86 protein-coding genes, 8 tRNA genes, 5 rRNA genes, 4 pseudogenes and 1 other annotated feature are annotated in these 115,343 nt (G+C 33.5%); of the genes and pseudogenes, 22 read left to right on the forward strand and 81 right to left on the reverse strand.

From position 1 onward, the window contains the following. Nucleotides 1-34: 34 nt before the first annotated feature. The 23 genes from RCG18_RS00005 to RCG18_RS00115 form a co-directional block, all read right to left on the reverse strand. Nucleotides 35-2,929: ribosomal RNA gene (locus RCG18_RS00005) — 23S ribosomal RNA — on the reverse strand. A 334-nt stretch (nucleotides 2,930-3,263) separates the two neighbouring features. After that, nucleotides 3,264-3,339, reverse strand: a tRNA-Ala gene (locus RCG18_RS00010). A gap of 91 nt (nucleotides 3,340-3,430) precedes the next feature. Next, nucleotides 3,431-4,939: ribosomal RNA gene (locus tag RCG18_RS00015) — 16S ribosomal RNA — on the reverse strand. Together the 16S and 23S rRNA genes with 1 tRNA gene alongside form the textbook arrangement of a ribosomal RNA operon. Before the next feature lie 523 nt (nucleotides 4,940-5,462). Further along, nucleotides 5,463-6,842, reverse strand: coding sequence for an NADPH-dependent glutamate synthase (gene gltA / locus RCG18_RS00020; protein ID WP_308039411.1), 1,380 nt, complete (start codon nucleotides 6,840-6,842; stop codon nucleotides 5,463-5,465). Next, entirely contained in the window at nucleotides 6,842-7,732 is an 891-nt protein-coding gene (locus RCG18_RS00025) for a sulfide/dihydroorotate dehydrogenase-like FAD/NAD-binding protein (protein WP_308039412.1), read from the reverse strand. The genes gltA and RCG18_RS00025 overlap by 1 nt, the downstream gene beginning before the upstream one ends. 105 nt (nucleotides 7,733-7,837) lie before the next feature. After that, nucleotides 7,838-8,899: an NAD(P)-dependent alcohol dehydrogenase gene (locus RCG18_RS00030; RefSeq protein ID WP_308039413.1), complete on the reverse strand. Its 1,062-nt coding sequence runs from the start codon at nucleotides 8,897-8,899 to the stop codon at nucleotides 7,838-7,840. Between the two features lie 320 nt (nucleotides 8,900-9,219). Beyond that, complete coding sequence (locus tag RCG18_RS00035; protein WP_308039414.1) at nucleotides 9,220-11,148, reverse strand: sigma 54-interacting transcriptional regulator; 1,929 nt, start codon at nucleotides 11,146-11,148, stop codon at nucleotides 9,220-9,222. Nucleotides 11,149-11,606: 458 nt separating this feature from the next. Beyond that, a complete protein-coding gene (locus tag RCG18_RS00040) occupies nucleotides 11,607-13,028 on the reverse strand; it encodes an amino acid permease (RefSeq protein WP_308039415.1) in 1,422 nt (473 codons plus the stop codon). A 107-nt stretch (nucleotides 13,029-13,135) separates the two neighbouring features. Beyond that, on the reverse strand, nucleotides 13,136-14,779 hold the full coding sequence (locus RCG18_RS00045) for a M20/M25/M40 family metallo-hydrolase (RefSeq protein ID WP_308039416.1): 1,644 nt from the start codon (nucleotides 14,777-14,779) through the stop codon (nucleotides 13,136-13,138). A 159-nt stretch (nucleotides 14,780-14,938) separates the two neighbouring features. Continuing rightward, on the reverse strand, nucleotides 14,939-16,366 hold the full coding sequence (locus tag RCG18_RS00050) for an amino acid permease (RefSeq protein WP_308039417.1): 1,428 nt from the start codon (nucleotides 16,364-16,366) through the stop codon (nucleotides 14,939-14,941). Between the two features lie 79 nt (nucleotides 16,367-16,445). Continuing rightward, a complete protein-coding gene (ord, locus tag RCG18_RS00055; RefSeq protein WP_308039418.1) occupies nucleotides 16,446-17,498 on the reverse strand; it encodes a 2,4-diaminopentanoate dehydrogenase in 1,053 nt (350 codons plus the stop codon). Nucleotides 17,499-17,538: 40 nt separating this feature from the next. Next, on the reverse strand, nucleotides 17,539-18,633 hold the full coding sequence (gene orr / locus RCG18_RS00060; protein WP_308039419.1) for an ornithine racemase Orr: 1,095 nt from the start codon (nucleotides 18,631-18,633) through the stop codon (nucleotides 17,539-17,541). Between the two features lie 32 nt (nucleotides 18,634-18,665). Further along, nucleotides 18,666-20,036, reverse strand: coding sequence for a GlmL-related ornithine degradation protein (locus RCG18_RS00065; RefSeq protein ID WP_308039420.1), 1,371 nt, complete (start codon nucleotides 20,034-20,036; stop codon nucleotides 18,666-18,668). 76 nt (nucleotides 20,037-20,112) lie between these two features. Further along, entirely contained in the window at nucleotides 20,113-22,317 is a 2,205-nt protein-coding gene (gene oraE / locus RCG18_RS00070) for a D-ornithine 4,5-aminomutase subunit OraE (protein ID WP_308039421.1), read from the reverse strand. Continuing rightward, complete coding sequence (locus RCG18_RS00075; protein ID WP_308039422.1) at nucleotides 22,317-22,682, reverse strand: ornithine aminomutase subunit alpha; 366 nt, start codon at nucleotides 22,680-22,682, stop codon at nucleotides 22,317-22,319. Before RCG18_RS00075 ends, oraE begins: the two co-directional genes overlap by 1 nt. 10 nt (nucleotides 22,683-22,692) lie before the next feature. Then, the gene (gene ortB, locus RCG18_RS00080) at nucleotides 22,693-24,105 is read right to left on the reverse strand and encodes a 2-amino-4-oxopentanoate thiolase subunit OrtB (protein WP_308039423.1); all 1,413 of its coding nucleotides are present in this window, start codon (nucleotides 24,103-24,105) and stop codon (nucleotides 22,693-22,695) included. Nucleotides 24,106-24,146: 41 nt separating this feature from the next. Next, on the reverse strand, nucleotides 24,147-24,437 hold the full coding sequence (ortA, locus tag RCG18_RS00085; protein WP_308039424.1) for a 2-amino-4-oxopentanoate thiolase subunit OrtA: 291 nt from the start codon (nucleotides 24,435-24,437) through the stop codon (nucleotides 24,147-24,149). Nucleotides 24,438-24,812: 375 nt separating this feature from the next. After that, nucleotides 24,813-26,219, reverse strand: a complete 1,407-nt coding sequence (locus RCG18_RS00090) for a sigma 54-interacting transcriptional regulator (protein WP_308039426.1) — start codon at nucleotides 26,217-26,219, stop codon at nucleotides 24,813-24,815. Between the two features lie 219 nt (nucleotides 26,220-26,438). Then, nucleotides 26,439-26,555, reverse strand: a 5S ribosomal RNA gene (rrf, locus tag RCG18_RS00095). A gap of 46 nt (nucleotides 26,556-26,601) precedes the next feature. Further along, nucleotides 26,602-26,676: transfer RNA gene (locus RCG18_RS00100), tRNA-Gly, on the reverse strand. A gap of 36 nt (nucleotides 26,677-26,712) precedes the next feature. Continuing rightward, nucleotides 26,713-26,787, reverse strand: a tRNA-Gln gene (locus RCG18_RS00105). 6 nt (nucleotides 26,788-26,793) lie between these two features. After that, nucleotides 26,794-26,870, reverse strand: a tRNA-Arg gene (locus RCG18_RS00110). A gap of 5 nt (nucleotides 26,871-26,875) precedes the next feature. Further along, nucleotides 26,876-26,949: transfer RNA gene (locus RCG18_RS00115), tRNA-Gly, on the reverse strand. A gap of 718 nt (nucleotides 26,950-27,667) precedes the next feature. On the opposite strand from RCG18_RS00115, the gene RCG18_RS00120 reads away from it, so the two are divergent. Beyond that, nucleotides 27,668-28,525: a TerC/Alx family metal homeostasis membrane protein gene (locus RCG18_RS00120; protein ID WP_308039427.1), complete on the forward strand. Its 858-nt coding sequence runs from the start codon at nucleotides 27,668-27,670 to the stop codon at nucleotides 28,523-28,525. A 263-nt stretch (nucleotides 28,526-28,788) separates the two neighbouring features. Continuing rightward, complete coding sequence (locus tag RCG18_RS00125; protein WP_308039428.1) at nucleotides 28,789-31,110, forward strand: YhgE/Pip domain-containing protein; 2,322 nt, start codon at nucleotides 28,789-28,791, stop codon at nucleotides 31,108-31,110. 61 nt (nucleotides 31,111-31,171) lie between these two features. On the opposite strand, the gene RCG18_RS00130 is transcribed toward RCG18_RS00125, so the two are convergent. From RCG18_RS00130 to RCG18_RS00140, 3 genes are all read right to left on the reverse strand, one after another. Next, entirely contained in the window at nucleotides 31,172-33,052 is a 1,881-nt protein-coding gene (locus RCG18_RS00130) for a fructose-specific PTS transporter subunit EIIC (RefSeq protein ID WP_308039429.1), read from the reverse strand. 97 nt (nucleotides 33,053-33,149) lie between these two features. Then, the gene (gene pfkB, locus RCG18_RS00135) at nucleotides 33,150-34,067 is read right to left on the reverse strand and encodes a 1-phosphofructokinase (protein ID WP_308039430.1); all 918 of its coding nucleotides are present in this window, start codon (nucleotides 34,065-34,067) and stop codon (nucleotides 33,150-33,152) included. Next, on the reverse strand, nucleotides 34,067-34,816 hold the full coding sequence (locus tag RCG18_RS00140) for a DeoR/GlpR family DNA-binding transcription regulator (RefSeq protein ID WP_308039431.1): 750 nt from the start codon (nucleotides 34,814-34,816) through the stop codon (nucleotides 34,067-34,069). The genes pfkB and RCG18_RS00140 overlap by 1 nt, the downstream gene beginning before the upstream one ends. Before the next feature lie 216 nt (nucleotides 34,817-35,032). Between RCG18_RS00140 and RCG18_RS00145 the strand changes: the two genes are divergently transcribed. Beyond that, nucleotides 35,033-35,746 carry an HAD family hydrolase gene (locus RCG18_RS00145; RefSeq protein ID WP_308039433.1) on the forward strand — a complete coding sequence of 238 codons (714 nt, stop codon included), beginning with the start codon at nucleotides 35,033-35,035 and terminating at the stop codon, nucleotides 35,744-35,746. A gap of 72 nt (nucleotides 35,747-35,818) precedes the next feature. On the opposite strand, the gene RCG18_RS00150 is transcribed toward RCG18_RS00145, so the two are convergent. The 13 genes from RCG18_RS00150 to RCG18_RS00210 all read right to left on the reverse strand — a co-directional run bounded on the left by RCG18_RS00150 (nucleotide 35,819) and on the right by RCG18_RS00210 (nucleotide 48,876). Beyond that, complete coding sequence (locus RCG18_RS00150; protein ID WP_308039434.1) at nucleotides 35,819-37,450, reverse strand: M20/M25/M40 family metallo-hydrolase; 1,632 nt, start codon at nucleotides 37,448-37,450, stop codon at nucleotides 35,819-35,821. 124 nt (nucleotides 37,451-37,574) lie between these two features. After that, nucleotides 37,575-37,650 (reverse strand) — tRNA-Pro (locus RCG18_RS00155). Nucleotides 37,651-37,656: 6 nt separating this feature from the next. Beyond that, nucleotides 37,657-37,730, reverse strand: a tRNA-Gly gene (locus tag RCG18_RS00160). A 193-nt stretch (nucleotides 37,731-37,923) separates the two neighbouring features. Next, nucleotides 37,924-40,818: ribosomal RNA gene (locus RCG18_RS00165) — 23S ribosomal RNA — on the reverse strand. Between the two features lie 231 nt (nucleotides 40,819-41,049). Then, a tRNA-Ala gene (locus RCG18_RS00170) sits at nucleotides 41,050-41,125 on the reverse strand. 202 nt (nucleotides 41,126-41,327) lie between these two features. Next, a 16S ribosomal RNA gene (locus RCG18_RS00175) occupies nucleotides 41,328-42,836 on the reverse strand. A 385-nt stretch (nucleotides 42,837-43,221) separates the two neighbouring features. Further along, nucleotides 43,222-43,848, reverse strand: coding sequence for a DUF2238 domain-containing protein (locus RCG18_RS00180; protein WP_308039435.1), 627 nt, complete (start codon nucleotides 43,846-43,848; stop codon nucleotides 43,222-43,224). A gap of 27 nt (nucleotides 43,849-43,875) precedes the next feature. Further along, entirely contained in the window at nucleotides 43,876-44,157 is a 282-nt protein-coding gene (locus tag RCG18_RS00185; RefSeq protein ID WP_178909573.1) for a hypothetical protein, read from the reverse strand. A gap of 16 nt (nucleotides 44,158-44,173) precedes the next feature. Further along, a complete protein-coding gene (locus RCG18_RS00190; RefSeq protein WP_308039436.1) occupies nucleotides 44,174-44,839 on the reverse strand; it encodes a phenylalanine--tRNA ligase beta subunit-related protein in 666 nt (221 codons plus the stop codon). Nucleotides 44,840-44,885: 46 nt separating this feature from the next. Further along, entirely contained in the window at nucleotides 44,886-45,434 is a 549-nt protein-coding gene (locus RCG18_RS00195) for a pyruvate kinase alpha/beta domain-containing protein (protein ID WP_308039437.1), read from the reverse strand. Nucleotides 45,435-45,546: 112 nt separating this feature from the next. Next, nucleotides 45,547-46,377 (reverse strand): YitT family protein, encoded by an 831-nt coding sequence (locus RCG18_RS00200; RefSeq protein ID WP_308039438.1) that lies wholly within the window; start codon nucleotides 46,375-46,377, stop codon nucleotides 45,547-45,549. 52 nt (nucleotides 46,378-46,429) lie between these two features. Beyond that, nucleotides 46,430-46,669 (reverse strand) — a binding site (T-box leader). 119 nt (nucleotides 46,670-46,788) lie between these two features. Beyond that, nucleotides 46,789-48,546, reverse strand: a complete 1,758-nt coding sequence (locus tag RCG18_RS00205) for a helicase-related protein (protein ID WP_308039439.1) — start codon at nucleotides 48,544-48,546, stop codon at nucleotides 46,789-46,791. A 153-nt stretch (nucleotides 48,547-48,699) separates the two neighbouring features. Continuing rightward, entirely contained in the window at nucleotides 48,700-48,876 is a 177-nt protein-coding gene (locus RCG18_RS00210) for a hypothetical protein (protein ID WP_308039440.1), read from the reverse strand. Between the two features lie 204 nt (nucleotides 48,877-49,080). Here RCG18_RS00210 and RCG18_RS00215 point away from each other — a divergent pair, with 204 nt between their 5' ends. After that, on the forward strand, nucleotides 49,081-50,313 hold the full coding sequence (locus tag RCG18_RS00215) for an aminopeptidase (RefSeq protein WP_308039441.1): 1,233 nt from the start codon (nucleotides 49,081-49,083) through the stop codon (nucleotides 50,311-50,313). 323 nt (nucleotides 50,314-50,636) lie between these two features. On the opposite strand, the pseudogene RCG18_RS00220 reads toward RCG18_RS00215, so the two are convergent. The 3 genes and pseudogenes from RCG18_RS00220 to RCG18_RS00230 all read right to left on the reverse strand — a co-directional run bounded on the left by RCG18_RS00220 (nucleotide 50,637) and on the right by RCG18_RS00230 (nucleotide 55,276). Next, nucleotides 50,637-52,038, reverse strand: a pseudogene (locus RCG18_RS00220) (APC family permease). A 220-nt stretch (nucleotides 52,039-52,258) separates the two neighbouring features. Beyond that, entirely contained in the window at nucleotides 52,259-53,533 is a 1,275-nt protein-coding gene (locus RCG18_RS00225) for a 4Fe-4S dicluster domain-containing protein (protein WP_308039442.1), read from the reverse strand. A gap of 225 nt (nucleotides 53,534-53,758) precedes the next feature. Continuing rightward, on the reverse strand, nucleotides 53,759-55,276 hold the full coding sequence (locus RCG18_RS00230) for a cell wall-binding repeat-containing protein (RefSeq protein ID WP_308039443.1): 1,518 nt from the start codon (nucleotides 55,274-55,276) through the stop codon (nucleotides 53,759-53,761). A 242-nt stretch (nucleotides 55,277-55,518) separates the two neighbouring features. Here RCG18_RS00230 and RCG18_RS00235 point away from each other — a divergent pair, with 242 nt between their 5' ends. The 3 genes from RCG18_RS00235 to RCG18_RS00245 are packed head-to-tail and all read left to right on the forward strand — an operon-like array spanning nucleotide 55,519 to nucleotide 59,175. Next, nucleotides 55,519-56,976 (forward strand): spore germination protein, encoded by a 1,458-nt coding sequence (locus RCG18_RS00235; protein WP_308039444.1) that lies wholly within the window; start codon nucleotides 55,519-55,521, stop codon nucleotides 56,974-56,976. Next, the gene (locus RCG18_RS00240) at nucleotides 56,966-58,054 is read left to right on the forward strand and encodes a GerAB/ArcD/ProY family transporter (protein WP_308039445.1); all 1,089 of its coding nucleotides are present in this window, start codon (nucleotides 56,966-56,968) and stop codon (nucleotides 58,052-58,054) included. The genes RCG18_RS00235 and RCG18_RS00240 overlap by 11 nt, the downstream gene beginning before the upstream one ends. Beyond that, a complete protein-coding gene (locus tag RCG18_RS00245) occupies nucleotides 58,051-59,175 on the forward strand; it encodes a Ger(x)C family spore germination protein (protein ID WP_308039446.1) in 1,125 nt (374 codons plus the stop codon). The genes RCG18_RS00240 and RCG18_RS00245 overlap by 4 nt, the downstream gene beginning before the upstream one ends. A 62-nt stretch (nucleotides 59,176-59,237) precedes the next feature. Here the strand turns inward: RCG18_RS00245 and RCG18_RS00250 are convergent, their stop codons facing one another. The 5 genes from RCG18_RS00250 to RCG18_RS00270 all read right to left on the reverse strand — a co-directional run bounded on the left by RCG18_RS00250 (nucleotide 59,238) and on the right by RCG18_RS00270 (nucleotide 62,264). Further along, the gene (locus RCG18_RS00250) at nucleotides 59,238-59,528 is read right to left on the reverse strand and encodes a hypothetical protein (protein ID WP_308039447.1); all 291 of its coding nucleotides are present in this window, start codon (nucleotides 59,526-59,528) and stop codon (nucleotides 59,238-59,240) included. A 179-nt stretch (nucleotides 59,529-59,707) separates the two neighbouring features. After that, nucleotides 59,708-59,974, reverse strand: a complete 267-nt coding sequence (locus tag RCG18_RS00255; protein WP_308039448.1) for a hypothetical protein — start codon at nucleotides 59,972-59,974, stop codon at nucleotides 59,708-59,710. 12 nt (nucleotides 59,975-59,986) lie between these two features. Then, nucleotides 59,987-60,424 (reverse strand): cytochrome b5 domain-containing protein, encoded by a 438-nt coding sequence (locus RCG18_RS00260; protein WP_308039449.1) that lies wholly within the window; start codon nucleotides 60,422-60,424, stop codon nucleotides 59,987-59,989. A gap of 186 nt (nucleotides 60,425-60,610) precedes the next feature. After that, nucleotides 60,611-61,561, reverse strand: a complete 951-nt coding sequence (gene menA / locus RCG18_RS00265) for a 1,4-dihydroxy-2-naphthoate polyprenyltransferase (RefSeq protein WP_308039450.1) — start codon at nucleotides 61,559-61,561, stop codon at nucleotides 60,611-60,613. Between the two features lie 211 nt (nucleotides 61,562-61,772). Further along, entirely contained in the window at nucleotides 61,773-62,264 is a 492-nt protein-coding gene (locus RCG18_RS00270; protein ID WP_308039451.1) for an FMN-binding protein, read from the reverse strand. Nucleotides 62,265-62,602: 338 nt separating this feature from the next. Here RCG18_RS00270 and RCG18_RS00275 point away from each other — a divergent pair, with 338 nt between their 5' ends. From RCG18_RS00275 to RCG18_RS00285, 3 genes are all read left to right on the forward strand, one after another. Continuing rightward, entirely contained in the window at nucleotides 62,603-64,531 is a 1,929-nt protein-coding gene (locus tag RCG18_RS00275) for an FAD-dependent oxidoreductase (RefSeq protein ID WP_308039452.1), read from the forward strand. 34 nt (nucleotides 64,532-64,565) lie between these two features. After that, the gene (locus RCG18_RS00280) at nucleotides 64,566-65,531 is read left to right on the forward strand and encodes a polyprenyl synthetase family protein (RefSeq protein WP_308039453.1); all 966 of its coding nucleotides are present in this window, start codon (nucleotides 64,566-64,568) and stop codon (nucleotides 65,529-65,531) included. 172 nt (nucleotides 65,532-65,703) lie between these two features. Continuing rightward, on the forward strand, nucleotides 65,704-66,162 hold the full coding sequence (locus tag RCG18_RS00285) for a hydrogenase maturation protease (protein ID WP_308039454.1): 459 nt from the start codon (nucleotides 65,704-65,706) through the stop codon (nucleotides 66,160-66,162). Nucleotides 66,163-66,678: 516 nt separating this feature from the next. On the opposite strand, the gene hisE is transcribed toward RCG18_RS00285, so the two are convergent. The 10 genes from hisE to RCG18_RS00335 all read right to left on the reverse strand — a co-directional run bounded on the left by hisE (nucleotide 66,679) and on the right by RCG18_RS00335 (nucleotide 74,669). After that, nucleotides 66,679-67,014: a phosphoribosyl-ATP diphosphatase gene (gene hisE / locus RCG18_RS00290; protein WP_308039455.1), complete on the reverse strand. Its 336-nt coding sequence runs from the start codon at nucleotides 67,012-67,014 to the stop codon at nucleotides 66,679-66,681. Nucleotides 67,015-67,030: 16 nt separating this feature from the next. Next, nucleotides 67,031-67,378 carry a phosphoribosyl-AMP cyclohydrolase gene (gene hisI / locus RCG18_RS00295; protein ID WP_308039456.1) on the reverse strand — a complete coding sequence of 116 codons (348 nt, stop codon included), beginning with the start codon at nucleotides 67,376-67,378 and terminating at the stop codon, nucleotides 67,031-67,033. Nucleotides 67,379-67,474: 96 nt separating this feature from the next. After that, nucleotides 67,475-68,236: an imidazole glycerol phosphate synthase subunit HisF gene (gene hisF, locus RCG18_RS00300; protein ID WP_308039457.1), complete on the reverse strand. Its 762-nt coding sequence runs from the start codon at nucleotides 68,234-68,236 to the stop codon at nucleotides 67,475-67,477. A 107-nt stretch (nucleotides 68,237-68,343) separates the two neighbouring features. Then, nucleotides 68,344-69,414: a histidinol-phosphate transaminase gene (gene hisC / locus RCG18_RS00305; protein WP_308039458.1), complete on the reverse strand. Its 1,071-nt coding sequence runs from the start codon at nucleotides 69,412-69,414 to the stop codon at nucleotides 68,344-68,346. Between the two features lie 52 nt (nucleotides 69,415-69,466). Further along, the gene (gene hisA / locus RCG18_RS00310) at nucleotides 69,467-70,180 is read right to left on the reverse strand and encodes a 1-(5-phosphoribosyl)-5-[(5-phosphoribosylamino)methylideneamino]imidazole-4-carboxamide isomerase (RefSeq protein ID WP_308039459.1); all 714 of its coding nucleotides are present in this window, start codon (nucleotides 70,178-70,180) and stop codon (nucleotides 69,467-69,469) included. Further along, nucleotides 70,177-70,794 (reverse strand): imidazole glycerol phosphate synthase subunit HisH, encoded by a 618-nt coding sequence (hisH, locus tag RCG18_RS00315; protein ID WP_308039460.1) that lies wholly within the window; start codon nucleotides 70,792-70,794, stop codon nucleotides 70,177-70,179. Before hisH ends, hisA begins: the two co-directional genes overlap by 4 nt. 24 nt (nucleotides 70,795-70,818) lie before the next feature. After that, on the reverse strand, nucleotides 70,819-71,412 hold the full coding sequence (gene hisB, locus RCG18_RS00320; RefSeq protein ID WP_308039461.1) for an imidazoleglycerol-phosphate dehydratase HisB: 594 nt from the start codon (nucleotides 71,410-71,412) through the stop codon (nucleotides 70,819-70,821). 32 nt (nucleotides 71,413-71,444) lie between these two features. Then, entirely contained in the window at nucleotides 71,445-72,737 is a 1,293-nt protein-coding gene (gene hisD, locus RCG18_RS00325; protein WP_308041930.1) for a histidinol dehydrogenase, read from the reverse strand. A gap of 59 nt (nucleotides 72,738-72,796) precedes the next feature. After that, a complete protein-coding gene (hisG, locus tag RCG18_RS00330) occupies nucleotides 72,797-73,465 on the reverse strand; it encodes an ATP phosphoribosyltransferase (protein WP_308039462.1) in 669 nt (222 codons plus the stop codon). Nucleotides 73,466-73,496: 31 nt separating this feature from the next. After that, nucleotides 73,497-74,669, reverse strand: a complete 1,173-nt coding sequence (locus tag RCG18_RS00335; RefSeq protein ID WP_308041931.1) for an ATP phosphoribosyltransferase regulatory subunit — start codon at nucleotides 74,667-74,669, stop codon at nucleotides 73,497-73,499. Nucleotides 74,670-75,126: 457 nt separating this feature from the next. Between RCG18_RS00335 and RCG18_RS00340 the strand changes: the two genes are divergently transcribed. Both RCG18_RS00340 and megL read left to right on the forward strand, forming a co-directional pair. After that, complete coding sequence (locus RCG18_RS00340) at nucleotides 75,127-76,698, forward strand: sigma 54-interacting transcriptional regulator (protein WP_308039463.1); 1,572 nt, start codon at nucleotides 75,127-75,129, stop codon at nucleotides 76,696-76,698. Between the two features lie 152 nt (nucleotides 76,699-76,850). Continuing rightward, nucleotides 76,851-78,053 carry a methionine gamma-lyase gene (gene megL, locus RCG18_RS00345; protein ID WP_308039464.1) on the forward strand — a complete coding sequence of 401 codons (1,203 nt, stop codon included), beginning with the start codon at nucleotides 76,851-76,853 and terminating at the stop codon, nucleotides 78,051-78,053. Nucleotides 78,054-78,139: 86 nt separating this feature from the next. Here the strand turns inward: megL and RCG18_RS00350 are convergent, their stop codons facing one another. The 4 genes and pseudogenes from RCG18_RS00350 to argB all read right to left on the reverse strand — a co-directional run bounded on the left by RCG18_RS00350 (nucleotide 78,140) and on the right by argB (nucleotide 83,609). Then, nucleotides 78,140-79,306 (reverse strand): iron-containing alcohol dehydrogenase, encoded by a 1,167-nt coding sequence (locus RCG18_RS00350; RefSeq protein ID WP_308039465.1) that lies wholly within the window; start codon nucleotides 79,304-79,306, stop codon nucleotides 78,140-78,142. A gap of 159 nt (nucleotides 79,307-79,465) precedes the next feature. Continuing rightward, nucleotides 79,466-81,423: pseudogene (locus RCG18_RS00355) on the reverse strand (sigma-54-dependent Fis family transcriptional regulator). 144 nt (nucleotides 81,424-81,567) lie between these two features. Beyond that, the gene (locus tag RCG18_RS00360) at nucleotides 81,568-82,734 is read right to left on the reverse strand and encodes an aspartate aminotransferase family protein (protein WP_308039466.1); all 1,167 of its coding nucleotides are present in this window, start codon (nucleotides 82,732-82,734) and stop codon (nucleotides 81,568-81,570) included. Then, nucleotides 82,716-83,609 (reverse strand): acetylglutamate kinase, encoded by an 894-nt coding sequence (gene argB, locus RCG18_RS00365; RefSeq protein ID WP_308039467.1) that lies wholly within the window; start codon nucleotides 83,607-83,609, stop codon nucleotides 82,716-82,718. Before argB ends, RCG18_RS00360 begins: the two co-directional genes overlap by 19 nt. A gap of 159 nt (nucleotides 83,610-83,768) precedes the next feature. Between argB and argC the strand changes: the two are divergent. Further along, a pseudogene (gene argC, locus RCG18_RS00370) lies at nucleotides 83,769-84,805 on the forward strand (N-acetyl-gamma-glutamyl-phosphate reductase). 80 nt (nucleotides 84,806-84,885) lie between these two features. On the opposite strand, the gene RCG18_RS00375 reads toward argC, so the two are convergent. The 6 genes from RCG18_RS00375 to RCG18_RS00400 form a co-directional block, all read right to left on the reverse strand. Then, a complete protein-coding gene (locus RCG18_RS00375) occupies nucleotides 84,886-86,253 on the reverse strand; it encodes a SpoVR family protein (protein ID WP_308039469.1) in 1,368 nt (455 codons plus the stop codon). 21 nt (nucleotides 86,254-86,274) lie between these two features. After that, nucleotides 86,275-87,492, reverse strand: coding sequence for a sporulation protein YhbH (gene yhbH, locus RCG18_RS00380; RefSeq protein WP_308041932.1), 1,218 nt, complete (start codon nucleotides 87,490-87,492; stop codon nucleotides 86,275-86,277). Nucleotides 87,493-87,496: 4 nt separating this feature from the next. Continuing rightward, nucleotides 87,497-89,419, reverse strand: a complete 1,923-nt coding sequence (locus tag RCG18_RS00385) for a PrkA family serine protein kinase (RefSeq protein WP_308039470.1) — start codon at nucleotides 89,417-89,419, stop codon at nucleotides 87,497-87,499. A 463-nt stretch (nucleotides 89,420-89,882) separates the two neighbouring features. Further along, entirely contained in the window at nucleotides 89,883-90,869 is a 987-nt protein-coding gene (locus tag RCG18_RS00390; protein WP_308039471.1) for an ornithine cyclodeaminase family protein, read from the reverse strand. Nucleotides 90,870-91,105: 236 nt separating this feature from the next. Then, nucleotides 91,106-94,870: a phosphoribosylformylglycinamidine synthase gene (locus tag RCG18_RS00395; protein WP_308039472.1), complete on the reverse strand. Its 3,765-nt coding sequence runs from the start codon at nucleotides 94,868-94,870 to the stop codon at nucleotides 91,106-91,108. Nucleotides 94,871-95,123: 253 nt separating this feature from the next. Continuing rightward, nucleotides 95,124-95,372 (reverse strand): hypothetical protein, encoded by a 249-nt coding sequence (locus tag RCG18_RS00400; RefSeq protein ID WP_308039473.1) that lies wholly within the window; start codon nucleotides 95,370-95,372, stop codon nucleotides 95,124-95,126. A 142-nt stretch (nucleotides 95,373-95,514) separates the two neighbouring features. Here RCG18_RS00400 and RCG18_RS00405 point away from each other — a divergent pair, with 142 nt between their 5' ends. After that, entirely contained in the window at nucleotides 95,515-95,649 is a 135-nt protein-coding gene (locus tag RCG18_RS00405; RefSeq protein ID WP_308039474.1) for a hypothetical protein, read from the forward strand. A gap of 98 nt (nucleotides 95,650-95,747) precedes the next feature. Here the strand turns inward: RCG18_RS00405 and glyA are convergent, their stop codons facing one another. Continuing rightward, the gene (gene glyA / locus RCG18_RS00410) at nucleotides 95,748-96,983 is read right to left on the reverse strand and encodes a serine hydroxymethyltransferase (RefSeq protein WP_308039475.1); all 1,236 of its coding nucleotides are present in this window, start codon (nucleotides 96,981-96,983) and stop codon (nucleotides 95,748-95,750) included. Nucleotides 96,984-97,244: 261 nt separating this feature from the next. On the opposite strand from glyA, the gene RCG18_RS00415 reads away from it, so the two are divergent. Further along, on the forward strand, nucleotides 97,245-98,018 hold the full coding sequence (locus RCG18_RS00415) for a threonine/serine exporter family protein (RefSeq protein WP_308039476.1): 774 nt from the start codon (nucleotides 97,245-97,247) through the stop codon (nucleotides 98,016-98,018). After that, nucleotides 98,015-98,473, forward strand: coding sequence for a threonine/serine exporter family protein (locus tag RCG18_RS00420; RefSeq protein ID WP_308039477.1), 459 nt, complete (start codon nucleotides 98,015-98,017; stop codon nucleotides 98,471-98,473). Before RCG18_RS00415 ends, RCG18_RS00420 begins: the two co-directional genes overlap by 4 nt. A 105-nt stretch (nucleotides 98,474-98,578) precedes the next feature. Here RCG18_RS00420 and RCG18_RS00425 read toward each other — a convergent pair whose 3' ends face one another. Continuing rightward, the gene (locus RCG18_RS00425) at nucleotides 98,579-98,854 is read right to left on the reverse strand and encodes a metal-sensitive transcriptional regulator (protein WP_308039478.1); all 276 of its coding nucleotides are present in this window, start codon (nucleotides 98,852-98,854) and stop codon (nucleotides 98,579-98,581) included. 218 nt (nucleotides 98,855-99,072) lie between these two features. After that, complete coding sequence (locus tag RCG18_RS00430; RefSeq protein ID WP_308039479.1) at nucleotides 99,073-99,903, reverse strand: Cof-type HAD-IIB family hydrolase; 831 nt, start codon at nucleotides 99,901-99,903, stop codon at nucleotides 99,073-99,075. Nucleotides 99,904-100,042: 139 nt separating this feature from the next. Between RCG18_RS00430 and RCG18_RS00435 the strand changes: the two genes are divergently transcribed. Together RCG18_RS00435 and RCG18_RS00440 are read left to right on the forward strand one after the other, a co-directional pair. Further along, entirely contained in the window at nucleotides 100,043-100,516 is a 474-nt protein-coding gene (locus tag RCG18_RS00435; RefSeq protein WP_308039480.1) for a DUF4883 family protein, read from the forward strand. Between the two features lie 202 nt (nucleotides 100,517-100,718). Further along, nucleotides 100,719-101,396 carry a DUF4397 domain-containing protein gene (locus RCG18_RS00440; RefSeq protein ID WP_308039481.1) on the forward strand — a complete coding sequence of 226 codons (678 nt, stop codon included), beginning with the start codon at nucleotides 100,719-100,721 and terminating at the stop codon, nucleotides 101,394-101,396. A 54-nt stretch (nucleotides 101,397-101,450) separates the two neighbouring features. Here RCG18_RS00440 and RCG18_RS00445 read toward each other — a convergent pair whose 3' ends face one another. The 3 genes from RCG18_RS00445 to cax form a co-directional block, all read right to left on the reverse strand. After that, complete coding sequence (locus RCG18_RS00445; RefSeq protein WP_308039482.1) at nucleotides 101,451-102,092, reverse strand: lactate utilization protein; 642 nt, start codon at nucleotides 102,090-102,092, stop codon at nucleotides 101,451-101,453. A gap of 432 nt (nucleotides 102,093-102,524) precedes the next feature. Next, nucleotides 102,525-102,731, reverse strand: a complete 207-nt coding sequence (locus RCG18_RS00450; protein WP_308039483.1) for a cold-shock protein — start codon at nucleotides 102,729-102,731, stop codon at nucleotides 102,525-102,527. Between the two features lie 178 nt (nucleotides 102,732-102,909). Next, nucleotides 102,910-103,950, reverse strand: coding sequence for a calcium/proton exchanger (gene cax, locus RCG18_RS00455; RefSeq protein ID WP_308041933.1), 1,041 nt, complete (start codon nucleotides 103,948-103,950; stop codon nucleotides 102,910-102,912). 371 nt (nucleotides 103,951-104,321) lie between these two features. Here cax and RCG18_RS00460 point away from each other — a divergent pair, with 371 nt between their 5' ends. The 4 genes from RCG18_RS00460 to RCG18_RS28920 all read left to right on the forward strand — a co-directional run bounded on the left by RCG18_RS00460 (nucleotide 104,322) and on the right by RCG18_RS28920 (nucleotide 106,537). Further along, entirely contained in the window at nucleotides 104,322-104,705 is a 384-nt protein-coding gene (locus RCG18_RS00460) for a NusG domain II-containing protein (RefSeq protein WP_308039484.1), read from the forward strand. 89 nt (nucleotides 104,706-104,794) lie between these two features. Beyond that, entirely contained in the window at nucleotides 104,795-105,307 is a 513-nt protein-coding gene (locus tag RCG18_RS00465) for a Gx transporter family protein (RefSeq protein WP_308039485.1), read from the forward strand. 415 nt (nucleotides 105,308-105,722) lie between these two features. Then, entirely contained in the window at nucleotides 105,723-106,346 is a 624-nt protein-coding gene (locus RCG18_RS00470) for an ATP-binding cassette domain-containing protein (RefSeq protein ID WP_308039486.1), read from the forward strand. Nucleotides 106,347-106,360: 14 nt separating this feature from the next. Continuing rightward, nucleotides 106,361-106,537 (forward strand): hypothetical protein, encoded by a 177-nt coding sequence (locus tag RCG18_RS28920; protein ID WP_374119109.1) that lies wholly within the window; start codon nucleotides 106,361-106,363, stop codon nucleotides 106,535-106,537. Between the two features lie 347 nt (nucleotides 106,538-106,884). Here RCG18_RS28920 and RCG18_RS00475 read toward each other — a convergent pair whose 3' ends face one another. The 8 genes and pseudogenes from RCG18_RS00475 to RCG18_RS00510 form a co-directional block, all read right to left on the reverse strand. Then, the gene (locus RCG18_RS00475; RefSeq protein WP_308039487.1) at nucleotides 106,885-108,135 is read right to left on the reverse strand and encodes a sodium:proton antiporter; all 1,251 of its coding nucleotides are present in this window, start codon (nucleotides 108,133-108,135) and stop codon (nucleotides 106,885-106,887) included. Between the two features lie 338 nt (nucleotides 108,136-108,473). Continuing rightward, on the reverse strand, nucleotides 108,474-109,370 hold the full coding sequence (gene rnfB / locus RCG18_RS00480) for an RnfABCDGE type electron transport complex subunit B (RefSeq protein WP_308039489.1): 897 nt from the start codon (nucleotides 109,368-109,370) through the stop codon (nucleotides 108,474-108,476). A gap of 18 nt (nucleotides 109,371-109,388) precedes the next feature. Next, nucleotides 109,389-109,970, reverse strand: a complete 582-nt coding sequence (locus RCG18_RS00485; RefSeq protein ID WP_308039490.1) for an RnfABCDGE type electron transport complex subunit A — start codon at nucleotides 109,968-109,970, stop codon at nucleotides 109,389-109,391. Then, on the reverse strand, nucleotides 109,970-110,593 hold the full coding sequence (locus tag RCG18_RS00490) for an electron transport complex subunit E (protein WP_308039491.1): 624 nt from the start codon (nucleotides 110,591-110,593) through the stop codon (nucleotides 109,970-109,972). Before RCG18_RS00490 ends, RCG18_RS00485 begins: the two co-directional genes overlap by 1 nt. Nucleotides 110,594-110,595: 2 nt before the next feature. Further along, on the reverse strand, nucleotides 110,596-111,159 hold the full coding sequence (locus RCG18_RS00495) for an RnfABCDGE type electron transport complex subunit G (protein WP_308039493.1): 564 nt from the start codon (nucleotides 111,157-111,159) through the stop codon (nucleotides 110,596-110,598). A 6-nt stretch (nucleotides 111,160-111,165) separates the two neighbouring features. Continuing rightward, entirely contained in the window at nucleotides 111,166-112,203 is a 1,038-nt protein-coding gene (locus tag RCG18_RS00500; protein WP_308039494.1) for an RnfABCDGE type electron transport complex subunit D, read from the reverse strand. Nucleotides 112,204-112,216: 13 nt separating this feature from the next. Further along, a pseudogene (rsxC, locus tag RCG18_RS00505) lies at nucleotides 112,217-113,535 on the reverse strand (electron transport complex subunit RsxC). Nucleotides 113,536-113,607: 72 nt separating this feature from the next. Further along, nucleotides 113,608-114,024, reverse strand: a complete 417-nt coding sequence (locus tag RCG18_RS00510; RefSeq protein ID WP_308039495.1) for a SoxR reducing system RseC family protein — start codon at nucleotides 114,022-114,024, stop codon at nucleotides 113,608-113,610. Between the last annotated feature and the right edge of the window lie 1,319 nt (nucleotides 114,025-115,343).

The raw sequence follows: 115,343 nt of genomic DNA on the forward strand, positions 1-115,343 counted from the left end.
CTTGTTCTCTGAAAATTGCACAGTGAATGTGTATTTGGTCAAGCCCTCGACCTATTAGTATCAGTCAGCTGAACATGTTACCATGCTTACACCTCTGACCTATCAACCTTGTGTTCTTCAAGGGGTCTTACTAGCTTACGCTATGGGAAATCTAATCTTGAGGTGGGCTTCACGCTTAGATGCTTTCAGCGTTTATCCCGTCCCGACATAGCTACCCAGCTGTGCTCCTGGCGGAACAACTGGTGCACCAGAGGTCAGTCCATCCCGGTCCTCTCGTACTAAGGACAGCTCCTCTCAAATTTCCTACGCCCGCGACGGATAGGGACCGAACTGTCTCACGACGTTCTGAACCCAGCTCGCGTGCCGCTTTAATGGGCGAACAGCCCAACCCTTGGGACCTACTTCAGCCCCAGGATGCGACGAGCCGACATCGAGGTGCCAAACCTCCCCGTCGATGTGGACTCTTGGGGGAGATCAGCCTGTTATCCCCGAGGTAGCTTTTATCCGTTGAGCGATGGCCCTCCCACGAGGAACCACCGGATCACTAAGCCCGACTTTCGTCCCTGCTCCACTTGTATGTGTCGCAGTCAGGCTCCCTTCTGCCTTTGCACTCTACGAACGATTTCCAACCGTTCTGAGGGAACCTTTGGGCGCCTCCGTTACTTTTTAGGAGGCGACCGCCCCAGTCAAACTGCCCACCTAACAATGTCCCGTGACCAGATTCATGGCCGCCGGTTAGAATCCCAGTACTGTCAGGGTGGTATCCCAAGGATGACTCCATAAGAGCTGACGCCCTTACTTCTCAGTCTCCCACCTATCCTGTACAGACAATACCGAAACTCAATGCTAAGCTACAGTAAAGCTCTACGGGGTCTTTCCGTCCAATCGCGGGTAGCAAGCATCTTCACTTGCACTACAATTTCGCCGGATTTGTTGTCGAGACAGTGCCCAAGTCATTACGCCATTCGTGCGGGTCGGAACTTACCCGACAAGGAATTTCGCTACCTTAGGACCGTTATAGTTACGGCCGCCGTTTACTGGGGCTTAAGTTCACACCTTCGCTTACGCTAAGTGTTCCCCTTAACCTTCCAGCACCGGGCAGGCGTCAGCCCCTATACATCAGCTTTCGCTTTAGCAGAGACCTGTGTTTTTGCTAAACAGTTGCTTGGGCCTATTCTCTGCGACCTACTTGCGTAGGCACCCCTTATCGCTAACTTACGGGGTCAATTTGCCGAGTTCCTTGACAACAATTCTTCCGCTGGTCTTAGGATTCTCTCCTCACCTACCTGTGTCGGTTTGCGGTACGGGCACCAACTTCCTCCATAGAGACTTTTCTTGGCAGCGTGAAATCAGATACTTCGCCCGAAAGGGCTCCCCATCACACCTCAACATTGACTAAACGGATTTGCCTGTCTAGTCTGTCTAAGTGCTTAGACACACATCCAATAGTGTGCACATCTTATCCTCCTGCGTCATCCCATTTGTAATAACGTCAGTTGGCGGTATCGGAATATCAACCGATTGTCCATCACCTACGCCTTTCGGCCTCGGCTTAGGTCCCGACTAACCCTGAGCGGACGAGCCTTCCTCAGGAAACCTTAGGTTTTCGACCAATAAGATTCTCACTTATTTCTCGCTACTTATGCCAGCATACTCACTCCTGTACAGTCCACCGCTCCTTTCGGTACGACTTCAATCCATACAGGAAGCTCCTCTACCGCTCTTTCGAGCCCATAGCTTCGGTGGTAAGTTTTAGCCCCGGACATCTTCGGCGCAGGATCTCTCGACTAGTGAGCTATTACGCACTCTTTGAATGAGTGGCTGCTTCTAAGCCAACATCCTAGTTGTCTTAGAAATCCCACATCCTTTTCCACTTAACTTACACTTTGGGACCTTAGCTGATGATCTGGGCTGTTTCCCTTTTGACCACGGATCTTATCATTCGTAGTCTGACTGCTGAGATTCAAGTATATGGCATTCGGAGTTTGATAGGGTTCAGTAACTGTTGTCAGCCCCTAGCCCATTCAGTGCTCTACCTCCATTACTCATTCTCAACGCTAGCCCTAAAGCTATTTCGAGGAGAACCAGCTATCTCCGAGTTCGATTGGAATTTCTCCGCTATCCACAGCTCATCCCATGGTTTTTCAACACCAACGTGGTTCGGTCCTCCACGGAATTTTACTTCCGCTTCAACCTGTCCATGGATAGGTCACCCGGTTTCGGGTCTACGATATGCAACTTATTGCCCTATTCAGACTCGGTTTCCCTTCGGCTGCGCACCTTAAGTGCTTAACCTTGCTACATATCGTAACTCGCTGGCTCGTTCTACAAAAAGCACGTCATCGCACGTAAAAGTGCTTTGACCGGTTGTGGACACACGGTTTCAGGTTCTATTTCACTCCCCTCCCGGGGTTCTTTTCACCTTTCCCTCACGGTACTGCTTCACTATCGGTCACCAGTTAGTATTTAGCCTTGGGAGGTGGTCCTCCCTGCTTCCCACAAGGTTTCACGTGTCTCGTGGTACTCTGGAGCAGATCTAAAAGTCTTCATTTTCACCTACAGGGCTGTTACCTTCTACGGCGGAGCCTTCCAGCTCTCTTCAATTAACTCCTACTTTCGTTTATGATCTGTCCTCAACCCCAGGAACAAGTTCCTGGTTTGGGCTCTTTCCCTTTCGCTCGCCGCTACTTAGGAAATCGATTTTTCTTTCTCTTCCTCCGGGTACTTAGATGTTTCAGTTCCCCGGGTATATCCCTATAAACCTATGAATTCAGTTTATAGTACACTACGTTAGTAGTGTGGGTTGCCCCATTCGGAAATCTTCGGATCACAGGCTATTTGCGCCTACCCGAAGCTTATCGCAGCTTATCACGTCCTTCTTCGACTACTGGTGCCAAGGCATTCACCATGCGCCCTTTGTAGCTTGACCATTTAAGCGAAAATTGCTATAAGCTTCGCAGCTCTTCGTCAAGCCCCTCCCTGTGGTGCTCATTTACCAGTCAGTAAACTCCGCTCCTCGCTCGGGTCTTTCCTCGATCTACTTGCTTCTATCAATTTTCTTGGTTTCATTCATAAAATCTAGTTCTACTCATGAAACTTAAAAATCTACAAAGGTTACTTACTTATATAATAAGTAGTTTTACCTTCAGCTTTACTTTGCTGATTCTTCTAAATCTTCGATTTAGCTAAAGAATCAGTACTCCTCAGCTTTGCTGAGTGAGTTTCATTTTATATATCACTGTGCAATTTTCAAAGAACAATTATGGTGGAGATAAAGGGATTCGAACCCTTGACCCCCTGCGTGCAAGGCAGGTGCTCTCCCAGCTGAGCTATACCCCCATAAAAGTATTAAGGGAATCTAATCCCTCAAGATTAAACAGAGTGTAAACGAACCTTCAAGATAGAATTACCTATCTTGTCGACTCCTTAGAAAGGAGGTGATCCAGCCGCAGGTTCTCCTACGGCTACCTTGTTACGACTTCACCCCAATCACTAACCCCACCTTCGGCCGCGTCTTCCTTACGGTTAGACTACGGACTTCGGGTGTTGCCAGCTCTCATGGTGTGACGGGCGGTGTGTACAAGGCCCGGGAACGTATTCACCGCGACATGCTGATTCGCGATTACTAGCAACTCCAGCTTCATGTAGGCGAGTTTCAGCCTACAATCCGAACTGAGGGTAATTTTATAGTTTTGCTCCACATCACTGTATTGCTTCTCTTTGTATTACCCATTGTAGCACGTGTGTAGCCCTAGACATAAGGGGCATGATGATTTGACGTCATCCCCACCTTCCTCCCGGTTAACCCGGGCAGTCTCACTAGAGTGCTCAACTTAATGGTAGCAACTAATGATAAGGGTTGCGCTCGTTGCAGGACTTAACCTAACATCTCACGACACGAGCTGACGACAACCATGCACCACCTGTCTTCCTGCCCCGAAGGGCTTCCTCCATTACGAGTAATTCAGGAGATGTCAAGTCTAGGTAAGGTTCTTCGCGTTGCTTCGAATTAAACCACATGCTCCGCTGCTTGTGCGGGCCCCCGTCAATTCCTTTGAGTTTTAATCTTGCGATCGTACTTCCCAGGCGGAGTACTTATTGTGTTAACTGCGGCACAGAAGGGGTCGATACCTCCTACACCTAGTACTCATCGTTTACGGCGTGGACTACCAGGGTATCTAATCCTGTTTGCTACCCACGCTTTCATGCCTCAGCGTCAGTTACGGTCCAGAGAGTCGCCTTCGCCACTGGTGTTCTTCCTAATCTCTACGCATTTCACCGCTACACTAGGAATTCCACTCTCCTCTCCCGCACTCTAGACTTCCAGTTTGAAATGCAGCACCCAAGTTAAGCCCGGGTATTTCACATCTCACTTAAAAATCCGCCTACGCATCCTTTACGCCCAGTAAATCCGGACAACGCTCGCCACCTACGTATTACCGCGGCTGCTGGCACGTAGTTAGCCGTGGCTTCCTCCTTTGGTACCGTCATTATCGTCCCAAAAGACAGAGCTTTACAACCCGAAGGCCTTCATCACTCACGCGGCGTTGCTGCATCAGGCTTTCGCCCATTGTGCAATATTCCCCACTGCTGCCTCCCGTAGGAGTCTGGACCGTGTCTCAGTTCCAATGTGGCCGATCACCCTCTCAGGTCGGCTACGCATCGTCGCCTTGGTGAGCCTTTACCTCACCAACTAGCTAATGCGCCGCGGGTCCATCTCAAAGCGGATTGCTCCTTTAATTAGTTCTCCATGCGAAAAACTAATGTTATGCGGTATTAATCTCCCTTTCGGAAGGCTATCCCCCTCTTTGAGGCAGGTTACCCACGTGTTACTCACCCGTCCGCCGCTAATCCACCCCGAAGGGCTTCATCGCTCGACTTGCATGTGTTAGGCACGCCGCCAGCGTTCGTCCTGAGCCAGGATCAAACTCTCAATTTAAAAGTTTGAATGCTCATTACTGTTGTTTTTGACTACTAACAAGTAGTTCAAAAGAATTGCTGGTTTAGTTTACTTAATAAAAGTCATCTTGACTTTTAACCTCTGTTTAATTTTCAAGGATCATGTCGATCTCTATCGACTGCTTACGTAGCTTATCATGTTTATTTCACCTTGTCAAGAACATTTGAAAGATTTTTATTTTCTGTCGTTCTTAACAGCTTTCACATGATATCATGAACAATTCCTTAATGTCAACAACATTTTTCTTGTTAACTTTTGTTCATTTATTTGCCGCTTATCCAAGCGACGAATGTTATTTTATCATCTTTAACGCTATTAAATATTTAATGTATATATCACTATTTTAAATTAAATGGGTTATGCTTTATTTTTCTTTAAATATCTCGTTTTTTATTATATGGATACGCTAGACATAGTTTTCTTTGTGTATCTCAATTCTATTTACTAAATTAATAAACCTCTAATAAAAACAAATTGTTTTTATTAGAGGTTTATTTAAGTTTTACTTTAAATATTCATCAATAGCCTTAGCAGCTTTTTTACCTGCTCCCATAGCAAGTATAACTGTAGCAGCTCCAGTTACGGCATCTCCTCCAGCATATACTCCTGCTCTTGATGTAAGACCAGTTTCTTCTTCTGCTACTATACACTTATGCTTATTTATTTCTAGTCCTTCAGTTGTTGAAGATATTAATGGATTTGGCGATGTTCCAAGTGACATAATTACTGTATCTACGTCCAATACAAACTCTGAACCTTCTACAACAACAGGCTTTCTTCTTCCTGATGCATCTGGCTCACCTAACTCCATTTTTACACACTTCATGCCTTTAACCCATCCATTTTCATCTCCTATGATTTCTGTAGGGTTTGTAAGGATGTCTAGTATTACACCTTCTTCTTTTGCATGATGTACTTCCTCAACTCTTGCTGGAAGTTCTGCTTCTGATCTTCTATAAACTATATGAACTTCTGCTCCAAGTCTTAATGCAGTTCTAGCAGCATCCATAGCAACGTTTCCGCCGCCAACTACAGCTACCTTTTGACCTACTCTTATAGGTGTATCATAACCTTCTTTAAATGCTTTCATTAGATTGTTTCTTGTTAGGAATTCATTAGCTGAGAATACTCCATTTAAGTTTTCTCCTGGTATTCCCATAAACTTAGGAAGTCCTGCACCTGATCCAATGAATACTGCATCAAAGCCTTCTTCCTCTACAAGTTGATCTATTGTAACAGTTCTACCAACTATAACGTTAGTTTCTATCTTAACACCTAACTTTTTAACATTCTCAACTTCGTGTTTAACAACTGTTTCTTTAGGAAGTCTGAACTCTGGAATTCCATAAACTAAAACTCCACCTGCTTCATGTAATGCTTCGAATATAGTTACTTCATATCCTAGCTTAGCAAGGTCTCCTGCACAAGTAAGTCCTGCAGGACCACTTCCTATTACAGCAACTTTTTTACCATTATTAGGTTTTCTATCTGAAAGATCTATATTGTTTTCTCTTGACCAATCGGCAACAAATCTTTCAAGCTTACCTATAGCTACAGCATCTCCCTTTATACCAAGTACACATTTTCCTTCACATTGAGATTCCTGTGGACATACTCTTCCGCATACTGCTGGAAGTGCACTTGACTTAGCTATACTCTTAGCTGCCTCTTCGAAGTTTCCTTCCTTAACCTTTAATATAAACTCTGGTATGCTTATTGATACAGGACAGTCACCTACACACTTAGGGTTTTTACAATTTAAGCATCTTGATGCTTCTTCCATTGCTTCTTCGTTAGTGTATCCTAAACAAACTTCAGCAAAATTAGTGCTTCTTTCTTTTGCATCTTGTTCTCTTATTGGTATTCTTTTCATTCTGTCCATTATTTGTCACCTCCGCATCCACAGCCTTTTCCATGATGAGTATCGCCTTCAACTTCTCTTAGAATTTTTCTTCCTTCTTCAGTTTTATACATAGCTTGCCTTCTCATTGCTTCGTCAAAATTTACTAGATGTCCATCAAACTCTGGGCCATCAACACAAGCAAATTTTACTTCGTCGCCAATTGTTACTCTACAAGCACCACACATTCCTGTTCCATCAACCATTATTGGATTTAAGCTTACTACAGTCTTAATTCCATACTCTTTTGTAAGCTTAGCAACAAATTTCATCATGATCATCGGTCCTATAGCTACTACGTGGTCATATTTCTTACCTTCATTATCTATAAGTTCCTTCAATAAGTTTGTAACAAGTCCTTTATATCCGTAACTTCCATCATCTGTAGCAACATATAAATGTTTACATACAGCCATCATTTCTTTTTCAAGTAATAAATATTCCTTTGATTTAGATCCTACGATAACGTCTACATCGACTCCATTTTCGTGAAGCCATTTAACTTGTGGATACACTGGTGCTGTACCTACACCGCCAGCTATAAAAATTATATTCTTTTTCTTTAACTCTTCTATATCTTCATGAACAAGGTCTGATGCTTGTCCTAATGGTCCTACAAAATCTGTAAAATTTTGACCTTTTTCATATTCTGCCATTCTCTTAGTAGAATCACCAAGTGTTTGGAACACTATAGTTACAGTTCCTTTTTCTGCATCATAGTCGCAAATTGTTAGAGGTACTCTCTCTCCTCTTTCATCCATCTTTACTATAACAAATTGTCCTGGATAACATGACTTAGCAACTCTTGAAGCTTCTACATCCATTAGATAGATATTAGGAGCTAATTCTCTTTTGTTTAATATTTTGAACATACCTATTCCTCCATATTTATATCTAAATATAAAAATTAATATACAGTATAAATTAAATTTACACTCACCCTTGATTACAAAAATTAACAAAGGAGAGTGTAATAATTATTTATCTATTATAACTACTGGTTTAATTAAATCTCTTGGTTTATCCTTCATTAATAAAAGTGCCTCTTCAACATGTTCGAACCCATTAAACACATGTGTAACTAATTTACTTAAGTCAACGCGATTGTATTTTACAAGGTCTATAAGCATCTCCATTCTAAGACGTCCGCCTGGGCAAAGTCCTCCAATTATCTTCTTGTGCGCCATTCCACATCCCCATTCTAAACGAGGTATTGGAAGACTGTCTCCACTTCCATGATAGTTAACATTTGATACTACTCCACCAGGCTTAACCACAGCTACTGCCTGTGCTAGTGTTTCAACACCACCACCTGCCATGATTACACGATCAACACCCTTTCCTTTAGTTAAGTCCATAATTTGCTTAACTATATCTCCGTTTCTATAATTTACAATATCTGTTGCTCCATAGAATTCTGCAGCTTCTATACATGTTGGTCTGCTTCCAACACCTATAATTCTACCTGCACCACGCAATTTTGAACCTGCTATTGCCATTAACCCAACTGCTCCAATACCTATAACTACAACACTTGATCCCAATTGTATATCTGCCATTTCTGCTCCATGGAATCCAGTAGTCATCATATCTGTTATCATAACTGCATTTTCTACTGATATTTCATCTGGCAAAAGCGCAAGATTCATATCAGCATCGTTTACATGGAAGTATTCAGCAAATACACCATCTTTAAAGTTTGAAAACTTCCATCCTGCAAGCATACCATTTGAATGTTGATGGAATCCTTCTTGAACTTCTAATGATCTCCAATCAGGAGTTATTGCTGGAACAACAACTCTATCACCATGTTTAAAGTCTTTGACTTCACTACCAACTTCTACAACTTCACCTACAGCTTCATGTCCTAAGATCATATTGTGTCTGTCCCCAATTGCCCCTTCAAAAACAGTATGAATATCAGATGTACACGGTGATACAGCTAATGGACGTACAATAGCATCATATGGACCTACTGCTGGGTTCTCCTTTTCAATCCATCCAACATTGTTAATACTTAGCATTGCAAAACCTTTCATGACGACAACCTCCTAATAATTAACTATAATTAATTATCATTGATAAACTATTAACTTTGTTAAACATTTTCAATAATAATCTTAATTAATAAAAATATTTTTTCACTATACAAAAACTATATATTTAATAATCACTTCTTAGCTTTGTATACTTATTTTTAATAAGCAATTGTCATGCCAAAGTTTTCACAAACCGAAATGCCTTGAATTTACACAATATCTTATTATATTTAAAATTGTTGTAAAAAAATGTTGTAAAAAGCAACATTTTTAGAAAAATTATTGTTGTTTTTTACAACACTGTTGTGTTTTTATACATTTTAAAAATCGATTTTACATTGTTTTAACAATTTAAATTTATTTATTTTTGAATATAATGTACTCCTATTTATACCTAAGACTTTAGAAGCTTTAGTTATATTTCCCTTGCATTTATCTATACAATTAATTATTGCTTTTCTCTCCCATTCTTCTAGGGAACACATATTGTATTCTAATGCTTCTATACTATAATTTAATTGTTCTTTTTCTAAAGTTTTTGTTTCAAAAGTAAAAGAAGTATTCCCATCCATATTCACAATATTTTCAATACAATTTTCCATTTCCCTAACATTCCCAGGCCAAGTATAATTTATAAGCTTTTCATATATATCGTATCTTATCTTCGGTATAGGCTTACCTAATTTAATAGCTTTAGCTTTTAAAAAATGATTTATAAGTATCTCTATGTCCCCTTCTCTTTCTCTTAGCGGAGGTACATATATGGGAATTACACTTAATCTATAGTATAAATCTTCACGGAAGGTCCCCTTCTCTACTTCCTTTTTTAAATCTTTGTTTGTAGCTGCGATAATTCTTACATCCACATTTATATGTTTGCTTCCACCTACCCTTGTAACACACCCCTCTTGTAATACTCTTAAAAGACTTACCTGCATATCCAAAGGCATTTCTCCTATTTCATCTAAAAATAAACTACCTCCACTAGCAAGCTCAAATTTTCCAGGATGTCCGCCTCGCTTTGCACCTGTGAAAGCACCTTCTTCATATCCAAAGAGTTCACTTTCTATAAGACTTTTCGGTATAGCTCCACAATTTATTGCCACAAATCCATTATTTCTTCTATTACTGTTATTATGAATTGACTGAGCAATAAGTTCTTTCCCTGTCCCGCTTTCTCCTTGAATAAGTACTGTAGAAGGACTATTGGATATATTTTTTGATTGTTCTTTTACCTTTAAAATTTTTTCACTTTTGCCAACTATATCATCAAAAGTATAAGTAGCAGTCTTACCCGTATACTTGTTAACTAAATTATATACATTTTGCATATCCTTAAACATACCTACCATCCCTGTTATGCTACCAGCTTTATTTCTTATAGGATATACAGTTAAATTAAATCTTTTCTTTCCATTACCATCGGCACTACCAGAATACATGATTTCTTTATTTTCATAAGCCTCTCCTGTTCTAAGCCGATCAAGTATATATTCCCAGTTATCTAAAATATTGCCCACATTTTTGTTTATAATCTCTTCCTCTTTAAGCTCTAACATGTTAAATGCACTATTATTCATAGCTCTTATTGCTCCATTAGTATCTACGGCAAAAATCCCTGAATCTATGGAATTCATGACTTTATTTAAATATTGATAAGCCTTAAATAGCTCATTTTGAGTTTTTTCAACCTTTAGCTGATTTTCAATAGATTTTACCGCTGCAACTACAAGACCTAAGGTATGAGGATGAGCTAATTGGCGCCTTCCTGTCAAATTAAGACATCCAATTATATCTCCATATTCATTATGGATAACCGCAGCTGAGCACGTCCAAGCATAATATGCAGTTATAAAATGATCTTCTCCTGAAGTTTGAACTGAGCAATTCTCATAAAGCGCTGTACCTATAGCATTAGTGCCAGTGCTTTTTTCACTCATATCTGAGCCAACAACAATTCCTGTTTTTGCTTGACCTTCTATTATATCCTCATCCCCTATTATAGTAAGAACTACACCATCCTTATCTGTTATATATAGTGAAAATCCTGAACCTCTTAGGAAGTCATAAAGTATTTCCATAAATGGTTTTGCAACTTTAATCAGCTCATTATTTTTTTCTAAGATTATATTAAATTCTTTACCTTTAAGTATATTTACAGGAAAAACTCTATCCTTTTCTATACCATATTCGATACATCTGCGGTGTGATCTATTTAATATTTCACAATAACTATCTATTTCAAACATTTAGTACCACCTCTTTTATATTTATTTGTTATTTGCAATGCCAATACGATTTGCCTATAGATGAAATGACTACTACTGCTGAAAAAACAGATATTTCTAACTAGAACAATTGAGTGGTTTAACCATGTACAACTAGGGTAGAATTCTACTAAAATTTTTTATTCTATATAAATCACAATATTCAATTTATTACTTTTTAGATTTTATATTTCATACAAACAGAATTACTTTCTCTACAAAAAGCTGTTTGATAAAATTATATCATCGAAAATTAGATTTTAAAATAATAATATGTAGAATAGTAATTCTTATTGGTATGTTACAAACTTCTTTGCATAATAAAGAAGATGACTCCTATTCAGCACAGAAATCATCTTCCTTATTTACTATAATCTTTTTAAATATTGGTGACAAAGGTTATATATTATATCATTTAATACCTTCTATTAAGGATTCTATTACATTTTCTCTTCAGTTTCCTTTTTATTCACTTCTAGACTACTACTTACATTATTTAATGTACTATGTTTTTCTCCATATAAGAAATAAATTGCTATACCTACTATCGTCCATACTCCGAATCTAATCCATGTAACTCCAGGTAAACTATACATGAGATAAAAGCAGAATAATACAGTTAAAACCGGTGTAAAAGGAACACCTGGACATTTAAACTTTCTTTCTACACTCGGCATAGTTTTTCTTAAAATAATAACACCTATAGATACAATTATAAATGCAGACAAAGTTCCTATATTACATAAATCCATAAGTACTGTCAGTGGTAAAAATCCTCCTATAACAGCTGTTAAAGCACCTGTTGCTATAGTACATATTCCAGGTGTTCCATATTTTTTAGATATTCTGGCTAATGATTTTGGTATTAACCCATCTCTTGACATAACCATAAATATTCTAACTTGTCCATATATAGTTACAAGAAGAGTAGAAATCATTCCTATAACAGCTCCTACACCAACAAGTGCTGAACCCCAACTTATTCCTATTCTTCTCAAAGCAGCAGGAAGAGCATTTTCTACATCAATTTCTTTAAAAGGAACCATTCCTGTAAGCGTTAATGAAACAGCTACATATAATATGATAATTACAGTTAAACAAATAGTTAACCCAAGGGGGATGTCTCTTTTAGGGTTGATTGTTTCTTCTGCTGCAGTAGAAACAGCATCAAAACCGATATACGCAAAGAATATAATTGCAGCAGCTGACATTATTCCTTTAGTTCCATAAGGTGAAAATGGATGATAGTTAGCAACATTTATATGCGTTGCTCCAAGAACTATAAAAACAATAATTACAGATACCTTTATAAAAACTATTATATTATTTACTTTTGCACTTTCTGATACACCAATGTAAAGTAACCATGTTATAAAAGCAATAACTAAGATAGCAGGTAAATCTACAATTCCACCAACCAGTGGAGACTTTATTAGCATTGCAGGTAAATGAATGTTATAAGCTTCAAAAACTCCAACTAAAGTTGATGACCATCCTGATGCAACAGCCGCCGCAACAACAGTATATTCAAGTATTAGGTTCCATCCGATAATCCATGCTATAATCTCACCAAAAGCAACATAGGTATAAGAATAGGTACTTCCCGCAACTGGAAACATAGTAGCGAGTTCTGCATAAGTAAGAGCACATAAGGCACTGGTTATTGCTGCTACTATATAGGATATTGTAACCGCAGGACCAGCCAGCTGTGCCCCCTGACCTGTAGCAACAAATATACCAGTTCCTATTACTGACCCAATTCCAAGAGCTGCTATATCAAATGCAGTCAGTTGTTTTCGCAGACCACTATCTTCTATTGCCTCTTTAAAGTCCGCTACGCTCCTTTTTCTAAATATGTTCATAAAATAGCCCCCTTATATTTATTAAAAAATTTTTATCTATCAATACCCTATAACTTAAACCAATTAAACATACAATTTATTCCCATACACCTTTAATATTAACATCGCTAATGTACAGGTACACTAAGAAGAGAGTTAATTATGTGCTTATATAGCTCCGGTATTACATTTAAAGAGTATGGAACATTTAGCCTTTCAGTAGACTTATGAAAATCTTTGCCTTCTCCTCCAAATACTACTCCTGGAATATCAAGCTTACTTAAATCTTCTAATGGTAAGTCATAATTCACTCCATATCCAACAATATTAGAAGACAGATTATCTAAATCTTTATTTTTCTCACATCCTGCATAGCTTAGATCAGATATAGCCATGAAAAAGTCATCCTTAATAATTTTTTCATTGAATTTTTCATCAGCATATTCTATTGTTGCATTTATAGCATCTATAAATTTTCTACTCTTTTCATCTTTATCTTCTAAATGTCTATGAGGATAGTATGGAGGAATAAAAGAAACTATTATCATAGGCTTTTTATTTTCATACTTTTCATAGGTTTCTTTTACTATATTTATGGCTATGGTTTGATTGTCCTTCTTTTCCTTTTTCCAAACCTTAACTTTTTCTTTAATATAACTTTCAAAATCTTTATTCTTAGTCTTAACTTCTGAAAGTAATTTTTTATAAAGCATAACACAAGGTTCCACTTCAATATATTGAATTTCTTCACAGTACATTTTTATATAATTTTCTCTTTTTTCTTTAGCACTATTTAAAACATTGCTAAATGCCTTAAATGCTAACTTTTCTAAATCACTTATAATCTTCTCCTCCGACATATTAAGGGTTAATATATTATAGTATGCTGCTGCTAATAGAGGACTTTGCACAGAATATAGTTCCTTTAAATCTGTTTGTTTTAGCGCCATAGGCGGTGGAGTAGTTGTCTGGTTAACCTTATCGCAAAAATCAGGACTACCTTCTAAGAGTCTATTTATTTCTGACACCAATGCATTAGGATTTAAGCCCTTAAAGGACTCTCCTACATGTGTTTCTTTGCCTACACAGAAAAATAAAGGCATTACTTTACCTACACTTCCCATATATATTCTTTTGAATTTCTCATCTTTATTTTTAGGTATACTACATTCAGATACAATTGCACCAACATAGTTATATCCCATTTTCTCCTGAAGATTTACAAGAAAAGGAACTGAGGCTATCATCCCCTCTGAGTTACTTTCTTCTCCTGGTACTCCTAAAAACAATATGTTTCCTCTGAAATTTCTATTTTCACTAAATTCTCTTATAATCTCAATATCTATAGCAATACCAGATTTCATATCTGCAGTTCCTCTTCCGAAGATCCACTTGCCAGATTTAAGATCTCTTAGTGCTTCATTGTCTAAAGTTAACTCATTAATTCTTTTTGTGCATTCTTCTACATTAAAAGCAATATCTTTTAATTGTCCATACTCTTCTACTTCAACTACATCTATATGTCCTGTTAATATTACTGTGTCTTTTGATTCATATTTCCCATTTACAAGAGCCCATACAAATTTTCTTCCTAAAGGATCTCCTTCTATTTCGCCCAGTCCGAAATTATTCTTATTTTCTTTAAAGTAAGAAATTTCTGATAATATGTTGTGTATTTTTTGAGATATAAGCTTTTCGCCTTCTGTACCTGATACACTTGGAACTGACACTAGTTCCCTTAATGTGCTATAAATCTTTTCTTGTAATTTCAATTTTAGGCCCCCCATTTTTATTAAATTACTTGATTATTAGTAGAAAATATTGATGTATAATATACATCAATATTTTCTTTACAATTTCTAAATTAAATTTATGCAAAACTATCAATATTTAATTACCATTGTCGTTTGTAAATTTCATCATACTTTATGTTATATATCATAGGAGGATGGTTTTTCTATATTATTCATGACACTGTGTGTTTTACCATATCCAAAGTACACAAATGCTCCTATTGTTAACCATACTAAAAATACTATTTTAGTGATTGTAGGCAATGACCAAATTAAATATAGACTAAATAACATAGCTATTATAGGGATAAGGGGGACTCCTGGACATTTAAATGCTCTCTGAATATCTGGTCGTTTCTTCCTAAGAACTATGACGGATGCAGAAACCATACAGAAGGCTGTAAGTGTTCCCATATTTGCTAGCTCAGCTAATCTCGTTATTGGCAAAAATCCAGCAAGAACTACTGCTATAGCACCAACTAAAATTGTGCTATTTACCGGTGTCCCAAACTTAGGGTGAACATCTGCAACTATCTGTGGTATTAATCCATCCCTTGATAGTGAGAATAGTATACGAGTTGCTCCATACATCGTAACTAGCAGTACTGAAGTTATGCCACAGATTGCTCCAACAGATACTAATGCTGAACCCCATTTAATACCTATCTTTAATAATACAAAGGCCACTGGAGCTGCTATACTCTTATATTGAATGTAAGGCACTACCCCTGTTAGTATAGCTGTAACTATAATATATAAAGTTGTACAAATTAAAAGTGCTCCAATTAAACCTATTGGTAAATCTCTCTGAGGATTTTTAACCTCTTCTGCCGCTGTTGCTACAGCATCAAATCCTAAATATGCAAAGAATACGATTGCAGCTCCTTTAAAAACGCCATTAATTCCATATGGAAAGAATGGGTGCCAGTTAGCTGGATTAACATGTCCGACTGCTAAAACTATAAATAAAACTACAACAGCTAACTTTATTATAACTAACAAGTTATTCAATTTAGTACTTTCACTGACTCCCCTTATTAGTAGCAGCATTATAACAAATATAATTAAAATTGCTGGAAGATTGATTATACCGCCATTTTGTCCTGGAGGATTGCATAATGCTGAAGGAAGATGTATCTCTGCTGATTCAAGTAGTGTCACTACGTATGCTGACCATCCAACTGCAACGGTTGAAAGAGCAACTATATACTCAGATATAATATCCCAGCCTATAATCCATGCCCAAATTTCACCCAATCCAACATATCCAAAGGTATACGCGCTACCCGCTATTGGAATCATAGCAGAAAGCTCTGCATAACATAATGCTGCAAATGTACAAGTTATACCTGAGAATACAAAAGAAAGAATAAGTGCTGGTCCTGCATAATTGGCTGCTGCAACCCCTGTAAGTACAAATATTCCTGTTCCTATAATACAGCCAATTCCTAAAGCTATTAATTCAAAGGGACCAAGCACTTTTTTTAGTGCTCTTTTACCTGATGCCTGTGCCAGTAGTTCTTCAATAGATTTAGTTCTAAAGATAGAATTTCTATTTGCTGACATTATTCGCGCTCCCTTATTTCTTGATTACAATTTCTAGAGTAGCTTATAAGCTTAAACTATATAGTATTCTTTAAGACAATTACTCTCTATCTTTTATAAAATCTCTAAAGTCTCCCATAATAGCTCTTGGAACCGGAAGGTCTATCATTGTCTTAAGCCCTGCATCAGCATTAATTACGTGAGGAATCATATTTACACACATAGCAATTGTTCCTATTCCTCCATCAACTTCTGGTTTGTTTGCCATATGAATAGCTGGGTTTCCCTTAATTGTTATATAATCTCCTGTTTCTGTTCCTTCCATTTCTGGTTCAATCTGCTGTGGATGAATTAAGTCTATTTTAACCTCTCCATCTGCCCATCCCTGAGCTGTCATACTAACACCAGCAACATCTCCAGCCTTTGCAAATCCAAATGGTGATTTTCTGTCAATTGATGTGACTATTGGTTTCACTTGCTGCTCAAACTTTTCAATCTTCCAGCCAAGCCCGTCAGCAATCATTGCTGCTGATTCAGCAAAGCCAACATGTCCAGAAAGTGTACCATTTTTAACTCCATTCTCAAATTCTTCAACAGTAGTACCAACACCCTGTTCCTTCATAACAAATGGTCCAAATGGTGACAAACTATTTACTCTTTTTGCTTCAATATGTTCAACATCTTCCATACATCCAGTTAAGCAAAGCACAAGTAAATCCATCATAAGACCTGGGTTTATACCAGTTCCGAGTATACTAACTCCATTTTCTTTAGCAATTTTATCAATCTCTGAAGCAATCTCTGGATCTTGAGCATATGGATATGCCATTTCTTCTGCTGTTGAAATTACATTTACTTTATTTTCAAGTACAACCTTTAATTTTGGAAACGCTTCTTTTGTAAATGAATCTGTTGCACAAAGACATACATCTGGATTTGTCTCAGTTAATATTTTTTCAATATCAGAATTTATTATAACTTCTGGTCTATCTCCTCTTTCCATTTCCAATAATTCATATATGCTCTTTCCTATTTTTTCACCTCTAGCGCATACTCCAACAATGTCTACACCTTTTTTCTTTAAAAGCATTTTTGCCATACCACTACCCATTGCTCCAAATCCCCAAATAACAACTTTTACATTTCTTTTCATAATAATTCCTCCTAAATATATTTAATTTAATTTTTACCTTCTAAGACATACTAGCTACAGCCAGTTCTTCTTCATAATATTTTTTTACGTAGAATGAAGTCATAGCAGCAAGAAGACATCCATAATCCATTTTAAAATCTATGATATCTCCTACTCTAAGAGGTCTTGTACTATCTGTAACGTCTAAAATCAAATGATCACTGCTAGCACCAAAAATACTTATATTATTATCTAAAGGAATAATCCCATCTACTTTTATGTCTTGTCTACCTATAGCTACAATAGCTCTTTTTCGTATTCCTTTATCTTCAAAATTAGGTTTTTGGCCAAAAGCGTCCATACCTATCTTACCTTTAGGAACAGTTGGCTTATCTTTTATCTCTACTATTTCTCCACTTAATATAAAAGCATCATCATAACAACCAGGTATTAATTTCCCAAAGGATGTTTCCCTTCCTAGTACAATACCTTCACCCACTCTTAATTGGTTAACTTCTTCTGGCATAGTGTTATCCATAACCATATAGAGGCTGCTTGAATTACCACCTGAGATTATTGGCAACTCTATATTACATAAAGCTTTGATCTCACTTTTTAACCTTATAAGTTTGCCTAGGTTATCTTTATCTGGAAGAACTCCACCATAGCATGTAACATTAGTACCTATACCTATAAGACTTATGCTGTCTAGTTTTAATATTTCCTTAACTACGGCAACAGCATCCTCCTCAAGTACACCTTCTCTCAGGTCTCCAACATCTACCATCAATATAATATTGTGTTTTTTACCTAAGCTTTTAGCTGCTTTTGCTAAGGTTTTTATAGTATCCAATTCAGAATTTAAACTTATATCACTATACCTGACAACATCCTCCGCTTCGCTTTCCATAGAAATCCTTAATAAAGTTTTTCTACAACCCAAATTGCTCATCTTTTTTAAGTTTTGTATTCTTGAATCTCCAATGTGTGTAACTCCCCCATCTAATATAGCCTGTACTATAGGGGATTCCGCACAAAAAACCTTAGTAACTCCAATAACATCTATTCCTTTTTTATTACACAGGAATAGTATCTGCTTTGCATTGTGTGTTATTTTTGAAAGATTTACATCTATACAAGGGTACTCCTTCCTCATAATAACTTCTCCTTTTACTAAATATTAATTGATCATTTAAGCTCTTTAATAATGCTATCTAAATTTAAGCTCTGCCTTAAAAGCGCTTCTGATGCCTCCTTATCTTCTTTGCTCAATACTCCTGCGCAAGCCATTATATAATCCTTATCTATTAAAGCTTTAGCACCTTTTCTTGGAAGCATAGTGATGTCATCCTTTAAATACCTTATTTCCAAGAGTGTTCTTTCACCACTAGGAAGTCTTGTTAGTGCACCACCGGTGCCTATTATATATTTAACCTGTGATAAATCCTTGCCATAAGCTATAAAGCCACTTTCTCCGCTGTATTTTCTTTTTATAGTTCCTATATGTCTATTTACAGCTACATCTACAGCTTTTTTAGTAAGCAAACAACTGGCTTTTATATCTTCTTTTTCAATAGGGATAGCTTTTATATGCTCAGCAATATATTCCTTATTTAATTCTCCAAGATCTCTTATATCAAGCAATTCTATGACGTTTTTACTATTTACAAAAATCCCTAAATCTCCCTCCACTGTTCTTTTAGCTTTGGGCTCCGGATTTACTAGCATATCTAAAATCACTTTACTGCCTTCAGTAACAGAATGTACATCTGTTGTAGCTCCTCCCACATCTAATACCACTAAGTCTCCTATTTTGTCATAGAGGATTTTTGAACTTTCCATTACAGCGCCAGGAGTTGGCATTATGCTTCCATCCACCAGTTGCTTAATTTTATTCATGCCTGGAGCTTTTATAATGTTTTTTTCAAAGGCATCCTGTATTATCTTTCTTGCAGGCTCTACATTTAACTCATCTACTCGTGGATATACATTATCTATAATATATAGCTCCTGACCTTCAAATATTTCCTTTATTTCTTCTCTATTTTCAATATTGCCGCAGTATACTATTGGTTTATTGAACTTTTCTGCACTTATAAGTTCTGCATTAAAAATTGCAGTCTCTCTTTCTCCATAATCTGTGCCGCCAGCAATCATTATCATATTGGGATCAATGTCATGTATTCTTTTTATATCGCTCTTTCTCATTTTGCCAGCAGTAACCATTTTAATAATGCCACCGGCCCCTAAGGCAGCTTCCTTTGCTGCCTTAACAGTCATCTGTTCCATGAGACCGTGTACAGTAATTTTTAGCCCACCAGCTGCACTGCTGGTGGCTAACATTTTTCGCCACAAAAGTGATTCATTTATTTTATTTTCAATATCTTTTATTGCGTTTTTTAGTCCTATAGTCACGTCACCATCCAGCACTGTTGTACATGCCTTACCCTGAAAAGGAGTATCTACAAAAATTTTGTCATTCTTATCACGCTGTACATTAAAAGCCGTCACTAAAGTAGTAGTACTACCTATTTCTGCAACTAAATAATCAACTTCCATAAGATTCCCTCCTGTATCAATTGCTGCTTCTACCTTGTGATGTCATGTATCAATATACTCTATCTAAAACTACTTCTTATTCCTCTTCATCTGGATTAATGCCCATTAGCTTCTTGATAATAAATGATGCTACATCTGTACCATTTGAACCTCTTCCAAATCCAACATCCATACCACGAGCTTTTGCAATCTCATCAGTTACCTGAGTTCCGCCAGATACAAGTATCAACTTATCTCTTACACCTTTTTCTACGCACAAATCATGAAGCTTTTGCATATTCTTTGTATGAACATCATTATGGGTTATTATTGTACTGCATAATATAGCCTGAGCTCTTGATTCTATTGCCGCATCAACAAGCTTTTCTACAGGGCAGGATGTACCAAGATAAATTGCCTCTATACCAAACTTTTCAACCCCTCCGTGCTTAATATCTATAACTTCTCTTAATCCTACAGAGTGTTCATCCTCTCCCACAGTAGCTGCAACAACTTTTATTGGATTTTCTTTTACATAATCTCTCATTACATCTGGAGGCAGGGTTTTTCTTCTCTTCGGTAAGGAAAGCTCATCTCGTTTTACAGGTATAAAATCACATACGCCCTTAATTTCTACTAGAGTTCCTTCTGACATTTGTAAAACTTGTTTATGAATAATTTCTACATCCTTTAAATTCATTCTCTTTCCCATTTCAAGTGCAGCAGCTTCGCTTATTTGTTCATTTTCAGGTATGCATAATGTAACTTTTACATATCCATCTTTTGCCCACTGAACTTCTGGAATCACTGTACCATCTTCTTTGATTCCCTCTAATCTTTTGAATACGTTGTCATTTTCATCAAGTTCATCAATGTATTTAATCTTTGAATGATCACATAATGTGCATCCATTTATAGCATCACATGCATTCTTATATTCCTTAGGGATGTTATTATATCCAAAATGAGCACAAACAGGTGCAAGGTAGTCTTTGTCTCTTTTTATTATGGTTCCAACAGCATCTCCACCATCCATCTTTCTTGCTATACCGTCTCCATTTCTCTCAGGATATTCTCCTGAATCTACAAAGAATCCGGAATCGACTGCTTTAAAGTACCCACCAGCTTCAATCATTTCCTCTAAGAATAGAATAGCTCTTTCTTTTAATTCTCTTACTTTTTCTGGTAGATAACCCTCTTTTCTTAGCTCTATCATATCCATCAGTCCATCCATACCAATAAAGGCCTGCTTAGCAGTATTTACAGCATGTATATTATTATAATGCCATGGAACATTTCTTCCCTCATCAGGGGTTATTGTGCTTTGAATATCTGCAGAAGTTAACTCTGATATCAACAGATTTAAAGTATGTCCTACAGTAGCCTCTCTTTCACAGGACTCTATATATTTTGTGTTCATTTGAGCTCTCATTTTATATTTGCTAAATAACTCTCTTAATGCTACTGCATATGGTAAGTCATATTTCATGCATGGTGCTGGCGCAGATGTTGGTGGAACTGTTGAAAGAGCTATATTCTCTGGCTTCATTCCAACCAACTCTGAAAACTTGGCATTTATGGCATGCTGTACCATTAGTTCTGGCATTACATTATAGCCTTTCATTGCTGTAGCATTAGCATTATGAGCTCCATCTATCTGCAGCATATCTGCCCAAACCATTATTCTTTTCGCTACCGCCGCATCTACAAAGGATCTAAACATATTCACATTTCTATAAAGTACGTTATACTGAGGGTCCTGGTGCGCTCCATTTACTCCCTCTTCAGCAAACATAACAGCTATGTCAGGACCAGCCACTCCAGATACATAAGAATGAAAATTTATCTTTCTTCCTACTTCTTCTTCTATTGAATCTATAGCTTTTCTTGTTGCCCTAACTTGCTTCCTTGTAATAGGAACGCCACCTATTCCTTCTGGAGTGCCTTCTATTAACCCATCAAAATGGCTTTGGCCTGCTGTTCTTATAACCATCAAGTGATCTGCACCATGCCATGCTGCCATTCTCATTCTTCTTATATCATCTTCAAACCTACCGGAAGCTATTTCCGTGGTAATAATCGGTTGTGGCTGCGGATCAATATTATTAAAGCTTCTTGCAGCCGGAAGCGGTTGACTGTTTTTTAAGGATTTAGATATCTCACTATAAGTAAATTCTCCAGCTCTTCCTTCTTGGCTTTCCTCTCTCCAGTGCCAACCTCTCCATTTTGGCTCATATTTGTCTAAATCTCTTAATATTTCCTCTATATCTATTTTTTTATTTGCCTCTAATCTCTCAATCATTACTTGTCACCGCCCTTCATTTTGTCAATAACTAAATCCCAACCTACACCTTTTGATAACTCTTCTCCTGCTTTTAGATAATTAATATTTTTTATTTTTGCATAGGTTAAAACTACATTGCCGATTCCTTTATCTAATAAATTCCACTTTGCTCCATAATCAACTATTGGCTGTGCATCTAAACTGGAAAATCCCATTCTTAAAAGTACCGAACGTTCAATAGCTGGTGATGTATGTGTATATGCTAAGTCTACTAAAGGCTTTACAATTTGTTCTGTTAAATTCCAAAATCTTTCATATAACTCTTCATCACTTAAATCTTTTAAATGCTGTCTTCTTATTTCAAAATCACTTTCCCTTTTCATACATTTCCCCCTATTCTACACTTATATTATTTTCTTTTAATAACTCTGTAGCTTCTTTTAAAGATAACTTAGTTTCCTCTAATAGGAATTTAAGATCTCTTTGTTCAATTTCATTTCCCTTTATTCTCTTTAAAGAATTTCTTAGATATGACTTTCTTAACTCTTTCATATTTGCATCTGTTACTGATACTAATGAAGGATGAGAAGGTAATATTATGTTCTTACCCGGAACTTCTTCCTTTGGGTTACCAATGATAATTTCAATACCATTTTCTCTTGCAAAATTAAGTTGAGCTATAGGATGTTTGCCTGCTCCTGTGTATTCAGTTTCTTGAACAACTATTATTTCATCATTATCATATTCTTGCGCAATTGCAAAAGCAGCCGCCAGTGATGTATTTCCTGCTGGACCTCTTTCTAATCCCTCTAGTTGAGCCAGCACTTCAGTCATCCAGAATACTTCACCCTGGCTTATGGTTATATATCTATCCATATACCTTAATGGTCTTGCTGCACTTCTTGGAACATCTGATCTATCAGGATTTGTCATGAATGGAATTCCAAATCCTGTATGACCTGTAGTAAAGGATTTCTTATTGAAAGCTATATCTGAAGCCATATGAAGTCCGCTTAAATCTACAGATGCACCTATTATTTTTGTATCTAACGCTCCTGCTTTTATTAGACCTCTAGCTGTACCAGTAACATTGCCACCGCCTGCATGTGTTACCACTACAGCAATAGGATCTCTTTCAAATCTTTCTCTGCATTGTTCTGCTATCTCATAACCTAATGTTTCTACCCCTGCTATTCCATAGGAGGAATATAAGGATGCATTATAATAACCTGTATCTTCAAGTATTTTTAGATATGTGTAAAACAACTCTGGCCCGACAGTAAGCCTTACAACTTCAGCTCCGTAACCTTCGCACTTTCTTCCTTTTTCTATGATTTCAGGCTGTCCAACTTTTCTTGAATCATAGCATTCATTTGCAATTATACATTTAAGTCCTCTTATATTGGCTTGAGAGGCTACTGCTGCACCGTAATTACCAGAAGTAGCTGCAGCTACACCTTTATAACCTCTTTTCATAGCATCATATACAGATACCGATGCTCTTCTATCCTTAAAGCTTCCCGACGGATTACAACTTTCATCTTTTATAAATATTCTAGCAGCCTTGCCTGTTTTAGAAGCTTTTCTTGCTAATTTTGTTATGTTTTTAAGCTCTATTAATGGAGTATTTCCAACTCCAGCCTCTTTTCGAATTTCTCGAACTTCTTCTAAACAATATCCTACATCCCTCATAAGGCCTTCATAATCAAATGAAAGTTTTCCAGTTTCGTATTTATCAAAATCAATTCCAACAGATTTAAGCATAATTTGGCTCTTTCTTGCCATAAGCTCTTCATACTTATTCATTATTTATTACCCCCTTCTTTTCTTAAATGCAGGCTTAGTAATTACTCTTTTATAATATCTCTAACTTGTTTCCCAACGTAGCTTAGTTCTTGAACATATTTCCCAAAGGAATGGTTATATCCTGGCTCAACCTCAACAACTTTTCCTCTTGCAATTCTTCCTATATTTGTTTCAACTTCTACCTCACCACCAATTTCGCAATCCTGTAGACAATTGCCTCTTATCCAGCACTTAAGTGGTGTTTGTTTTGTTTCTTCAGGTATACTTTGAGATCTCTCCTTAGATGTTAAAACAGTCTCTTCAATTTCTACCCATGTACCCTTTTTTATCATATAATCTTCACCTACCACATAAAAAATTTTAACTTAAATAAATTAGCCTATTACCGTATACACATTTCAAAGTAATTTCTTAGGCAAAATTTTATTTACTTTTATGCATTATTTATATAGCAATTGCCATGCCAAATAAAAAAGCATGTATTTTGGCCTAATTCCAAAATACATGCATAAATTATGTAAAAATTTTTTGCACTATTTCTTTATATATTTTTAATAGAATTAAATAAACCTACTATTACGTACACACAAAACCCAATTATTGTAAAAGCAATTTTTTTTGCATATCTAGCAAGGATTTTTGCACTTATGCAGATTAATCAAATTTAATTAATATTTATACAACTCCTGCAAATAGTTCACTACATACTAATCTATTTTGTTAATATTATATTTTTTAATCTTATATTGTAAGTTTTGTCTGGAAATATTCAACTGTTTAGAAGTTCTACTAACATTATAATGATTATTTTTTAATGTCCTTTTTATTATCTCTTTTTCAATATCCCCAATATATTGTTCTAAATCAAAATTTTGCTTTTCATCTATAATAAAATTTTCAATATCTATTTGAGTTTCATTTGAAGACTTATTGAATATCTTGGGATCAAAATGCCAGTAGCTTAAAATAGAATTGTTATCTGCCATATTCATAGATGATTCTATTACATTTTTTAATTCTCTTATATTCCCTGGCCAATTATATTCTATTAACTTCTCCATAACATCTTTATCAATTCCTATTATATTTTTATCTAGAATTTTATTATAATTTTTAATGAATTTATCTAGTAATATGGGTATATCCTCTTTTCTTTCCCTCAATGGTGGTATATTTAACCTTATAACACTTAATCTATAATAAAAGTCTTTTCTAAGCTTTCCACTTTCAATTAGTTTTTCTGGTTCTTCATTTAATGTTGCTATTATTCGAACATCACAGTCTATAACCTTGTTACTTCCAATAGGTCTTATATATCCGTCTTGTAGTACTCTTAGAAGCTTAGATTGAAGATAGGGCTCCATAGAATTAACTTCATCTAACAAAATCGTTCCCCTATTTGCTTCTTCAAATAATCCTTTTTTATTTTCTGCTCCTGTAAAACTTCCTTTTTCTGTCCCAAATAACATTCCTTCAAGTAAAGCGGCAGGAATAGCAGCACAATTTATAGGTATAAATGGTTTATCTTTCCTTAGCCCGTCATAATGAATACTTTGTGCGAAAACTTCTTTACCACATCCAGTTTCTCCATAAATTAAGACAGAAGAATTTGATATACTTGCTTTTTTAGCTTTTTCTATAGCACTTTTCATTGCAATGCTATTTCCACATATATCGCTAAAGGTATAATTCTTCTTTACTTTTGCATTTATTTCCTGTAATTTACATATACATTCTGTTAGTTCTTTTAGTTTCGTCATATCTTTAGCTATTTCAATAGCTGCTATATTTTCCCCATTATGAATTATTGGTACAGTAGTATTTATGGTTGTAACTTTCTTCTTATACTCATTACTATATTGCTGAATTAAGTCTACAATTTTCTTACCGGTTTTTAGAGCATTCATTAGAGTAGATGTATCTTCTTTTACGTCTTTTAGGTATTCGTTAACCCTTTTTCCCAGAACTTTTCCAGGCTCAATTCCTTCTATCTTACCCATCGCCTTATTGTAATACATTGTCTTACCAGTAGAATCAACTATTTGAATTCCTTCATCTAGATTTTCTAGTAAACACTCTAATACCTTTTCTGCATTAAATAAATTTGAAACCATTTTATCCCCCTCAGTTCCATAGTATGTATAATTTTAACTACAGAGTTAAAGTCCATCTCCGTATAAATAAAAGCAATCCATTTACCACATTATTACATATATATAAATTATAAGTTTAATTACCTTTAAAATCAATATACTGATTATTCTAAGTAATATCTATATTTACTAGGTAAAATAAAAAAAACACTAAGCATACACTTAGTGTTTTTTTATTGAATCCGGCAGCGACCTACTCTTCCACAGGGTCTCCCCTGCAGTACCATCGGCACTCTGAAGCTTAACCATCGTGTTCGGAATGGAAACGGGTGTTACCTTCACGTCATTACCACCGGGTAAATATGAACTTTTATAATTGCTTTATATAATATAAAGCATATGTTGGAGCGGAAGACGGGATTCGAACCCGCGACGTTCACCTTGGCAAGGTGACGCTCTACCACTGAGCCACTCCCGCAAACTCATGACATCTCAATAATTATTAAAGTTTAAATGGCTGGGATAGCAGGATTCGAACCTACGAATACCAGAGTCAAAGTCTGGTGCCTTACCGCTTGGCGATATCCCAAAATAATGGTGCGTCTTAAGGGATTCGAACCCCTGGCACACGGCTTAGAAGGCCGTTGCTCTATCCAACTGAGCTAAAAACGCATATTTGGAGCGGGTGAAGGGAATCGAACCCTCGTAACTAGCTTGGAAGGCTAGCACTCTACCATTGAGTTACACCCGCATATAATTACATGTCCTTGGTACATTTATGAATTATATACTATCTTATACTGCTTGTCAACTATATTTTAAAATAAGTTTATATTTTTATCCGATGACTACCCGCTCTAATACTCCCGCTTCTCCAAGCGGGAGTAAAGAGCGGCTACGTCCCTGGATAACGATTTCTAAGCATCAGGTGGAGTTAAAACTCCATCTGACGCCAAGAACTCTGTTTATCCGATTGCTGTCATTGCTAACCTCTCATCGCAAGTTATGAAAGCGATTAGCGTCAAATTGGCACTCTATGTAGGCATCACATTAAGTTAAATCCAAGAACTCTACTTATTTTGGTTTCCTATAATGCTATATATAAATAGTAGTTTAAATTTTCAAAACAAGCGTTAATTATTAACTCTTAACATAATTAATTTTTATATTTAAAAACATATTTATAACTTGACTAACAGGAATTCATGTGATATTATAACACTATAGAATTTAATAAAGTTAGTTAAAAGGGAGTAATTTAAACTGCAAAATCAACATTCCGATTTGAATATTTTTCAAATCTGGTTTTGTAGGCCTTTGTGAGGTAATAAGACTTTTAACATAATCCTAAGGATTATGTTAAAAGTCTTTTGTTTTTTTACTACATAGTCTCACAATATTAAATTTCTTAATAATCTTATTTAATTAATACATTATTAAATTTACCTAAATAATAAAGGAGGAATTTTATGTCTACTAAAAAATCAATGTTAACATTAGGTATGTGGGTGGGACTAGCTTTACTATTTAATATAGGTATTTATATATTTATGGGTTCCGAAAAAGCTTTATCTTTCTTAGGTGGATATGTAATTGAGCAAAGCTTAAGTCTCGACAATCTATTTTTATTTTTACTTGTTTTTGAAGGGTTTTCAATTAAACCAGAATATCAAAAGAAAGTTCTTTCCTATGGTATATGGGGTGCAATAATTTTAAGATTTATATTTGTTGTATTAGGAATAACTGTAGTTAATAAGTTCCACTGGATGCTATATATATTTGGATTAATACTAATAATAAGTGGAATTAAAATGTTTAAAGAAAATGATAAAGTTAACGACATAAAAGATAGTAAATTGCTTAAATTTATTAATAAAATTATTCCTGTTTCAGATAAACTAGAAGGAGAAAAGTTTTTTATAAGAAAAAATAAAAAACTTTATATAACTCCCCTATTTGCAGTATTATTGCTTATAGAATTTTCCGATATTATATTTGCTATAGACTCAATCCCTGCTATATTTTCTATAACAACAGATCCTTTTATAGTTTATACTTCAAATATATTTGCAATTTTGGGACTTAGAAGTATGTACTTCCTTTTATATAAGCTTCATGAAAAATTTGCTTATATGAAATATGGTGTTGCATGTATATTAATATTTACAGGTATAAAATTATTGGCATTATTATTTAATATACACATATCAGTAGTAGTGTCCTTAGTGTCCATATTTACTATACTTTCAGTAAGCCTTTTAGCTTCTATATTTATAAATAACAAAAACAAAGAAGACGAAGCTGCTAGCTATTCAAATATACAATAATTTAAACTTAACAATTATTATTTAACTAATTATAGTATATGTATTAGTTAAAAATAGAGGTCACCAGAATCAAGTAAATTATGATTCCAGTGATCTCTATTTATATGTAATTTATTAATTTATTTCCTTAAATCTACATATTTGAGTACAGTTTTCATGGAAATTAGTTTTAAATAAGCTTGAAATTTGTCTTATTTTGTTGTATAACATTATTGTACTGACTGGTCAGTACTTATTTTATTATAGGAGGATGTGTTTGATTTATGAAATTATTTAAAATTTTTAAAAGTGAATTAAAATCAATATACCAAAATAAAATCAAGCTAGCAGCAACTGCAGCGGTCATAGTCATTCCTCTTTCATACAGCTTATTTTATTTAAAAGCTTATTGGGATCCCTATGGCAATTTAAAAAATTACAATATAGCTGTAGTAAACAAAGACAAAGGTACCTCTGCAGAGGGCAAAAGTTATAACTATGGTAATGACATAGTTAATAATCTAAATGATAAGAAGGATGTAGGCTTTAAATTTGTTTCTGAAGAAGAAGCTACTAAAGGCATAGCTAATGACAAGTACTTTGCAGAAATTCAAATTCCTGAGGATTTTTCTCAAAAAATAGTAAGTGCAAAAGATGGTAAAGCTATAGCACCTAAAATCATTTATCTTTCAAACAACAAGAAAAATTATATTGGCACAAAAATCTCTGATGCTATAAAAAATGAATTCGTTAATGAGATTAAGAAAAGTATTTCTGGGGAATACGGTGCAATTGCATTTGATAGTATATATGAAATGAAAGACGGTATGAAAGATGCTTCAAATGGAACAGAAAAGTTATATGATGGAACTAGTAAATTAAAAGATGGAAGTCAAAGTCTCAATACTGGATTAAAGGAAATGGACAGACAAGTTCCTGAGCTTCAAAATGGTGTCAGTTCTCTAGCTAATGGTTCAGATCAATTGAATAATGGTCTTGGACAACTTAACTCAAAGATTCCAGAATTATCAGCTGGCGCAAATAAGTTGACTTCAGGAGCAACAACATTAAATAAAGGTATGAACAGTCTGCAGGAAGGTGCAAAAGAGTTAACGAATAAATCTTCGGATTTAAAAAATGCTGGAGACTCCTTAAATGAGAATTTTGATAGCAAGCTTATATCAGGTTATACTCAGGTTTCTAGTGGCTTGAAGAGTGGCGCAGATCAGCTAAGCTCTGGAGCTAATCAGGTGCAGAATGGAGTAAATTCTTTAATTACTACATTAAATCAAAATCAGTATGCTATGAGTAATGGACAGAAACAACTTCAAGTATATCTGGCAGCGCATCCAGAAGCAATGCAAGATCCTAATATGCAAGCATTTCTATCAACAATGCAATCTATATCAGATCGGTCTACTAATCCTGATAATTCAAAAAATATAGAAATGCTAAAAGATGGTGTAAACCAATTAGCTACTGGTGCCTCAAATTTATCAAGTCAACTTGATATAAATAATCAAAACTCCGCATCAGGAATGTTTTATTCTGGACTTAATAGTTTTAAGTCTCAAGGAATTGAACCATACACAACAGGTGTTAACCAATATGTTAACGGGGTGTACCAACTATCTTTAGGAATTAATTCAACATCACAGGGATCATCTCAGCTAGCAAGTGGTTTAGAAAATCTCGACAGTAATATGCCGTTGCTTCAAAATAGCTCTAAACAGCTATATGACGGTTCTTATCAGCTAACTAAGGGTCTAGGTCAACTTAATAGTCAAGTACCTAATCTAGCTCAAGGTGTAAATCAGCTAACCGAAGGGTCTGGTCAGCTAAGTAATGGGTTAACTGATTTGAAGAATGGAACAAAGGAACTCGATACTGGATTAAATAATGGTATAAAGAAAGTTGAAGACAATGTTAAAACTCCAAGCAAAGACCTAGGAAACTTTATAGGTAACCCAGTAAAAGTGGATGAACAAAACTTAAATCCTATAAATAACTACGGTTCAGGATTGGCACCATATTTCTTACCGATATCCATATGGCTTGGTGCAGTTTTCATGTTTCTTGTAATTAAAACTAAAAAAGATGATTATAAAGAACTTAGCAATGTTCAGCTTGTTCTTGGAAAATTTATTCCATATGCTGTTATAGGTATAATTCAAGCTGTATCATTAGGTGGAATAGTACTAGCACTTGGAATTGAGCCATCGAATACTTTACTTCTATTTTTACTATTAACCTTAATGGCTCTTTCCTTTGACTCTATAATTCATTGCTTTATGAATCTATTTGGACTTGTCGGTGAAGGACTAGCTGTTGTATTATTAGTACTTCAATTATGCTCAGATTCTGGTACCTTCCCTATTGAAGTGTTACCTAAGTTCTTCCAGGCTATAAGTCCATACTTGCCTTTCACTTACGCTGTAGAAGCTATAAGGGAAATATTATTTGCATCAAGAATAAACTATTCAATTATTCAAAAGGACGTATTAATATTAGTTCTCTTTGGATTAATAGCAATGATTGTTAACATTATATTCGTTAGAAAAGGTGAAAAACTCTCAGAAAGTCTTGAAGAAAAATTAGCAGCTTAGTATATAAAAAAGCCTTGTTAAAATAGAAGTTTTCAAACTTATTTTAACAAGGCTTTTTTAATTAATCTTCTATTTGTTTTTTAAGAAATCCTAACATTATTGCTGTAACAAAAGATCCAATTAATATAGCCGCTACATATAATAATGGGTTACCTTTTACTATAGGAATTACGAAGATTCCTCCATGTGGAGCTGGAAGCCCTATATTAAACATCATAGTAAGCGCTCCTGCTATCGCTGAACCTACAACTATCGAAGGTATAACTCTTCCAGGGTCAGCTGCTGCAAAAGGTATAGCACCTTCAGTTATAAAACTTGCACCCATTATATAGCAAGTTTTACCTGCATCTCTTTCCTCTTTTGTAAATCTATTTTTAAATAATGTAGTTGCAATAGCAATACCTAATGGTGGAACCATACCTCCAGCCATAATTGCAGCATGAGGATAATAATTTCCTGAACCAATCATTGCTATTCCAAAGGTAAATGCAGCTTTATTTATTGGACCACCCATATCAACAGCCATCATTCCACCTAATACTACACCAAGAATTATCTTATTGGCAGTGCCCATAGAACTTAACCAACTCGTAACACCTGCATTAAGAGCTTTAACTGGATTAATAACAACGAGGAACATAATAGCTCCAGTAATGAATATTCCAAATAGCGGATATAACAATACTGGTTTTATCCCCTCTAATGACTGTGGTAACTTAGAGAACATATTTTTAAGAGCTACTACAACGTAACCGCCTAAGAAACCTGCAATTAACCCTCCTAAGAATCCAGCACCATTATTTGCTGCTATAAATCCTCCAACCATAGCTGGCGCATAACCTGGTCTGTCAGCTATACTACTGCCTATGAATCCAGCTAGAACTGGTATCATTAGTGAAAATGCATTTCCACCACCTATATCCATTAAAAGCTTAGCTGTTGGATTAAAGGATGGGTCCTTTGGATCAAAAGCTTTTATACCAAACATAAAGCATATTGCTATTAATATACCTCCTCCTACAACAAAAGGAAGCATATTAGAAACACCATTCATAAGATGTTTATAGAATCCAGTTCTTTCATTTTTATTTGCTGATACATTTTTATCATTTCCGCTATGATGATATACTGCCGCATCACCACTTAACCCTTTATTTAAAAGTTCTTCTGACTTCTTAATGGCTTGGGCAACAGGAACTTGAATTAGTTTTTTACCCTCAAATCTAGACATTTCAACTTGCTTATCTGCAGCAACTATAATAGCAGTTGCCTTTTCGATTTCTTCTTCTGTTAATCTATTTTTAACCCCTGTAGAACCATTAGTTTCTACCTTTATATCTACTCCCATATCTTTTGCTTTATTTTTTAATGCGTCTGCTGCCATATAAGTATGTGCTATGCCAGTTGGACATGCAGTTACAGCTAATATTAAACCTTTAGATTCTTTATTTTCAGTATCTACACCTTGTTTTTGTTCCTTTAAATAGCTCTTTTCTTCGCTATCAATTAATGCTAAAATCTCATTTTCTGAATTTGCACTCATAAGCTTTTCTCTAAAGCTTTCACTCATAAGCATGCTAGACAATCTAGACAATGTATCTAAGTGCTCATTATGAGCTCCTTCACTAGCCGCTATCATAAAGAATATATGAGAACTATTTCCATCTAAAGAATCATAATCTATTCCACTTTTAGATCGACCAAAAGCTAATGCTGGAGTTCTAACTGCAGATGTCTTGGCATGTGGAATCGCTATTCCTTCTCCTATTCCTGTTGAAAATTCATTTTCCCTTTTCCATATGGCATTCTTGAATTCTTCTTTATCTCTTAGTCTTCCTGCTCTATCTAATTTATTTGTTAATTCATCTATTACGTCAGCTTTTGTGTTTGATTTTAAATCTACAATAATCGTTTCTTTTGTCAGAAGCTCTGTAATTTTCATAACTTCCCTCCTATTTTTAAAAGGTTTTCATCTTAGACATTAACTTTTTTTATTTAAATTGTACTTCAGAGAAATTAATTTCTCTGAAGTATAACTTTTAAGAAAGTAATTTAGTAATCTTAACCTGTACAAGTAGCTTTTCTACCTCTTCCCTCTTGCATAAGTCCATAGAAAATGCCGTAGCGCTTCCCGATGCTACTCCGTATTTAAAAGCTTCAGTAATATTGTAAGTTTTAGAATAGCTAGCTAGGAACCCTGCTATAAGTGAATCTCCTGCTCCTACTGAATTTTTTACAATTCCTTTTGGAGCAGATGCATGATATACTCCTTCACTACATATTAATAGCGCACCTTCACCTGCCATAGATATGATTACATTCTGTGCACCCATTTCCCTAAGCCTTTGCGAGTATTTTATTATATCCTCTTTCTTATGAATCTCAATATTAAATATTTCACCTAGTTCGTGATTGTTAGGCTTAATTAAAAATGGCTTATGCTTTAATGTAGATATCAAAGCCTCACCAGTAGTATCTACAATTACTTTTACCTCTTTATTTTTTACCTTCTCTTGAATTTGCGAATATATATTTCTTTGAAGAGATTTTTGCACATTTCCAGCCAACACTAAAATGTCTTCTGAATTTAAAGTATCTATCTTTTCAAATAACTTATCTAAATCTTCATCGCTAATATTTGGACCACTACCATTTATCTCTGTTTCTTCATTAGAACTAAGCTTAACATTTATTCTCGTATCTCCGTTTACCTGGATAAAATCAGTATATACTTCTTCCTTTTTAAGAAAACTCTCTATAAACTGTCCTGTAAATCCCCCAATAAAACCTAGTGCCCTACTTTTTATTCCTAAGTTATTTAAAACTCTTGATACATTTATACCTTTTCCACCTGCATATTTATTTTCGTTAACCACTCTGTTAACAGTTCCTGCTGCGAAGTTTTCAACCTTAATAACATAGTCTATTGAAGGATTAAAAGTTACAGTATATATCATTAAATTGTCACAACCTTTACTTTAGTTTTTTCATTATATTCTTTGTAATTTTCAAACTCCGAATTTGTAATTATAATAGCATCCTTCAAATCTGCCACTTTTACAAAGCTAACTTCTCCAAATTTACTTTCATCAGCCAATACAAAGGATTGTCTTGACTGTTTGATAGCGTTTTCTTTGAGCATAGCTTCTTCAGAATCTGGAGTGGTAAATCCATATTCTATGTGTATTCCATTTATTCCTAGAAAACATTTATCAAATCTGAACTTTTCAAGACTTTTTAGGGCATCTGAACCTATAACTGCCTTTGTTATATTCTTAATTTTCCCTCCAAGTATATAGGCATTTATACCTTTATCAACTAGAGCATTTATATGCTTAAGACCATTGGTAACAACAATAATGTTGCTTTTATCTATATACTGAATCATTTCATAGGTTGATGTACCAGCATCTAGATATACACTGTCGCCATCTTCTATTAAAGATGCGGCATATTTAGCAATAATCTTCTTCTCATCTACGTTTTGAACCTCTTTTTCACTATAACTAGGTTCAATTAATCTTCCTTTTGGCAATGTTGCACCACCATGTATTCTTTTCAAGGCATTAATACTTTCTAAATAAGTCAAATCCCTTCTTATAGTGGATTCTGAAGTATTAGTAGCCTCCATTATATCTATTATTTTTACTACGCCTTTTTCTCTTAATAAATCTAATATAATATTGTGTCTTTCTTCAGTCAGCATTTTATCACCTACTTATTGATATATGATATCTTTACTCTATGTAAACATTATAATATAGGAATTTTCAAAAATCAATCATTTTCATTCAAAAACATTTAAAACTTTTCGTAAAAACCGCCAATATAATTCACAAATCAAGAAAAACCTTTCATCAGTAATAGTAAATTTCTTCTTCCTGTGATAAAATATTTTACATAACAATTAAGGAGGATAACTATGAATACTATTTTATTTGATCTAGATGGAACATTACTTCCACTGAATATGGCTTTATTTGAAAAAATATACTTTGAAGAACTTACAAAATCATTTTCTGATATACTTACTCCAGAGGAGATTGCAAAAAATATATGGGGTTCTACTAAGGTTATGGTGGCAAATTTAGAACATAGAACCAATGAAGATGTATTTATGAATGACTTTGGCAAAAGAGTAAACTATGATTTATCCAAAATTAAGCAGCGTTTTGATGATTTCTATGATACTACTTTCTTTAAAGTTAGAGAGGCGGTTAAAGATGTTGAATCTATTAGAGAAAGTGTCAAAATCTTAAAAGAAAAGGGATACAAAATTGTAATTGCAACAAATCCACTCTTTCCAATTAAAGCAATCCATCATAGAGTTCATTGGGCTGGATTTGACCCTGAAGAGTTCTCTTACATATCAAGCTTTGAAAAAAATCATTATTGTAAACCTCAGTTAAAGTACTACGAAGAAATATTAAATGATATTTCAAAAAAGCCAGAAGAATGTCTTATGGTTGGAAATGATGTACAAGAAGATCTTGTGTCAAAACAATTAGGTATGAATACATATTTAATAACTGATAACCTGCTCCATAGAACAAAAGATGAAATAGTGTCAGATCACATAGGAGAATATAAAGATTTCTATGAATTTGTCAAAACCTTGCCTTATGTTCAAGATTAAAATTTGATAACGAATAATTTAAGTCACAAAAAACCAATTAGCTTTTTGTGACTTAAATTATATTCTTGATTTCTACTTAAGTAGAGAAAAAATCATATTTTTGTACAATTCAGGAACTACATTAAATGAATATGGGACATTCAACCTTTCAGTATACTTATGAAAGTCCTTTCCTTCACCACCAAAAACTATACCTGGAATATTAAGCTTATCTAAACAGTCGAATGGTAATTTATAATTTATATCATAACCAACAATATTAGATGATAAATGATCTAAATTTTTGTTTCCTTCTATTCCAGTATAACTTAAATCAGATATAGCCATAAAAAAGTCTTCTTTTATAAGTTTTTCATTAAATTTCTTTTCAGCAAGTTCTATTGTTTCGTCTATAACTTCTATTAATCTTTTACTTTTGTCATCTATACCTTGTAAATATTTATGTGGATAGTATGGAGGAATAAAAGAAACTATTATCATTGGTTTTTTGCTATTATATTTTTCATAAGTTTCTTTGACAATGTTTATTGCAATGGTCTGGTTGTCCATTTTTTCTTTTTTCCAAAGCTCAACTTTGTCCTTTATATATTTATCAAAATCTTCTACTTTAGCTTTAACTTCCATTAAAAGCTCTTCATAAGTCATAACACAAGGTTCTACTTCCATGTATTGAACTTTATCTGGAGATTTTTTTATAAATTTATCTCTCTTTTCTTTTAATAAATCTAAAACGTTGTTAAAAGCTTTTAAACTTAACTCCTTTAAATCCCTCATAAGTTTATCTTCTGAAATACTTAAAGTTAATATGTTATAGTATGCTGCTGCATATAATGGAGTCTGTACAGAGTATAGCTCCTTTAAATCTAACTGCTTTAGGCATGTAGGTGGTGGTGTAATAGTATCGTTAACTTGATCCGAAAAATCCGGATTATACTCTAATAGCCTATTTATTTCTGAAACTAAAGCATTGGGATTTAATCCTTTAAGAGATTCTCCTACATGAGTTTCCTTACCTACGCAGAAAAATAATGGCATTATCTTTCCTACAGTTCCCATATAGAGCTTTTTTAACTTATCATTTTCATTATCAGGTATACAACATTCAGAAACAATTACTCCACAATAGTCGTATCCCCTCTCCTCTTGTAATTTTAAAAGAAAAGGTACAGATGCAATCATTCCTTCTGAGTTGCTTTCCTCTCCTGGCACTGCTAAGAATAATAAATTCCCTTTAAAATTTCTCTCTTCGCTAAATTCTCTAAGCATTTCTATGTCTAAGGCTATGCCATATTTCATATCGGCTGTACCTCTTCCAAAAATCCATTTACCAGATTCAAGATCTCTTAATGCTTCTTTATCTAGATTTAACTCACCGATTCTCTTAGTGCATTCTTCAATATTGAAAGCAATAGGTTTTAAGTGCCCAAACTCCTCTACTTCTACTACATCTAAATGTCCTGTTAATATTAGTGTATTATTTGATTGTTCTTTTCCATGTACAACACCCCATACAAAACTTCTTCCATATGGGTCTTCTTCTATTAGTTCCATACCAAAATTCTTTTTATTATTTTGGAAATATGGTATTTCCGATAGTATACTGTATATCTTTTCAGATGTTATATTTTCACTTTTCGTACCTGATACTCCAGGTGCTGCAACTAATTCTTTTAACGTACTGTAAACCTTATCACTTAAAGTCATTTCCATTCCTCCTTTTTTGTGTCCCTGTATATTATATATTAAAAAACTACAAATTCAAAATAATTTTTATAGCAAATTATTTTAACCAAAAATAAAAAACACTAGATATCTATCTAGTGTTTTTTGGTCGGGGTGACAGGGATTGAACCTGCGACCTCATGGTCCCAAACCACGCGCGCTCCCATCTGCGCCACACCCCGTTATATTGGAGCGGGTGAAGGGAATCGAACCCTCGTAACTAGCTTGGAAGGCTAGCACTCTACCATTGAGTTACACCCGCATGTTTTGCAAAAATTGCTATAAGCTTCGTATTACTTCGTCAGCTCCCTCCCTGCGGTACTCATTTACAGATAAGTAAACTCTGTTCCTCGCTCAGTCGCTTCCTTGTACTACTCGCTTCTATCAATTTTTAGTTGTTACTTTTTGTTTTTCAGAAACTATTGTTCTCTGAAAATTGCACAGTGAATGTGTATTTGGTCAAGCCCTCGACCTATTAGTATCAGTCAGCTGAACATGTTACCATGCTTACACCTCTGACCTATCAACCTTGTGTTCTTCAAGGGGTCTTACTAGCTTACGCTATGGGAAATCTAATCTTGAGGTGGGCTTCACGCTTAGATGCTTTCAGCGTTTATCCCGTCCCGACATAGCTACCCAGCTGTGCTCCTGGCGGAACAACTGGTGCACCAGAGGTCAGTCCATCCCGGTCCTCTCGTACTAAGGACAGCTCCTCTCAAATTTCCTACGCCCGCGACGGATAGGGACCGAACTGTCTCACGACGTTCTGAACCCAGCTCGCGTGCCGCTTTAATGGGCGAACAGCCCAACCCTTGGGACCTACTTCAGCCCCAGGATGCGACGAGCCGACATCGAGGTGCCAAACCTCCCCGTCGATGTGGACTCTTGGGGGAGATCAGCCTGTTATCCCCGAGGTAGCTTTTATCCGTTGAGCGATGGCCCTCCCACGAGGAACCACCGGATCACTAAGCCCGACTTTCGTCCCTGCTCCACTTGTATGTGTCGCAGTCAGGCTTCCTTCTGCCTTTGCACTCTACGAACGATTTCCAACCGTTCTGAGGGAACCTTTGGGCGCCTCCGTTACTTTTTAGGAGGCGACCGCCCCAGTCAAACTGCCCACCTAACAATGTCCCGTGACCAGATTCATGGCCGCCGGTTAGAATCCCAGTACTGTCAGGGTGGTATCCCAAGGATGACTCCATAAGAGCTGACGCCCTTACTTCTCAGTCTCCCACCTATCCTGTACAGACAATACCGAAACTCAATGCTAAGCTACAGTAAAGCTCTACGGGGTCTTTCCGTCCAATCGCGGGTAGCAAGCATCTTCACTTGCACTACAATTTCGCCGGATTTGTTGTCGAGACAGTGCCCAAGTCATTACGCCATTCGTGCGGGTCGGAACTTACCCGACAAGGAATTTCGCTACCTTAGGACCGTTATAGTTACGGCCGCCGTTTACTGGGGCTTAAGTTCACACCTTCGCTTGCGCTAAGTGTTCCCCTTAACCTTCCAGCACCGGGCAGGCGTCAGCCCCTATACATCAGCTTTCGCTTTAGCAGAGACCTGTGTTTTTGCTAAACAGTTGCTTGGGCCTATTCTCTGCGACCTACTTGCGTAGGCACCCCTTATCGCTAACTTACGGGGTCAATTTGCCGAGTTCCTTGACAACAATTCTTCCGCTGGTCTTAGGATTCTCTCCTCACCTACCTGTGTCGGTTTGCGGTACGGGCACCAACTTCCTCCATAGAGACTTTTCTTGGCAGCGTGGAATCAGATACTTCGCCCGAAAGGGCTCCCCATCACACCTCAACATTGACTAAACGGATTTGCCTGTCTAGTCTGTCTAAGTGCTTAGACGCACATCCAATAGTGCGCACATCTTATCCTCCTGCGTCATCCCATTTGTAATAACGTCAGTTGGCGGTATCGGAATATCAACCGATTGTCCATCACCTACGCCTTTCGGCCTCGGCTTAGGTCCCGACTAACCCTGAGCGGACGAGCCTTCCTCAGGAAACCTTAGGTTTTCGACCAATAAGATTCTCACTTATTTCTCGCTACTTATGCCAGCATACTCACTCCTGTACAGTCCACCGCTCCTTTCGGTACGACTTCAATCCATACAGGAAGCTCCTCTACCGCTCTTTCGAGCCCATAGCTTCGGTGGTAAGTTTTAGCCCCGGACATCTTCGGCGCAGGATCTCTCGACTAGTGAGCTATTACGCACTCTTTGAATGAGTGGCTGCTTCTAAGCCAACATCCTAGTTGTCTTAGAAATCCCACATCCTTTTCCACTTAACTTACACTTTGGGACCTTAGCTGATGATCTGGGCTGTTTCCCTTTTGACCACGGATCTTATCATTCGTAGTCTGACTGCTGAGATTCAAGTATATGGCATTCGGAGTTTGATAGGGTTCAGTAACTGTTGTCAGCCCCTAGCCCATTCAGTGCTCTACCTCCATTACTCATTCTCAACGCTAGCCCTAAAGCTATTTCGAGGAGAACCAGCTATCTCCGAGTTCGATTGGAATTTCTCCGCTATCCACAGCTCATCCCATGGTTTTTCAACACCAACGTGGTTCGGTCCTCCACGGAATTTTACTTCCGCTTCAACCTGTCCATGGATAGGTCACCCGGTTTCGGGTCTACGACATGCAACTTATTGCCCTATTCAGACTCGGTTTCCCTTCGGCTGCGCACCTTAAGTGCTTAACCTTGCTACATATCGTAACTCGCTGGCTCGTTCTACAAAAAGCACGTCATCGCACGTAAAAGTGCTTTGACCGGTTGTGGACACACGGTTTCAGGTTCTATTTCACTCCCCTCCCGGGGTTCTTTTCACCTTTCCCTCACGGTACTGCTTCACTATCGGTCACCAGTTAGTATTTAGCCTTGGGAGGTGGTCCTCCCTGCTTCCCACAAGGTTTCACGTGTCTCGTGGTACTCTGGAGCAGATCTAAAAGTCTTCATTTTCACCTACAGGGCTGTTACCTTCTACGGCGGAGCCTTCCAGCTCTCTTCAATTAACTCCTACTTTCGTTTATGATCTGTCCTCAACCCCAGGAACAAGTTCCTGGTTTGGGCTCTTTCCCTTTCGCTCGCCGCTACTTAGGAAATCGATTTTTCTTTCTCTTCCTCCGGGTACTTAGATGTTTCAGTTCCCCGGGTATATCCCTATAAACCTATGAATTCAGTTTACAGTACACTACGTTAGTAGTGTGGGTTGCCCCATTCGGAAATCTTCGGATCACAGGCTATTTGCGCCTACCCGAAGCTTATCGCAGCTTATCACGTCCTTCTTCGACTACTGGTGCCAAGGCATTCACCATGCGCCCTTTGTAGCTTGACCATCTAAATTAATATTACCTTCGCATTACTGCGTCAGCTTCCCTCACTGCGGTGCTCATTTACCTTAAAGTAAATTCCGCTCCTCGTTCGGTTGCTTCCTTGTTCTGCTCGCTACTATTAATTTATATTAATTCTTAAATCTACAAAGGTTCATTACTTATATAATAAGTAGTTTTACCTTCAGCTTTACTTTCATTTTATATATCACTGTGCAATTTTCAAAGAACAATTATGGTGGAGATAAAGGGATTCGAACCCTTGACCCCCTGCGTGCAAGGCAGGTGCTCTCCCAGCTGAGCTATACCCCCATAAAAGTATTAAAGGATTAATAACGAGCAATTTACAACCCCAGATTGATGTTATTGAAACACCTGACCGGGGTAATTCTTAACGCCGAAGGTATTCGGCTAAATTACCCATTAAAAGCCATTTAGGCTTTTAATCCCTCAAGATTAAACAGAGTGTAAACAAACCTTCAAGATAGAATTACCTATCTTGTCGACTCCTTAGAAAGGAGGTGATCCAGCCGCAGGTTCTCCTACGGCTACCTTGTTACGACTTCACCCCAATCACTAACCCCACCTTCGGCCGCGTCTTCCTTACGGTTAGACTACGGACTTCGGGTGTTGCCAGCTCTCATGGTGTGACGGGCGGTGTGTACAAGGCCCGGGAACGTATTCACCGCGACATGCTGATTCGCGATTACTAGCAACTCCAGCTTCATGTAGGCGAGTTTCAGCCTACAATCCGAACTGAGGGTAATTTTATAGTTTTGCTCCACATCACTGTATTGCTTCTCTTTGTATTACCCATTGTAGCACGTGTGTAGCCCTAGACATAAGGGGCATGATGATTTGACGTCATCCCCACCTTCCTCCCGGTTAACCCGGGCAGTCTCACTAGAGTGCTCAACTTAATGGTAGCAACTAATGATAAGGGTTGCGCTCGTTGCAGGACTTAACCTAACATCTCACGACACGAGCTGACGACAACCATGCACCACCTGTCTTCCTGCCCCGAAGGGCTTCCTCCATTACGAGTAATTCAGGAGATGTCAAGTCTAGGTAAGGTTCTTCGCGTTGCTTCGAATTAAACCACATGCTCCGCTGCTTGTGCGGGCCCCCGTCAATTCCTTTGAGTTTTAATCTTGCGATCGTACTTCCCAGGCGGAGTACTTATTGTGTTAACTGCGGCACAGAAGGGGTCGATACCTCCTACACCTAGTACTCATCGTTTACGGCGTGGACTACCAGGGTATCTAATCCTGTTTGCTACCCACGCTTTCATGCCTCAGCGTCAGTTACGGTCCAGAGAGTCGCCTTCGCCACTGGTGTTCTTCCTAATCTCTACGCATTTCACCGCTACACTAGGAATTCCACTCTCCTCTCCCGCACTCTAGACTTCCAGTTTGAAATGCAGCACCCAAGTTAAGCCCGGGTATTTCACATCTCACTTAAAAATCCGCCTACGCATCCTTTACGCCCAGTAAATCCGGACAACGCTCGCCACCTACGTATTACCGCGGCTGCTGGCACGTAGTTAGCCGTGGCTTCCTCCTTTGGTACCGTCATTATCGTCCCAAAAGACAGAGCTTTACAACCCGAAGGCCTTCATCACTCACGCGGCGTTGCTGCATCAGGCTTTCGCCCATTGTGCAATATTCCCCACTGCTGCCTCCCGTAGGAGTCTGGACCGTGTCTCAGTTCCAATGTGGCCGATCACCCTCTCAGGTCGGCTACGCATCGTCGCCTTGGTGAGCCTTTACCCCACCAACTAGCTAATGCGCCGCGGGTCCATCTCAAAGCGGATTACTCCTTTAATTAGTTCTCCATGCGAAAAACTAATGTTATGCGGTATTAATCTCCCTTTCGGGAGGCTATCCCCCTCTTTGAGGCAGGTTACCCACGTGTTACTCACCCGTCCGCCGCTAATCCACCCCGAAGGGTTTCATCGCTCGACTTGCATGTGTTAGGCACGCCGCCAGCGTTCGTCCTGAGCCAGGATCAAACTCTCAATTTAAAAGTTTGAATGCTCATTAGTTAAGCAGACATCCAAAATCTCTGATTTTGTGATGGTCGCTTAGTTAAACACGTCAGTGTTTAACTTCCTCTACTAATTATATTAGTAGTTCAAAAGAATTGCTGGTTTAGTTTACTTAATAAAAATCATCTTGATTTTTAACCTCTGTTTAATTTTCAAGGATCATGTCGCTTTCCCTGGCGACGAATATTATTGTACCAGCTATAAAAATATTTTTTAATCATAACAAGTATCATTAAACTAAAATATATTTGAGTTTCTCAATTATTCTTCAATATACTTTAAATTTTCCTTATGGATACACCAGACTTCGTTTATCTTAAATATAATCGAAACTAAATATATGGAGAAGTTGCAATAATACTTATTGCAACTTCTCCATATATTTATTATGAACTTTTCCAAACACTAATACAGATATTATAGACCCTATTAGCGCAAAAAACATATCCCACTGAGTATCCCAAACGTCTCCCTGAGTTCCTAAAAATGCGTCTGCAGCAGTGCCTGTCGCTTGGGCAACTCCCCATTCTAGTAGTTCATAAGAAGCACTTATTGATAAACAAATACAAATAATTAAAAAGTTCAACATTTTACCCCTTTTCAAATATGACCCTTTAATTAATACTTCTTTAGCAATAAAAGCAGGTATAAATCCCTGAGCAAAATGTCCTAACCGATCATAATAATTTCTGCTCAAATTAAAAGCATCTCTTACCCAGTTGAATAATGGCATCTCTGCATATGTATAATGTCCTCCTACCATTAATATAATTGTATGGATGAGAATTAATACATATACAAAGGTTGTAAATCTAAACTTACTATAAGTTATTGTGATTACTATAACTCCTATAACTGCTGGTAAAACTTCTAAAAACCAAGTAAATAAATCCTTAGGATTAACTGCCGACCAGATAAGAACTACAATAAATATTATTAGCAAAACTATGTGCAATCTATCTCCTACACCAGCATTTTTATTAGACATTTCATCCACCTACTTAGTTGTATATTGCTAATTATCATAGTAATCCTCAGAATCTTCATCTAAATCCTCATCAAACTCTTCTTCAAAGGACACAAATTCAACTCCATCTTCATAATTATCATTGTCATAAGAATCTTTGCATGCTTCACATAATCCTCTGGTTAATTCATCAGAATCAAATATATTTCCACATCCTCTGCATCTTGTAATTCCTCTTTCAAATTCATATTCAGCACATTCTTCACACAATCCTGCACTGCTTTTAGAATATGCTTTAAAATATTCTCCACAGCGTATACACTTTTTCATTTTACTCCTCCTATTTTTATATTATTATGCGCTTAGTGATCTCTTTCCCATCTGCGTATTTTTTAATAAGTTCTTCGCAATACTCCATATATTCTTCCAAACCCTCTTTTCCATTAAAAGAAACTACATTTAATAGAAGCCTTTCAGTATCTTCTGTTACCATTGCCCTTACTGAATCAGAAGTTGTACTTCCAAAGTTACCCTTACTGTCTCGAAATACTGGTAAATTGGATAAGTTAACTTGCCCTCTTCCAATTCCTTCATAATAATCTCCTTCTTCTCCAATTGTAAGAACTATATCTGAATCTATTTTATCTAAATCATAGGCACAAACAGGATTAAAAGAACGTATAGATATTAAATTATTTATATCTACTATATTATTTACTTTATAAAGTTCATTTCCTTTAACAATTCTTCTTACTAATGATTCAGATGAAACTCTATATCTACTAGGATCTTTCCCCAATTTTTTATATGCTTCTCTAGCCGCCTTTATATTATTAATTTTTAAAACATCTTCCAAAGAATTCTTGCTAGATATTTCATTGCTTGCTGAAGATATTTCCTCCCAAAGTAGTTCACTAGATTCTCCTACCTTAATCTTAGCTTCTATAGATCCTAGTGCTATTTTACCATTAAGTGTACTCTTTATCTTTTCGCATATGTTTATATTTGTCATAATTCTCTCCTCTTTCAAGTATATTCTTTTATGATACTAAAATTAATTAAAACTTCTCTGGCTTACAAATTATTTCATGTATCTTTGTTGAAAATATGTTATTTGCATGAGCAGGGGTAATAACTACTGCAGTATCCGCTCCTACTCCAGTCCCACCAATAGCTATTACTTTTTCTCCATATGGGATAACTCCTGAGTCAAGAGCCATAACTGCAACTTCTACACAGACCTTTGTTCCTTGTCCAAGCATTCTCAATGCATGAGCTATAATCTCTACTGGATTTGCTCCACCAAATTTTGTACTTATTCCTCTTTCTGCACCACTTAAGACATGTGTTGTAGTTAAAACTTTTATACCCATGCTTTTTAACTCTTCTCTTACATTGTCTGGCATCTCATTTTGCCCCGGTCCTTGAAATCCATAAGCATGGGTAACACAAATTATATTTAAATCTTTGTTGTCCTTAATGAGCTTTACTGTATCTCCACTGCATGATGCCACAACTATATTTTTTATATTCTTTTCTTTTGCTGATTTTATTGCTAACTCTACTGTTTCTCTTGTATTTGCTTTACCTTTTTCACTAAAATACATTGATCATCACTCCTTAATTCTTTTATTATATTTATTTCTAATTCTACATAATACTTCATTAATTTAAAAGAAAAATTCGAAAAATAATTTACATAATTACTATTTATTAAATTTATGCAATTCCGAATTGTTTGCCATATATCTCATATGAATCCTGCACTAAAACTAATGCATTTGAATCTGCATTTTTAACAACTTGTTTTAATTTAATTAACTCACTATTTGTAACAAGGCACATTAAAATAAAACGTTCACTGTCTGTATAGCCGCCTCTTGCTTCAATTTTTGTTGTTCTGCCATTTAACTCTATTAGAATCGCCTTATTGATCTCTTCTATTCTATCCGAAATTATGAAAACTGATTTTGAATCTTTAAAGCCTTTAATATAGATATCAACAACTCTTCCAACTAAGTATACCGCAACAATACCATATAGTGTTTTTTCCACTCCAAAAACACAAAGTGTAAGTAATGCAATTGAAAAATCAATAAACATCATAATCTTACCAACAGGCTTAGCAATAAATTTTGATATCATTTTTGCAATAGTATCGGTACCACCTAAAGATGCTTGATTACTCAAAAGCATACCTATTCCCACTCCAGAAATAACACCGCCTAATACTGTAGCCAAAAACACATCTTTTGTAAGTGGACCAATACTACTAGTCAATTCTACGAATACTGGAACTAAGAAAACCCCTAATACTGTATTTATGACAAATTTTCTACCAAGTATTAATAAACCTAGTAAAAAAATAGGCACATTAAATAGTCCTATTATAATCGACTTCTTTATATGTGTTAAATATTCAAGAACTATTGCTAACCCTGAAATCCCTCCTGGTACTATGTGGTAAGGAGCGAAAAATACATTTAACGCAAAAGAAAATAAAAAAATCCCAAAAGTAATGATAAATAAATCTAATATCCTGTTCTTCATATTCCAACCCCCTTGAAATTTAATATAAAAATATAAAAACCCTTCATCCTAAAATTAGGACGAAAGGTTTTGCTTCCGTGGTACCACCTAGTTTGACAAAATGCCCACTCATAAACAGCATAAAACATTTTATACTGATTTAATATGTAACGGTAATTAACCGGTAGATTTACTCCATCTTTCAACCTACTACTCCAAGGCTTCTTTCAGCAACTTCAAATATCTACTTTTCACCACCGTAGATTCTCTTTGTTTTGAGTATTTGCCTACTCTTCCTTTTCTTAGTATTTATCTATATATGATGATTATAATAATAAATTATTCAAAAATTGTCAAGTTCCTATTAATTTCAAACAATCCTTAATATTATAGTTATATGCATTATGTAATTTTAATATTATATTTTAGTTGTTATATACTTACTAGTATCTCATTTATATCTTCACTTATCTTTATTCTCTCTTCATATACCCACTGCTCATCAAACTCTAATCCAAAGGTTTTTGAAAATGAATAATAAAGGTTTATTTTTTGATAATAATTTTCTAATTCATATAAATCTTTTAATAAACATTGAGGCTTTGATATTATTTCTCTTTTAGCTATGAAAACTTCATCTACATAGCTTAAAAATGAATCCATCATAACAGGATTAGATACATCAAAAGGAATCCTTAACAACTTCCACTGTATTCCTTCATCTAGTTTATATGCTTTTACATTGTCTAATACTATTAAATATTCTGTTATATCCATTTTTCTATAAAAATGTACTTTTTCATTTCTCGTGCTCCATAATGCCAATTTTTCTCTAAGATTAAGGTTCTTTATTTTGAGTATAGCTTCACTTGGGCCTACCACACCTTCCTCAATAATTTTATCTGACATGTCTATCATTTCTTTTATGAACTCTTGTGTATCACCATAAGAAGCTACATATCCAACTTCATATATACCTTTTCTTCCTGCCCTACCTGCAATTTGCTTAACCTCTTGAGAGTTCAAATATCTTATATCATTACCATCAAATTTTTTAACATCCATAAATATTATTCTTCTTATAGGCAGATTAACTCCCATTCCTATTGCATCTGTAGTTATTAATATTTTTGTTTCTTTATTTATAAATTGATCATACTGTTTTCTCCTCACTTCTAGAGGTAAATCTCCATAAATAAGGCTAGCTTTTATGCCTAAATCAGCATAGTGATATGCTAGCTGCAGTACTTTCTTTTTAGAAAATACTACGAGTGCATCACCATCTTCAATTTCTTTATACTTAAATGCTTCATACTGTATTTCAAGTGGGATACTTCTCTTATATTCTCTAAACTCGTATTCATCTTGACAATCTTCTATTATTTTAACAAGAAGTTCTTTGGCATTTAAGGCACCACAAATATGTATCTCTTCACACTTTAATCCCAAGAGCGCTCTTGTCCATGCTGTTCCTCTCTGATCATCATTAATCATTTGAATCTCATCTATAATAGCAATATCATAATTTCTTTCAATATCAAGCTTCTCTATAGTACAAGATATATGCTTTGCACCTTCGACTATTATTTCCTCTTCCCCTGTTAAGAGACTGCATTTTACTTCTTCTGCATTTAATTTTTCGTAGTTTTCTAGTGCTAATATTCTAAGAGGAGATAAGTATATCCCATTTCTTGCCTCTTTAAGTCTTTGCATAGCATTATAGGTTTTCCCTGTATTGGTTTCTCCTAAATGAAGATAAATTTTTCTCTTAATTTTTCTTGCACTTTCATACTCATCTTTAGGATTTGAAGGAAACACAATATCAAATTCCTTAGATATAATTCTAGGAATATGTTGAGTTATAAGTACACTTATAATCCCAGATCTTAAGTAGTTTTCATTATTATTTCTTATTATTTCATTAAGTCTGAAACTAGTATTATTTTTTCTATTGTAATCCTCCACAAGTCTTTCTGATATATAGTCAAAAATCTCTATATATTTTTCATAAACTGCTTTATAATCTCTTAACCCCTGATTCTCAAACTCCTCTAATAGCTTTATTTTTTTTCTTATTGAAGCTTCATGTTCCCAAAGTGCATTGGTTTTAGTATGTCTAACTATTTCATCTATCTGATTTATTTGGTTCTTTATTTTTCTAAAATTTCTTTCTACAGCTCCTCTTTTCACTGGCCTTCACTCCTTTATTACTTTCTGATTAACACTTAGTTTATTAAATTTCAAACCATTTTATTTAAATTATAACAAAATAATAAAAATTCCTATATCTATAATTCTGATATAGGAATCTATTATATGAATGCTACTAGCAAATTGCCAAAATTATTTATTACTTGCTTCATTAATTTTTTCTTTAAGTACATCGATAAAACTTACATTATTCTTTATATTAGTGGCTTTTCGAGTTTCATTATTATTTTTTTTCATATAATCACAATAATTATGTGAATTGCTTATTGCCTCAATTCTAGACATTCTCCTATAATAATCTATCCCCATTTAATTACCTCCCAGTAAAACATTTAATTATTAGTTTTCTATATATTTACAGCCCTTATATAAATATTAAAGCGTTATACCATATTTTGTAAATGTTTTTAAATATTGATATTTTTCCAATATCTGATAAAATAGTTGTGTAAAGCTCAAATATTTCATATGTGATATAATTTTAATGATAATAATAGCTAAAGGAGAGGTATTATGGATAATTTTGAAAATCTTCTAAGTAAATATGCTGAACTGTCTGTACGAGTTGGGGTAAATCTTCAAAAAGGTCAGACTCTCGTTATAAACTCACCTATAGAATGTGTAGAATTTACAAGAATTGTAGCTAAAGAAGCATATAAGGCAGGTGCTAAGGAAGTTCATGTAGAGTGGAGTGATGAAGAGCTTACTCTTATTAAATTTATGAATGCACCAGAGGAGGCATTTAAAGAATTTCCTAAATGGAAAGCTGAAGGTTATGAGGATTTAGCTAAAAATGGAGCTGCATTTCTATCTATTTCAGCATCAAATCCAGAGCTTTTGAAAGATGTAGATTCTAAAAGAATTGCAGAGTCAAATAAAACTAGATCTATTGCACTAAAAAAATATAGAGAATATATAATGAATAGCACAGTAGCATGGTCTATTGTTTCAATACCTACTAAAGCATGGTCGAAAAAAGTTTTTCCTAACCTATCTGAGGAGAACGCAATTGAGAGGCTTTGGGAAAGCATATTTAAAATAGTAAGAGTTGATAAAGATAACCCTATAGATGCTTGGAATGATCATTTAGATAATCTTCAAAAGAAAGTTGAATTTTTAAATGAAAAGAAATTTAAAAAGCTTCACTATATTTCAAAGTGCACAGATTTAACTATTGAATTGCCTGAAAAACATATATGGGCTGGTGGAGGAGAGTATAACTCAAAACAAACATATTTTGTTGCAAATATGCCTACAGAAGAAGTATTTACTCTTCCTTTAAAAACAGGAATAAATGGTAAGGTAAAAAGTACAAAGCCACTTAATTATAGTGGAAATCTAATTGATAATTTTACTTTAGTTTTTAAAGATGGAAAAATTATAGGTTTTTCAGCTGAGAAAGGTTATGAAACATTAAAGAAACTAATAGAAACGGATGAAGGTTCCCATTATCTTGGAGAAGTTGCCTTAGTGCCTTATGATTCACCTATATCAAATTCAAATATAATATTCTACAATACATTATTTGATGAAAATGCCTCATGTCATTTTGCTCTAGGTGAAGCCTATCCTATATGCCTTGAAGGTGGCAGTAATATGAATGAAGAAGAGCTTAAAAAATCTGGAGCAAATATTTCTTTAACACATGTAGATTTTATGGTAGGTTCCTCAGATCTTGATATAACTGGAGAAACTAGAAATGGTGAAATAATTCATATATTCGAAAATGGTAACTGGGCTTTTTAACAACATAATATAAAAATTATGCAACACAGTTTTTATAGGAAAAGTAACTTGAAAGTTAGCTTATACAGAGGGATATGTTTCCAAAGCTGAAGTAGATTTAAAAATTTTGTGTCAGTCTTAGTGAAGGGTTTTAAGAGAACCTTAGAACTTTAGAGTTGTTTGAGCGCAGCGAGTTCTCGAAAGTTCTTAGGTTGTCTTGAAGCACAAGCTTTAGACTGGCTAAAAGTTTTTAACGTGCTGAAGCTTGGAAACATATACCGGCGTATAAGCTGACTTTCAGCCTAGTTCTCTATACAGGGTCTTGTGTCGCATAATTTTTATAATTAAGCTTTCTTTTTAATTTCTAAGTCTTCCCTATCATTTAATGTACTATGTTTAATACCATACATAAAATAAATAGCAGTTCCTATTGCCGTCCATACTGCAAATCTAATCCAAGTAACTGATGGTAAACTTGCCATTAGATATAAGCAAAAAACTATTGTTAAAATTGGCGTAAAAGGAACACCAGGACATTTAAATTTTCTTTCAATATTTGGCATAGTTTTTCTTAATATAATAACTCCTAAAGATACAAATATAAAAGCAGAAAGAGTTCCTATATTGCATAAATCCATAATCATACCTAAAGGTAAGAGTCCAGCCATAATAGATGTTACAATACCTGTAATTATAGTGCATCGTCCAGGAGTACTATATTTTTTGTTATAGTAGCAAAAGATTTAGGTAATAGTCCATCTCTTGACATAACCATAAATATTCTAATTTGCCCATATAAAGTTACAAGTAATGTAGAAATCATTCCTAAAACCGCTCCAGCACCAACTAATGCAGATCCCCAAGTAATTCCTATTCTTGACAGAGCTCCTGGAAGGGCATTATTTACATCAATTAATTTAAAAGGCACCATTCCAGTAAGTATTAAAGAAACAGATATATAAAGAATAATAACTAAAACCATACATATTGCCAATCCAAGCGGCACATCTCTTTTTGGATTTTCAGTTTCTTCTGCAGCTGTTGAAACTGCATCAAATCCAATAAACGCAAAAATATTATTGCAGCTCCAGACATTACTCCTTTGAATCCAAAAGGAGCAAATGGGTGGTAGTTTACAGGATTCACATGAGTTATTCCAAGAACAATAAATACAAGTATAACGAATATCTTTACACCAACTATAATGTTATTTATTTTTGCACTTTCCGATACACCAATATAGAGCAGCCAAGTTACAACTGCTGTAATTATAATAGCTGGTAAATCTACAATTCCTCCTGAAAGTGGTGAATTTGTAATTGCTGTTGGTAAATTTATACCATAATCTCTTAACATTCCAACAAATGTTCCAGACCATCCTGCAGCAACAGCAGCTCCAGAAACAAGATATTCAAGTATTAAATTCCACCCTATAAGCCATGCCCAAATTTCACCGAAAGCTACATATGAATAAGAATAAGTACTTCCTGCAACAGGAAACATCGTGGCAAGTTCTGAGTATGTTAATGCACAAAGTGCACTTGTAATAGCGGCTATTATAAAGGATAATGTAACAGCAGGGCCTGCTAATTGTGACCCCTGACCAGTAGCAACAAATATACCAGTTCCCACTACTGATCCAATTCCAAGGGCAGCTAAATCAAAGGCACTTAACTTTTTCTTAAGTCCGCTTTTCTTAGCTGCATCTCTAAAATCTTCTACAGATTTTTTTCTAAATATATTCATATTTTATCCTCCAATATTAATTCACAAAAATCTTTATTTATGCAAGCCCAAAGAAACTTCTATAAGTATAAAAAAAACTAAATAATTATACAACAACTCTACAAGGTAGTTTTTTGCACTTTTTCTACAAATTTTTTTATATTTCTTTATATTTCTCCTAATATTATTTAATTGATATTTTTATCAAAAAAAGAAAGGTATTCTCCTTTCTTTAAAATATTTAAATATTTATCTTTTTAATTAGCTTTTCTAGATACACAGATTTCATCTGTTTGCTTGCCATTGCCTGTTTCATAGGGGGCAACTTTAATATAGCTGATAAAATTGCTGCCATTGCTCTATGGCTCCCTAGCGCACGATTATCGAATATTAAATTTTGCAGCTGATTTTTTTCTACTGCCATTAATACTGCTCTATGAACAGAATTGGCGGGAGTTATTATATGTTCTTTTCGCCTTTCTAAACTAATGCTCTTTTTTGAGCAGGACCGTACACATACTCCACATCCGAGACATATATCCTCGTCAACTTTAGCATAGTGTTTCTTGCTATCGTCACCGTTAGAAAACATTTTTATAGCCTCTATTGGGCATGCTTTTACACATTTCCCACATCCTATACAATTATCTTCATCAACCTTAGGTATAAAATTTGTAGTATGTACAGGATGAAGCATTCCAAATTTTTTTGCTGCTATCATAGCTTCGCAGCAACAACCACAGCAGTTACAAATAAATGTGACCTTTTCTCTTACATTTTCTCCACATTGAACCAAGTTATGTTCATATGCTTGGTGAAGAAGTTCCAATCCTTCTGACACTTCTACTTCACGAGCAAACTTATGCTTTATTAAAGAGGCCGCAACGTTGTCAAAAGTCATACATATATCTAATGGAGCATCGCACCCACGATTGACATGGTGCATTTTATGTCTGCAGTAGCACATACTTATTCCTATATGAGAAGCATTTTTTATAACATTACTAGCTCTCTCATAATCTAATATATGAACAGAATTCTTATTTGACAGCACTTCCTCCTGTACAAACACTCTTCCAAGCCGTGTTTCAGAACTAAAAAATAATTCTTTAATAAAATCCTCTTCTACATTCATATATTGGTAATAAAGTTCACTTAATAACTTTTGGTCTATATCATTTCTGGTCCTCATAAGTGCAAATTCAAAAAATCCTGCCATAGGTGGTGGAAGCATGTATTGCTGTGTTCCATTATTATCAACATCTAATAATATAGCCCTACTCGCTAATCTATCTAATATCTTTCTAGCCTCTACCTCTTCCATATTCCATATCTTACTTGCAGTTTGGGCTGTAAAGGGTTTTATTGGAAGAGTAGCTACCAACTCAGCCTCCTTCTCGCTAAATAAAATACTCAAAATTTTATATAAAGTTTTAGAAGTAGGGGCCCCCTGTGGAAACCTATTAATTCTATCTATAAGATGTTTATAGCTTTCTTTAGCAGATAAATGAGACATTCTTTCACCTTCTTTTTTTACCTATTTTACAAATATAATTATACCAAATTTTTCATATTATTAGTATTGCCATAAATTTTTATAGTATAATCCTTCATTTATATAACCATGTTTAAATTCTTATACTTTTAATATTTCTACACTGTTCTTAAAAGTATATTTATTATAAATCTTTATATTAAATTAAAACCCTTAGATGTTTTTTTCCATCTAAGGGTTTTAATACTATCTTATAGTTTTTATTATTCCATTTGCTATTGCCTGGGCAAGTTTGTTTTGGAAGCTGTCGTCTGCTAAAAGTGCTTCTTCAGTTGGGTTGCTTATGAATCCAAGTTCCACTAATACAGAAGGTGCTGCCGTGTTCTTTATAACATAAAAGTTTGCAGTTTTTATTCCTCTATCTACAAATCCTGTAGAATTAATAAGTTCCGTCTGTATTGCCTGTGCTAATTTTTGACCTGCTGAACTTCCATCATAATAATATGTTTCTGTTCCACGAGCCCCTGATGCGTCTGCACTATTAGTATGTATTGCAACAAAGTAATTAGCCCCAGCATTGTCAGATATATCACACCTTGCCTGAAGGTCTTGAGAAACATCTGCTGGCCAAGGTACATTATCACTTGTTCTAGTGTATACTACACCTATTCCATTCTGTTGAAGTATTTTCCCTAACTTTAACGATACAGCTAAAGTTACGTTTTTCTCATAAGTTCCATTCGGTCCTACAGCTCCAGAATCATATCCTCCGTGACCTGGGTCTATAGTTATTATAATAGGACCAGTTATAAGATTTTGTATCACATAATCTGCCACTACCCCTGTTCCTCCGAGTACATTAATTGCAGATATAGATTTTATATTACTCTTAACTGTAGGCTGCTGACTTCCATTTGAATTATATACTAATACTACCGGTGATGAAGTTTTTGCTGCCGCTGCTGAGCCAGATAGTGCATCTGCAAAGCCTTCACCATTCGCTACATATACAGTATCAAAACTTATGCTTGAAACAAATTCATTTATGATAGCTGAATTTGTTTCATACCTATCTTGTCCACTTAATCTTTTATAATTTACAAGACTGCTTGCTGCCGAATCACTTACGGCCCCTGTACCACCTACAATATAGCCATTTTTAACATTATTACTGCTTATAAATTTTGCTGTAACATCAGGAAGCTTATCTTTTGGAGTAAGTAAGATAGGCATCTGCTTTACAGCGGCTATAGAAGCAACAGACACTGCATCTGGGAAATTCTCTCCTGATGCTACTATTATGCCATTATCTACACCTATATTTTTAGCAACTTCCACGCTTGTCTCATATCTGTCTTGGCCCTGTAAACGACTTGATTTTATACCCATAGAACTTAGTTGGCTCTCTATGCTAGCAGGTATTACTCCAGTTCCCCCTACTATCATAACATTTTTTACACCAAGTCTTACGATCTCGTCTTTGACAGAATCTTTCAGTATATTTCCTGCATTTAATAAGATAGGCGCATTATACTTTTTAGCTAAAGGCGCTGCACTTAAGGCATCTGGGAAATCTTCTCCAGATACCAATATTATGTAGTCTGAGTTCTGCCAGTTGTTTTGAGAAATCTTAATAGAAGTTTCGTATCTGTCGCTGCCTCCAAATCTTTGAATTGTAGGAGCTGCAGATACTTTAATAGTTGATAAAAAAGTAATAAACAGGAATGCTAAAAATGTTAGTAAAAAATTCTTTCTGCTAAACATAGCTTCATCTCCTTGCACATGTATTATTTAGCCTGTCCTTTTTATTCTAACATAACTTTAGTACTATATATCAATGTTATTAATTCCACATTTGGAATTATATTCATATAAAACTGTGAATTTACGGAAATTTTACATCTTTTAAAAATCTGTGATTCGAATCAAACTTTAATAATTTAGTACATTTTGGGTAAATCTATTAATATATTAGCTTTGCAACTAAATATAGAGGTGTTAAATTCATGGACAATAATACAATACCTTCATATAGTGATATCCTCAAAGCTCTGAGTGAAAGCTTTAGTGATTGCCCTGATATTATTATGAGAAAAGTATATTTAAAAAATGGAGTAGAAGGCTACTTTATATTTATAGAGGAATTAGTAAACTTTGATTTAGTACAAAGAGATTTTATATCTCATATACTCTCCATGCCATCTGAAGATCTTTGTAATGAAATTAAAGCTAGATCTCTTCCAGTATCTAACATTAAATTTTATTATGACATTCCCTCTATAGTAGATAATGTGTTATCTGGTGAGTTTATATTTATCTTTGATGGAATGAAATTTGCTATATCCTGTATTTTAAGAAGATTTGAAGGAAGAGCTATTGAAGAACCAATTGTAGAAAAAAACGTAAAGGGCTCTCATGAGGGTTTTGTTGAGACCCTTAATACCAATATTGCAATATTAAGAAGGAAAATAAAAAATAACAATCTTAAATTCAAAAGGCTACGTGTTGGAACTTCAACTAATCAAATTGTAGTTATTGCTTACATGCAAGGTATTGCTAACCCAGAGATTCTAAATGATTTATATAACAAAATCAAAAATATTAATATTGATGGAATAATTGGAATTGGATATATAGAACAACTTATATCAAGTTCCCCTAACTCCCCGTTCCCACAGTTCTTGTCTACCGAAAGACCTGACAAAGTTATGGCTATGCTACTTGAAGGAAGATTAGCTGTTATGCTAGATGGTACTCCTGTTACCACAATTGCACCTGTTTCAATCTTTTCCTTTCTTCAAGCACCAGATGACTATAATTCCAGCTGGATATTTGGCTCCTTTGTAGGTTTGTTAAGAGAGTTAGCAATGTTAATAGCTCTGTTTCTCCCAGGGATATATATAGCTATAACATCTTTTCACTACTATATGGTCCCTCTTAGATTATTAATTCCGCTGGCAGAATCTAGAGAAAGAGTACCTTTCCCTCCATATATCGAAGCTTTAATTATGGAGCTTACAATAGAGCTGATAAGAGAAGCCTCAATAAGACTTCCTTCATATATAGGCTCAACTATAGGTATTATTGGAGGTATTATTGTAGGTCAGGCAGCAGTTCAGGCAGGATTAGTCAGCGTATTAATGATTATAGTTGTTGCAATAACTGCAATAGCTTCATATACAACTCCTATATCGGATATGGGCTTTGCTATAAGATTTTTTAGATTTATAGTTATGATTGCATCTGCCACCTATGGACTAACAGGAATATTAATATGCTGGATATTACTACTTACCCACTTACTATCTTTAGAATCTTTAGGTCAGCCTTATTTTTCTCCTATTGTTCCATTTAAAGCTAAAGACCTAAAGGATGTATTCATACGTCTTCCACTTAAATACATGAAAAAGAGACCTGATTTACCAAGACCTATTGACAAGGAGAGAGGTAAAAATGATCAATAGTAAAAAACATAATATTACTTCCAAGCAACTTATGATATTTATTATATCCTCTGAAATAGGTTTCGGAATCGTTTCTCTACCTTCTACCTTAGCGGAAAAAGTTGGTCATGATGGTTGGATATCAGTATTGTTAACAGGAATTCTGTGCACTGTAGCCGTATATTTTATAATGATTCTCTTAAGGAGGTATTCAGATAAATCTATTTTTCAAATTAATATACTTTTGTATGGCAAAATTTTAGGTACCTTTATAAATTTTGCTTTATTTGCATATTTATCTTTTACTACTAGCGTTGCATCTAGAACTCTTACAGAACTTATTAGGGTAACATTGTTAAAACTTACTCCAAATATTGCTCTTTCCGCTGCGTTATTATTACCAACTATATATGTGTGCTCTAAGGGTCTTAAAGTTTTAGCTCGATTATCTAGTTTAATATCTTTTTCTTATATTGTTGCTATAATATTCTATTTGTCAGTACTAAAACATGCAAGTTTATCTTTTATACAACCTGTGGGAATTTCTGGAATACAAAAAATTTTACAAGGAATGCTTATTACTGGGTTTTCCTATTTGGGTTTTGAGCTGTCTGCAGTCGTATATCCTCATGTTACTGATAAGGATAAAGCTATTAAGTATGCCGTATATGCCAATATATTTACTACTTTCTTCTTTACCCTAATAGTTTTTTTGTTAACTATATTAACTGGAGAAGAGAAGCTTGGACTAACTACTTTCCCTCTATTTAACATAGCAACTTCTATTAGAATTCCTATATTTGAAAGAGCAGATATTTTCTTTGTAATGCTTTGGTTTCCTGTAATGGGAAGTGCTGTAAGGAGTTATTATTGCTCTACCTACCACTTTATAAGATTAATTTTTAAATTAGACGATGAATTGTTCCCCATGATATTGTTCTCTATATTTATTGTAATATTAGGGAGGATACCAAAAGGTTTAACTCAATTAAGTCAGTTTACTAAAATAGTAGGATACTTGGGAATTGGGGTTGTTGTTTATCTTATAGTATCTTTTCTATTTTCTTTTGTTAATAAGAGAGGTGTACTTATGAAATGAAAAAATATTTTAAATTCCTTTTTATTATTATATTTATTCCTTTACTGCTTACTGGATGCTGGGATCAAAAAATATATGAAGAAATCGGTTTTATCCTGCAGGTTGGAGTAGAAAGCGCTGAAGATCATAGACTACTCGCATCCTATACCTCTCCAGTAACAGACCCTAAAAAAAGAGAACAAGTAGAATTAATTTCTAGCAATGTAGGGAGTATTAGGGAATTTAGGGAAAATTCCAAAAGGGTTTCTGCAAAGCTACTTCAAGGAGGAAAGATACAACAAGTTGTAATATCGAGCTCTCTTGCGCAAAAAGGCATCATAAATCTTCTAGAAATATTTGAACGAGACCCTGCCAATCCTGCTATTGCACGTGTAGTTATTAGTGAAGATAGTCCTAAAGAATTATTTGATTATGCTCAGAAGCTCGGAGATAAGCCGAGACCTTCATTTTATTTGGAACAATTAATTAGAAACAACTCCGAAAGCGGATTCTGCCCTGATGTATCTGTATTTGATTTTAGCCGTACTTATTTTGCTCCTGGTATAGATCCTATAACTCCTATGGTTAAGATAGAAAACGAAATGGGCAAAGGATTACGTATTGATGGTTGTGCACTATTTTCTGGTGATAAAATGGTAGGGAAAATTAAACCTAAGGAAACCTCATTGCTTTTGGCAATGAAAGGTAAAATGTCTCAAACAGAATATATTTTTACTACTGTAGGCCCTCCTAAAAATGATTCGTCTGGAAAAACTGGAGCTGCCGTTATGCTTGCTAAGCCAAAGAGGAAAATAAAAATTAATATTGAAAATAATATTCCTACAGTTAAAATGTCCCTATCCTTTAAAGGTGATTACGATGAGCGTGAATGGAACCATATAGATAAAAAAGAAATACAAAAAGAATATGAAGAAATAATGGCTAAAGAGCTAAAATCAGAATGCATGAAAATACTAAAATATACACAAGAAGTAGGTAGTGATCCTTTAGGTATTGGTAACTTAGTTAGAGCTAAACATAACTCCTTTTGGCAAAACCACAAATGGGGAGAAGTATATAAGAGCATTGTATTTGACGTGGATGTTACCTTAGATATCGTCAGACATGGATTAATTAAATAAATCTGTATTCATGTTACTAGGAGAATACAATTACAATATTCCTATAGTAACATGAATACCTATTAATATGTAATTGTTATATTTGGAGCTATTCCAGCTAAATGAGCTTCATATTCGCACTCATCGTATATATTTTCTGCATCACCATATCCATTAAGAATATTTTCAAAATACAACATGATCACCTTTTTTATGTATTCTGCATAGTGAAATTCCCTAGTTTCCTCTCCCTCTTGCAAACATTCAAAATATAAATTTTTAAATCTTTTTGCCATCCTACCCATATCCTCGGGTTTATCATTATTAAAAGCTTTTTCAACTTCTTCTTTGGCTTTATTTAATCTATTTATCATTATTTAAAATCCTCCTAACTACCACAAGACAAAATTATTACTTTTGTTTTTGCATCATGTTTAACCACCTATATTATGCCACATATTTCATAAAAATTGTAGTATGTTTGAATGAAAAAAGGAGCAAAAATCGCTCCCTTGGTTCATTTCATAAATTATTAAAAAGTCTTTATTGTTATCTACTCTTCAACATTCTCCTTATCACCTTCAATACTGTGTAGAATTGCTACCTGGCTATCCAGCTGTTCTTTTTCAACTACAATTTCTGTCCATTCTCCCGCTAGGTTGCTGTTAAAGCTGCGAAGATGATCATAAAGATTCTCTGAATCTACGTGGCTATTTTTATCAACAATAATGGACAATCTTTTAATCCTCTTTATGTTATGAGCCTTGCAAAGAGCTTCTAGAGAATCCGATATTTTATTTAGCAATACAGTATCATGCATATATATTCCCCCTTATTTTTTTATAGTTCCTATCTTAGGAATGCTATTTAAAACCTCCGCATTCCCCATATGACATCCAGAAAATTCACCAGTTAAATCTTTTCCTGAATATAGTCCATAATGAGTTCCGCCTCCCCATGCAGGATTTACACTTACGTCATATACTATCCCATTTACTACAACATAAGCTGGCTTCCCTCCTTCTCCATTATAATTAGACAATTCCTCTAATGTGAGCTCTTTCTGCCTTTTTAGACTTATGTTTTTAAAAGTATCTTCATCACATCTTTTGATTATTAACTTTTTTAATTTTTTTATTTCTAGTTGTTTTAGCTTCATAAAATGATGTCTTATATATGGACATAAACTAAAAGTTAACAAGTAATTATAATAAAATATATTATCCTTAGCATCTTGGATTTGCTCTTTTAGCTTATACTTTTTATACATATGCTTATTTCTCCATACTTATTCATTCAATAAAATATATGATTTTTAATTCTAACTATTCCTTAAATATGTTTATTTTGATAAGCGATATAGTTATCTTATACTAATTTTATAGCTATAAATACAAGCCTTTCAATAAATTATATACATCAAAAAATAAAATAGCACCACGAATATTTCTTAGTGCTAATAATTGATAAAAACTGTTATACCTATAAAAAAGACTATAATTATATTCATAAATAGAAAATTTTTAACGGCCAATGCAAAGGTTTCACTCTTAATAGGTTTTTTAACAAAAATGTTTATATTCTTATTTATCGGAATTATTGTAATTAACGCTAGTATAGCTATACTAGGAATTATCTTTAATACAAATAATATTATTATATCTATGTATCCAATAAAATAAAGAATCTTAAAAAGTTGTAATGCCCTTTTTTTACTTATATAGTAAGGTAATGTATATCTATTATTTATTATGTCTTTTTCTATATCGCATATGTTATTAGCTAACATTATGTTTGATATACCAACTATAGATGGTATAGAATATAAAAATATATAAAATATCTCTATTACATTTATGCTTAATGTTAAGATGTTATTTCTATACACTAAAGACACAATATTTTGATCATATATATGAATATAAATTGATAAAAATAAAATTACAAACCCCATAAAAAAACCTGAAAATAGTTCACCTAATGGCATACGAGAAATCGGAATTGGACCAAAAGTATAAAATATACCTATAAAGAATGAAACAACACCTATAAAAAGAACAATTATATTTGTATTTAAGGTTAATATAATTCCAAAAGTAACTGCAATAGTTAACAAGCTAAATATTGCAACTAAGGCTGTAGATTCTTTAATACTACCCTCTATAACTATGTTTTCAACTTTACAACTGTCCAAATGAGATTTATTTGCTTTTTTATAGTCACAATAGTTATTTATGGCTGTTGTAGCCATATCAAAAGCAATTAGTGATATAAACATTATTATAAAATTGTAAAATTTAAAACTTTTATAATGATATAAAGAATACACTGCTCCTAGCGCAAAAGGAATTACACTAGCTATTTTAGTTCTAATTTCAACAAATTTTAAAAAACTGCCTAATGACAACTTCTAACCCTCCAGTTTTATTAAATGAAACTCCTTCTCCTTCCGTCGAATGAGTAAGCGATTCACTACAAATCAGCACATCTGTGTAAGCGACCATCTCAAAATCATAGATTTTGGATGCCTGCTTAAGATTTGAGTTCTATGCTTAATAAAAGGCCTTAGGTTTATCTAATACCTAAGGCCTTTTTAAGACTACTTATCTATTATTTCATTACTTGCCTATAGTAACCTTTGATACTGAAGTATCACCTTTTTTCGCATTTTCAACTAGCTGAGTAGAAAGCTTTTTAAAATTGTTTGTAGAAGTAGTTGCCCCAGTTACAGTATCTACTTTTGCTGGATCCTGTTTTGCTACTAGTGAGTCAGTCAACTGCTTAGTATATTTAACTGGACTTGTTTTATTCTTTTCTTCCATTGCCTTGTTATAACCTGCATCTTGAGTTTTGAATTTTCCATCTTTATTAACATAGTCAAATTTAGCTGAAGCGATTTTTCCATCCTTTACTTCCATCTCTGCAAATGGCTTCCATCCTCTTTCATCGAAGTCTGAAGCCTCAGCCTTGTAATTTCCATCTTTAAAAGCTGCTTGAGTAGTTGAATTTGAATTAGCAGGTGCTGCTTCTTTCTTTTCACCGCATCCAGCTAGTAAACCTGTACTTATAATTACCGATGCTAATAAACCTAATAAAAACTTTTTTTTCATAATGCATTCCCCCATATTAATATATTAAATATTAAAACATTATTAGAATTTTTGGACAATCTAATTATACTACATTTGAACAATATTGTATATGTTTTACAAGGTTATAATAACCTAATTTTCGTAATTAAATTAATTTTAGTTATAATTATCAAAAAATTTATCCATTCAATTGATTAAATTTGCTATTAAATTACATGTTTAGTTAATTTATAACAAATAATTCCTCTTATATCATCAATAACACATATGGACATATTATGGATTTAGATATAAAATCTTATTATAGATTAATTTACATTTCGACCAAATTATGTGGTATTACAAGGGGGTATCTTATGTTTAATGATTCGAAAATACTTATTTTAGGTGCTGGATACGGTGGTGTAAGAGTAGCAAAAAAACTAGCTAAAAAATACAAAAAAAATCCTAATGTAGAAATTACACTAATTGATAAAAATCCATTCCACACTTTGATGACAGAACTTCACGAGGTTGCTGGAGGGAGAGTTGAACCAGAATCTGTACAAATTGAGTTAAGTAAAATATTCCACAAAACAAAGGTAAAGGTAGTTACCGATTATATTACTAAAGTAGATACTGATAAAAAAATTGTAACTACTACTTTTGGAGAATATAATTATGATTACCTGGTAATAGGCACTGGCTCTGAACCAGCATTCTTTAACGTTCCAGGTGTAAAAGAAAATGGTTTTACACTTTGGTCCTTTGAAGATGCAATTCGTATAAGAGAGCATGTACATTCAATGTTCTCAAATGCAGCAAAAGAAAGAGATGAAAACAAAAGAAAGGAACTTCTTACTTTTACAATAGCAGGTTCTGGCTTTACTGGAATCGAAATGGTTGGAGAGCTTCTTGAATGGAAAAGTAAGCTATCAAAAGATTACAATGTAGATGAAAAAGAGGTTAGAATTTTAGTTGTGGAAGCCATGTCTACAATTTTGAATATGCTAGATCGTAAACAGGCTAATAAAGCTGAGAAATATATGTTTAAGCATAAAATAGACCTAATAAAGGATTCACCTATTGTTGAAGTAACATCAAATTCTATAAAACTTAAAAATGGAGATGAAATTTCAACTAAAACTCTTATTTGGACCTGTGGTATACAAGCTAATCAACAGTCCTCTGAATATGGTCTAGAAAGTGGAAAAGCGGGCAGACTAGTTACAAATGAATATATGCAAGCAATGGGAAAAGAAGATGTATTTGTAGTTGGAGATATTTCTTACTATGAGGAAGAACCGGGTAAAGGAAATCCTCAAATAGTTGAAGCAGCAATGCACACTGGAGACACAATAGCGAATAATATATCTGCATTACTAGAATCTAAAAAATTAACTAAATTTAAACCAAAATATCACGGTTTTATGGTCTCTATTGGTGGAAGATACTGTGTAGCAAACCTTTCAGGATTTAAATTATCTGGATTCTTTGCTATGGTTATGAAACACTTAGTTAACCTTCATTACCTATGGGGAGTAAATGGGATAAATGCTTGTTATCATTACTTAGTACATGAATTTTTCTCAATTAAAGATAAACGAAGTATAATGAGAGGGCATCTATCATCAAAAGGAAACCGACTATGGCTTATACCTCTTAGATTATTTATAGGGTCCCTTTGGGTATTAGAAGGCTTAAAGAAATTTGTTGGCGAAAGTACCTGGGCTAAAAAAGGACTTCAATCTATATTATCTGGACCTGGTCCTGATAGCTGGATTAAATCCGGAAATATAAAACTTCCTTTTGAATGGTTAGCTTCTGCTGCTAACTCAGGAGCTTCAGAATATGTTAAAAGTGCTGATGCAGCTGCACAAACTGCTTCTGCTCAACCAATACCTATATTAAGTCATATGCCAGGCTTTTATAAATTCTTGATGAATATAATGATACCTAATCCTGATATTGCAATTTGGTTTCAAAGAATGGTTGTATTTACGGAAATATGTATTGGATTAGCTTTACTTGCAGGATTATTTACATTTTTAGCAAGTGCCGCTTCTGCCTTTTTAGTTGTTAACTTTGTACTTTCTGCTATGGCAGGATGGGATATACTATGGTACTTCTTCGGCGCTATTGCATTAATGTCTGGAGCTGGAAGAACCTTTGGTTTAGATTATTGGGTAATGCCATGGATAAGTGAACAATCGAGTAAATGGTGGCTCGGAAAAAGAATACCTGTTTATAATCAAGAGCTACAAGTTAAAGAATTTATATCCCATAAAGAAAGTATAAACTCGTAGTTAAAAATAATCACTAGATTTGAGGAATAATCTTATGGATAAAATATGGAATAAATATGACGATGTAAGTAATGAGCTAAAAGCTGTAGTTTCTTTAATGGAAAGTAATATTAAATGTAAAGATAAAAAAATAGAAAATTCTATAAAGGAATTAATTCACTCTGGCGGAAAGCTACTAAGACCTGCTTTTGTTATAATATCTTCCCATTTTGGCAGCTATAATCCTAAGAAAGCAATACCTTTAGCAGCTGCCGTTGAAATGCTTCATATGGCAACTTTAGTTCATGATGATATTATCGACGATGCTAAGCTTAGAAGGGGGCAAGAGACTATTCAATCAAAATACGGAAAAGATTACGCAGTATATATAGGTGATTTTCTTTTCTGTGTATGTTTCAAAATTTTAGCTTCTTCTACGACCTTAGAAAACATTAAAATAGATAGTAATTCTATGTCGAGAATTTGTTTGGGTGAAATAGATCAGTTTAACTCGAGATTTGATAGTACTCTTTCGGTCAGGAATTACTTAAATAGAATTTCCGGAAAAACCGCTGAGTTATTTTCACTGTCATTATATATCGGTGCCGCAGAAAGTGGTTGTGCTGATGCCCTTTGCAAAAGATTTTGGCATATAGGTCATAATATAGGCATGGCATTTCAAATAATCGATGACATATTAGACTATACAGGCTCTAATGATTCAATAAAAAAATCTGCCGCAGTTGACATAAAGCAAGGAATATTTACTTTACCCTTTATCTATGCCGCCCGAAAAAACAAAAGTTCCTTTATTCCATATCTAGAAAAACAAATTTTTTCAGATAAAGATGTTATGGATCTTATGCTTTTAGTAAACAAATATAATGGCATAAATAGTGCAAAACAACTTGCACATAAATATACTGAAAAAGCTTTTAAACTAATCAATAAACTGCCAGAAAACCCATATAAAATAGTTTTAAATGAAGTTACTGAATATCTTCTTAAAAGAACTTATTAAAAAATGGAGCAGCCAATATATTACTATATTGGTCGCTCTTTCTTATATTTAAAATGAATAACATCAGGCTCATTAGCATATGCTTAAATTCCTATTAACAACTTTAAAAAATTAGCATTTAATAGCTGTTCATATGCATATATTTTATTGAAACAAATGATTGGAGGTTGCTATGAACAAGAAGATTATTGCTGTAGGTAATATAGTCATGTGTGACGATGGAATAGGTGTAAAAATCGCCGAACTTTTGCACCATGATTTTAAGCTATTGGGATTTGAAACGGTAATTGGTGAAACAAATATAGAATATTGTATGGATAAAATAAGAAACGACGATTTTTTAGTAGTTCTAGATTCAAGCTATTACGATATTGAACCTGGAACTGTTACTGTAACTCCATTAGAACAAATCGATCCTGATACTTTACATTTTTCACAAAACACATTGACTTTATTAGAGCTAATAAAGTTGTATAATAAAAAAATTTCGGGCTTTCTTATATCTGTTGAAGCTTCCGAAATATATTTTAATCCTGACCTTAGTGAAGATTTGAAGGTAAGATTTCGTGATATATGTAATCACTGTCTAAATTATGTTACTATAATTAATAAACTAAGGACTACATCCTAAAGCTATAATTTTTTTAACATTGCTTCGAAATTTTTATAGATATTCAACTTAAGTATTTGACTTATTAGCGGTATTCATAGGGGTACCTCTTCTGTACTGTTAATAATTTTAGTTATCTCTAAGGCTTGCTGCTAACATAAAATCATTAAATGTACTGTCAGATGTACCCCTATGAATACCTTAGTTAAGTCAATTATCAAAGTTAGATATCTATCAGAAAAGTAACTAGAAAGTTAGATTATACAGAGGGATATGTTTCCAAAGCTGAAGTAGATTTAAAAACTTTGTGCCAGTCTTAGTGAAGGGTTTTAAGAGAACCTTAGAACTTTAGAGTTGTTTGAGCGCAGCGAGTTCTCGAAAGTTCTTAGGTTGTCTTGAAACACAAGCTTTAGACTGGCTAAAAGTTTTTAACGTGCTGAAGCTTGGAAACATAGCACGGCGTATAATCTAACTTTCAGCCTAATGCTATATATAGGGTCTTATGTCACATAATTTTTATTTCACGAAATGTAGGTTTTAATGAATTCCTTCTACTGATTTTCTCTCTGGTTTTTTGTTGCATATTTTTTGCCTTCTTTTTTCAAGCTCTGTTACTATATCATCAATAGTTATATCTTGATATGCCATTAATACTAATAGATGATAAATTAAGTCACAGGTTTCATATACGACTTCGTCTTTATCATTATTTTTGCTCCCTATTATAACCTCAGCACTTTCTTCGCCAATTTTCTTTAGTATTTTATCTATGCCCTCACTAAAAAGATAACTTGTGTAAGAGCCTTCTATAGGATCCTTTTTTCTTTCTTGTATTACCTCGTAAAGTTGTTCTACAATATTTTTTAATTCCATTAATACAACCCCCTATTTATATAATATTTCTATAAAAACAGCTTTTACTTCCAGTATGGCAAGCTGCTCCTATTTGATTAACTTTTATAAGTAAAGTATCTCCATCGCAGTCTAAACTAATATTTTTTACATATTGAAAATGTCCCGATGTTGCTCCTTTATTCCAAAACTCCTGTCTCGATCTACTCCAGAACCAAGTTGTTCCTGTCTCTATAGTTTTCTTTAAAGATTCTTCGTTCATATATGCAAGCATTAACACTTCTCCACTTTTAAAATCTTGAATAATTGTCGGAATTAAACCTTTAGCAAAATCTACTTCTTTTAATATTTCTATATTTACATTATTTAATTCTACATTTTCCATATTTATTACCTTTCTGCATTCATCACCTGTATAATGCCCTACCTGCTACAATGAGAGTTAGTCATTACTATTAGCTGAATTTATTAATAAAATCCTTTATAATCTTACTTCAACTGATTTTTCTTTAAGATAATTTTTAACCTGAGATATACTCAATTCTCTATAATGAAAAAGTGAAGCTGCTAACGCTGCATCTGCTCCAGTTTCTTCAAACACATCATAGAAGTGCTCTAATTTCCCACAACCACCTGAAGCTATGACTGGAATATTGCAAGACTCTACTACTGCCTTTGTAAATTCTATATCGTAACCATTTTTTGTTCCGTCTGCATCCATACTTGTTAAAAGTATTTCTCCAGCACCTAAAGCTTCAACCTTTTTTACCCATTCTAAAGCATCAAATCCTGTATCTATTCTCCCACCATTTATAACTACATTCCAACCAGAACCATCTTCTCTTTTCCTTCCATCTATGGCAACCACTACGCATTGACTCCCAAATCTTTCAGCTGCTCTTTTAACAAGTTCTGGATCTCTTATGGCTGCTGAATTTACGGATATTTTATCTGCACCAGCTCTTAATATATCCTTAAAATCCTCCAAAGTTCTTATGCCGCCTCCAACAGTAAGAGGAATAAAAACTTTTTCAGCGGTTCTTTTAACTACATCAATCATTGTGTTTCTTCCTTCATGAGTAGCAGTTATATCTAGAAAAACTATTTCATCTGCTCCCTCTCGGTTATAAAAATCTGCTATCTCAACAGGATTACCAACATCCTTTAAGTTAACAAAATTTACTCCTTTAACAACTCTTCCCATATTAACATCAAGGCAAGGTATTATTCTTTTTGTAAGCAAACTCTACACCTCTCTCCATACTTTATACTTAAGTAACCTTCCTAACAACAGAACCCTATGATTAGATCCTTCGTTGAAACTATCTTTAACTACAAGAATTGAGTCACCTAGCCCTTAAGTTCATCTATAATTTCTTTGACTTTTTCTACAAAAAAATCCATGTCTTCATCTGATCCTATACTAATTCTTAAATAATTATTTATTCTATCTTTATTAAAAAATCTTACTAATACACCTTTTTCTCTTAGTTTAGTAAAAAGTTCTTTTGCAGAACATGTAGAATGAGATACAAAAATAAAATTAGCTTTTGAAGGCACAACATTAAAACCAAGTATCATTAATTTTTCAATAACTTTTTCTCTTGTATTTATTATTTTTGATACACATTCTTTAAAATATTCTTCATCCTTTATTGCTTCTACTGCAGCTATGGCAGCAACCCTGTCTATTGTATAAGAATTAAAGGAATTTTTTATTCTATTTAGCCCATCTATAAGCTCCTCTTGACCAAGGGCAAATCCTAAGCGAATTCCTGCTAAGGAACGAGATTTGGATAAAGTTTGTATTACTAAAAGATTTGTGTAGTCCTTTATAAGACTCACTACTGAAGTTCCTCCAAAATCTATGTATGCTTCATCAATTATAACTACTTTATTAGAGTTATAATCTAAAATCTTTTTTATTGATGCTATATCCAAGCATTTCGCTGTTGGTGCATTAGGATTAGGAATTACAATCCCACCATTTTTAGCCATAAACTCATCAATAGGTATAGAAAAATCCTCTTTTAATTTTGCAAGCTTATAATTTATATTATATAAATCTGCGTAAACCGGGTAAAAACTATAGCTTATATCCGGGAAAATTATAGTTTCATTGGTATTAAAAAATGCTAAGAATGACAATGCTAAAATCTCATCTGAACCATTACCTATAAAAACTTGATTTCTATCTAAGTTATAGTACTTTGCAATAGTTTCACTTAATTCATCACAATTAGGATCTGGATAGAGTCTTAAATCTGCATTTGCTGCATTTCTTATTGCTTCTAAAACCTTTGGCGATGGTGGATATGGATTCTCATTGGTATTTAATTTTACATACTTTTTATCCTTTGGCTGTTCACCGCAAACATAAGGTTCTATGCTTTTGGTGATTTCACTCCAATACTTACTCATTATTAACACACACCTTCTACTTTGATCTTTTTCACCAACTTAATTTAAATAATTATCTACATTCCTCTATAGCTTCTTTTAAATCTATGTTTCCACAGTATATTGCTTTACCAGTAATAGCTCCATAAATACCCATTTTGTTTATAGTTATTAAATCTTCAATATCTTTAATTCCACCTGAAGCTATTATATTACAACTTACACTATTCTGAATTTTACCAAGCTGCTCTAAATTAGGTCCCTGAAGAGTACCATCCTTGCTTATATCCGTAAAGATAATAGTCTCAACCCCTATTTTTTCCATTTCCTTAGCAAAGTCTATATAATCTACATTACTTACATTAAGCCATCCGTTTACTGCAACCTTTTCATTCTTTGCATCTATTCCTACTGCTAATTTTTCTCCATATTTTTTTACTGCTTCCATTACAAACTGTGGATCTTTTAAAGCAGCTGTTCCAAGTATTACTCTTGATACTCCTGCTTCAATAAGCATATCTACAGTTTCCATATCTCTAATACCGCCACCAAGCTCTACTGGAATCCCTACTGTTTTAACTACTTCAGATATAACCTTTAGATTTTTAATCTCTCCATTAAGTGCACCATCTAAATCAACCATGTGGATATATTTTGCCCCACTTTCTTTAAAGCTTATAGCAATCTTTAAAGGATCCTCTCCCACTACTTCTGATTCTTCAAACTTTCCTTGATACAATCTAACACATTTGCCATCTCTTAAATCTATAGCCGGAAATATTATCATTTTATCAACTCCCAAAAATTTTTTAACATTTGCATTCCAGGTTCTCCACTTTTTTCGGGATGAAATTGAAGTCCAAATACATTACCCTTGCTAACTACTGCTGGAGTATCAATGTCATAAAAGCTGTGTGCATTAAGTACTCCTTCTTCCTCAATTTGTGCATAAAAAGAATGTACAAAATATACGTAGCTGCCTTCTTCAACATCTTCTAATATTTCACAAGGTTTATCTATAATAAGGTCATTCCAACCCATATGAGGTATTTTTAAATCAACCTCAAACTTTTTAATCTTTCCTTTTAAAAATCCAAGACCTTCTGTTATCCTAACCTCTTCACTTTCTTCAAATAAAAGCTGCATTCCGAGGCATATCCCCATAAGAGGAGTTTCGTTTTTAACAGCTTCCTTTAATACTTTATCAAGACCTAACTTTTTTATATTTTCTATAGCATCTGGAAATGCTCCCACACCAGGTAATAATATCCCGCTGCTACTCATTATTTCTTCCCCATTATCTGTTATTTTAGCTTTAGCTCCTATGAACTCAAAAGCTTTTTCAACACTTCTCAAATTTCCCATTCCATAATCTACTATAGATATCTTTTTTTCTTTCAACTTTATCCCTCACTTTTTATAGGATTATAGATTTCCCTTTGTAGACATAGCCCCTTTAATTTTTTCATCCTTAATAGTTGCTTCTCTTAAAGCTCTTCCAAGTGCCTTAAAAAGACCTTCTATCATATGATGAGCATTTTTCCCATAAAGCACTTTTGCATGAAGAGTTATTCCTGCATTAAAAGCTAAGGCTCTAAAAAACTCTTCTACCATCTCCGTATCCATCTCTCCAACCTTTTCTGAATTAAATTCACCTTCAAAAACTAAATAAGGTCTTCCACTTATATCCATAGATATCATACATAAGGCTTCGTCCATTGGAACAAAAGCAGTGCCATATCTCTTTATACCCGCCTTATCCCCAAGAGCTTTTTCTATACATTTGCCAAGAGTAATTCCTACATCCTCTATTGTGTGATGGCAATCTATATAAAGATCACCCTTTGCCTTTACATCTAAATCTAAGATGCCATGTTTGGCAAAAAGTGAAAGCATATGATCGAAAAAACCAACTCCCGTTTCTATGCTGTAATTTCCTTCTCCATCTAAATTGACTTCTATACTAATATCCGTTTCCTTAGTGGTTCTAGTAATTTCTGCTTTTCTTATACTTTCCATGTATACCTCTCCATTTCTATTGCTCTATACTCCTACTTCATTCGCACTGCTATTGAATTAGCGTGAGCTGTAAGCCCTTCTGTATCTGCAAGCTTAATTATCTTACCTCCAACATCAAATAATGCTTCTTTTGAGTAATACATAAAACTTGATTTTTTCACAAAATCATCTACTGAAAGTGGTGAGAAAAATCTTGCTGTTCCACTTGTTGGCAGAACGTGATTTGGTCCTGCTATATAGTCTCCTAATGGTTCTGGCGAATAAGATCCTAAAAATATAGATCCCGCATTTTTTATTTCTCCCAAAACTAAAAATGGATTTTCAACACAGACTTCTAAGTGCTCTGGTGCAATTTTGTTTGACATATCAATTGCTTCTTTTAGATTATCTACTACTATAGTTACTCCGTAGTTTTTAAGAGAATCTAAAATAATATCTTTTCTGCTTAGATTTTCTACCTGTAGCGCTAATTCTTCTTTTACTTTTTCCGCCAATTCTAAAGATGTAGTAACTAGTATTGATGACGCTAATCTATCATGTTCTGCCTGTGACATTAAGTCTGCTGCTATATATTTTGCATTTCCACTTTCATCTGCTATAATTAGAATTTCGCTAGGACCTGCTATCATATCTATATCCACATAACCATAGACACTCTTTTTTGCCATAGCCACGTAAATATTTCCTGGTCCAACTATTTTATCTACCTTATCAATACTCTCTGTTCCAAAAGCAAGCGCCCCTACTGCTTGTGCTCCTCCTACCTTGTAAATCTCATTGACTCCAGCTACGTCTGCTGCTACAAGTATATTAGGATCAATGCTTCCATCCTTTGAAGGAGGGGTTACCATAACTATATTTTTAACACCTGCTACCTTAGCTGGAATAGCATTCATAAGCACCGATGATGGATAAGATGCAGTTCCACCTGGAACATAAATTCCTACATTCTCTAAAGGACTTATATTCTGCCCAAGCATAACTCCCTTTTCTTTAGTAATCATCCAAGAATTTCTTTTTTGCTTCTCGTGGAAGAATTCTATATTCTGAGAAGCTAACTTAATAGCATCCAGGAATTCCTTATCAACTACTTTATACGCCTTCTTAATTTCTTCTTTGCTTACTAAAATGTTATTTTTATTTACATTCTCGCTATCAAATTTATTTGTGTATTTTATTAAAGCTTCATCTCCATTTTCTTTTATGTCATCTAATATATTTTTAACTGTATTTGTTACATCTTGTTGTACACTTTCTTCCCTATCCTTAAGCTTATCTAGATATCTTTTACCTTCTTCAGTATTTCCATATACCACATTTATAATGTCCATAACTTAACCTCCAATTACAGCGATAGTTTGTCATTCTTCTCCCTTAGAAATTTCTATGCATTACTTGCTAATAAAACGTCTCTTGAACTTACCTCTCTATGAACTTTTTCAATTATTTCCTCTATCTCATCCTTTTTCATCTTCATGCTAGCCATATTTACTACCATTCTTGCACTTATGCTGCATATATCTTCGTAAACTTCAAGACCGTTTTCCTTTAGAGTATTCCCTGTTTCAACAATGTCCACTATGGCATCCGATAAACCTAATATAGGAGTAAGTTCTACTGATCCTTCTATTTTTATAATTTCAACATCCTGTCCTATTTTTCTAAAATATTCTCTTGCCACATTTGGATACTTAGTTGCAATCTTTTTTCTGTTATATCCTTCATAAAAGTTTGAGTTTTTTGGTCCAGCCACTGTAAATTTGCAGCAACCAAATTTTAGATCTAAGACTTCATAAAAATTTTTATTCTGCTCTAATAGAGTATCTTTTCCGACAATACCTATATCAACTACTCCATGTTCAACGTAAGTTAGCACATCTGGTGCTTTTACAAGTACAAAGTCTATATTATAACGTTCATCATGAAATATAAGCTTTCTTCCTTTATTTTTAAGTTGGCTACAGTCAATTCCTGCTGATTCAAATATATCTATAGCACCTTCTTCAATTCTTCCTTTAGTAAGGGCTATTCTAACTGTGTTTTTATTTTCCATATTAAAACTCCTTATCCTGATTAAAATAAATTTACACTATTATGACCTTATTTATTCCTTTTTCTTTTGCATACTTCATAGCCTCTTCCTTAGACCCTAAAAGACTGAGTTCGGCAATTATATTTTTTTCTCTTAACTCCTCAGCTTTTTTATAAGCTTCCTTAAAAGATTCATCTTTATAATAAATTAATACTCTCTCTCTAGTTTCTACTTGATTTGCATTTTCAAGAGCTCTAATTACACTGTCCACATCTAATGCAAAACCTGTAGCTGGCTGATCCTCACCAAATTGGCGGATTAAGTTATCATATCTTCCTCCGCTCAGTATGTTTCCACCTACTCCGTGAGTATATCCTCTAAAAATTATTCCAGTGTAATAATCCAAATGCTGCACCATTCCCAAATCTACTGATAAGTAATCTTTAAATCCTGCACTTTTAATTATGCTGTAAACTTTTCTTATGCTCTCAATAGATTTAAGTACTTTAGGATTATCTGTTAGCTCTTCTGCTTTGTCCAAAATTTTAATATCTCCAAATAATCTTGGTAGTTCCTTCAGCATACGTAGTGTACTCTTATTTATTACATCTTTTTTATCTTCTAAAAGCTCCGACAGAGCTGTGAAATTTTTATTTTCTATATATTTTCTTAATCTTTCTTTATCTTCATCACTTATATTTATTTCTTCAATTACTGCTTTAAAAAATTCCGCTTGCCCGAGCTCTATTTTAAAGTCCTTAAGCCCGCATTTAATCAATGCCGTAATTCCCATTATTATAGCCTCGGCATCTGCTATAAGACTTTTAACCCCTATTATCTCAATACCGGATTGAGTAATTTCACTATTTTTACCATTTAAACTTTCATTAACTCTGTATATATTTGATGTATAACATAATTTTAATGGATGAGGTGCCTCTCTTAATTTAGTAGCTGCAATTCTTGCTATTGGTGTAGTCATATCTGGCCTTAACACTAATATCCTCCCTTGATTATCAAATAGCTTATACATTTTTTCTTGAGGCAATGTAGCATTTTCACCATTGAATACATCATAGAACTCAAGGGTTGGTGACACTACTTCTAAGAATCCACTATTCATATAGGTTTTTCTTAATATATTTTCAAGTTCTATTTTTTTTGTACACTCTTCAAATAAAGTATCCTTTGTCCCCTCCGGTATATATCTTCTCCACTTAACCATCACATTCATTTCCCCATTTCATCACGTTACCAATTTATCATGGTAAAGCACTAATTCGTCATAGTAATATACTAACAGTTTATTTCTATAATTTCAATAGGATATCCAAAATATTAATAATTTTTCTATGATTAAAATGAAACTACTTTTCCTTTCGTCGAATGAGTACTCGTTGAGTAAGCGATCATCATAAAATCAGCACATCTGTGTAAGCGACCATCTCAAAATCATAGATTTTGGATGCCTGCTTAAGATTTGGGATATCTACTTAAGATTTTGGATGCCTGCTTAATTGACTTTTTATTTTATAGACTTTTAATCTTATATTTGGTATGTTTAAATTATTAAAAATTACTATATGCTCTATAATTTATAAGAATGTAGAATCCTAACCCAGAAAGTTAGTTTTCAGCTTTATATCCTGTATTTTATATTAGAATAAAAGGAGTAGTTATTAATGAAAAATTATCTAAGGCTTAAAATAACAGCAAAAGACCGAGTTGGCATAGTGCTGGATATTTTAAAAAAGCATTATGAGAATAATATAAATATACACTCTCTAGAAGTTTTTCCCGGCAAAGCATACATAAAAATTGAAATTTTAAAAACTGAAAACAAACTGAATTTAATTAACAGCATACTTTCTTTAGGTGAAGTATTTGAAGTTCAGGATGTAGAGTTGCTTCCTTATGAGAGAAATGAGCGAAGATTACTTGCTATGATAGACGCTGTACAGGATGGTATTATGGCCATAAACCAGAACGAAGAAATTGAACTTTTCAACAAGTACTGTGAGAACATATTTCACATAGATAAAGAAAGTGTTCTTGGAAAAAATGTCGGTGAATTTTTAGGCTTTGAAGCACCTATGATTAAGCTTTTAAAAACTGGAGAAAATTATGACAACACTGAGGTACATATAAAAAATAAGAATGGTCATATTCATTATATTACCACAGGACGTCCTATAAAAGATGATAAAGGAAAAACTATAGGTGCAGTTGCTTCTCTTAAGGATATAAATGAAGCAATAGAATTATCTAATGCTATTACATCAAAAGAAGAAATAGCTTTTAAAGATATTATTGGAAATAGTTTTTCAATTTTAAAAGTAAAAAAAATATGCTCTGCTGTGGCTAAAAGTAATTCTACTATACTACTTCGAGGCGAAAGTGGTACAGGCAAAGAACTTTTTGCAAAAGCTATCCATAATTTGAGTTCAAGAACTGATAGAAACTTTGTTGCTATAAATTGTGCTGCCCTTCCTGATAATCTTATAGAAAGCGAACTTTTCGGATACACAAAAGGAAGCTTTACCGGTGCAAAGGAAGAGGGAAAAGATGGTCTTTTTAAAATAGCAGATAAGGGAACTATATTCCTAGATGAGATAGGTGAACTTTCTCTTTCCCTTCAAGCAAAACTTTTAAGAGTACTTCAAGAAGGAACCATAAGAAAGATAGGAAGTGTGTTAGAGGAAAAGATAAATGTAAGAGTAATAGCTGCTACAAACAGAAATCTGGAATCTATGATTAAAGATGGAACTTTTAGAGAAGATTTGTACTACAGACTTAATGTAATACCTATATTTATACCTCCTCTTAGAGATAGAATTGAAGATATCCCTATGTTAGTTACTTTTTTTATAAATAAATTAAATAAACAGCTGGATAAAAACATAAAAGGTGCTGAAACTGAATTTATCGAGAAACTAGTAAAATATCAATGGCCTGGAAACGTAAGAGAATTGAGAAATGTTGTAGAGAGAGCAATGAACTTATGTTATAGTAATCTACTTAATGAAGATAACTTAATTTTAGATTTAGAAAAAAATACAAATTATATAAATGAAGAAAAAAGAGATGATTTTAGTTTTACTCTCAAAGAAGTGGTAGAAATCGCTGAAAAGAAAGCACTGTTATCAGCAATAAAAAAACATTCTAGCTTCAGAAAAGCTGCAAAAACTTTAGGTATATCTCATACAACTATAATGAATAAAATAAAAAAATATAATATAGAGTGTAAAGAATAATTTACATACGTAAAGAAAAGTTGCCACAATTTAATATTGAATGGCAACTTTTCTTTACACATTGACACAAATAGCCCCTTAAACGATTGGCATGGGTTTTGCTTTATATATAATCAAAATTATATTTTATAGAAATAAGGGGGATAAATCTCATGGAAAATATAAAGGAAATGGGTTTTGACACAAGAGCAATACATGGAGGACATATTGGGGATAAGCAATTTGGTTCTTTAGCTACTCCTATATATCAAACATCAACCTTCATATTTGATTCAGCAGAACAAGGCGGAAACAGATTTGCTGGACAAGAAAACGGATACATATACACAAGATTAGGAAATCCAACTTGCACAGAAGTTGAAGAAAAATTAGCTCTACTTGAAGGCGGAGAAGCTGCAGTAGCTACAGGATCAGGCATGGGTGCTATTTCATCTGCTCTTTGGACTGCATTAAAAGCTGGAGATCATGTAGTTGCATCCGACACTTTATATGGTTGCACTTTTGCTCTTTTAAATCATGGTCTTACAAGATTTGGCATTGATGTAACTTTTGTAAATGCATCAAATCTTGAAGAAGTAAGAGAAGCATTAAGACCAAACACAAAAGTAGTTTATCTTGAAAGTCCTGCAAACCCAACATTAAAAATTAATGATATTAGACAAATATCTGACATTGCTCACAAAAATGACAGTGATTGTCTTGTATTTGTTGATAACACATTCTGTACTCCATGTCTTCAAAGACCATTAGAGTTAGGTGCGGACGTTGTAGTTCACTCTGCTACTAAATACTTAAACGGTCATGGAGATGTTATAGCAGGATTTGTTGTTGGTAAACAAGACTTTATAAACCAAGTTAGATTCTTTGGATTAAAGGACATGACAGGTGCTGTACTTAGTCCATTTGATGCTTACCTTATCATAAGAGGTATGAAAACTTTACCTATAAGAATGGAAAGACATTGTAAAAATGCTATGGAAGTTGCTAAATTCTTAGAAGCACATCCTGCAGTAGATAAAGTTTATTATCCTGGACTAGAAAGCTTTGAAGATTATGAGCTTGCAAAGAAACAAATGAGCCATCCAGGAGCTATGATTTCCTTTGAATTAAAAGGAGGAGTTGAAGAAGGAAAAACTGTTATGAATAATGTTAAACTTTCAATTCTTGCAGTAAGTTTAGGCGATGCTGAAACACTTATTCAACACCCAGCTTCTATGACTCACTCACCATATACAGCAGAAGAGAGACATGCTGCTGGTATTAGCGATGGTTTAGTTAGACTATCCGTTGGTCTTGAAAATGTTGAAGACATAATAGCAGATTTAAAACAAGCTCTTGACTTAATAGTAAAATAGTTTGTAAATAAAAAAGAATCACCAAGGTGATTCTTTTTTATTAATGAGATTTATTATATTATATATGCAAGCTTTTACTCTTTTTATTAGAAATCTACTTTTTTACCGCTGTATGTGCATTCGAACACTTTCTTCATTTCTTCTACAGTTATTGGTCTTGGGTTTGACCCTGTACATGCATCTAAAATAGCATTCTTTGATATAAAGTCTAAGTTCGAATTAAAATCTTCTTCAGTTATTCCGTATTCTTTTAATGTTAGAGGTATATCTAACTTTCTGTTCATATCTTGTATCAAAGCTACTAATGAATCTGTTAATTCAGCATCAGTATTTCCAGCTAGTCCTAAAGTTTTAGCTATAGTAGCAAATCTTGATTCACAAGCTTTTCTATTGAATTGAATTACATATGGGAGGTATATAGCATTAGCACATCCATGTGGAATGTGGAATACAGCACCAGTTTTATGTGCCATACTATGAACTATTCCAAGTAAAGCATTTGAGAATGCCATTCCAGCTAGACATTGAGCTATATGCATTTCATCTCTTGCTTCCTTGTCTCCTTTATAGGAGTTTATTAAATGCTCATTTACCATAACTATAGCCTGCATAGCTAGAGGGTCAGAAACATGTGATCTTGCAGTTGCTACATAAGCTTCTATTGCATGAGTTATAGCATCCATTCCTGTGTGAGCTGTTAATTTAGGTGGCATTGTTTGAGCTAAAGCTGGATCTACTATAGCTATGTCAGGTGTTAAATTGAAATCAGCTAAAGGATATTTTATTTTAGCTTTGTAATCAGTTATTACTGAAAATGCTGTAACTTCTGTAGCAGTTCCACTAGTTGATGCTATAGCAACAAATTTAGCCTTTTGTCTTAATTCTGGTATTCCAAATGGAATAACTGCCTTTTCAAAAGTAAAATCTGGGTATTCGTAGAATATCCACATTGCCTTAGCAGCATCTATTGGTGATCCACCGCCTACAGCTATAATCCAATCTGGGCCAAATTCTCTCATCACTTTAGCCCCATTCATAACTGTTTCAACTGATGGGTCTGGCTCAACACCTTCTATTAACTTTATTTCCATACCAGTTTCTTTTAAATAATTTTCAATCTTTCCTAAGAAGCCAAATTTTTTCATTGAGCCTCCACCAACAACTATAATAGCCTTCTTACCTTTTAATGATTTTAATACCTCTAAAGAATTTTCTCCGAAATAAATATCTCTTGGAAGTGTAAATCTTTGCATCCCTATACCCCCTAATAATTTAAATTTTTCCTGTACCCATTTATATAGCAAAATCTATGCCAAGTGCTTAAGCTTTATTTTGCGTATATAAATTATGAGAAATCTCAAATTGAGATTTCTCATAATCTCAATTTGAGATTTCAATGTTTTTTATAATACTTAATAACTATTTATAGAGTATTTTTTAATTTTTCTATATATAGTGGCTCTACTTATATTGAGCATTTCGGCAGCCTTTATTAAATCTCCCTTTGCTTCTTTAATAGCCTTTCTTATGCTCGACTTTTCCATTTCTTCTATAGTCATAACCTCAGAATTTTTATCATCTATGGTTGCAACCTCTTCATCATTTACTAAAGAAAGTCGCTTCTTAATATTGATGTAATCATATAAATACTCCTCTGTAATATTATTACTTTCACATAAATAATAAGAGCGTTCTACAACATTTCTCAACTGTCTTACATTACCAGGCCAACTATAGTTACTTATTAATTCTAAATAGCGACTACTTAAAGCTTTGAAGCAGCTAGGGTTCTCACTGTTTAATCTATGAATAAAATAGTTAGCCAGTATTTCAATATCCTCTACTCTTTGCTTTAACGAAAGAGTCTTAATATTCATAACATTCACCCTGTAATATAAGTCTTCTCTAAAATTCTTATTTTTTATTTCCTCTATTAAGTCACGGTTTGTAGCAGCAATAATCCTAACATTTAGTCTTTTTTCATAAGTTCCACCAAGTCTTGTAATTTTATTGTTATCCAGGACTCTCAAAAGCTTGGACTGCATATCTAAAGGCAACTCTCCTATTTCATCTAAGAAAATAGTTCCTCCATCAGCTAATTCGAACTTACCAGGATGTCCATCTTTAGCCGCTCCAGTAAAAGCTCCCTTTTCATATCCAAAGAGTTCACTTTCCATAAGTTCCTTAGGTAAAGATGCACAATTTACTGCTACAAAGGGACCATTTTTTCTAGTGCTATAGTTATGTATTGATTGGGCAAATAATTCTTTTCCCGTACCACTAGGCCCTTCTATAAGTATGCTGCAGTTAGTTATAGCAGCTTTTTTGCAAATTCTATAGTCCTTTGCATATCTTTATTCTTAGTTACTATATCTTCAAAATTGTACTTAGCATTATATCCTGCCATAACATTTACTATCTTATGTAAATATCCCTCATCTTTAAAGGTTATGACTATGCCATTAGCTTTTTTATTAACTATAATAGGAAAGGCGTTCATGCTGCATTTAATTCTTCTGTTTTTTATATAAAGATTACAATCTAAGTTATAGTATACATTCTCAATATTTAATATTTTCTTTATAAAATCCATATCTTTAGTTAACGAATTAATATCAGTACTTAAAATTTCCTGTTCAGATATTCCCAGTATTTTTGATGCCATTTTATTGGTTCTTTTAATTTTCAAATCTTCATCTAGTACAAGCATTCCTTCAGAAATAGAATTAAATATTACATTTAGAAGCTTATTAGATTCTTGTAGAGCAAAATGCTTTTCAATTAAGCGGGCTCCCGAAGCTACAATTCCTGTAGTATGTGAATGTGCTTCAGAATAGTTTCCAGACATATTTATGCACCCTATAATTTTATTTTCTTCATCATGTATAGTTGCAGCAGAACAAGTAAGGCAGTGATTTTTTGAACAGTAATGTTCCGCTCCTATTATCTGAACGGGCTTATCTAAACAAAGAGCAGTTCCAATAGCATTAGTTCCTGCAGATTTTTCAGACCAATTAGCCCCTACCACAAGATTTAATTCCTTTGACCTTTTAAACTCATGATTACCTATAGCATCTATAATATAACCATTCTTATCTGAAAGTACTATTACAAAACCTGACCCAGCGACTATATCATATAAACCTTCCATTATAGGATGTGCTACCTGTATTAACTGAGCATTTTCCTTTATTATGAAGTTCATTTCCCATTCTGATAACTTTTCTACATGTTTTTTAAAAGGATTAACTTTAAGCTTCCTACATCTCATCCAGGATTCTCTTATTATAGAATCTAAATTTTCATCTAATCTATCACTTTTAATACAATCTTCCCAATATCCTCTTATATACGGTAAATTTATTCTCACAAAATCACCTCTAATCTAAATAGTTACCTTAATACAATTTTAACCTATATTAGTAATAATAGCATATAATTTACAAAAATATCAATGCGACAAAAAGCATATATTGTAAACAATATATGCCCTGTAACATATTAATCATGTGCTTTAATTATAACTTTGTAATACCTTTTCCAATAATTCCATAGCTTTATCTATATCACAATTCTCTACATTAAGTGGTGGTAAAAGCCTTATAACATCGTTCCCTGCAGTAACCGCTAGCAGCTTATTTTCAAAGCACTTCTTGCTAAACTCCTTTACATCTACCTTAAGCTTTATACCGAGTAATAATCCTACTCCTTTTATCTCTTCTATTATTGGATATTTCTCTTTTAAATCTTTTAATTTAGAAATAATATATTCACTTTTCTCATTTACCTTATCTACTACTCCGCCATCTGTTAACTCCTTTAAAACAGCAAGACTTACTGCACAAGCGAGCGGATTCCCACCAAAGGTACTTCCGTGGTCTCCTGGTACAAGTACAGAAGCTTTTTCGTTAGTCATTACAGCTCCTATTGGAAATCCTCCACCAAGTCCTTTTGCCATGCATATAACATCTGGAATCACTCCAAATTTTTGATAAGCAAATAAAGTTCCTAGCCTTCCCATTCCACATTGAATTTCATCAAATATAAAAAGAGCATCATACTTTTCACATAATTCTTTAACTTGCTTTAAATATTCAATGGCAGCTGAGTTTATTCCACCTTCTCCTTGTATGGGTTCAATTATAACTGCACAAACTTCACTACCCATTTTATCTTTCAAATCTTCTATATCATTAAATTTAGCACTTCTAGTTCCACCAATCAATGGCATAAAGTCTTCTTGATACTTCTTCTGTCCTGTTACAGACAAAGCACCCATAGTTCTACCATGAAAAGAATTTTCCATGTATATTACTACATTTTTATCTGCTCCACCTTTTATCTTTCCATATTTTCTTCCTATCTTTACTCCACATTCCATAGCTTCTGTACCACTGTTACAGAAAAAAACAGATTTATGGTCACTATAAGAACATAGCTTTTCAGATAACTCAATAGCTTGCTTACTCCAATAGTAATTAGATATATGCATTAATTCACTGCACTGATCAGCCATAGCTTTCGTTATTGCTGGATGGCTGTGCCCTAGACAGTTAACAGCTACCCCTGATACAAAATCCATATATTCTATGCCATTGCTATCATATAGCTTACTTCCTAAACCTTTTTCAAAAACTATATCAAATCTTCCATAAGTGTTCATTATATTACCTTTTGACATTTTCTCTCTCTCCCCCTTGAAGTAATCTTAGTTCCAGAATCATATACTATATTTGAAATCAAACTGTGTTTCTTTCTGCCATCTATAAGGTGTATATCTTTTGTTCCATTTTCTATAGCCTCTATGCAACACTCCATTTTTGGTATCATTCCACCATTTATTATTCCTTCATCTATATAATTCTTCACATCTTCAGTAGTTATATTTCTAATAATACTTGATTTATCATTTATATCTTTATATACACCTTCTACATCCGTAAGAATCATAAGTTTTTCGCACTTAAGTTCGGAACTTATAAAGGATGCTGCATAATCTGCATTTATATTATATTTATTTCCATGAGAATCACAAGCTATAGGAGAAATCACTGGCACTCTTCCTCTTTCTAGAATACTTAATAAAAAGGCTTTATTTATACTTACTACTTCTCCAACAAAACCTATATCTATTTTCTTACCATTTTCGTATATATATTTTTTCTTTGCTTTAATTAGATTGCTATCTCTTCCACTTAGCCCTATGGCGCTTATTCCTTGATTACTTAAGCTTGCGGATATATCTTTGTTTATATGACCTGAAAGAACCATCTCAGCTATATCCATTACATTTTTATCAGTAACTCTAAGTCCATTTTTAAATTCACTTTTTACACCAGTCATTTTTAACCACTTAGATATTTCCGGGCCACCACCATGGACAATAATTATATTTATACCAAAGCGCTTTAGTAGAACTATATCCTCAATAAAGGCTTTAGATGCGTTTTCATCATTCATTATGCTTCCACCATATTTTACTACAAAGGTTTTACCTTTAAACTTATCTATATCATGTAGTGCTTCTAAAGGTATAGAATTTTCTTCCTCCAACATGTGCTCCACCAACCTTATTAAATTTTATGAGAATAATTATACTCTTATTGTTATTAATATGCAATACATTTTAAATAATTTCATATTTTTATTGCATAATTATATTAGCTTATGTATAATTATTTTTATGAATAATTTAAAATATTTAGAGGTGATAAGATGATTAATGTAGGAATATTGGGTTCCACAGGCTACGCAGGCCAACAACTGGTATGGCTTTTAACTAATCATTCAAATGCAAATATTGTTTTTCTTTCTTCTCATAGTTATGAAGGAGACTTATACAGTGATATATATAAAAATTATTATGGTTTCAATAAAAATATTTGCATAAATATGCAAAGAGCTGAATGTAAATTAAATAGCATCGATGTGCTTTTCATAGCTCTACCCCATGGAAAATCTTTTGATATAACAAAAAAGCTCTTGAAAAAGGAGTAAAAGTCATAGATTTAGGGGCTGACTTTAGAATTAAATCAAAGGCTACTTATGAGCAGTGGTATGGATTGGAACACCAATGTAGTGAGCTTCTGGAAGATTCAGTTTATGGACTTCCTGAACTTAAACGTGAAAGCATAAAAAATGCTTCTCTAATTGCTAACCCTGGCTGTTACCCTACTGCGAGCATTTTAGCACTTGCTCCACTTTTAAAAGCTAAAATAATTGATCCTAAGTCTATAATTATAGATGCTAAATCTGGAGTTTCTGGTGCAGGAAGAAATGCTGCTATACCAAATATATATACAGAATGTAACGAATCCATAAAAGCATATTCTGTTGCATCTCATAGACATACTCCAGAAATTGAACAAGAACTTTCATATTTATTAGGAAGTGATTTAACTCTTGTTTTTACACCTCATTTAGTTCCTATGAATAGAGGAATTCTATCTGTATGTTATGCAAACTTGACTATTGATATGTCACAAGAGGAATTATATAAGCTATATAATGATTTTTATAAAGATGAGTTTTTCGTAGGAGTTACAGAAGATATGCCTGAAACCAAATATGTTAAGGGTTCTAATATGTGCCACATAGGTCTAAGATTAGATAAAAGAACAGGAAAAGTAATAGTATGTTCGGCTATAGATAATTTAATGAAAGGTGCCGCAGGGCAGGCCATTCAAAATATGAATATTATGTTTGGACTAGACGAAAAAACGGGACTTAACTTTCCAGCAATGCTTCCTTAAGGCATCTAAAATAACAAGTTAAAGCTCTTTATGCAACTGCATAAAGAGCTTTGTTTACTACTAAACAATCAAACTCGCTATTATTCATAAGTTATCTTCTTATTTTCATCACATACAATCTTTGTATCTTTTCCATTTAGATTGGTTTTTAAAACTACTTTATGCTTCCACAAATCAACTACATGTTTGAGAGTCTCCACTGCATATTGAAGTTGAAGCTCTCTTCCTTCAAAGACGTGCTCAATAGTTAAAGTTTTATCCATTTTTGACATATCTTCAACTCTAATGTTCGGAATACCACCCATGCCACAACTATTACTTAGAGTATTTCTTATTTCCTTCCATCCTTCATCATCAGATATTTCATCAATGACATAATTCTTATCTTTCTTAATATACTGGAATAAATTAAGCTTAGTACAAAGTTCCTTTGTCAGGTACCTTCTTAAGAAAGACTCATCTCTTTCTATGAGCCTTACCTCAAATATTTTTTCTTCTCCGTATTTCTCAACTAGGTCTTTATAAATTTCAAAGCCTAAGAAATATGGATTTATATTTCCTTGAAGAGGTACAATAACGTCATTATGTCTTTTTATAAACTCAAGATAAAGCTTTTGAGGTAATTCTAATTTCTTTAGAATATTATAATGCCAGTAGCTGGCCCATCCTTCATTCATAATTTTGGTTTCTATTTGAGGAACAAAATACTTTGTTTCATCCCTAACTATTTCTATAACATTCTTCTGCCACTCAAACAAATCGCCATGCATAGATATAAAACCTAATATATCTTCTACCGGCTCTTGTGGTATTTTTTCAACATCAGGAGGCTCTGGCTTTTCCCTCGGTACAATTGGACTATAATTTATATCTATGCTTTTATAATCTTCCATTTTTCTTTTTCTAATCTCTTCATCGCTTAAATGCTTAACTCCAACAGCTCTATTTGTCTGATATTTTAGAGCATGAGCTGCATTTAACATCTTTTCAACCTCTACATACCCTATACTCGGATCGTTAATATATGACCTTATAATATCTGCATGATTTTTAAACATTTCCAAAGTATAGATTGCACTTGTGGCTTCTTTAAACATTCTATTATTTTTGAAAAAATCGTTATGTCCATAAACATGGGCCATTGTTAATATTTGAAGCAGCATTGTATTATCCTTCATTAAATATGCGATGCACGGATTTGAGTTTATTACCATTTCATAAGGAAGCCCTGTAAGATTATAATTATACAGAGTTCTGAGCTTTTCATATGCTTTCCCAAAGCTCCAGTGCGGATACATAGAAGGCATACCTACATAAACTTCGTATGCCAGCATATCATTATAGTTTATGATTTCAAATTCCTGTGGATAATAATCAAGTCCAACTTCCCTTGCCTTTTCTTCTATTAAGTCATTCCACATCTCCAGATCAGCTATAGTGTATTCCAATTCCTCACCCCCTTTAACAAATTAATAGTCATTATTTATTTCTACAGTAAGCATTTCTCTAAGAGCATCCCACATATCCTCTTTCTTTTTCATTGCTACAGATACAAAATTCTTTCTTTTAACTTCATTAGAATATCTCTTTTTTATTGCACTGGTATATCCATAAGCCATAATTTCTGCATATCCAAATAGGTTGCTAACATCACACAATGTATTAGCCGCTTTAACAGCCCTATCATTATCTTCACTCCAATTATCTCCATCACTTACATGAAAAGCATATATATTCCATATAGCCGGATTGTATTTTTCGTTAATAATTTCTAAAGCCTTATTGTATCCGCTAGATATATAAGTGCCTCCAGATTCAACCTTGTGAAAGAATTCATTTTCTGTAACAACTTTAGCAGTGGTGGAGTGTGCAATAAACACAACCTCCACGTTTGAATACTTAGCTTTCACAAACTGATACAACATAAAGAAAAATGATCTAGCTAAATACTTTTTATTTTGATCCATAGATGCCGAAGTATCCATTATGCACATTACCACTGCACTGTATTCTCTCTTCTTGGTTGGTTTTACTCTATAATATCTTAAATCATCTTCTTTAAAAGGAAATCTCCCTACAAGATCTTCTCCATCAAGAGAATATTGGTTTAGCACTTCTTCATTCATTCCATTTTTTTGAACATCTTCTTTAAGCGCTCTTTTCATACCCTGTTTTCTTTTTAACTTTTCAACAACAGTTTTCTTCTTTGCAAGCCTTGGGGGGATTCCACTTTTCTGATAACCACACTTCTTCTTTGAACCCTCTGACAATATTTCAGAAAATCTCTTTTTAGTCAAATTAGGTAAATTTAAATCCTGAAATACATATTCCATAATTTCTTCTATGGTTATCTCAGTTTCGTATATGTCTTCTCCTTCCTCATTACCTGCCCCTTTATTTCCACTTCCTTTGGCTTCTTTTTCGGTGCCTATTACGTCTCCTCTTTTCTCTGTGCCATCACCACTTCCTACACCAGGCACATTTTTCCCATATACAAATTGATATTCTTTGAGCCCTTTAATAGGAATTTTTATCTTTTTATTTTTTGTCTGTCCTATAATACTTTCCTCTGACAGAATATCTACAAGATTCTTCTTTATCGAATCTTCAACAAGTTCTTTATGTCTTCTCCTATCCTCGCCAGCCCTATCATGCCCTATAGGGTTGAATTCTCTAAATACTGCCATAATATCAATCCTTCCATAGATTATTAGCAGCATATTTTAATATTACATCACAGCAATGATCGCAATACCCGTTTTTCTTCATTTCTTCTACCATTGAATTATATTTCTTATGCTGTTCCTTATCTCTAACTTTTGATTTAGTAACTATACGTGACATCTCTCTTACTGATGATGTTATTTTCTTTTCTATAGCTTCTTTTAAAGGCTCGTATGATGTATAATCCACTTTTCCACCTTTTCTCATTAGATAGAACATATAAGATGTTACATCTGATCTAAAGCCTTTAGCAGAACCTTCTGATATTCCAATTTGCTCTTCTATAGAACGCATAAATTTTTCGTCTGGATCTAACTGTTCTCCAGTTGATTTATCTTTAATTTTAGTCCTATTAACATAAGCTTCTGCATGATCTAAATAATTATTGAATAAGCTCTCAGCTTGTTCCTTAAAGCTTTGAATAAATGCCTTAGTTATTTCTTTTTCAAGAACCTTATTATATTCTTTTCTTATGCTATCTTGAATTAATCCAAGATATTTCTTTCTCAAGTCATCAGCTACGTCTAAATCTTTTATCGATTTAATGATACTTTCCATTACACTTAATGGATTAATGCAATCATGTTCTGAATCTGAAAGAGCATTATCTATAGCTTTAATAATGAATCTTGTTGATATACCTTCCATACCCTCTCTTATTCCGGATTCTTCTTTAAGTTCCATAATATCCATCTTCTTAGTAGTTCCTTTTTCAACTATTTCTTCTCCGTTATAAATCTTTAACTTAGTCAAAAGATCTACTTTATTGGATAGAGATAGTCTGCTTAATATAGCAAACATAGCAGCTACTTCAATAGTATGTGGTGCTATATGAGCTTTAAAGTGACTCTTCTTTAATATCTTTTCATATATCTTTGTTTCCTCACTTAACTCCATGCAATATGGAACTTCAACCTTAACTATTCTGTCTAATATAGCTTCATTCGTATGGTCTGATTTAAACTTATTCCATTCAGCTTCATTAGAGTGCGCAATTATAACTCCATCGAAATAAATCATAGAACCTTTTCCTGGAGATGGTATAGATTTTTCTTGAGTAGCAGTTATAATAGTATGAAGATACTCTACATCATTTTTAAATACTTCTATAAATTCAACCAATCCTCTGTTTCCAACATCGAAAGCACCATTTAAGGAGAATATACGAGGATCATCTTCCGGATATAAATCCATCTTCGAAATGTCTACTGATCCGACCAAAACTGATGTGTCTTGATTATTTGGATCAACAGGTGGTACTACCCCTATTCCTTTTCTGGATCTAATAGAAAATCCTGTTTTAACCACTGGGAAGTTTTCATACTGTCCTTTAAACTCTTCTTTTAATCTATGTCTGCATATCGGGCATAAATCTCCTTCTATTTTTATTCCTAAGTTTTCTTCAAACTGTTTTCTTAAATGTTTAGGAATAAGATGGAGAGGCTCTTCTCTCATAGGACAGCCCTTCAAAGCATATATAGGTTCGCTTTCCTCTAGAGCCCTTTTTAATACTTCTACTATAGAAGACTTTCCTGAACCTACAGGCCCAACTAAATAAAGTACCTGTCTTGACTCTTCACCATTCATAGCTGCTGAATAAAAATAACTAGCTATTTTCATAAGAGTTTTTTCAATGCCGAAAAAATCATTTTTAAAAAAATTATAACTTTTTATTGTTTCATTACCATATATTTTTCTTATCCTTAGGTTTTCTTCTGATTTTAAAATTTCCACACCTGGATCTGTTATTAAATTATACATTCTTCTATGTGCAAGTTGAGCAACTTCCGGATTTTCTTTTATAATCTGGAGATACTCTAATAAGGTTCCTTCAAATTCGTCTTTTCTTCCTTTTTCTCTATCCTGCTCTATTAATTCTTTAAAATTCATCCCTCAACCTCCATATAAAGTGATAAAAGAAAGACTGTTTATATAATGATTTTAGATACATCATTATTTGATATATCTTTGTAGTATTTATATTAAATTTTTGTATGTTTTAGAACAGAGTTAGATATCTGAAATAAAATAACACTTTAAAGATGCGACGGATATTTTGCGCAAAACAAGGAGACAAGCTCCGCGGATAGTTGTTCTATCAACGGCTTCTGCCAGCGCAGCATGATGCAAAATATATTAGCATACTTACTAGTTATTTTTTGAAGATGCCTTAATTGGGATAAAAATTAAGAATTCGTTAAATACAAGCAAAGATAGATATAAAAAATTGTTATGTATGCTTGTACATCTTGCAAAAAGAAAAAAGAACTAGCTCTAATTTACTAGTTCCAAAGTAGTATTAATAAATATGAGTAAAAAAGTACATTTATATTATTGCCATATAATTATAATTTTATACTTCTACCACTTTACCTATTCCATTTTCTAATGCTTTTTTATATATTTTATTTGCAGTTACCACATCCTGCACAGCAATCCCCACCGTCTTAAATAGAGTTATTTCACTATCATTTTCTCTTCCTTTAACTTTGCCTAGTATTACTTCACCTAACTCCCCATTTATTCTATTAGGATTTATAAGTCCTTTTTCCATAGGCTGAATAAAGTCACCAGCCTCAGCAGTTACTGCATCTCTTGAATCAACAAATACCTTATCCGCTTTTGCAACGATGTACTCATCTAACTCCTGCATTTCTCTCGTATATGAACCAACTCCATTTACATGAGCGCCCTTTTTTACTAAATTTCCTGGGAAAACAGGCTTTTTAGAGGTTGTAACGGCAGTTATTATATCAGCATCTTCTATTGCCTCCTCAGCACTTTCTGCTGCAATAATTTCTACTCCATATTCTTTTAATTCTATCTTGGCATCGTCAACAAATTTCTTAGCTCTATCACTTAGGGAAAAAACCTTTACAAGTTTAAGCTTTCTAACTGCAAGCAATGCTTCAAGCTGGCACATAGCCTGGCCTCCAGCTCCAAAAATAGCTGCTACCTTTGCATCAGTAGACGCAAGCACATCAGTAGCTGCTCCTGAAGCTGCTCCTGTCCTAAGCTGAGTTAAATAAGTTCCATCCATTATGCAGCAAACCTCACCTGTGGTTCCATCTAATAAAATCATTTGAGCTGGTACTGATGGTATTCCTTTTTCTACATTCTTAGGAAATACTGAAACTATTTTTATTCCTACACTATCTAAATCTGGAACATATCCTGGCATAAATAAGCTTTGACCACTCTGTTTAGCAACATCTATATTCACTCTTAGAGGAACTATGCTTTTCCCTTCTGAATAAATCGAAAAGGCCTGTTTAACAGAATCTACGGCATCTTTCATAGAAAATACCTTTTTTATGTCTTCTTTAGATAAAATTAGCATCTCTTTACCTCCATTTACTTTTATGTACATATAAACTTTGAAAGTCTTTAAGTATATTTTAACAATTTTTCAGATTTTCATCAAACACCTTTCAATCTTATATATTAATAATAAAATCTTAGAGGATATAAAAAGATACAGCTTATATTAAACATAAACTGTACCTTCTCTAAAATTATATAATTTCATCTAAAAGTGTTTTTCTACTCAGTAGAAATTTCTTCATTCCCTAAACTTTACTTAAAGTATTGTACTCCAGCTTCAAATATTCTTTGATCCTTATTACCTAGAATGTTTTTTAATACATTTTCTCCAAGTCTCTCAGAGTGACCCATCTTTCCAAGTACTCTTCCATCAGGGCTTGTTATACCTTCAATAGCATAAATAGAACCATTAGGATTAAATCTTATATCGTAAGTTGGATTACCATCAAAATCTACATATTGTGTAGCTATCTGTCCTTTCTCTATTAGCTTCTTTACAACACTATCACTTGCTACAAATCTTCCTTCTCCGTGGGATACAGGTATTGAATGTATATCTCCAACTTTTACATTTTTAAACCAAGGAGAAAGATTGGATGTAATCTTTGTATTTACTACATTCGAAACGTGACGTCCTATTTTGTTATAAGTAAGCGTTGGATAACTTTCATCTATATCTACTATTTCTCCAAATGGCACTAATCCTAGCTTAATAAGCGCTTGGAATCCATTGCATATACCAAGCATAAGACCATCTCTGTTCTTTAATAAATCCATTACAGCTTCTTTTATTTTGGGATTTCTAAATACAGTAGCAATAAACTTACCTGAACCATCTGGCTCATCCCCTGCACTAAATCCACCTGGAAGCATAATTATCTGAGATGATTTTATAGCTTTTTCCATGTAATCTATGGATTTTTCTATATCTCTACCTGTTAGATTCTTTAATACCATAACCTCAGTATCGGCACCAGCTTTCTTAAAGGCTCTTTCTGAGTCGTATTCGCAGTTAGTTCCTGGGAAAACCGGTATAAATACCTTAGGCTTAGCAACTTTAATAGCTGGACTCTTAATATTCTCTGTAGTAAACTGTACTAATTCTATTTTATCATCTATAACTTCTGTATTTATAGGGAATATATTTTCTAGTGTTTTTTCTGAAGCTTCTATCATACTATCAATGCTTATTTCTACTCCATTTACGGATATAGTAGAAGTAGTCTGTGTTTCTCCTAATACCTTATATTCTAATCCTTTTAACGCTTTTTCTAAATCCAAGCCACTAGAAACTTCTATTATTATTGATCCATATTGTGGTGCGAATAATTCCTGTTCATCCATATTATTAATAAAGTTCATTCCTATTTTGTTTCCAAAGCTCATCTTACTTATCGCTTCACAAATTCCGCCTCTTTTAACTGTTATAGCAGATACGACTTGCCCCTTGCTAACCATGTTATTAATAGTATTATAATTTTTCTTAAGAATATCGAAATTCGGAAGGTCAAATTGGTCTCTTAATAACGGAATTATTACAACTTTATTCCCTGATGCTTTGAATTCAGGAGATATAACTTTATCTACATTAGTTACATTAACTGCAAAAGATACTAAGGTTGGTGGTACATCCATATCTTTAAAGCTTCCTGACATACTGTCTTTTCCACCTATTGCAGCAATACCAAGTTCTTTTTGAGCATGCATTGCCCCAAGTAGTGCTGAAAATGGTTTTCCCCATCTTTCCGGCTCATCATTTAATCTTTCAAAGTACTCTTGGAAAGTAAGCCTTACCTTGCTAGCATCTCCACCGCAAGCTACAATCTTAGCTACAGATTCTACCACTGCATATACAGCGCCATGGAATGGACTCCATCTAGCAATTTCAGGATTATATCCATAAGTCATTATAGTTCCTGTTTTAGTTTCTCTATTTAAAACTGGAAGTTTTGCAACCATTCCTTCTGGTGGTGTTAACTGATATTTACCTCCAAAAGGCATAAGTACAGTTGCCGCTCCAATACTGCTATCAAATCTTTCAACAAGTCCTTTTTGACTGCATATATTTATATCACTTAAAGTATCAATCCATTTATCCTTCACGCTATCTACTTCTATATTAAAACTAAAGTAATTTTTATCTTCTTGTGGTGCTTTTACTTTTATATCTGTCTTATTGCTTACTCCATTTGTATCTAGGAAATCTCTACTTAAATCTACTATTGCATTTTCTCTCCAATACATTTTTAACCTTCTACTATCTGTCACCTCAGCAACAGTTGTAGCTTCAAGATTTTCAGCTTCTGCATACTTTATAAATTTCTCTTCATTTTCCTTCGATACAACTACTGCCATACGTTCTTGTGATTCTGATATAGCAAGTTCAGTTCCATCTAAACCTTCATATTTTTTAGGAACTAGATCTAAATTTATATTTAACCCTTCTGTAAGTTCTCCTATTGCTACGGATACACCACCTGCACCAAAATCATTACATCTTTTAATCATAGCGCTTACTTCTTCTTTTCTAAATAGCCTTTGAATTTTTCTTTCTTCAACAGCATTTCCCTTTTGAACTTCTGAACCACAATTAAGGATTGAATTTTCAGTATGCTTCTTAGAAGAACCTGTTGCACCACCACAGCCATCTCTTCCTGTTCTTCCTCCCACTAATATTACAACATCTGTCGGAACAGGTGTTTCTCTAACTACATTTTTCATTGGAGCGGCACCAATTACTGCACCAATCTCCATTCTTTTAGCTACATAACCTTCATCATATATTTCAACTACTTGACCAGTAGTTAATCCAATCTGATTTCCATAAGAACTATATCCATGAGCCGCTTCTGTAGTTATCTTCTTTTGAGGAAGCTTTCCTGGAAGAGTATTTTCTATTTTTACCCTTGGATCTCCGCTACCTGTAACTCTCATTGCCTGATATACATAAGATCTTCCTGAAAGCGGATCACGAATAGCACCACCAAGACAAGTTGCTGCACCACCAAAAGGTTCAATTTCTGTTGGATGGTTATGTGTTTCATTTTTAAACATTACTAACCATTTTTCAACTTGTCCATCAATTTCAGCATCAACAACTATGCTGCAAGCATTTATTTCCTCAGATTGATCTAAATCATCAAGCATACCTTTTTTTCTAAGTTCTTTCATACCTATTGTTGCTATATCCATTAAACACATTGGCTTATTTTTATCTAGATAAAGGTTGTTTCTGGTATTTATATATTCTTCATATGCCATTTTAATTGGAGCATTTAAGCTTCCATCTTCTATTTCTACTTTATTTATTTCTGTCATAAAAGTAGTGTGTCTACAGTGATCTGACCAATAAGTGTCTATTACTTTAATCTCTGTAACAGTTGGATTTCTTTTTTCTGTATCTCTAAAATATTGCTGACAAAACTTTAAATCATTAAAACTCATGGCAAGTCCTCTAGTATCCACGAAAATTTTTAGCTCAGCATCATTCATTTCCACAAAACCCTCTAAAGTTTCAACTTCATCTGGTACTTTTAACTCCATTTCTAAACTCTCCGGCTTTGTAAGCAAAGCTTCTCTAGAGTCAACAGTGTTTATACAATAATTCTTAATTTTATCAAACTCTTCTTTAGACACATCTCCTTGTATCACATATACCTTAGCTGATAAAATGTTCAGCTTTTCACTCTGAGTCAGTATTTGAATACATTGGGAAGCAGAATCAGCTCTTTGGTCATATTGGCCTGGCAGATATTCTACTGCGAAAGCTTTATCACATTCATTTATGGTTAACTCTTCTTCATAAATATAATCAACTGTTCTTTCAGAAAAAATAGTACTTTTAGATTTTTCGTATTCTTCATCTAAAATTCCTGATATATCATAACGGTTAATAACTCTTACTCCTGATAAATACTTAATATTTAAGCTTTCTCTTAAATCCTTAAGTAAATTTTGTGCCTCAACATCGAACCCTGCTTTTTTTTCAACATATAATCTTCTAACATTACTCTTCATATTCATTTCCCCTCACATTAGAATTTTTACGAACATTTTTCACTAAACTTAAAATATAATTCGCAATTATTATATCACAAATTCATTATTTAACCAATATTAAATTAGCAAATATATTATAAATTTTAAAACCGCTAAAAAAAACAGTATTATAATCAGCTTCAATTGATTATAATACTGTTTATGCCTTTATTCGCTGGCTACCATCCTTAATGCTTTCAGTAAGGGATGATATGCTCCTTGATAAGTTCTGCTAATTATTGATTTTTCCAATCATAAATATTTCTTTAGCATCTTTACCTAAATTACGAACATTATTATATAATGGTTTGTCCTTTGAAACTACACCTTTTACTACATGTCCGCTAACAGTTTTAATTTCCACTTCTTCTCCTACTTCACAATTCTCTAAACAGCACCCTCTAATATAAACTTTAAAAGAGTGATCTCCATTGCCGTGATCTATTTCTTCGATTTCAATCCAACTTCCTCTTTTTATCATTAAAATCCCCCCCACTTTCTCATCCTAAAATTAATTTACTTTTATAAATTATATGCAATATAATTTGTAAATATATTTATATTTTTAAAAATGGGGATAATAATCCTAAAATATTAATCTTTAAACAAGGAGGAACATAACAATGAATAGTGATTGCAGAAACGCTAATAACCCTATAGGTAATGGAATGGAGAATAGCAGCGGCGTACAAAAAGATGATAAAAATATAAAACGTAAGAAAGCTAGTTTTTTCTTTGTTTTTGTCACAATAGTTTGAGGAGGCATCGCGCTAGTGGAACTAGCATCAGTAATCATAGGTGCATTAAGAATATGAATAAACCCTGCCCAGTTTATCCACTGAGTAGGGTTTTGTTTTTAGTTATATATTGGATATCTACTACATAGTTGATTTACTTCTTCTTTAATGTTAGATAAGTCTTTGTCTCTGTTCTCTATCGTATAATTTATAAAGTAGGCTATCTTTTTCATTTCATCTTCTTTAAATCCCCTTGTAGTAACAGCCGGGGTTCCTAATCTTATACCGCTAGTAACATTTGGACTTAGCTTATCAAATGGTATTGCATTTTTGTTTACCGTGATTCCTACACTGTCTAAAAGTATTTCCGCGTCTTTTCCCGTTATGTTTTTACTTGTTAGATCAACTAAAATTAAGTGATTGTCCGTACCACCTGTAACTAGTCTGAACCCATATTTAATTAATTCTTCCCCTAAAACCTTGCAGTTTATAATTACTTGATTAATATAATCTTTATATTCATCACTTAATGCTTCTTTAAAACATACTGCTTTAGCAGCAATAGTATGCATTAATGGACCACCTTGAATGCCTGGAAAAATAGTTTTATCTAAGTCCTTCCCATACTTTTCCTTACATAAAATAGCTCCCCCTCTTGGTCCTCTTAAAGTTTTATGTGTTGTAGTTGTCACAAAATCTGCATAAGGAACTGGCGATATATGTCTTCCTGCAGCTACAAGTCCAGCTATATGAGCCATATCTACCATCATATAGGCTCCAACCTCATCACAAATCTCCTTAATTCTTTTAAAATCTATTTCTCTCGGATAAGCACTCGCTCCAGACACTATCATCCTAGGCTTGTACTTCAAAGCCAAGTTTCGCATTTCTTCGTAGTCTATTTTTTCTGATTGCTCATTTACTCCGTAAGATATAAAGTTATAAAGTTTACCAGAAAAGCTAACGCTGCTTCCATGGGTCAAATGGCCACCATGAGCTAGATTCATGCCTAAAACTGTATCTCCAGGCTCAAGAACAGTCATATATACTGCCATGTTCGCTTGTGAACCTGAATGGGGCTGCACATTTACATATTCTGCGTTAAACAATTTTTTAAGTCTTTCTCTAGCTAGGTTTTCTGCTATATCCACAACATGACATCCACCATAGTATCTTTTTCCTGGGTAACCCTCTGCATATTTGTTAGTTAGAAATGAACCCATAGCTTCCATAACCGATTTACTAGTAAAATTTTCTGAGGCTATAAGTTCTATTCCATTCTCCTGTCTCAACTCTTCTTTCATTATGTTTTCATAAATTTCCTTGTCAGCATTTTTTAAATTTTCAAAATTCAAATTACACACCTCTCCCCTTTTTTCAAATTTTAAGTGGTAAAATTGATTTTAGCACTGAAAACAAGCAATTATTAAAAGTTCTTTAATTATATTATAAATCTTTCTTGTCATTTTATCAATATTTAGCAATAAACTTATTTATTTACATATGTAATAAAGCTAATTGTAATGTTAAGGTTAAAGTTTTTTAAAACTAATATATGTAAGTTTTACTTTATGTTATAATACTTTATATAATTTTTAATATAAGGGGAATGATCAATGGATTATAACAGAATAATAAACATAGCTACATATGCTGGTAAAATAATGTTAGAAAGTGGAGCCGAAATATATAGAGTTGAAGAAACTATGGTAAGAATTTGCAGCGCATGGAATATTCATAGTTTAGATACCTTTGTAACCCCAACTGTAATAATGGTTTCCGCTTCAACTACATATGGGCAACCTATATCTATCGTTAAAAGAATAAAGAAAAGAACAGTTAACTTAGAAAAAATATCACAAGTGAATGATATTTCTAGAAACATGAAAAGTAAAGCTCTAACACTGGATGATATCGAAAGCAAGTTATCTAAAATAGAATCATCAAAAGCTTATAGTGATAGATTAAATATAGTTCTTTCAGGAGTAGCTGCAGCCTTTTTTTCACTGGTATTTGGCGGAAATCTAAGAGACTTTTTTGTGTCATTCTTTATAGGGTGCGGTATTAGATTTATATCCTTGAACTTAAGTAATTTATCTGCAAATGATTTCTTTATAAATATATTATGTGGTTCTTTTACAGCCATAGTGGCTTTAACATCTACATATTTAAATATAGGTTCTCATTCAGATAAGATAATAATAGGTTCAATTATGCTCCTTGTACCCGGCCTTGCAATAACGAATGCAATAAGAGACACTATAGCCGGAGACTTACTTGCTGGAATTTCTCGTGCCGTAGAGGCGTTTTTAATTGCCGTTGGTATTGCTTTGGGTACTGGAGTTGTCTTAAAGTTTTGGCTTGTTTATTTTGGAGGTGTAAAACTATGATTTTAAGTTCTATATATACACTTATTGCTACACTATGCTTTTCAGTCATATTTAATATAAGAGGGAAAAACTTGGTATTTGCGGCTTTAGGCGGCGGCTTAAGTTGGTTCATTTACCTGCTTGCCTCTTCTCATTTAAGCGAATATAGTATTTTACCTTTTTTTATCTCCTCAGTAGTTGCTTCAGTGTATTCGGAGATAATGGCACGTGTCTTAAAAACTCCTGTAACTACTTTTATAATATGTGCAATTATACCTCTTGTACCTGGCGGCGGAATGTATAACACTATGTTTCAGTCTATACAAGGAAATTTAAATGAATCACTAACCTTAGCGTTACAAACTTTATCTATTGCTGGAGCAGTGGCTATAGGAGTATTTTTCGTTTATTCTACATCAAAATTATTATTTTTGGCTAAAAGAAGCTTTAAAATGAGAGTAAAAAAGTATCTGTAATACTTTTATTAAAAAGTTTTCCTAATTGAAACTTTTTAACTTTATATATAAAACATTATAGGGTTACAAGACGATCAGTTAACTAACTGTCTTGTAACCCTATGCTTATTTCAAAAACATTGTAAGTGTTGAAACTAATTCTTCTAAGTTTTTTATTTCTTCTTGATTTTCCGAATCATGTCCAAAACATCTCTTTGCATAGTTTTCTAGTACGATTGCTCCTACCTTGTTAATGGCAGCTCTTGCCGCTGCAACTTGAATTAGTATCTCTTTACAACAAGCTTCATTATCCACCATTTTTTCAATGCCTTTGATTTGACCTTCTATTCTTCTTAATCTCGTTTGTATATCTTTTTTCGTTACTATACTCTTATCCTCCATAAATACCCACTCCTAATTATCATGAATTTTAAATACCTATACCCCGTATTTTAAAATTATACCATCTTTATTATTGACTATCAATAAATTCTTTATCCATATAAAAGAGATACGCAATAATACATATCTCTTTCAACAATATTTTTTTCTAACTATTTAAAGCATCTTCAAAAAATAACTAGTCAGCCTGCTAGTCTATTTTGACTTGTTATTTTCTTTCAGATGCCTAATATAAATTTTTGTATAACTTCTGCTATAGCATCATTATTATTATCTTTTTCAGTTATGTAGTCGGCATATCTTTTTATGCTGTCCCTTGCATTATTAACTGCAACACCTAAGCCTGCACAATCTATCATACTTATATCATTTTCATCATTGCCGATGGCAATACACTCTTCTATAGGTATACCATAATCATTAGCTAATATTTTAAGAGCGTTTCCCTTAGATACCCCTTTACTAAGTATCTCTATATTATTTATTTCTGACTTTGTAGTCTCTATCCCTATTATGCCGTCTATTCTTTTTCTTAGTTCATCCAAATATTCTATGTCATCATCAATAACAACAATCTTATTAATATCAAACTCAGCTTTTTCTACAACCTCTTTCGCATCAGGTACTAACCTTATTTCAACTCTAAACTCCCTATCTATTTCTCTATTAAAATTATAAAATCTTTCTGTTGCAAATCTAAATTGCTCACTATAAATAGCACTTTCATCATAAAAATGAAAGTATGTATCCTTTTTTTCCCTTATCACATCTATAACTCTTAAAATACTTTTTTTATCAATTGATTTAGAATAAATTATCTCTTTATTCTCATCCAATATTATAGCTCCATTACAACAAATCATTGGCTGTTTTTTTGATACAGTATTCCCATAAAACTTTAGCCCTGAAGGTATTCTTCCAGAAGATATGACAAATTTAACTCCTTCATTAACAGCTTTACTTATCATATCTAGATTAATATCTGTTATATGCTTATCGTCATTTAATAAAGTTCCATCCATATCTACAGCTATAATTTTATATTTCAATAATATCACTCCTATATTGTTGTAGTATTCGTTATATAAATCTACAGCAAATATTTTTTTAACTTTAACTATCTATGTAATAAATAATCAAATATTAACATAATGTAATTTAGAATTAATTTATATTAGGGTGGTGTAATTGAAAAAAATACTAATTCCCCTTTGCACTTTATTTATTATATCTATTTTATTTGTAGGGTGCAATTATAATTTTAGTAATATTAGTTTTAATAAAACTAAACCAAATAATTTTTATTATACAAATATTTTAGCTAAAAACTTTGCGCTAGAGCCATCTGCAAAATGTGTAATATTGGATACAAACTTTTATAAGGAAAAAGAGCTATCCAAAGAAAATCTTGATACAGTAAACTCTATGCTAAAGGCTCTAAACAAGAACAATTTTATCTCCAAACCTAAAGACATTACTGAAAAACCTGTATATAAAATGTTTTTTACCTTTAACAAAGAAAAGCTTGTAATTAATGTTTATAGTGAAAAATATTTATCAGTATATCCATGGGACGGCAATTATCCAATGGATTATATAGATATGAGCAGTCTTCCCACCTCATTAAACTTATATAATCTTTGTAAATTTATGTTTAACTAAATAATTTTTTAAGTAAAAATTTACGCTAGGTACCACCCTAAAACTTTTTAAAAAGTAATACAGGGTATATCTAGCGTAATTTTATATAATAATTAACAAATTTCTCTTTATATAAACCATAAGACTTCATCAGTATATATATTTTTACTAAATACAAACTAAATATTGTATCATATATCTAAAACTAACATACATTGTTATTATGATTAATTTTATAAAAGGTGTTCAAATGTTTATATGTCCTTATGTTTTTAGATCCAATATTCTATTTAGAAATCCTACATCTTATATAAGGGTGCTACACGCTAGTCCCGGTTCCCCTGCTGTAGACATATATTTAAATGATACTTTAACCTTTAGAGGACTTGCTTATAAAGGCTTTACAGACTATACACCTATAGCTTCTGGTTTATACAACATAAAAGTATACCCTACCGGCAATACAACACATCCTTTAATAGATACTCGCTTATTTATACCTGATGGAATCATTTATACTATTGCTATAATAGGAACTACTCCAAATATCAGTCTGCAAACAATCGAAGATACACGCAGACCAATAATAGAAGGTAAAACCTTATTGAGATTTGCCCATTTGTCACCAGATACTCCTAATTTAGATATAACCTTACCTGACGGTACTGTATTATCTAATAATATTGGATATAAACAAGTTACGAGATATATTCCTATAAATCCTGGTCTATACAGGGTACAGGCACGTTTAGCTGGAACAAATCAAGTAATTTTAGAAGTGCCTAATATTAATTTGTTTCCTAATAGATTCTACACAATATATGCAGTAGGTCTTAGCTCAGGTAATCCTCCTCTTCAAGTTTTAATACCACTAGATGGAAATAGTTATCTAACTCCTTAGTTTTGAAAGTCTTTTAAACTAATTTAAAAGGGCTTGGTTAAACCAGGCCCTCTATTAATATCCTAAATCTTTTGCTACAATTATTACTTTAATTCTTCCTTTTTGACCTTGTTTCCTAATAAGTACATAGTCATTGCATATTCTTTCTGGGCTATCACACTCCATACAGTATCCTACCTTTGTACACGGAGTTTTCCTATTGAGACGTTTTGTATTTGCAGGAGCTGCGCAATATTTCATGCGATTATCTGCTTCTTGTATGTCTTTTACAATTTTATTCACTCCTACTATTACAATTACCTTATCTGGACCATAAAGCATTGCCGCTACTCTATTTCCATTACCATCAACATTGTATAATTCGCCACTTTCAGTTATGGCATTACTGCTTACAAAATAGGCATCCGCACCAAAACTTTTTCTATGAATTTTCTTTATCTGCTCGCCGGTTAGTCCTGGTGCATATCTATCTAGAAAATTATATTTTCCATTTCTTAAAAAATCAATAACTCCTGTTTCAAAAAGAGTCATCGACCCTCCAACTGAAACAGTATCACCTTCTTTTATAAATTCAGCAACTTTGTCTATTACTGCCTTTTCATCTGGAACATAATATGTCTCCATATTATTTTTCTCAAGGCTCTCAATAGTTCTCTTTATTCTCATATCCATTACATATTTAATATTATTATCCATATCTATTCCCCCCACAAATTTCATATAAACAGAATTCTTGGCTTCAGGTGGAGTTTTGACTCCATCTGAAGCTTAGAAGTCGTTATCCAGGGACATAACCGCTCTTTACTCCCACTTTGAGAAGATGGGAGTATTAGAGCGGGTAAGTCATCGGATAAAACAACTAATTGCCACTAGTAAGATATTATCATAAAAGTGACTATAGGTCTCACTTTATAGTATAAAAAACTAAAGCTACTTTTTCAATGAAAAGTTAAAAATTTACAGTTGGCAGTGAGGGTAAGTTTTCTAACTTACCTTCACTGTCAATTGTCACCTAATAAAAAAGATGCCTAATAAAAAGACATCCTCTTATCCTCTCTATATAACGTTTTCCAATCTTTAAAACAAGGCTTTAACCTTACTCTAAAGCTACAAACACTTCCTTAATATCTATGATTTATGTACATTAGTTGCTTGTGGTCCTTTTGGTGTTTCAATTATATCATAACTAACTTGTTGCCCTTCACTTAAATCTTTTCTTCTTCCTTCTTCTTTTATAGCAGAAAAATGAACAAAAACATCACCGGATCCATCATCCCCTGTAATAAATCCAAACCCTTTTTCATCATTAAACCATTTTACTATACCTGTTGACATTAACCTTCTCCTTTCTTCTTATATTTACCAACTTGCAAGAAAAAGTTTTACGCTTATTTTTCATACTTTTTCTTTAATTAAACAATTAAAATCCTTAAGCCCTATATTTAATAGTTGGCACCAAAATATGTGATTTATTTTTATTATTTACATTATTCTTATATTAATACAGTAAGTTTTAAATTAAAAAGGAAATTGCAATTATAATATACACCGCTATTAACTGGATTCCTTCGAGCCAATTAGATTCTCCATCACTAGCTACTCTGTTTACAATAAGAACTGATACTATTAGTGCTACCATTTCAAATTCATTGAATATAATACTCATTGGTTTAAACAGGAGGCTTATGAATACCAATACTGGCGCAACAAATAAAATTATCTGCAAACTTGATCCTACCGCTATTTCTACTGCTACATCCATTTTATTCTTAAGCGCCATAAGTATTGCAGTACTATGCTCTGCTGCATTACCTATAATAGGAATAATAATTATACCTACAAAAAATTTACTTAATCCAAGTGATTCCGTCATTGGTTCCACAGAACTTACTAAATATTCACTTTCTAAAGCAATAGCTATAGTACACACTAATAAAATAATTACAGACTTTGAAATACTCCATTTTGGCTCTGATTCATCTGCATGCTCTGATCCATACAAATCTTTATGAGTATAAAAAGAAAAATAAAGACCCAATAAATATATTATAAACATTGCCAAAGCAACACCTATACTAAGCCATTCATACTTTCCTGTAAGAAGCTCTATATTTACTGTATGAGTAAATATAGCAGGAATACTTAATCCTATAACCGCAAATAGAAGCATACTTGCGGAAACTTCTACTATGCTTTTGTTAAACTTTTGAACCTTATATTTAAGTCCTCCAAAGAACATACTTGCACCTAATACTAGCAAAATATTCCCTATAACGGAACCTGCTATAGAGGCTTTTACCACATCAAAAAGGCCCTCTTTCAACGCAAAGAAAGATATTATAAGCTCAGTAGCATTCCCAAAGGTTGCATTCAAGAATCCTCCTATCCTAGGTCCTGAATACATTGATATTTCCTCTGTTGCTTCCCCCATCAATCCTGCAAGAGGTATTATAGCTAAAGATGAAAATATAAAAATCCACATAGGGTTCATTTTCATAAATTCAGCCGCTATACTTATAGGTATAAAAACAAGTAAGTATTTTAAAAATTTCATCATCTACACCTCACAAATAATTTCATCTTATATACATCTTTATTATTATCCATAATATTAATGCATTTCTATACACTGAAGTCTTAAGTTCATATTTTCATATTTATTTTACCAGGATACCAACAATTTATAAATGAAAATAATTATAAAGTTCTATTATTTTGTCACTTGAAGTTGTAAACACTTATGTATTATAGTAAAATTTTATATATGTTGACTTTTGTTTATTATATGGTTACTGTCGCAGCTCACAATTATAATATCGTCTTACTTTATTAATGACGGAAACTCCTTTTCGATTCCTCAAAGGAGTAAGCGTTTCACACAAAATCGGAGATTTTGGTTCTCTGCTTATCAGAAAGGATACTAAAATGAAAAAAGGAGATAAAATTGCAGCTATATTAATCACGGGTTTAATCATTTTGAGCTTTATTGGCGTTTTTGCATATAAGCACTATATTAGCGGATCTAGCCGTATAGCCGTAATTGAACAAAATGGTAAAGTAGTTAAAACTATAGATTTAAATAAAATAAAAGAGAAAAGTGAATTTATTCTCCCTTATAACAACGGTCACTTTAATAAGATAGAATTGGAGCCTGGAAAAATTCGCATTATAGATGCAGATTGTCCTGATAAAATTTGTGTCAAAACTGGTTGGATATCAGAGCCAGGGCAAACAGCAGTATGTTTACCACATAAGTTAATGATAAGAATAGAAGGCAAAAACTCATCATATGACCAAATATCTAGCTAAATTTAAATTGTTTTTTAATGATTGTAAGTTACAAATCTAAGAGTTACCTAACAACTTAAAAATTTTTATTAAAGAATTAAGGTGTAAACATGACTAAAACAAAAAGAATGGTATTTTTAAGCTTTTTAGTGAGTATTGCTCTTGTAATCTATATAATTGAAGCCCAAATACCGGTTTTATTTCCAGGTATGAAACTTGGTCTTGCTAATATGATATCACTTGCAGCACTTATATTATTAGGATGGAAAGAAGCTCTGTTAATAATGATTTTAAGAACAACCTTAGGTTCTATATTTGGAGGGACTATGCCATCCTTTATGTTCAGCTTAGCAGGAGGATTTTTAAGTAATATCATAATGATTATTCTCTATAAAAATTTTAAAAATTCTATGAGTATATGGACAATAAGTATATGTGGTGCTGTATTTCATAATATAGGTCAGCTATTTGTAGCCTCAATTGTAGTACAGAATTTTAGAATATATGTATATTTGCCAGTGCTTTTAGTATCAGCAGTACTTACTGGATACTTTATAGGACTTTGTACTAAATTTTTAACCGCTCACATAACTAAAATTTCTATTTTCAAAGAGTTTCAATAACAATAAATATATTATTTTAATTAAAAATAACTTTGATTAATTTCAAGGTTATTTTTTATATCTAATTAAATACAATTCTAAATTTTTGACTAATATTTAACTAACAAATCTTTCTAAAAATAAAAAAATTTATATTATTGAATAATATCTAAATTTTCATAACTTTTTATTTAAAATAAAAATAATTTATAATAAATGGTATTTTTTCATAAAGCCCCGTGTATACCTAGCTTTTTGATTAATAAAATGTTGAAAAAAGAAAAACGATTTTTATATAACTGCAGCAATATTCACGGAAATTTGATAGAGTTTTCTGATAATTGATGTTAAAATAATAACAATATTATTGTTAAACTTATACCAATATTATAGATATCTTATTGTAAAATAATATTATTATAAGGAAGTGTGTATTATGTTAGAGTTTAAAGTTTTATCAAAGAAAACCATTACTGTGGATATTAAACCTGGTGAATCTTTATTGATTATAAACAAAAAGAAAAAACTATCTCCTAGCAGCCAAGTCACTTTTGAAGGTGAAAATATTATAGATATAGCAACAGAACATGTTAAAAGAATAGATAACTCTTTTATGTCTTTAATCAAAGCCTATTTGACCTCTCTTAATCCTATTAGAACTGTAGGAAAACAGTGTAATGAGGTTATCTCTAATTATACTGGCTTGTCTCTCATAGAATCAGAGGTTAAATTAAAGGAAATCTTGTATAATTTATCTTGTCCTGATACTGATACTTTAATGAAAAAATTTCCTTTTAAACTAGAAGCTTATGAAAAACAAAGATTAATGTTTGCATTGGCCTTTCTAATTAAACCAAAACTTATAATTTTGGATGATACAATTTTTAAAATGGAACCTAAAATAAAATCTTATATATTAAAAGAGCTTGAAAAACTCAGAAAAGAAAATAAGACTAGTCTAATATTTATTTCAAAGAAACTTGATATTGTTAATGAAGGTATAGATATTATTGCAATTATGTATAAAGGTACTGTAATTGAATTTGCAAAAAAGATTTAATTCTAACAGACCCTATTCATCCTTATACAAAGCATCTTCTAAATCATAAGAGTACTTTAGATTTTACGGAAGAACAACCAGAAATTGTTAACTACGTAAAGAACATTAATAATACACCTAAAAACGGCTGTTCTTTCTGTCTAAACTGCAAAAAGCATCATATGACTGTGTATATATGCCACCAAAAATAAAAACCATAGGCATGGAAAGACAGGTAATTTGTAATGGAGCTTAAAGGTAATTATTTCTAAATTTTATCTATAGATAAATACTCTTAAAAATTGACTTATTCTTGGCTAAATACATTGATATACAGGGCTTCTAATGAAGGAATAAGTCAACTTTATGGTTAAGAAATCTATATAGGGTTCCAAGCTAGAAAATTGACTTACACAAAGGACTATGTTTCCGAGCTTCAGACTGACTAAAAGTTTTTAACGGACTGAAGCTCGGAAACATAGCCCGGAGTGTAAGTCAGTTTTCGGCCTTTGAGCCTTATAGATGGAAACTAACTGATCGCTTTTTATCCCTATAGATTCTATTTTTCTTCCTTATAAGCATCAATATCTAGCTTCAACACCTTTGCAAAATACTTAGCTGTACTTGCTTGAACCCCAATAGTAATAATTATAGCCATAGATGTCACTGCTGATATTATATCTGCATGCTGCACTTTCATTGATATGATCATTCCAGCTAGAGCTGCAGGTATAACACCTGTTTCTCTTGTCCACATAAGATAAGCTATTTCTCTAAAGTTCCAAGATGCTTTTCTATCAAGTATGACAGAGAAGAATACAGATACTGGTCTTGCCACAAATATGAAGCCAATTACTATAATTAAAGCTCCTCCCCAGTATTTAGATAGAATACTAAAGTTCATTTGAATGCCTAGTAGTACGAATATCATTATTCTTAATATAGAGATAAGTACTTCTTTAAATTTTAAGTGTAAATCATAGGATTCTTTTTCTATAGCTGAAAGTTTACATGCTTCTTTATTGCCACAGACCATACCAATTATAAAAACTGCCATAAATCCACTGAATCCCATATGAGCTGCAGTAAAATAAGCTAAAAGTACTGCAACTACGGCAATTTCTCCTGCATATCCTTTTAATAAACCAAATTTACTTTCAGATACTAATAATGTTGCTATGTATCCAATAATACCTCCAACCATTACACCACCACCAGCTTCTTTTAACAAATCAATGATGCTGTGGCTTAGTGAGAAAGAACCTCCAGAGATTATGCCTATAATCGCAAAGGTTATTATTGCTCCAGCTGCATCATTAAATGCTGATTCTGATATAATTGTTTGCTTAAGCTTAGGACTTATATTCATATTCTTAAATAATGGTACAAGTACTGATGGATCAGTAGATGCAATAACAGACCCTAAAAGTACAGCATACATAAAGTCAATATGAAGTACCTTATAAGCAAAAAATCCTGTTACAAAAGTTGATATTAGCACACCTGCGGTAGCTAACATTCCTACTGACAACTTAACTTCATTTAATACTTTAAGACTAATCTCTCTACCGCCATCATACAATATATATGATGCTCCAAACACTAATATAAGTTGATTAGCCACAGGATATTGATTAAAATTTACTAAATTTAAAACAGAAGGCCCAATTATTATACCTGCTACTATAAAAAACACTACATCTGGCATATGTACCTTCTTCCCTATTTTAGCAAATACAACACCTGAAAATATAATTAAAGCCAGCAACTTCATTAGATTTTCCGTTATTAATACCACGTTTCCTTCCACTATACCACACTCCATCGCAGTTATTATTCCTATGAGTTGTCATCATATTCACTATAACTTAATTTTACATATATATTTATCTTTTATCCAATTTAGTTTAATTTTAGAATTACTGCTGTCTGTTTAAAATTCATTATATCATAGCAACTTTTCTTTTGTAACTATAGATTATGTCATACTAGGCATGTATAAAGACTATTATATGCCGAGATATAGTTAATACTATATGAATATCTTCTACAAATATAAGTTTTTTAGCGATAAAAAAATTTACTAATACATAAATTTATAATTATAAATTTACGCATTAGTAAATAATACATACATTAATATCTAAATTATTTGTCGCACTTGTTGCACTCACCACAGCTATCGCAACCTGAAGAATTCGCTGCAACTTCCTGCTTACTTGCTATTATAGCTGCTGCTCCTACTCTTTCTTGTATAGCTTTTGTCGGACACTTAGCTATACATGTAGGTTCAGTACACTTCTCATAGCATATATGAGAATCAACTACTGCTAAATTATTTTCGATTTTGATTGCACCATGTGGACAGTTTTTGCCGCATATTCCACATCCTAAACAAGATACTGTACAAACCTTACGAGCCTGTGCTCCCTTATCTTTTGAGTTACAGTTTACATTTACATGTGCTCCAGCAGGCACCATATCTATAACTTTCTTAGGACAAATAGTTTCACATTTTCCACAACCTGTACACTTATTTAAGTTAACTATTGGCAGACCATTTTCTCCCATTGATAGAGCATCAAATGGACATGCTTTTGCACAGTTTCCAAAACCAAGACATCCATTTTGACATCCTTTTTGTCCACCTTGCATTAAACTTGCTGCAAAGCAATCTTGTATACCTTCGTAGTTATATACCTTAGCTGCTTTATCTATTGATCCTGCACATTTTACATGAGCAACTCTTGGCTCCATTTCTGGAGCAGATTTACCTGTTAGCTCTCCTACTATTTTCGCTACTGGAGCTTTACCAGGAGCACAAAGATTTGGAGGTACATCTGGATTTAAAACTACTGCTTCAGCATAAGCCAAACAACCTGCATATCCACAAGCACCACATTGACCCTTTGGAAGAGCATCCTCAACTATATGAATAAGTGGGTTAACCTCAACAGCAAATTTTTTATTAGCATATGCTAAAACCAAACCAAACACTAGACCAACAAGTGTCATTACAATTAAAACCATTATTGCAGTATTCATTTATCCCTCAGCTCCTTTCTATAGACTTATCATTCCGGAAAAACCAAGGAAGGATAAAGCGAGCATTCCTGCTAATATAAATGCAATGCCAAGACCCTCTAGTGGTTTAGGTATATCCGCTAATCTTAATTTTTCTCTTAAACTTGCCATAAGAATTAGTGCTAGAGCAAACCCCATACCTGATCCAATGGCATTAACCACACTCTTACCAAAAGAGAAACCTGAATCAGCATTCATAACAGGTACACCAAGCACAACACAGTTTGTAGCAATTAATAGCAGGTATATGCCCCACATATTATATAATGCAGGTGCTTGCTTTTTTATAATCATTTCCAAGAGCTGCACGAAACTTGCAATCAAAAGTACAAAAACTATTGTTGTTAGGAATGTTAAGTGATATGGAACTAATACAAAGCGATGAACTAACCATGCTAAGGCTGAACTCATAGTCATAACTGAAGTAACAGCCATACCCATACCAACGGAAGCATTAAGGCTCTTAGAAACACCAAAGAATATACATAATCCTAAGAATCTAGTTAAAACAAAGTTATTTACAACTACCGCACTTATAAACAGCAATAAGTATTCCTTCATTATGCTTCACCCCTCTCAGCTTGAAGTTTAGCTTGACGTTCCAAAAACATTTTGGAACCAGCAACCAGATAACCAATTAGTATAAATGCTCCTGCTGGTAGTATCATTATAAGTGCAGGATTATACCATGATCCAAGTACCTGAATCCCAAATATAGATCCAGCTCCAAATAATTCACGAATTACACCTATTAATGTCATGGAAAGTGCAAAACCACATCCCATTCCTAAGCCATCGAAAAATGAAGGAATTACAGGATTCTTTGAAGCAAACACTTCTGCACGAGCAAGAATTATAGCAAAAACAACTATTAATGCTAGGTATATACCTAGTTCTTTGTAAGCTGCTGGAAAATATGCTTGTAATAACAACTGTACTAATGTAACTATAGTTGCTATTGATGTAATATACACCGGTACACGAACTTTAGGATTTACAAACTTTCTAGTTATAGATACTACAGTATTATTAAGAGTTATAACAAACATAACTGATAAACCCATTGTTAAAGCATTTTTTGCCGTACTAGTTGTTGCAAGTGCAGGACAAAGGCTAAGAGCTAGAACAAAAATTGGATTTTCAACAATTACTCCCTTTTTAAATATATTCCATAATTCTTTCATACTTATTTACCTCCTGCATACTTAGTAACTTCTTCTACGGCTTCCTTAACGCCTTTAGTTACTGCTCTTGAAGAGATTGTAGCACCAGTCATTGCTTGAATATTTTTATTGTTCGAAGGATCCTTTGTAACCTCTAAATCTTCAGCACCTTTGTTTTTAAACATGCCTCTAAAAGAATCCTTTTGAGCATTATCACCAAGTCCTGGAGTTTCATTATGAGCTAGTATAGTAAAGTCAATTACTTTTCCTTCTGGAGTAACAGCTACAAGCATTTTTATTGGTCCACCGAACCCTTTGCTTTCTGAAGGTACTACATAGGCAATAGTTTTCCCGCCCTTTTGTGCTTCAAACCATTCTTTCTTACCTTCTATTTCCTTAAATTTATCCGCATCTTTTACTAATCCTTGCATTGATTTATTTTTCATCTCAATAGCTTTTTTCTCTGCAATTGGATTGGTAACAAAGTAAGTTGCAGCAATTATTGCTCCTGATATAAAACAAGCTGCAGTTAAATTCATAGCTATTTGAAAAATACTATAGTGTTTTTCTGTGTGTTCTGCTGACATTTCCAACTACCTCCTTACTCCAAATTTAACTGGCTGGCATAAACGATCAATTAGTGGCGTAAGAGCATTCATTAATAGTATTGAATAACAAACACCTTCTGGGTAACCGCCTGTTAATCTAATTAATGTAGTAAGTGCGCCAGCACCTACTGCAAATATAATTTGTCCTTTTACCGTAATCGGAATAGTAACCATATCTGTTGCCATGAAAAATGCTCCTATAACTAATCCACCAGCCATCATGTGGAATATAGGATCTCCTGTGAGCATACCAGCTGGTCCAAATATCCAAGTCAAAATTCCTACTGTACCAATCATGAAAACAGGTACGTGCCAGTTTATATATTTCTTATAAATTAAGTAAGCTCCTCCTAGAATAAGTAATATAGTAGAAGTTTCTCCTATACTACCGTTACGAGTACCAATAAATAATGCCTTATACATGTTTGGTGTACCACCAAAGGTTTCAACAAGTTTTTGATAACCTTGTAATTTTAAAATTCCTAAAGGTGTTGCTGATGATACTGTATCAACAGCAGTATGCATCTTTGTCCATGTTGTCATAGCTACTGGGTAAGAAACCATTATTGCGGCTCTTCCTATATGAGCTGGATTGAAAATATTGTACCCTAATCCTCCCATAGAATGTTTAGCTACAACAATTGCAATAAATGAACCGAATATTGTCATATACCAAGGTAATGCTGGTGGTAAACACATAGCCATTAATAAACCAGTTAAAAATGCGCTTCCATCATTTATAGTTATAGGCTTGTTCCTAAATTTCTGTACAAGATACTCAAAGGCAACTGCAGAAATAATTCCTAATAATAATGTTTTTAATGCAGGCATACCAAAATTATATATTCCAAATAAAGCTGCTGGCGCTGCTGCCAGATTAACCTTCCACATTATGCTTGATATTGACTCTTCTGAACGAATGTGTGGTGAACATGAAACGGTGAAAAGGTTTCCTTTTGTTTCAGCTTCTTTTTCTTTCAGTTTTGTATCTAAATTCTTATCTTTTATTACTTCAGCACTCATTAACATTCACCTCCTACTTTTTTGCAGCCTTTGCTGCATTTTGAGCTTTACTATATCTGATGTACTGTACAATATTACGTTTAGCTGGACAGCCATAAACACAGCTTCCACATTCTACACAATCTAAAAGATTAAACTCTTCTTTAGCTTCTTCAAATAATCCACGTTCACCAAGAATGCTAAGCATACTTGGATTTAGTCCCATAGGACATGCCTCTAAGCAGCGTCCGCAGCGAATACATGCTGACTCTTTTCCTGAGTTAACATCTTCTTTGCTTAATGCAAGTATTCCTGATGATCCTTTAATTATAGATACATTTGTGTTAGATTGAGCGAATCCCATCATAGGACCACCACTAATTATTTTTTCTGGTGTTTTTGAAAATCCACCACAATATTCAATAGCATCTTGGAATGTTGTCCCTACTCTCAATAAAAGATTCTTAGGTTCCTTTATAGCTCCACCACTAATTGTAGTTACTCTTTCAATTACTGGTATACCTTTACAGACAGCATCAGATATAGCTATAACTGTACCTACGTTTTGAACAACTACTCCCACATCCATAGGCAGTCCACCAGAAGGTACCTCTTTACCTGCTAAAACTGCTATAAGCATTTTTTCAGCACCTTGTGGGTACTTAGTTGGCAATCCTACAACTTCTACACCAGTGCCTTCAAAAGCTTTTGTCATTACACTTATAGCATCTGGTTTATTATTTTCAATACCTACATAGCCTATAGTAACTCCAAGTATTTTCATTGTTATTTTAACACCTGTAACTATACGCTCTGCATATTCAAGCATAGCTCTATGGTCTGCAGTTAAATAAGGTTCACATTCTGCTGCGTTTAAAATGAAAGTATCAATTTTCTTACCTTCTGGTGGTGCGAGCTTAACATGAGTTGGGAAAGTAGCTCCCCCATTCCAACTATACCTGCATCTCTAATTATACTGCGTAATTCATCATTGCTTAAAGCTTGCCAATCGCGGTCAACAGGAAGTCCTTCAATCCATTCATCTTGTCCATCATTTTCAATAACTACTGACAAGCATTTGCCAAATACACTATGTGGGTAATCAGCTACATCTATAATCTTGCCCGATATTGATGCATGTATATTACTTGATACAAAAGCATCACTTTTAGCAATTATTTGTCCCTTTTTAACTATATCTCCTTTATTAACTATTGGCGCACAAGGTGCCCCTATGTGTTGTCTTACAGGAATTATAACTTTATTTGGCAGAGGCGCTACTTCGATCGCTTTGCTTGATGTATAGCTCTTACGATCGTTCGGGTGCACTCCTCCACGAAAACTTTTTGCCATTTTTTTCAACACCTCACTCAATATTTTTAAGATATTTATAAGAAAGCATAAAACTTAGCAATGCTTTAACGACTAAGATAGTATACGTGTAATAATTGGTATCATTGCTTTATCACTTTGCGTAGACTTATCAAAAATCTTTACATAAATAATAGATAAAATAAATGCTACTATTCCACCACCAATTTGAAATATCCTAATAGATTGTCCTGTCTTTTCTCCCAACCATGTACCAGCAACGGCACCTAAGAAAATTGCAATAAGAGGCATAATATATACAATAAATGCTGCTTTTAGCATATTTGTCTCTTTCATTTCAAAAGAAACTCGTTGTCCAGGTTTAGCTCCAAGTGGATTTTGTACATCTAAGACTGTAGCATTATCTCCTGGGCATGCACCACAGTTTTTGCAATCACCATGTCTATTCGATTTCACCTTAGCCATGTCTCCAGAAACTTCTATTACTACACCCTCATTTTCTCTGGTCATACTTCTCCCCCTTCCAAAATCACTAAAACCTACTATAGCTGTTGGAGTATGAATTAATCTTTAGCAATTAATATGCCAAGTATACAAATTATTATATTTTAAGCTAAAGCTTAGTTGATTAAAAATATGATATATTCTACTTTTTGAGAAAATTTCAAATATAACTTAGCATAAATAAAACTACTTATTAATTCCTCTATAATATATTTATTACAATAAGGGCTATAAAAACTATTCTCAAAGTGATAAATCGTTATCGATTTGATAATATTTTATCAAGCCACTTATATAGCGCATTTTATTTTTAAATTCAATGAACTATATTATCACCTTGATAAAAATTCACTTTTAGCTTATACTAGTTTACTACTTTTTCTAGAATTTAAGATAAGATGGATCATATTTGATTAAATTATTAACAATGAATAACTTTAGATAACATAAATGTAATTGTACTTTTAATATTAATAAATTAATTTATTTTGTCGATTTTTCTAATCGTAGCATAAAGATTTATGCTGTACTAATATTACTATATGAACTGTGTTAGTATGTTTATGTTTATATTTTAAAAGCTGTTATATTTTATAGTGAAATCATTTACAAAAAACAATGTTAAGATCTACTTAACTTATAGTATATTCTGTTTGTTTTGTTCTTTGCAAACTTTTGATGATTTTCTTTCATTTAAATGCATAAATTTATTGATACAAACTTTTGTATCAAATTAACCCTTTCCACTGTAATTATACATGTTAAAAATTTAATTACAATAGTATTTATAATCCTTTAATGAAAATTTTTAAAAAAATTTCATAAATAATTAATATATTTTATGAAATTATTCACATGTACCTGTTAAAAATCAACATTAATTATTGTGTTTATTTTTCGAAATAGTATGTTTTTAGACTCATACTCAATGTTTTTTTTCATATTTCACTAATTTACTAGTTAATTATTAGCATTTTTTCTTATATGCATATTATATTCCTTATGATAAAATGAATAATTTAACAATTTAATATTTCATATAACACTAACTTCATTTTTTTACATTTTTTTCATTAAGCAATATAGAGTAAATTCCCACTTTTTTTTGTTATTTTTAAAACTATTTTTTAGATATTTAATCTTTAAATTTTACATGATATGTATATTGTGTATAAACTTTAACAATATGTATGTTTTTGAATTTATTTTCTAATTAACCTTCATTTTTTTATCAATTTATTGAATATAAATTTACCGTACTGTCTAATTCAGTAGCTGTTGTTATAGATTCTTTTGAAAACTTTTTCATAATCAAAATTCATAAT

Source organism: Clostridium sp. OS1-26 (assembly GCF_030915445.1).
Lineage (GTDB): Bacteria > Bacillota > Clostridia > Clostridiales > Clostridiaceae > Clostridium_AM.

Bases quoted from the DNA above. Each gene is read 5' to 3' on its own strand.
- gltA (WP_308039411.1), bottom strand. From the start codon at position 6,842: ATGGACAGAATGAAAAGAATACCAATAAGAGAACAAGATGCAAAAGAA.
- RCG18_RS00025 (WP_308039412.1), bottom strand. From the start codon at position 7,732: ATGTTCAAAATATTAAACAAAAGAGAATTAGCTCCTAATATCTATCTA.
- RCG18_RS00030 (WP_308039413.1), bottom strand. From the start codon at position 8,899: ATGAAAGGTTTTGCAATGCTAAGTATTAACAATGTTGGATGGATTGAA.
- RCG18_RS00035 (WP_308039414.1), bottom strand. From the start codon at position 11,148: ATGTTTGAAATAGATAGTTATTGTGAAATATTAAATAGATCACACCGC.
- RCG18_RS00040 (WP_308039415.1), bottom strand. From the start codon at position 13,028: ATGAACATATTTAGAAAAAGGAGCGTAGCGGACTTTAAAGAGGCAATA.
- RCG18_RS00050 (WP_308039417.1), bottom strand. From the start codon at position 16,366: ATGTCAGCAAATAGAAATTCTATCTTTAGAACTAAATCTATTGAAGAA.
- ord (WP_308039418.1), bottom strand. From the start codon at position 17,498: ATGAAAAGAAATGTAAAAGTTGTTATTTGGGGATTTGGAGCAATGGGT.
- orr (WP_308039419.1), bottom strand. From the start codon at position 18,633: ATGAGGAAGGAGTACCCTTGTATAGATGTAAATCTTTCAAAAATAACA.
- RCG18_RS00065 (WP_308039420.1), bottom strand. From the start codon at position 20,036: ATGGAAGTTGATTATTTAGTTGCAGAAATAGGTAGTACTACTACTTTA.
- oraE (WP_308039421.1), bottom strand. From the start codon at position 22,317: ATGATTGAGAGATTAGAGGCAAATAAAAAAATAGATATAGAGGAAATA.
- RCG18_RS00075 (WP_308039422.1), bottom strand. From the start codon at position 22,682: ATGAAAAGGGAAAGTGATTTTGAAATAAGAAGACAGCATTTAAAAGAT.
- ortB (WP_308039423.1), bottom strand. From the start codon at position 24,105: ATGAATAAGTATGAAGAGCTTATGGCAAGAAAGAGCCAAATTATGCTT.
- ortA (WP_308039424.1), bottom strand. From the start codon at position 24,437: ATGATAAAAAAGGGTACATGGGTAGAAATTGAAGAGACTGTTTTAACA.
- RCG18_RS00090 (WP_308039426.1), bottom strand. From the start codon at position 26,219: ATGGTTTCAAATTTATTTAATGCAGAAAAGGTATTAGAGTGTTTACTA.
- RCG18_RS00120 (WP_308039427.1), top strand. From the start codon at position 27,668: ATGTCTACTAAAAAATCAATGTTAACATTAGGTATGTGGGTGGGACTA.
- RCG18_RS00125 (WP_308039428.1), top strand. From the start codon at position 28,789: ATGAAATTATTTAAAATTTTTAAAAGTGAATTAAAATCAATATACCAA.
- RCG18_RS00130 (WP_308039429.1), bottom strand. From the start codon at position 33,052: ATGAAAATTACAGAGCTTCTGACAAAAGAAACGATTATTGTAGATTTA.
- pfkB (WP_308039430.1), bottom strand. From the start codon at position 34,067: ATGATATATACTGTAACTTTTAATCCTTCAATAGACTATGTTATTAAG.
- RCG18_RS00140 (WP_308039431.1), bottom strand. From the start codon at position 34,816: ATGCTGACTGAAGAAAGACACAATATTATATTAGATTTATTAAGAGAA.
- RCG18_RS00145 (WP_308039433.1), top strand. From the start codon at position 35,033: ATGAATACTATTTTATTTGATCTAGATGGAACATTACTTCCACTGAAT.
- RCG18_RS00150 (WP_308039434.1), bottom strand. From the start codon at position 37,450: ATGACTTTAAGTGATAAGGTTTACAGTACGTTAAAAGAATTAGTTGCA.
- RCG18_RS00180 (WP_308039435.1), bottom strand. From the start codon at position 43,848: ATGTCTAATAAAAATGCTGGTGTAGGAGATAGATTGCACATAGTTTTG.
- RCG18_RS00185 (WP_178909573.1), bottom strand. From the start codon at position 44,157: ATGAAAAAGTGTATACGCTGTGGAGAATATTTTAAAGCATATTCTAAA.
- RCG18_RS00190 (WP_308039436.1), bottom strand. From the start codon at position 44,839: ATGACAAATATAAACATATGCGAAAAGATAAAGAGTACACTTAATGGT.
- RCG18_RS00195 (WP_308039437.1), bottom strand. From the start codon at position 45,434: ATGTATTTTAGTGAAAAAGGTAAAGCAAATACAAGAGAAACAGTAGAG.
- RCG18_RS00200 (WP_308039438.1), bottom strand. From the start codon at position 46,377: ATGAAGAACAGGATATTAGATTTATTTATCATTACTTTTGGGATTTTT.
- RCG18_RS00210 (WP_308039440.1), bottom strand. From the start codon at position 48,876: ATGGGGATAGATTATTATAGGAGAATGTCTAGAATTGAGGCAATAAGC.
- RCG18_RS00215 (WP_308039441.1), top strand. From the start codon at position 49,081: ATGGATAATTTTGAAAATCTTCTAAGTAAATATGCTGAACTGTCTGTA.
- RCG18_RS00225 (WP_308039442.1), bottom strand. From the start codon at position 53,533: ATGTCTCATTTATCTGCTAAAGAAAGCTATAAACATCTTATAGATAGA.
- RCG18_RS00230 (WP_308039443.1), bottom strand. From the start codon at position 55,276: ATGTTTAGCAGAAAGAATTTTTTACTAACATTTTTAGCATTCCTGTTT.
- RCG18_RS00235 (WP_308039444.1), top strand. From the start codon at position 55,519: ATGGACAATAATACAATACCTTCATATAGTGATATCCTCAAAGCTCTG.
- RCG18_RS00240 (WP_308039445.1), top strand. From the start codon at position 56,966: ATGATCAATAGTAAAAAACATAATATTACTTCCAAGCAACTTATGATA.
- RCG18_RS00245 (WP_308039446.1), top strand. From the start codon at position 58,051: ATGAAAAAATATTTTAAATTCCTTTTTATTATTATATTTATTCCTTTA.
- RCG18_RS00250 (WP_308039447.1), bottom strand. From the start codon at position 59,528: ATGATAAATAGATTAAATAAAGCCAAAGAAGAAGTTGAAAAAGCTTTT.
- RCG18_RS00255 (WP_308039448.1), bottom strand. From the start codon at position 59,974: ATGCATGATACTGTATTGCTAAATAAAATATCGGATTCTCTAGAAGCT.
- RCG18_RS00260 (WP_308039449.1), bottom strand. From the start codon at position 60,424: ATGTATAAAAAGTATAAGCTAAAAGAGCAAATCCAAGATGCTAAGGAT.
- RCG18_RS00270 (WP_308039451.1), bottom strand. From the start codon at position 62,264: ATGAAAAAAAAGTTTTTATTAGGTTTATTAGCATCGGTAATTATAAGT.
- RCG18_RS00275 (WP_308039452.1), top strand. From the start codon at position 62,603: ATGTTTAATGATTCGAAAATACTTATTTTAGGTGCTGGATACGGTGGT.
- RCG18_RS00280 (WP_308039453.1), top strand. From the start codon at position 64,566: ATGGATAAAATATGGAATAAATATGACGATGTAAGTAATGAGCTAAAA.
- RCG18_RS00285 (WP_308039454.1), top strand. From the start codon at position 65,704: ATGAACAAGAAGATTATTGCTGTAGGTAATATAGTCATGTGTGACGAT.
- hisE (WP_308039455.1), bottom strand. From the start codon at position 67,014: ATGGAATTAAAAAATATTGTAGAACAACTTTACGAGGTAATACAAGAA.
- hisI (WP_308039456.1), bottom strand. From the start codon at position 67,378: ATGGAAAATGTAGAATTAAATAATGTAAATATAGAAATATTAAAAGAA.
- hisC (WP_308039458.1), bottom strand. From the start codon at position 69,414: ATGAGTAAGTATTGGAGTGAAATCACCAAAAGCATAGAACCTTATGTT.
- hisA (WP_308039459.1), bottom strand. From the start codon at position 70,180: ATGATAATATTTCCGGCTATAGATTTAAGAGATGGCAAATGTGTTAGA.
- hisB (WP_308039461.1), bottom strand. From the start codon at position 71,412: ATGGAAAGTATAAGAAAAGCAGAAATTACTAGAACCACTAAGGAAACG.
- hisG (WP_308039462.1), bottom strand. From the start codon at position 73,465: ATGGAAAATAAAAACACAGTTAGAATAGCCCTTACTAAAGGAAGAATT.
- RCG18_RS00335 (WP_308041931.1), bottom strand. From the start codon at position 74,669: ATGGTTAAGTGGAGAAGATATATACCGGAGGGGACAAAGGATACTTTA.
- RCG18_RS00340 (WP_308039463.1), top strand. From the start codon at position 75,127: ATGAAAAATTATCTAAGGCTTAAAATAACAGCAAAAGACCGAGTTGGC.
- megL (WP_308039464.1), top strand. From the start codon at position 76,851: ATGGAAAATATAAAGGAAATGGGTTTTGACACAAGAGCAATACATGGA.
- RCG18_RS00350 (WP_308039465.1), bottom strand. From the start codon at position 79,306: ATGCAAAGATTTACACTTCCAAGAGATATTTATTTCGGAGAAAATTCT.
- RCG18_RS00360 (WP_308039466.1), bottom strand. From the start codon at position 82,734: ATGTCAAAAGGTAATATAATGAACACTTATGGAAGATTTGATATAGTT.
- argB (WP_308039467.1), bottom strand. From the start codon at position 83,609: ATGTTGGAGGAAGAAAATTCTATACCTTTAGAAGCACTACATGATATA.
- yhbH (WP_308041932.1), bottom strand. From the start codon at position 87,492: ATGGCAGTATTTAGAGAATTCAACCCTATAGGGCATGATAGGGCTGGC.
- RCG18_RS00385 (WP_308039470.1), bottom strand. From the start codon at position 89,419: ATGAATTTTAAAGAATTAATAGAGCAGGATAGAGAAAAAGGAAGAAAA.
- RCG18_RS00390 (WP_308039471.1), bottom strand. From the start codon at position 90,869: ATGCTAATTTTATCTAAAGAAGACATAAAAAAGGTATTTTCTATGAAA.
- RCG18_RS00395 (WP_308039472.1), bottom strand. From the start codon at position 94,870: ATGAAGAGTAATGTTAGAAGATTATATGTTGAAAAAAAAGCAGGGTTC.
- RCG18_RS00400 (WP_308039473.1), bottom strand. From the start codon at position 95,372: ATGATAAAAAGAGGAAGTTGGATTGAAATCGAAGAAATAGATCACGGC.
- RCG18_RS00405 (WP_308039474.1), top strand. From the start codon at position 95,515: ATGAATAGTGATTGCAGAAACGCTAATAACCCTATAGGTAATGGAATG.
- RCG18_RS00415 (WP_308039476.1), top strand. From the start codon at position 97,245: ATGGATTATAACAGAATAATAAACATAGCTACATATGCTGGTAAAATA.
- RCG18_RS00420 (WP_308039477.1), top strand. From the start codon at position 98,015: ATGATTTTAAGTTCTATATATACACTTATTGCTACACTATGCTTTTCA.
- RCG18_RS00425 (WP_308039478.1), bottom strand. From the start codon at position 98,854: ATGGAGGATAAGAGTATAGTAACGAAAAAAGATATACAAACGAGATTA.
- RCG18_RS00440 (WP_308039481.1), top strand. From the start codon at position 100,719: ATGATTAATTTTATAAAAGGTGTTCAAATGTTTATATGTCCTTATGTT.
- RCG18_RS00445 (WP_308039482.1), bottom strand. From the start codon at position 102,092: ATGGATAATAATATTAAATATGTAATGGATATGAGAATAAAGAGAACT.
- RCG18_RS00450 (WP_308039483.1), bottom strand. From the start codon at position 102,731: ATGTCAACAGGTATAGTAAAATGGTTTAATGATGAAAAAGGGTTTGGA.
- cax (WP_308041933.1), bottom strand. From the start codon at position 103,950: ATGAAATTTTTAAAATACTTACTTGTTTTTATACCTATAAGTATAGCG.
- RCG18_RS00460 (WP_308039484.1), top strand. From the start codon at position 104,322: ATGAAAAAAGGAGATAAAATTGCAGCTATATTAATCACGGGTTTAATC.
- RCG18_RS00465 (WP_308039485.1), top strand. From the start codon at position 104,795: ATGACTAAAACAAAAAGAATGGTATTTTTAAGCTTTTTAGTGAGTATT.
- RCG18_RS00470 (WP_308039486.1), top strand. From the start codon at position 105,723: ATGTTAGAGTTTAAAGTTTTATCAAAGAAAACCATTACTGTGGATATT.
- rnfB (WP_308039489.1), bottom strand. From the start codon at position 109,370: ATGAATACTGCAATAATGGTTTTAATTGTAATGACACTTGTTGGTCTA.
- RCG18_RS00485 (WP_308039490.1), bottom strand. From the start codon at position 109,970: ATGAAGGAATACTTATTGCTGTTTATAAGTGCGGTAGTTGTAAATAAC.
- RCG18_RS00490 (WP_308039491.1), bottom strand. From the start codon at position 110,593: ATGAAAGAATTATGGAATATATTTAAAAAGGGAGTAATTGTTGAAAAT.
- RCG18_RS00495 (WP_308039493.1), bottom strand. From the start codon at position 111,159: ATGTCAGCAGAACACACAGAAAAACACTATAGTATTTTTCAAATAGCT.
- RCG18_RS00500 (WP_308039494.1), bottom strand. From the start codon at position 112,203: ATGAGTGCTGAAGTAATAAAAGATAAGAATTTAGATACAAAACTGAAA.
- RCG18_RS00510 (WP_308039495.1), bottom strand. From the start codon at position 114,024: ATGACCAGAGAAAATGAGGGTGTAGTAATAGAAGTTTCTGGAGACATG.